The organism is Streptomyces sp. BPTC-684 (assembly GCF_030028635.1).
GTDB classification, from domain to species: domain Bacteria; phylum Actinomycetota; class Actinomycetes; order Streptomycetales; family Streptomycetaceae; genus Streptomyces; species Streptomyces noboritoensis.
This window is the reverse complement of sequence record NZ_CP124863.1, coordinates 4,193,945-4,309,287: the sequence shown is the minus strand read 5'-3', so window position 1 is coordinate 4,309,287 and position 115,343 is coordinate 4,193,945. Positions and strand designations below refer to the sequence as shown.

The following is a 115,343-nucleotide window of genomic DNA, read 5'->3' as shown; positions in this document are numbered from 1 at the left end:
GCCTTCACCGTCAGGTACACGCCCAGCACGACGAAGGCGACGAACGTCAGCGCCAGGATCGCGATCGCGGCTTCCATGAACGTCCCCTCGATGTCGGTCGGCTTCCCTCCACCGTAAACGGAACGGGCAGGCTGGTGGTTCCCGTGGAACCCCCAACCTGCCCGTAGGGGAAACCCCCCACTACCGCTCGCCCGTCACGCGGGGACCGTCATGCCGGAACCGTCGCGCGGGATCCGTCACACGCGAAGCGTCACGCGGGAACGATGTTCACCAGCTTCGGCGCCCGCACGATGACCTTGCGGATCCCGGCGCCGCCCAGCGCCGCGACGACCGCCTCGTCGGCCAGGGCCAGCTTCTCCAGCTCCTCGTCGGAGATGGTCGGCGGGATCTCCAGGCGCGCCTTGACCTTGCCCTTGATCTGCACGACGCAGGTCACGGTCTCGTCCACGACGTACGCGGGGTCGGCGACCGGGAAGTCCTGGTGGACGACCGAGTCCTGGTGGCCCAGCTTGCGCCACAGCTCCTCGGCGATGTGCGGGGCCAGCGACGCCACCAGCAGCACCAGCGGCTCCGCGACCGAGCGCGGCAGCGTGCCGCCCGCCTTGGTCAGGTGGTTGTTCAGCTCGGTGATCTTGGCGATGGCGGTGTTGAAGCGCATCTCCGCCAGGTCGCCGCCGGCGCCGTCGATCGCCTTGTGCAGGGCGCGCAGGGTCGCCTCGTCCGGCTCGGCGTCGGTGACCGTGGCCTCGCCGGTCGTCTCGTCGACGATGTTGCGCCACAGCCGCTGCAGCAGGCGGTACTGGCCGACCACCGCGCGCGTGTCCCACGGCCGCGACACGTCCAGCGGGCCCATCGCCATCTCGTACAGGCGCAGGGTGTCCGCGCCGTACTCGGCGCAGATCTCGTCCGGAGTGACCGCGTTCTTCAGGGACTTGCCCATCTTGCCCAGCTCGCGCTTGACGGGCTCGCCCTCGAAGAAGAACTTGCCGTCGCGCTCCTCGACCTCGGCGGCCGCGACCGGGAAGCCGCGGCTGTCCCGGTACACGTACGCCTGGATCATGCCCTGGTTGTACAGCTTGTGGAACGGCTCGGCCGACGAGACATGTCCCAGGTCGAACAGGACCTTGGACCAGAAGCGCGCGTACAGCAGGTGCAGCACGGCGTGCTCGGCGCCGCCGACGTACAGGTCGACACCGCCGTGCGGCTGGCCCTCGCGCGGGCCCATCCAGTACTGCTCGATGGCCGGGTCGACCAGCTTCTCGCTGTTGTGCGGGTCCAGGTAGCGCAGCTCGTACCAGCAGGAACCGGCCCAGTTGGGCATGGTGTTGGTCTCGCGGCGGTACTGCTTGGGGCCGTCGCCCAGGTCCAGGGTGACGTTGACCCAGTCCTCGTTGCGCGACAGCGGGGTCTCCGGCGAGGTGTCCGCGTCGTCCGGGTCGAACGTGCGCGGCGAGTAGTCCTCGACCTCGGGCAGCTCCAGCGGCAGCATCGACTCGGGCAGCGAGTGGGCGACGCCGTCCTGGTCGTAGACGATCGGGAAGGGCTCGCCCCAGTAGCGCTGGCGGCTGAACAGCCAGTCGCGCAGCCGGAAGTTGACCGTGCCCTCGCCGATGCCGCGCTCGGCCAGCCAGTCGGTGATCTTCGCCTTGGCCTCGACGACGCCCAGGCCGTCCAGGGAGATCTCGGCGCCCGCCGAGTTGACCAGCTTGGCGTCGTACGAGGCGAACGCGTCGTCCCAGGTCGAGGCGTCGGTGCCGCGGTCGTCCGACGGCTCGACGACACAGCGCATCGGCAGCTCGAAGGCGCGCGCGAAGGCGAAGTCACGGGTGTCGTGCGCCGGGACGGCCATGATCGCGCCGGTGCCGTAGCCCATCAGGACGTAGTCCGCGATGAAGACGGGGACCTGGTCGCCGCTGACCGGGTTGACCGCGTACGCGCCGGTGAAGACGCCGGTCTTCTCCTTGGCGTCGGCCTGGCGCTCCACGTCGGACTTGGACGCGGCGAAGGCGCGGTACTTGGCGACGGCCTCGGCGGGGGTGGCGTGCCCGCCGGTCCACACCTCGTGGGTGCCCTCCGGCCAGGCGGCCGGGACGATCGAGTCGACCAGCTCGTGCTCGGGCGCCAGCACCATGTAGGTGGCGCCGAACAGGGTGTCCTGGCGGGTGGTGAAGACGGTGATCGCGTCGCCTTCGGAGCCCACCGCGAAGTCCACGCGCGCGCCCTCGGAGCGGCCGATCCAGTTGCGCTGCTGCAGCTTGATGGCCTCGGGCCAGTCCAGCCCGTCCAGGTCGTCCAGCAGGCGGTCGGCGTAGGCGGTGATGCGCATGTTCCACTGGCGCAGCTTCGCCTTGAAGACGGGGAAGTTGCCGCGCTCGGAGCGCCCGTCGGCGGTGACCTCCTCGTTGGCCAGTACGGTGCCCAGGCCCGGGCACCAGTTGACCGGCGCGTCCGAGGCGTACGCCAGGCGGTAGCCGCCCAGGACCTCGGCGCGCTCGGCGGCGCTCAGCTCGCTCCACGCGCGCGTAGTGGGAGCCTGGCGCTCACCGCTCTCGAACTGGGCGACCAGCTCGGAGATCGGGCGGGCCTTCTTCGCCTCGGCGTCGTACCAGGAGTTGAAGATCTGGACGAAGATCCACTGGGTCCACTTGTAGTAGTCCGGGTCGATCGTCGCGAAGGAGCGGCGCTTGTCGTGGCCCAGGCCCAGTCGGCGCAGCTGCGCCTTCATGTTCTCCATGTTGGCCTCGGTGGAGGTCCGAGGGTGCGTGCCGGTCTGCACCGCGTACTGCTCGGCCGGCAGGCCGAAGGCGTCGAAGCCCAGCGTGTGCAGCACGTTGTGGCCGGTCATGCGCTGGTGACGGGCGAAGACGTCCGTGGCGATGTAGCCCAGCGGGTGGCCGACGTGCAGTCCCGCGCCCGAGGGGTACGGGAACATGTCCATGATGAACTTCTTGGGCCGTGCGACGACCGCGGGGTCCCCGGCCAGGTCACCGCTGGGGTTCGGCGCCGCGTAGGTGCCGTCGGCGTCCCAGAAGTCCTGCCAGCGTGCCTCGATGTCGGCGGCCATGGCGGCCGTGTAGCGGTGCGGCGCTACCGGCTCTGCGGCAGCGGGGTTCGTCTCGCTCATGATCCTTAAAGCTCCATCGATCGTCTCTGCCAGCGGCTGCGACATTCACCAAACGAAAAAGCCCCTCGCACAGGAGGGGACGCCGCGCCGATTCCGACCGGCTCTCTTCATCGGTCGGGACTGATCAGCGCGGCTCGCTAAGCAGAAGGCGTACGGCACGCATGGCGTCAGGGTACCGCAGGCCCCACACGGCCCGCACTGAGCGTTCACGACGGCGCACGCGGAGGGTTCACGAGGGTCTGTACGGAGGGTTCACAAGGGCCCGCGCGCAGTGTTCGCGAGGCGCTCCAACGAGCCCAGCCGACAGAGGTTACTCCGCGTACCGACCTCTTCTGACCTCTTCTGGGGCAACCGAGCAAACGCCGTACTGCTTGGTATGAGGCGACCTAGCATGCGGCCACGGGACCACTTTGCTGAACGTTTCGGAGTTGCCCCATGAACCCTCACAGTCCCCGCTCCACCCCGACACTGAAACTCCCGTCCCTGAAGGGACGGCTGAAAGGAGGAGCGTCCGGCGCGCTCCTGGTCGCCTCGGCGGTGCTCATACCGGTGCTGGCCGCCACGACCGGCGGCGGTTTCCGTGCCGCGCTGGACTTCACCACCGGCGTCCTGTCGCTGGTCTGCCTGACCTCCTCGGTCGTCTGGGGCCTGCTCGCCACCGACCGGCTGCTGATGACGACGCGCCACCGGCTCGTCGCCCAGGCCGTGCACCGCGCGACCGCCGTGTCCTCGATCGGCTTCCTGCTGGTGCACATCACCGTCAAGATCGCGGTCGGCCATGTGGGCCTGCTCGGCGCCCTGGTGCCCTTCGGGCTCGGCGTCACCGGCTCGGACGGCCTGATCGGCCTCGGCTCGCTCGCCGCCGTCCTGATGGTCGTCACGGCCGCCACCGGCGCCCTGCGCAGCGCCTTCGCCAACCCCGACCGCGTCGCGGGCCACTGGCGCTCGGTGCACATGCTGGCCTACCCGGCCTGGTGCTTCGCGCTGGTCCACGGCCTGTTCGCGGGCCGTCAGGCGGCCGGCTGGGTCGTCACGCTGTACAGCCTCTCGCTGGCCGGTGTGGCCGGCGCGCTGGTAGTCCGCTCCCTGCCGCGCCCGGTGCGCCGCCGCATCACCCGGCGCCTCGCGCCGCTCCTCGCGCGCGTGGAGACGGCCCAGGCGGTCGCCCCGGACGCCTCGACCCCCCAGGCCCACCCGGCCGACCCCGCCTCCCCCCGCTATGAGGCGCCCGCACCGCATCCGTACCCGACGGACGCGTTCGCGACCGACCGCTTCACCGCCGAGCGCGACCCGGCCGACCCGCTCCCGGCCGACTCGTACGAGACCCAGGCGCTCTACGGGACCGAGCCGCCGCGCGCCGTGCCCGGGCCGACCCCCGCCCCCGGCATCTCGGCCGCCTACCGCGCGGTCTCCCTGGCCCCCGCCCCGCCCCAGTACGCCCCGAGCTGGCCGACGCCCACCCCGCGTCCGCCGGAGAACATGCCGCTCCAGGAGAACGGCTTCGCGGACCTCGGCGGTGGCGACCTCGGCGGCACGGCTTACAGCAGCACGGACTACAACAGCGCCGCCTTCGGCAGTGCCGGTTTCGGAGGCACGGACCTCGGCGGGTCGGGCCCCGGCAGCGCCGACTTCGGCGGCTTCGACGAGACCGCACCGCTGCCCACCGTCCCCTACGGGGACAACGGCGCCGCCTTCGAGTCCCCGGGACCGCTCCCCGGGCCCGGCGCGCCGCGGCCCGAACCCTCCCCCCAGCCCAGCCCGTTCCACCAGCCCGTCGCCGGTGAGCCCTGGCACAGCCCCGCAGGAGACCGCCCGTGAACGCGCCACTGCCCGACGTCCCCGAGGTGCGGGTCGTCGGACTCCCGCAACTGACCGCGGGGTTCGACCTCGTCGAGCGCCTCGGCCTCGACATGCACCTGAAGGTGCACGGCCCGCTGGAGCCGGTGCCCGGCGAACAGCTGGCCCAGCTCGCCGAGGACATCTCGCTCAACGGGCGCGGCGGCGCCGGGTTCCCGTTCGCCCGCAAACTGCGGGCGGTCGCCAAGTCCGCGATACGCCGGGGGGTGCGCCCGGTCGTGGTGGTCAACGCGAGCGAGGGAGAGCCCGCCTGCCGCAAGGACACGGTCCTGGTGAACCGGGCACCCCATCTGGTCCTGGACGGCGCTCTGCTGGCCGCTGAGGCCCTCGGCGCCCGCACCCTGGTCGTCGCCGTCACCCGGGACTCCACGGAGGCCTCGATCCGCGCGGCCCTCGCCGAGCGGGGCCTGGCCGACCGGCGCGGGACCGCGCTCCGCGCGCGCGTGGTGCGCACTCCGGAGCGGATGGTCTCCGGCGAGGCCTCGTCCGTGATCCGGGCGGCGGGCGGCGGCCCGGCGATGCCGCCGGGGCGCAAGGTGCGCGCCTCGGACACCGGCATCGGGGGCGCGCCGACACTGCTGTCCAACGCGGAGACGTACGCGCAGCTCGCGGTGGCCGCCCGGGTCGGCCCGCGCAGATACAGCCATTCCGGGCTGCCCACCGAGCCCGGCACGGTCCTGCTGACGCTCTCCGGGGCGGTGGCCCGTCCGATGGTGGTGGAGGTGCCGACGGGCGTGCCGCTGCGGTACGTGCTCCAGCTGGCCGGGGCGCCGCCGGTGCCCCAGGGCGTGCTGACCGGCGGCTACCACGGGAGCTGGCTGGACGCGGCGGCCGCGCACGACGCCGTGATCTCGCGGGAGTCGCTCGCCGCGCTCGGCGGCGCGCTCGGCGCGGGCGCGATCCTGCCGATCGGGCCGGAGACGTGTCCGCTGGGCGAGGCGCTGCGGATCGCCAACTGGCTGGCGGCCGAGACGTCGGGCCAGTGCGGCCCGTGCCGGCTCGGTCTGCCCGCGGCCGCGGGCGGCCTCGCGGACGTCATGAACGGCGGCGGACCGGCCGCCCTGGAGGCGCTGCGCGAGGTGACGGGCGCGGTCAAGGGGCGCGGTGCCTGCAAGCACCCGGACGGCTCGGCCCGCTTCCTGGCTTCCACCGTCAACGCGTTCACCGACGATCTGGCGGCGCACGTCCTGGGCGGCGGCTGCGGCCGCCCCACGCTGGGCCTGCTGCCGCTGCCGGGCGACGGCTACCAGGAGGAAGGCATCCCCAGCGGCGAGAAGGTGCTGGTCGACTGGACGCTGTGCGAGGGGCACGGACTGTGCGCGGACCTCATCCCGGAGCTGATCCGGCTGGGCGCCGACGGCTACCCGGCGGTGGCCGACGCGACCGTCCCGATGCATCTGCGGGGGCGGGCGCAGCGGGCGGTGCGCCGGTGCCCCGCGCTGGCGCTGCGGATCGAGGGGGCGCCCGCCGAGATGCCCGCACTGACCGCCCCGGCCCGCAAGGCCCTGGGCAGCGGCCGCGGTTGACCCGCTGAGCCGTAACGGCAAGAAGGCGGCCACCCGATCCGGGTGGCCGCCTTCTTTATTGTGGAGCTAAGGAGAATTGAACTCCTGACCTCCTGCATGCCATGCAGGCGCTCTACCAACTGAGCTATAGCCCCTTGCTTTGTTCGCCGCCCGGTTTCCCCCGGCGACATCGAGAACATTACACGGTCCCCCCGGCACTCCACCAAATCGATTGCCGTTCTGTACGGACAGGGCCGGTAACGTCCCCTTTCGTGACCGTGAACGTGCTCGCGCACACCGCCGCCCGTCTCACCCCCGTCCGCCGCCCCGTGGCGCTCGCCGCGGCGGCCTGTCTGCTCTCGTTCGCCGCCTTCTGGGTCGCTCAGCGGGCCGCCGGGGTGTCGATGATCGACCTGATGGTCTACCGGGCGGAGGGCGGGGCCGTACGGGCCGGGGCGGATCTGTACGCGATGCGCGCCACGCGCGCGAGGCTGCCCACCACCTACCCGCCGTTCGCCGCGCTGCTGTTCACGCCGCTGACGCTGCTGGGCGTGCCCGAGATGCGCACGCTCGCCACGGTGGCGAACCTCGCCCTCCTTGTCGCGCTCGCCCACCTTTCGCTGCGGCTCGCGGGGCAGGAGCGGCCGGGGGCCGCGCTGTGGGTGGCGGCGCTCGCGGTGTGGTGCGAGCCGGTGTGGACGACCCTGCGCTACGGCCAGATCAATCTGCTGCTCGCGGTCGCCGTCCTGTGGGACCTGACCCGGCGCGCCGGCCACCGGGGGGCGGGCGCGGGCATCGGCCTGGCGGCCGCGGTGAAGCTCACACCCGCGCTGTTCGCGCTGTTCCTGCTGCTCACCGGTCTCGTACGCGCGCGTGGAGCGGGCTGGAACCCGTGGCTGCGGCAGGCGGCGACGGCGCTGGCGGTGTTCGCCGGGGCGACGCTGGCGGCCGCCGTCGTGCTGCCCGCCGACTCGCGCCGCTTCTGGACGTCGACGGTGTTCGAGACGAGCCGGGTCGGCCACGCCGAGGACACCGCCAACCAGTCGCTGCGCGGGGTGCTGGCCCGGCTGCTGCACACCGGCGACCCGGGGGCCTGGTGGACGGCCGCCGCGGCCCTCACGGCGGCACTGGGCCTTTACGCGGCGGTACGGGCCGAGCTGCGCGGGGAGCGGGCCCGGGCGGTGCTGTGCTGCGCGGCCACGGCGCTCCTGGTGAGCCCGGTCTCCTGGTCGCACCACTGGGTGTGGTGCGTGCCGGGGCTCGTGCTGCTCGGGGCCCACCGGATCCGCGGGGCCGTCGCCGCCCTGGTCTTCGGCTCCTACGCCCTGTGGTGGGTGCCGCACGGGGCGGACCGTCCGGAACTGGCCCAGAACGGGCTGCAGATGGCGCTCTCGGCGCTCTATCCGCTGGCCGGGGCCGCCTTCGTGGCGGCGGTGGCGCTCGGGCCGCGGCGCGGGGCGCCGCTCAGGCCGTGGCGAACGAGTAGAACCTCTTGAGGGTGCAGTGCGCCTCCAGGAGACGGCCGTAGATCGGCTCCCCCTCCAGCTCCCGGTAGGTCTCGATGGGGTCGCCTTTTATGATCAGCGCCCGCGCGCATTCCTCGCACCAGTACTGGTAGTCGGCGTTGACCGGTTCCATGTCCCGGACGATCGGCGTACCGCTGCCGCACCAGTCGCACTTCCGCCTGTGTGCACCCATCTCAGCTCCAGCTGTGGCCGCAGGCCGTGCACACGTAGGAGACGCCACCGCTGTCGCCGAGCATCTGCGCGACACGGGAGGAACCGCAGGAAGGACAGCTGATCCGGGTCGCTGTCCGCGGCGCACCGGACAGGTCCGGGATGTCGTCGCGGCTCGCAGGCATCGCGGTCTCCCTCCCGTTCGGTCCGTCGTCCCCCTCCGGCCGTCACGATTCTGCCATGGTCGCGCAAGAGGGTCAGCGGCGTCGTGATAGGAGACCCGTCAGCGCCCCCACGAGGGCCGTTCCGGCCAGCGCCAGAGAGCACGCCCAGAGCGCGCCGCCGGAGGTGTGCGCCCCCGCCGTGAGCCGGTTCAGGAAGAGCGTGCCGAAGGCGGCGACCCCGATGAGCTGGCCCAGCTGGTTCACGGTGGCGAGCAGCCCGCTGGCGTCCGCCGCGTCCTCGGGCCGTACGCCCGCGAGCGCCCCCGCGAAGGTGGGGCTGAAGGCCAGCGCCAGACCGGCGCCGACACCGGCGTACGTCACGTAGACGACGAGCCCGCCCGTGCCGCCGCCGCGCTGCAGCAAGCCGGTCGCCAGGGTGGACACCGCGGTCAGCGCGAATCCGCCCGGCACCAGCGCCCGTTGCCAGCGCGCGGGCCAGCGCCGCCAGGTCAGCCCGACCGTGCCGAACACCACGGCGGTCGGCGCGAAGGTCAGCCCCGCGCGCAGGGCGCTGTAGCCGAGGCCGCCCTGGATGTGCAGGGTGAGGGTGAACAGGAAGCCCGCGTTGATGGCCATGACCACGGCGATCCGGACGACCGCGAGGCCCATGCCGGGCAGGCGCAGCACCCTGGGCGCGATCAGCGGGGCGCCGCCGCGCCGGGCGAGGCGCGACTCGTACGCCCAGAACGCGGCGAAGAGCAGCGCGCTGGACGCCAGCGACAGCCAGGCCCACGCCGGCCAGTCTTCCTCCTGGCCGAGCACCAGGGGCACCGTGAGCAGCGAGACGGAGGCGCCGAGCAGCACCAGGCCGGGCAGGTCGAGGTCGCGCGCCCAGCAGGCCGCGCCGCGGTGCTCGTGCCGCTCCCGGGGCAGATGGCGCACTCCGAGCGCCAGCAGGACGAGCCCGATGGGTACGTTGACCAGGAACACCGGCCGCCAGCTGGTGCCGAAGAGGTCGGCGCTGACCAGGATGCCGCCGAGGACCTGTCCGGCGGCGGCGCCGGTGGCGAGCACGGCGGAGTAGACCCCGAGGGCACGCACGCGTGCCTCTCCGGTGAAGTTGCGCTGGATGAGGCTGAGCACCTGCGGGATCATCAGCGCCGATCCGGCGCCCTGCACCAGCCGGAAGGCGATCAGCTGGCCGGCCGTCCCGGCCAGGCCGCAGGCGAGCGAGGCGGCCGTGAAGACGGCGAGCCCGGCCAGGTAGAGCCGGCGGTGCCCGAGCAGGTCGCCGAGGCGCGCCCCGGTGATGAGCAGCACGGCGTACGCGATGGTGTAACCGGCGACGACCAGCTGCAACGCGGCGCCGGAGGCGTGCAGTTCGGTACGGATGGTGGGGGCGGCGACGTTGACGATGAAGACGTCGAGGAGCGCCATGAACTGCGCCGCGAGCACGATCGCGAGCAGCAGCGGGGGCCGGTTGTCAGTGGCACGGTCTTTACTGAGTAAGGGACTTGGGCCCGTGGGAAGCGCGGTGGTCATGGCAGCCAGCCTGACCCCGCGCGGATACGGGTAACGAGAGCCCGCTGATGCTGGTACTGACAGCACCTGGCAGCGGCGGGCGACGGGATCGACGATGGGGGACGTGACGACTGTGGCCGCACCGAACGGACGCCGGAGACCGGAACTCGCCGCCTTCCTGCGCAGCAGACGCGCGCGGGTCACGCCGGCCGACGTCGGCATGCCGCCGGGCCTGCGGCGGCGCACGCCCGGGCTGCGCCGGGAGGAGGTCGCCCAGCTCTCCGGAGTCGGCGTGACCTGGTACACGTGGTTGGAGCAGGGCCGCCCGATCAACGCCTCGCCGCAGGTCCTGGACGCGGTGGCGCGCACCCTGCGCCTGGACGAGCCCGAGCGCGCGCACCTCTACCACCTGGCGGACGTGCCCTGCGAGCTGGACCAGGAGGCTCCGGTGGTGGAGGTGGGCCCGGAGATCCAGGGCATCATCGACGCCCTGGACCCGCATCCGGCAGTGGTCTACAACGGGCGCTACGACATCCTGGCGACCAACCCCGCCTACCGGGACCTGTTCGACATCCCGGAGATCCGGGCGACGGGCGTGCGCAACGTGCTGTGGACGCTGTTCACCGTGCCGGAGCCGGCCTGTCCGGTCCTGTTCCGGGAGAAGGAGCTGCCGGTGATGGTGGCGACGCTGCGCTCGGAGTACGGCCGCCATGCCGGGGAGCCCGCCTGGGAGTCGTTCATCGCGAAGCTCTCCGAGGCGAGCCCGTACTTCGCACGGCTGTGGAAGAACGGCGACGTGGTGCCGCCGGGACCGCGGGTGAAGACCTTCCGGCATCCGGCGGTCGGCGAGATACGGATGACGTCGGTGTCGCTGTCCATCAACGGGATGCCGGAGTGCCGGATCGTCACGTACACGCCGAACGACGTGGAGAGCGGCGCGCGTACGGCGACGCTGAGGGAGATGCGGGAGAAGATCTGGGCGTGAGGCGGCCGCGCGGGCACGGGGCTGGGCGGCCGCCTCACACCCGCGGTCACCCGGCCGGGCCGGGCCGCGGGTCGTACAGGAGCGGGCGGGGAGCGGGCGGGCGGCGCCCCGGAAACGCGAAATCCCGTCCGGTCGAATCGACCGGACGGGATCCCGTTCCTGTGGAGCTAAGGAGAATTGAACTCCTGACCTCCTGCATGCCATGCAGGCGCTCTACCAACTGAGCTATAGCCCCGCTGTCCGCTTTGTTTCCCGCGCTCCCGCGCTGCGAACAAGAAGAACTTTAGCCTGTGACCTGCCGGAAAGTGAAATCCGGTGGTCGCACCGCCCGGGCGGGCGCCCGGCGCGCCCCGGCGGCCGCGCGCGAGCGGGCCCGGCGGCCGCCTCAGTCGTCGTCGCCGAGGACCGGTTCGGGGAGCGTCCCGGCGTTGTGCTCCAGCAGGCGCCAGCCGCGCGCGCCCTCGCCGAGGACGGACCAGCAGCAGTTGGAGAGCCCGCCCAGGCCCTCCCAGTGGTGCGCCTCCAGGCCCAGGAGACGGCCGATGGTCGTACGGATCGTCCCGCCGTGGCTGACCACGACCAGGGTGCCGTCGTCGGGCAGCTTGTCGGCGTGCGCGAGCACCACGGGGGCGGCCCGGTCGGCCACCTCGGTCTCCAGCTCGCCGCCGCCCCGGCGCACCGGCTCGCCGCGCTTCCACGCCGCGTACTGCTCGCCGTAGCGCTCCACGATCTCGTCGTGGGTCAGGCCCTGCCAGGCGCCCGCGTACGTCTCCCGAAGGGCCGAGTCGTGGGTCACCGGCAGTCCGGAGACCGCGGCCAGCTCGCCCGCGGTCGCCGCGGCCCGCTTGAGGTCGGAGGCGACGATCGCGTCCGGCTTCAGGGCCGCCAGCAGGCGCGCCGCGCGGCGCGCCTGGCCGAGACCGGCCTCGGTCAGCTCGATGTCCGTGGAGCCCTGGAAGCGGCGCTCAAGGTTCCACGCGGTCTGGCCGTGCCGCCACAGGACGACCCGGCGGCCCCGGCCCGGCTTGGCGTCGCTGCTGTTCAGCTCAGCTCACCGTCCTCCGCCCCACCGTGCAGCTGGGCGTGCTCGGCGGCCTTGCCGCGGGTCTTCACCGCGTCCTCGGGGAGCGGCAGCTCGGGGCAGTCCTTCCAGAGCCGCTCCAGGGCGTAGAAGACGCGCTCCTCGCTGTGCTGGACGTGCACGACGATGTCGACGTAGTCGAGCAGGATCCAGCGGGCGTCGCGGTCGCCCTCGCGGCGCACCGGCTTGGCGCCGAGCTCCTTGTTCAGGCGCTCCTCGACCTCCTCCGCGATCGACTTGACCTGGCGGTCGTTGGGAGCGGAGGCGAGCAGGAAGGCGTCGGTGATCGACAGCACGTCGCTGACGTCGTACGCGATGATGTCGTGCGCGAGCCGGTCGGCGGCCGCCTGAGCGGCGGCGGTGATGAGCTCGATGGAACGGTCCGTGGCGGTCACAAGCTGGCTTTCGTCGGCGGTCAGATCGATTCAGATCGTTCTCCAGGATCTCACGGACCGCCGACAGCCCCGAAAGGATTACTTGATCTTGTAGTCCTTGCCGAGCACCACGGTGACGTCCGCGTTGGCCGCGGCCTTGCCCTGCTTGACCGCACCGGCCGACAGCCCCAGCGTCTTGGCGACCTCTTCGGCCTTCGCCTTCTGCGCCACGTCACCGTAGGTGACGGAGGACGACGCCGCCGTGCTCGCGCCGCCCGCGTCGATGTAGGCGTAGCCGCCGTTGACCAGGTCGACCCGGGCCTTGTCGACCGCCTTCGGGTTGCCGCTGGCGTTGCTGACGCCGACGCGGACCGCCGCGCCCTTGTCGGGGGCCGCGACCGAGCCGCCCAGGATGTCCTTGACCACGCTGTCACTGGCCTGCGCGCTGAGCGTGCCGTCCGGCTGGACCGGCAGCAGCGCCGTCTTGTAGGCACCGACCTTGGCGTGCTCGGCGAGCTTGGCCAGCGAGGCGCCGAGGTCCGACTCGGGCAGCGAGGGGTCGAGGATCTGCGCCAGCGTCTGCACGGTGATCGTGGCGGCCTTGGGGTCGTCCGAGATCTTGCGCAGCACCCCGTACATCACCTGCCCGAACCGCTGCAGCTGCTTGGCGTCGGACTCGCCGGGCCCCTTGTACGTGGCGTACGCCACGGCCATCTGCCCGGTCAGCGTCTGGTCCTCGCCCTTCTTCACCACGGGGGCCGCGCCCGCCTTGGCGCCCGGTACGTCGGCATCCGTACTGATGTCGATGTTGCCGACCAGGTCGACCAGGTTCTGCAGGAAGGGCGTGTCCAGCCGCCAGGTTCCGGTGATCTTGGTGCCGAGCAGGGTGCCGAGCGCCTCACGGGTGCCCTGCGAGCCGTCGCTGTCGACGGACTTGGCGAGCGTGGTGCGGGTGCCGTCGTCGTTGGAGACGGCGAGGGTGTTGGGCAGCAGGACGGTGGTGCCCTGCTTGGTGGTCGCGTTGTTGACGAGCAGCGCCGTGGAGGTGCCGCCCTTCGCGGTGTTGTGCAGATGGATGACGATCACGTCCCGCTTCTGCGCGCCGACCGCGACCCCCGGCTTCTTGGAGTCCGAGGACGACGACACACCGGGCAGCTTGCCGGCGGCCCAGAGGTAACCGACGCCGCCGACCGCCGCGAGGGCGAGGACGACGACGAGCGCGACCACCCGGTTGCGGCCGCGCCGCCGCGCCTCCTCGCGCCGCTCGCTGCGGCTCTCGGTGAACTTCAGCCAGTCGATGACGTCTTCGGAGTCCTCGTCGGGCTCCTCGATGAACGAGAACTGCTCGGTGCGGTAGTCGCGTTCGTCCTTGCGCTGCTGCGGCAGCACCGGGATCTGCTCGGCCACCGGCTCGGGCTCGGCCTCCCGCACGGGGGCCTGCGCCTGGGCGGCCTGCTGGGCCGGGGGCTGTTCACGGCCCCACTGCTGCGCGGTGTCGTAGCCGTACCCCTGGTTCTGCTGGGGCACGGACGGCTGGGCGGACTGGCCGTACGCGTCGTATCCGTAGTCGTACGAGGGCTGCTGCTGGGCGTACGGGTCGTACCCGTAACCGCCCTGCTGCTGGCCCTGCTGGCCTTGCTGCCCCTGGTGATCCTGCTGGGACGGCTGAGCCTGGTGGGGCTGCTGCGGCTGGGCCTGGGCGTACGGGTCGTACGAGCCCTGCTGGGGCACCCGCTGGTACACCGGCTGGCCGTACTCGTCATAACCGACAAGCTGCACCTGCGGCGCATAGGGGTCGTACGGGTCCTGTCGGTCGTTCACCGGGTGCCCTTCTCTCACTCGCCGCGGTAGAGCTGGCGCTTGTCGATGTAGCGCACCACCCCGTCCGGAACCAGATACCAGACCGGGTCGCCCTGCGCGACCCTCGCCCGGCAGTCCGTCGACGAGATCGCCAGGGCGGGCACCTCGACCAGCGACACCCCGCCCTCGGGCAGACCGTCGTCCGTCAGTATGTGGCCGGGCCGGGTCACCCCGATGAAGTGGGCGAGCGAGAACAGCTCGTCCACGTCACGCCAGGTGGTGAGGATCTGCGAGAGCGCGTCGGCGCCGGTGATGAAGAACAGGTCCGCGTCGCTGTTGAGGGCGCGCAGGTCCCGCAGCGTGTCCACGGTGTACGTCGCGCCGCCGCGGTCGATGTCGATCCGGCTCACCGAGAACTGCGGGTTGGACGCGGTCGCGATGACCGTCATCAAGTACCGGTCCTCGGGCGCGGAGACGTTCTTGTGGCTCTTCTGCCACGGCTGCCCCGTCGGTACGAACACGACCTCGTCCAGATGGAACTGAGAGGCCACCTCGCTGGCGGCCACCAGGTGTCCGTGGTGGATCGGGTCGAACGTTCCGCCCATCACGCCGATGCGCCGCTTGACCGGACCGGTAGGCACTTCCTGCTCTCCCATGCGTGCAGAGCCTACTGGCCCGGTGGAAACGCCCCGACTCAGCGGTCGCGGTTGAAGCGCGTGGTGATCCACAGCAGGAGCAGCAGCGCGAACAGGGCGCCGCCACCGGTGACGTACGGGCTGAGGCTTTCGTGGTTGCCGCCGTGCTCGGTGCCCTCGGCGAGGGTGACCAGGTGCGTGGCGGCGGTGCTGGTGAGGCTCATCGTCAGCAGGACCTATCCGGGAGTCGGAGCGGAGACTTCGGGCTCATCGTATGCGGGCCGCCCGGGCACTCTCACGCCGACTCAGCCGTTCAGTCCTTGACGGCGCCCTCCGCGTCGGGGCTCGCGCCCCGGCTCGCCACGCCGTCCGGCTCGGCCGCGGCCGCGTCGCCACCGTCGTTGGAGCGGTAGCCGCGCAGCAGCAGCCAGGCGAGGCCGCCCGCACCGAGGATCGACACGAGCAGCAGGATCCGCAGCACATTGCCGGGTCCCTGCTGGTCCGAGGCGGCGGCGAGAAGCGTGACGGCATCCGTCATGGCAGGTGTCTCCTTGGTTATCCACAGGCCCCCGCCCCACGGTAGCCCCACCACCTAGGGTGGATGTCGTCAGGGGGACGAGCCGAGACTCTCAGACAGGGGGACACCATGACCGACGACATCCAGGACAGCGTGCCGAGCAGGCAGCGCCGACGCTTCCCCGGGATCTCCTCCCGGGCCTACGAACATCCCGCGGACCGGTCGGCGCTGGTGGCGCTGCGCAAGCTCAGCGGCTTCGACACGGTCTTCAAGGCGCTCAGCGGGCTGCTGCCGGAGCGCAGCCTGCGCCTGCTGTTCCTCTCCGACTCCGTGCGCGTGAGCGACGCCCAGTTCGCACACCTCAACGCCATGCTGCGGGACGCCTGTTACATCCTGGACCTGGAGAAGGTCCCCCCGATGTACGTGACGCAGGACCCCCGGCCGAACGCGATGTGCATCGGCCTCGACGAGCCCATCATCGTCGTCACCACCGGCCTCGTCGAGCTGCTCGACGAGGAGGAGATGCGCGCGGTCGTCGGCCACGAAGTGGGCCACGCCCTGTCCGGTCACTCCGTCTACCGCACGATCCTGCTCTTCCTCACCAACCTGGCGCTGAAGATCGCCTGGATCCCGCTGGGCAATGTGGCGGTGATGGCGATCGTGACGGCGCTGCGGGAGTGGTTCCGCAAGTCGGAGCTGTCCGCCGACCGGGCCGGGCTGCTCGTCGGCCAGGACTTGCAGGCCTCGATGCGGGGCCTGATGAAGATAGCCGGCGGCAACCATCTCCATGAGATGAACGTGGACGCGTTCCTGGAGCAGGCCGAGGAGTACGAGGCGGGCGGAGACCTGCGCGACTCGGTCCTGAAGATCCTGAACGTGCTGCCCCGCTCGCACCCGTTCACCACCGTGCGCGCGGCCGAGCTGAAGAAGTGGGCCGCGACCCGCGACTACCAGCGGATCATGGACGGCCACTACCCCCGTCGTGAGGAGGACAAGGACACCTCGGTCTCCGACTCGTTCCGCGAGTCCGCCGCCTCGTACGCCGAGACGGTCCGCACGAGCAAGGATCCGCTGATGAAGCTGGTCGGCGACATAGCCGGCGGCACGGCGGACCTGGGCGGCAAGCTGTACGGCAAGTTCACGGGCGCGGGCTCCGCCTCGCGCTCCTCGGACCGGCCGGCGGACGGTCGCCCCGCGGACGGGGCTAATGGCGGACCGCAGGGCGGGCCGAAGGACCGGCCTTCCGGCCCGGCGGCGGACGGAGACGGGCCGCAGGACGAGCCGGGCCGGGACGCCTAGCTTCGAGCTTCCTGGCAGGGTGCCTACGGCGTCGGCTGGGCGCTGGTGGCGAGGGTGCCGCAGAGGGCCGCGGTGGCGGGGCCGGTCGCGTACGGATCGGTGCCCGCCGGGCCGGTCGCGCTGGTCCGCTCGCCCGCGAGCAGCGGCCGCAGCTGTGCGGAGACATCGGCCGAGCAGGCCTGCGGCCCGGCCTCGACATAGCTGAACTGCAGCTCGACCCGGTGCAGCCGCAGGTCATCGCGGTCGAAGCGGAAGTGCAGCTCACGGCGGACGGTGAAGAGCGAGGCCGCCTTGTCCGGGCCGGACGCGGCCGGGCGCAGGGCGTACGTGAAGGTGTGGTCGGACGTCACGTCGAGGGTGTCCCGGCCGGACTCGGCGTAGTGGAAAGTGCCCTGCACCCGCACCTGGGAGTCGGCCAGCGCCACTTTGGCCGGATCGAAGCGCACCAGCCAGCCGGTGGCGGCGTGGCGGCCGTCGTCGGCCGGGTTGTCGATGCTCTGGTCGAACTGGGCCAGCAGCTCCGGATCGAGCAGTGCCCGCACCTGGTGCACGGACTTACCGGTGAGGACCTGGGGGTCGAGGGACGACTGGACCAGATACTCCTTGGCGGTGGTCACACCGGCGATGATCTGGCTCTCGGAGAAGTGGGCGGTCCTGCGGACGGCGGGGAGGTTGATGCCGTCGGCACCGGTGCGGAACTGGGCAGCCGGACTGTGGTCGAACAGGCGGGCGACGTCGATGCCGGGGACGACGCTCTGCGGGGCCAGGGGTATCACGGTCATCCGCAGGGGCTCGGCGGCGACGCTGCCGCCACCGGGCTGGTAGGGGTGGCGCAGGCCCATGTACACGGCGGTACCGAAGGCGACGAAGAGGAGGACCACCAGCGCGACTATCTGTTTGGTGAACGGTCGGAACGACCAGCTGGGACGGCTGCGCACCGCACGCGCGTGCTCACGCATCCGCTCCTGGGCGGAGAACTCCTGCAAGCGGGCAGCACGAACGAACGACTCGTCGAATACGACGGATCGGTACTCGTCCTCACCTCCGCCGGGGAGGCCCTCCGGTGTCCCCTCGGGTGGCTCTCCACGCCCTGCCATACCTTCAGGGTAGGTCGCGGGAGGGGCCGATAAACGCGCTGGTACGCGACAAGTTCTGACGAGTTCCCACGCGGTTGTTCAAGGCGGGGTCAGAGAGCGGTCAGAGGACGGTCAGAACGTCGTCAGGACGCGCAAAAGCTGTGGTCAGGGGTGGGGCGGGCGGGGGGCGCGGGGTGGGTGGGGAGGGGGCGGGGGGAGGCCCCCCCCGCCCCCCTCAAGACCTCCGAGGCACAGCCGCGACCGCCGGTGCCGAGTAGTCGGCCGAGGCGGTCGGGCCGACTGTGGCCGGAATGGGTAGCCCGGACTTGTCCACGTTGCTGGTGGTCGGGTGCGGGGCGGGGTCGTCGCGGCTGCCGGAGGCGCCCCGGTAGACGGCCGCGAAGGCCAGGGCGACCATGCCGATGCCCATGATCAGGGCGAGCAGCCAGGCGACGGGGCGGTGCCAGCGGGCCCGGCCGCGGTAGGGGCGCAGCGCCCCGCCGTGCGGGCCGTAGGGGCCGGCTTCGGCGCCGCCGGGGAAGGCGGAGCCGTAGGCGTCGGGGTCGCGGGCGGGGTAGGCGAAGTCGTCGTCGGCTCCGGCGCCCGCGCGGGCTCTGGCGGCTTCGGCCTCGGCGCGGGCCTGGGCGGCGGCCAACAGCCGTTCCACGGCGCTCGGTTCGTGGATCTCGGCGGCCCGTACGAAGTCCTCGTCGAAGACCACGGAGGCGAATGCGTCGTCCGCGCCCCCGCGGTCGTCGTCGGGCTCCCAGCCGTCCGGGAACGGCTTGCCCCCCACGTCGTCCGGCACGGGTTCAGCGTAGCCCCGGCGCGGTCGTTTTGGGCAGGGAGTGTCCGAACTCTCCCCCTCGGGAGGTCCTCAGGGGAGGGTTCCCCGGCTACCGCACGTGCCCGTCCCCGGTGACGATGTACTTGGTGGAGGTGAGCTCCGGCAGGCCCATGGGGCCGCGGGCGTGGAGCTTCTGGGTGGAGATGCCGATCTCGGCGCCGAAGCCGAACTGGCCGCCGTCGGTGAAGCGGGTGGAGGCGTTCACGGCGACGGTGGTGGAATCGACCAGTTGGGTGAAGCGGCGGGCCGCGGCCTGGGAGGTGGTGACGATCGCCTCGGTGTGGCCGGAGGTCCACTGCCGGATGTGGGCGACGGCGGCGTCCAGGGAGTCGACGACGGCGGCCGCGATGTCGTAGGAGAGGTACTCGGTCTCCCAGTCCTCGGCGGTGGCCGCCACGACGGTCGCCTTGGTGGCGTCGGCGTAGGACCGGACGCGCTCGTCGGCGTGGACGGTGACGCCGGCCTCGGCGAGCGCGTCGAGGGCGCGGGGCAGGAAGGCGTCCGCGATGTCCTGGTGGACGAGGAGCGTTTCGGCCGAGTTGCAGACGGAGGGGCGCGAGGCCTTGGAGTTGATGAGGATGTCGACGGCCATGTCGAGGTCGGCCTGGGCGTCCACGTAGACGTGGCAGTTGCCGGTGCCGGTCTCGATGACGGGGACGGTGGATTCCTCGACGACGGTGCGGATGAGGGAGGCGCCGCCGCGCGGGATGAGGACGTCGACGAGGCCGCGGGCGCGCATCAACTCGCGTACGGAGTCGCGGGATTCGCCGGGGACGAGCTGGACGGCGTCGGCGGGCAGTCCGGCGCCGCCGACGGCGTCGCGCAGCACCCGGACGAGTGCGGTGTTGGACTCGTAGGCGGAGGACGAGCCGCGCAGCAGGACGGCGTTGCCGGACTTGAGGCAGAGGGCGGCGGCGTCGACGGTCACGTTCGGCCGGGCTTCGTAGATGATGCCGACGACGCCGAGGGGGACCCTGACCTGGCGCAGGTCGATTCCGTTGGGGAGGGTGGAGCCGCGGACGACTTCGCCGACGGGGTCGGGCAGCGCGGCGACGTCGCGTACGTCGGAGGCGATGGCGCGGACCCGTTCGGGGGTGAGGGTGAGGCGGTCGACGACGGTCTCGCTGGTCCCGGCTTCGCGGGCCTTGGCGATGTCGAGGGCGTTGGCCTCGACGATCTCCTTGGTCCGCACTTCGAGCGCGTCGGCGATGGCCAGGAGCGCGTCGTCCTTGGCCGAGCGCGGCAATGGCGCGATATCGGCGGCGGCCGCGCGGGCCCGGTGGGCGGCCTGGGTGACCGGGGACATGTTCTCGTACGGGGAAGACGCGCTCATGTCCGCAGGGTAGTGCTCCGGGCGGGGGCGTTCCGCACCGGTTCCACTCTCCGAGACGGCGCTCTCACGGTCCGGTCGCGGTGGTCTCCGGGTGGCCGGGGTGTCAAAAGGGGTGGACGCCGACGGGTGCGGCCGGTGGCGGTCCGTAGCCCTCGGCGAGGCGCTGGTGGTAGGTCTCGCGGTCGATGACTTCCAGGCCGACGATCTCCCAGGGCGGGAGTTTGGCGGTGGAGCGGTGTTCGCCCCAGAGCCGGAGGGCGACGGCGGCCGCGTCGTGCAGGTCGCGGGCCTCTTCCCAGTAGCGGATCTCGGCGTGGTCGTTGGCGTATCTGCTGGTCAGTAAGAAGGGGTGGTCGTGGGCGAGCTGTTCGAGGCCGCGCCGGACCTCTTTGAGCGGGGCCTCGGCGCCGGAGACGCTGAGGGTGATGTGCCAGAGCCTGGGGGTGTCCCCGGGCTGTTCCCGCTCCTCGGTCTGCGCTATGTCGGCCCCTGTGCCGACGCTGGTCAGGGTCGGCCCGTCCTCCCCCACGGCCCTGCGGGCGTGGGTTCCCCCGACTCGGGGCGCCGCCCCCGGGCGCGCTCGTCTCACCGGCGGCCTCCTGTGATGCTGTGATGCGATGCAGTACCCCTCGCGGGTCACCCCCGCGAGTACCCCGCAACAAAGTTGACCAGTCCTGGCCGGGTCGCGGGGCGGTTTTCGTGAAGGTGTCTGCCCGAAGGCTGGACTTTCAGCCGTTTCAGGGGTGGAGAACGACCAGATCGTCCCTGTGTACGACTTCGCGCTCGTATTCGGGGCCGAGTTCGCGGGCGAGTTCGCGGGTGGAGCGGCCGAGGAGCTGGGGGATCTCCTTGGCGTCGAAGTTGACGAGTCCGCGGGCGACGGCGCGGCCCGCGGTGTCGCGCAGTTCGACGGGGTCGCCGGCGCTGAACTCGCCTTCGACGGCGGCGATTCCGGCGGGCAGCAGGGAGGAGTGGCGTTCGACGACGGCGCGTACGGCTCCGTCGTCGAGGACGAGGTGGCCCTGGGGTGTGGAGGCGTGGGCGAGCCACAGGAGGCGGTCGGCGGAGCGGCGGCCGGTGGTGTGGAAGTAGGTGCCGGTGTCGCGTCCGGCGAGGGCGTCGGCGGCGTGGGTGGCGGAGGTGAGGACGACGGGGACGCCGGCGGCGGCGGCGATGCGGGCGGCTTCGACCTTGGTGACCATGCCGCCGGTGCCGACGCCCGCTTTGCCGGCGCTGCCGATCTGTACGTGGGCGATGTCGTCGGGGCCGTGGACTTCGCCGATGCGGGTGGTGCCGGGTCTGCTGGGGTCGCCGTCGTAGAGGCCGTCGACGTCGGAGAGCAGGACGAGCAGGTCGGCGCGGACGAGGTGGGCGACGAGGGCGGCGAGGCGGTCGTTGTCGCCGAAGCGGATCTCGTCGGTGGCGACGGTGTCGTTCTCGTTGACGACGGGGAGTGCGCCCATGGCGAGGAGCTGGTCGAGGGTGCGGTAGGCGTTGCGGTAGTGGGCGCGGCGGCTGGTGTCGTCGCTGGTGAGCAGGACCTGTCCGACGCGTACGCCGTAGCGGGCGAAGGAGGCGGTGTAGCGGGCGACGAGGAGGCCTTGGCCGACGCTGGCGGCGGCCTGCTGGCGGGCGAGGTCGGTGGGGCGGCGGCGCAGGCCGAGGGGGGCGAGTCCGGCGGCGATGGCGCCGGAGGAGACCAGCACTATTTCCTTCTCGCCGCCGCTGCGGGCTTTGGCCAGGACGTCGACTAGGGCGTCGACGCGGTCGGCGTCGAGGCCGCCGGAGGCGGTGGTGAGGGAGGACGAGCCCACCTTGACGACGATCCTGCGGGCCTGGGTCACGTACTGCCTTGCCACTGTCACACCGGGGAATCTATGCCAGGCCGGGGTCTGGGCGCACGGCCGTTTCGAGCGTTGGACGGAGCGTTGGACGGGCCCCCGCCGGGCGGGCGGGGGCCTTCAGGGGATCCAGGGCCTCAGTCGCGCGGGTGGCGCAGCAGCCAGCCCTCCCAGGCGGAGGTGACCATGGCGCGGATGTCGTGGCGGGCGCTCCAGTCGAGTTCCTTGGTGATGAGCTCGGCGGAGGCGACGACGCGGGCCGGGTCGCCGGCGCGGCGCGGGGCGACCTCGGGGGCGGGCTCGGTGATGCCGGTGACGTCGCGGATGATGTCGACCATCTCGGCGACGGAGGCGCCTTCGCCGCGGCCGATGTTGAGGATGAGGGCGGCTTCGGGGTCGGCGGCGAGCCGGCGGGCGGCGGCGACGTGCGCGGTGGCGATGTCCTCGACGTGGATGTAGTCGCGGACGCAGGTGCCGTCGGGGGTGGCGTAGTCGTCGCCGAAGATGAGCGGGGCCTTGCCCTCGGTGAGGCGCTCGAAGACCATCGGGACGAGGTTGAAGATCCCGGGGTCGCCGAGTTCGGGGGAGGCGGCGCCGGCCACGTTGAAGTAGCGCAGCGAGGCGGTGGCCATGCCGTGGGCCTTGCCGACGGCGCTGACGAGCCATTCGCCCGCGAGCTTGGTCTCGCCGTACGGGCTCATGGGCAGGCATTCGGTCTGCTCGGTGACGAGGTCGACGTCGGGCATGCCGTAGACGGCGGCGGAGGAGGAGAACAGGAAGCGGCGCACGCCGGCTTCGGCGGCGGCCTCCAGGACGGTGCGCAGGCCTTCGACGTTCTCGCGGTAGTAGTGCAGCGGGCGTTCGACGGATTCGCCGACCTGCTTCTTGGCGGCGATGTGGATGACGCCGTCCACGTCGTTCTCGCGCAGTACGCGGTCGAGGACGTCGCGGTCAAGGACGGTGCCGCGCTCCAGGCGGACGCCTTCGGGCAGCCGGGCCGGGTCTCCGGTGCTGAGGTCGTCGAGGACGACGACCTGCTCCCCGCCGTCGACGAGGGCCTTCACCACGTGAGATCCGATGTAGCCGGCACCGCCTGTGATCATCCAAGTCATACGGACAGTCTAGGAGGCCGGACCGGTCGGACCGGCCTGCTGTGACTTTTCGTACGGACGTGAAGGCGGCGTAAGCACGGTGTGCTTCCGGGCCCGCTCGCAGGCCCGCACGGACGCCCGCTTGGGCGTGCGGAAGAGGCGTACGGGATGGTCCCGTACGCCCCTGTTCGCTCCCGGTCCGCCCGGCTCGGTGCGCCGGTGCGGTGTGTCGGTCAGACGGTGCCCGCGCGCGGCGGGACCCTGGTGACCGCGGGGGTGGTGTTCAGGCCGAGCGTGACGAGGGCGACGCCTTCGCCGGCGCCCTGCACGACGGCGGGGGCGCCGACCATGAAGCCGGAGGACGCGTCGCCGTGGAGGGTGACCTGCTTGCCGCTGTCGACCATCTCGATGGCGCCGGTGCCGCTGCGCGAGCTGAGCATGACGCCGCCGGTGGCGAGGTCCTGGCCGTCGACGAGGGCGACCGGGCCGTAGCCGGTGACCTTCTGGTCGGGCAGTTCGGTCCAGCGGCCGGCCTGGCCGCCGCGCAGCTGGGCGACGTTGATCTGGTCGCTGGAGGGCTTGTGGTAGGCGAGCAGCACGGAGCCGTCCTTGGCGGTGACCGCGTCGGGGGCGTCGCCGGGCCGGGTCTTGAGGCCGCGGGCGGCGCGCACCATGGCGCCTCCGGCGTCCTTCTGGGCCCAGTGCTCGACCCAGCCGAAGGCGGAGCCGAAGACGTGGACGCGGCCGTCGCCGTCGACCGCGGCGGCCAGGCCTTCCTGGATCTGTCCGCCGCCGGACAGCTTCTGCCACGGCGACCAGGTGCCCTGCTTGTCGCGGATGCGGGTGCTGACGCCCTTGGCGGCGTTGCGCACGAAGACGTGCACGGTGCCGTCGGGGGCGGCGATCGCGGTGGGCGGGCCGGTGAGGCGGCTGCGGCGGGGGTCGGTCTCGGGGTTGCCGAGGCTGGTCCACTGCTGCTCGAAGTCGCCGCCGGCGCTCTTCTGCTGCAGGACGACTATCTCGCGGGTGTCGTCCTTGTCGCTGGCGCCGAGGTTGGTGAAGCGCAGGCCGAAGACGAGGTGGCGTCCGTCGGCCGCGGCGACGGCGCTGAGGGCGGGGGCGAGCGGGCCGCCGCCGAGGTCCTCGGCCGTGCCCCAGCCGCCGCTGTAGGGGCCGGACTCGCGCCAGCGGGCGGCGCGGGTGCCGAGCACGGCGTACGCGTTCATCCGGCCGTCCTTGTCGACGACGACCTTGGGGCCTGCGGTCGGGTAGCGGCGGTGGGTGGAGCGGACCCAGCCCTTCTTGGACTTGAGGACGCCGTTGACGCCGACGGAGTAGTCGCCGCAGCCGGAGCCGTTGCCGCACTGCCAGGTGGGGGCGCCGCCGTAGGCGTTGAGGTACTCGGTCTTCTGGTGGACGGTGTCGCTGGGCAGGTTGTAGGGCCAGCGCTGGTTGTAGTAGCCGCGGAACGCCTCGGTGAGGAAGCCGGGGGTGCGCGAGCCCTGGGAGGTGCCCTGGCCCCACTGGGCGAGGGCCCGCCAGGTGAACAGGGCGACGGCGGTGTGGTCGGGGTGGTCGGAGTAGCCGACCTGGTCGCTGCCGCGCGGGTGGAGCTTGTCGTGGACCTGGGCGTCGGGGTCCGGGTCGAGGGTGCGCACCAGCGTGGGCCGGTACTTGCGCATCAGGAACAGCAGCGCGTCGGTGAGCTCGTCGCGGCTGTAGGTGTACTTCTCCTGGACCGGGGACTCGGGGGTGGGCTGGGTGCGCAGCACCACGCCGGGGGTGTTCCACAGCTGGGTCATGCCGACCCAGCCGCGGCCGGTCTTCTCGTGCATCCGCACGCCGAGGAAGATCAGTTCGGCGCGGCGGCCGTTGTACTCCAGGACGTTGAGCTCGGCCTCGCGCCCGCCGGGCAGCTTGAGGGCGGTCCGCGTCCACGGGGTGAACAGGGTCGCGCCCAGCATCCGGGCGTACGCCTGGCGCAGGCCCTGCTGGCGCGCGGAGACGTAGGCGGGCACGTCGGGGCGGGCCTTGGGCTCGCCGGGGGCCTGGTTGACGCCGAAGGAGCCGCCGCCGGTGACGTACACGGAGACGACGGGGACGCCCCGCTCGATCGTGTGGAGCGTGTCCGGGTTCATGAAGAACAGGTCGTCGTCCGGGTGCGCGACGATCGCCATGGCGAGCGGGCGGCCCGGGGCCTCGAAGCTGCTGCGGTGGTCGACCGGCAGCAGCGAGACGGGCTTCGGTGGTTCACTTGTGACGGCGGCGCCTCTGGCCGACGGGTGCTTGCTGTCGCATCCGGCGATCGCACCGGCGGCCACCATCCCCGCCAGCGAAGCCAGCACGGTACGCCGGGAGGCCACTTGGCGTCCCATCATCGGCCAGCGTCCCATGTCCTTCTCCCACTCCCCGTTTCACGTTCATCTGCGATCAAGCAGACCGCCACACGAGGAGAGGGCTGAAAGTTCATTTGGGTTCCACTCGATGAAGCAATCGTGATGCATCGATAGAATTACGAAGCAACTTGCCGATCTTACGCATTATTGGCAGCATGCAACGCTGACCATTAGCCCAGACGAGAGCTAGGTTCACCGTGAGTGACTCACTGCTGCCCTATGCGGTGGGCGCCGCCAAGCGGGCGCGCCGCGCGGCAGTACGAATGCGCCGACGTGTCGAGCAGATGCATACCGTACCGGCCATCGACGGAGTCAAGCCGCGGCCGCTGCTGCAGCCCGTGCACTTCTCGGTCTCCGGTGGGCGCACCCTCAACTTCGCGGTGACCTTCCCGCGCCGCCCCGAAGCGGTCAACGCGGCCCACCTGGAGATGTCACGCGGGCGCAAGGTCGTCCACGTGGAGCTGGAGCAGGAGCCGCAGAGTGACGGAAGTCTCCTTCTGACGGCCACCGCGCCGCTGCGCCACGACGATCCGTCGGAGACCGGCACCCGTGGTCCGGTGCTCTCGTCCGGTATGTGGCGCATGGAAGTCGTGGTCACCGAGAGTGACGGTCGCGAGCTGCGGGCGAAGATCGCCTCGGCCCCCGCGGAGTCGTCCGACGGCCCCACCCTGTCCACCTCGCCGTCACCCACCAGCGGCGCCGTCTTCCGCCCGGTGCGCTCGGTCGACGGCCGCTCGATGCTGAACGTGCGCGGCCCGCGCCACCAGGCCGAGCTCACCTCGTTCGAGCTGCGCTGGGACCGGATCGTGGTGCACGGCCGGCTCATCGCGCCCAAGGCCCCCGTCGAGGAGTACGCCGCGGAGGCGGTGCTGCGGCGCAGCAGCAAGGCGGCCGCGGCCCCCGTGACGTGGGACGGCGACCGCTTCACCTTCGACGTACCGCTCGCCGAGATGGCGGTCGGCCGCACCACCCGCACCTGGGACATGCATCTGAAGGCCGGTGGGAACCGGATCAAGATCGCCCGGCGGCTGACCGATGTGCGTCACCCCAAGCAGGTCTACCGGACACCGTTCCGTATCGTCGCTCTCGACAACGGTTCGCTCGCGAGGGTGCACGCCTACGTCACCCCGGCCGGCGTGCTCGCCGTGTCCTGTACCGGATTCGGAACCGCCCCCCGTGGCGCAGAGGAAGTTGCATGAAGATCACGTTTCTGCTCACCTGGGGCGACGAGATGGGCGGCACCGAGATGGCCGCCTACACCCAGGCGATCCATCTCGCTCCCCGGCACGACGTCGAGGTGCTGAGCGTCTTCAAGACCCGCCCCGAGCCGTTCTTCGCGGCCGCCCAGCAGGTCAAGCGGCGCTACCTGGTGGACAGGACCGGATCCTACGGACGCCCGGTGCGCACCAGCGCCCTGGACGAGACCGCCTGCCGGACGCTGGAGTCGCTGCCGAGCGAGCTGATCAAGCCGTCCTGGGAGTCCACCTTCGACCGGCTCTCCGACATCGAGATGACGGCCGCGCTCGGCTCCCTCGACTCCGACGTGCTGGTCACCACCACCCCGGCGCTGCTCGCGGCGGCCGCCGAGCTCGCGCCTTCCCGGGTCGTCACCGTGCACCAGGAGCACCGCGCCTCCCAGCTGCGCGGCGTCTCCGGTGAGCCGCTGCTGGTCTACGGCCCGCGCGTCGACGCGCTGGTGTCGCTGACCGAGCGCACCAACGACTGGTTCTCCGACTCGCTGCGCGAGGCCGCCCCGGAGCTCGCCGCGATCCCCAACGCGGTGCCCGACGGCTACCGTCCGCGCGCCGACCTGGAGTCCAAGACGATCGTCCTGGCTGCCCGGATGACCCCGGAGAAGCAGCTGGACCACGCCATCCACGCCTTCCAGCGGATCTCCGCGGACTTCCCCGACTGGCAGCTGCGGATCTTCGGCGACGGCCCGCAGGAGGTGCGCCTGCGCCGCCTCGTCGAGGGCCTGGGCATGCACTCGCGCATCGAACTGGTCGGCCGCTCCTCGCAGATGGAGCAGGAGTGGGCCAAGGCCAGCGTCTGCCTGCTGCCCTCGCGCAACGAGGCCTTCCCGCTGGTGCTCCTGGAGATGTTCGCGGCCGGCGTGCCGGTCATCGCGTACGACATCGTCACCGGGCCCGCCGAGATCATCCGCCACGGCGTGGACGGCCTGCTCGTGCCGCCCGGCGACATCGACTCGCTGGCCGCCGCGATGTCCCGCCTCATGGAGGAGGACGACACCCGCCACGCGTTCGGCAAGGCCGCCCGCAAGGGCGTGTACGAGCGGTTCGGCGGCGAGGACATCACCGCCCGCTGGGAACAGCTCTTCGCCAAGCTGGTCGCCCGCCGCGACACCCCCGAGCGCCTGGCCCAGCGCGCCGACCGCACCGCGCTGCGCATCGCGGCCGGCGGCACCCGCAGCTTCAGCGTCGCCGCCCCCGTCTCGCACCAGGCGAACTCGGCGGACGAGCAGAAGGCCCGCGAGGTGATGATCCAGGCGCAGGACCGCACCGGGACGCTGATCCGCTCGGCCGGCCGCCTCGCCGAGCAGCGCGACGACATCAACGGCCCGCGCATGGCGCAGATCAACCTGGAGATCACCGCCAAGGTCCTGGAGGACGCGGGGATCCCGTACATCCTGCTGCGCCACGACGCCGGCGTCGCCTACCGCGTCGCCGTCCCCGTCGAGCAGCGCCGCCGGGTGATCGAGGCCATGTCGACCGCCCTGCACGGCAAGCCGGTCTACGCCGAGCTGGTCACCCCGCGCGGCGCCGCGCCCGGCGCGGTCCTGGCCGAGCGTCTGGGCGAGGTGGGCGAGGTCGCGGGTCTGCGCGTCTTCAAGCCGATCACCTCCGAGAGCCGCACCCTGCGGTACGGACCGGCGTACGGCTGCAGCCTGGAGTTCTGGGCCGAGTCGGAGGAGGACGGCTGGCGCGAGACGCCCCGGCTGACCACCCTGCTCGGACGCCGTCTGCCGAACCTGGAGGCCACCGCCAAGCTGCGGGTCGCCGACCGCGACTACCCGACGCTGGCCCAGTTCACCAAGCAGCTGATGTGGGACGTCGACTACCCGATCGACGTCGTCTACACCTGGGTCGACGACACCGACCCGGCCTGGCAGCAGCGCCGCGACTCGGTGCGCCGCAGCCGGAACATGCCGACCAACGACGCCGACAGCGGCGACGTGCGCTTCCGCAACCGCGACGAGCTGCGCTACTCGCTGCGCTCCCTGGAGATGTTCGCGCCCTGGGTGCGGACCATCTACCTGGTCACCGACGACCAGACGCCGGACTGGCTGGACACCGAGCAGCCCGGCATCAAGGTGGTCAGCCACCGCGAGATCTTCAAGGACCAGGCCTGGCTGCCGACGTTCAACTCGCACGCCATCGAGAGCCAGCTGTACCGCATCGAGGGCCTGGCCGAGCACTTCCTCTATCTCAACGACGACGTGTTCATCGGCCGTCCGCTCAACCCGTCGTCGTTCTTCCTGAGCAACGGCGTCGCCAAGTTCTTCCGCTCGCCCACGGCCGTCCCGCCGACCGAGCCGTCCCCGGACGACGAGGGCTACTTCGCGGCCGCGAAGAACAACCGGGCGCTCCTGGAGGAGGCGTTCGGGCGGACCACGACGACCAGCTTCCTGCACGCGCCGCACCCGCTGCGCCGCAGTGTGCTGACCGAGATCGCGGACAAGTTCCCGGACGAGGTGGGCCGGACCGCGGCCAACCCGTTCCGCGCCAACTCGGACCTGTCGATCACGTCGTCGCTGCACCACCACTACGGCTACCTGATCGGCAGCTCGGTGCCGAGCGCGATCTCGTGCAGCTACATCAACGTGGGCAACTACGACCACCACACGGTGCTGACCCGGCTGCTCGCCGAGCGCGCCCACGACACGTTCTGCATCGGCGAGTCCGCCGACGCGGAGGTGTCGGTGGAGGAGCAGGACCGCGTACTGCGGGCGTTCCTGAGCGCGTACTTCCCGGTGAAGTCGCGGTTCGAGCGCGACTGACGTACGGATACGGGAAAGGGGCCCGCCCCGACCGGAAGGTCGGGGCGGGCCCCTTTCTTCAGGGGCGCGGGGAACTGCGCGAGAAGCGCCCACGGCCCGCGGCCGCGCGACGGCAGATCCCCCCGCCCCGGTGGGCGCTACCGCTTCTCGAACGGGCTCGGTACCGGGAAGTACGCGTCCAGGAAGGGCGTGATCAGGTCCTTCTGCTCGTGCACGTCCTGCTCCGTGGAGACCGTGTCGTTGACGCAGAACACCGTCTTGTCCCGGTTGGCGAGCAGCCGGCCCAGCCGGGTCTCCGTCCACGGGTGCGTCAGGTCGAGGTAGGTGTACGGGAGTTCGGAGGGCACCGCGCGCTGCGTGTGGTACGCGTAGTAGTGGTGCAGGGACGACGAGATGGAGATGTCATCCTCCGAGCGGAACCGGCTCGCCTCGGTGTAGCGGTACTCCGGCTCGAACTCCGTCTCGATCTCGGTGAGCAGGCTGCGGCGCAGCGGGTGCGGCATGTGCTTCATCTTCTGCACGACCACCGCCCCGTACCTCTCCTCGATCAGACGGCGGTTGTTCTTGCCCGCGGCGGCCACCGGCGGGTCCTCGGGGGTGCGGGCGCCCAGCGGCACGAGGGCGGGCGACGGGAAGAACTTGGTGAGGCCGCTGGAGAGGAAGAAGTCCTGCGGGGTGACCTCGTTGCCGAGCATCACGTCGTCGTTGAAGTACAGGAAGTGCTCGGCGAGGCCCTCGATGTGGTGGAGCTGGCTCTCGATGGCGTGCGAGTTGAAGGTGGGCAGCAGGCCCGGGTCGCGGAAGATCTCCTTGTGGCTGACGACCTTGATGCCGGGCTGCTCGGTGTCGAGCCACTCCGGGGTCTGGTCGTCGGTCACCAGGTAGACGTTGCGCACCCACGGCGCGTACATGTGCAGCGAGCGCAGCGAGTAGCGCAGCTCGTCGCGGCTGAGGTAGCGCGCGGCGTTGGCGGACTCGGCGTGGTAGGTCTCGCCCGCGAACTGGGCGCGGCGGCGCAGCCAGGCCGGGTCGGCGCCGTTCACCCACGTGTAGACGACGTCGATCGGGAAGGTGATCTCGTCGGTGGGGTGGATGGCGAACTCGGCGCGGGTGCGCACCTGGGCCGCGTCGGGGGCCTCGCGGGGGGCGAGGTGGGTGAAGTACGCCTCGGAGACCTGCGCGACGGGGCCCTCGGCGGGGAGGGTCTCGGCGAGCTTGCCGACGCGCGGCGGCACCAGTTCGCCGTCCTCCTCCTTCCAGAACTCGACGTCGCAGCCGTAGCGGTTGCCGAGGGTGAGGCGGTGCGTGGGGTCCGTGCGGTACCAGGTGACCCTGACGGTCCCGGCGGTCTTGAACCGGCGCCAGGTGGCGTCCTCGTACCCCGGCAGGGAGGTCTCGGGGACCGGGTTGTTGCCCTTGACGTGGGTGACGTAGCCGGGCTGGTCGCCGCAGAGCGACTCCAGCACCTTCAGCACGGCCGTACGGTCGTCCTCGCGGACGGCGACGGCGGCGGAGGTCTCCGAGCGGCCGCGCACGCAGAAGTGGTCGAGACCGGCCGCGTGCAGGGCGCGCAGCACTATGTCTAGGTTGGCGCGGCGGGCCTGGAGCGGGGTCACTCCGGGGGTGACGAGGGCGACCTTGGGGTCCTTGCCGACGTGCACGACCGTGCGGTCGGCGCCGGAGGCGAGGGTCTGGTAGCGCTTGGTGACGCGGGCGGCGCGCATCTTCTCGGCGACGGCCGCGCCGCCCGCGATGCGCATCTTGACGCGGCGCCGCATGTCGGCGTCGACCTGCGAGACGATCGCGCGCCGCACACTCTCGGGCACGGCCCGCCGGTAGACCCCCAGCAGTCGCGGTGCCTCGGGATTACGCACGGGGGGCTGCTCCTTGACGTTCGTCGGACATCGTACGTTTGCTGAACGTCTCCAGTATGCCGCCGCGGCCTACGGCCTCCGACGCGGGGTTTTCCCCACCCCGCCCCTTCCCGAAAGCCTCCGGCGGTGGGGGTGGGCGAGGGTGGTTTCCGGGGGCTACGCCCCCGGGCCCCCGGCCACGGGTTCATCCGCGGACCGTGCCGGGTTGCCTCGCGCAGTTCCCCGCGCCCCTGACTACCCAGGGGCGCGGGGAACTGCGCGATCAGCCACAGACGGCCCGCAGACGACCGTCAACGCATCCAGCGGGCGCTAGAACGGCTTGAACTCGTCGAACTCCTGCTGCGCCTCGTCCCGCTCCGCCTCGCGGTCCCGGCGGCGCTGAGCGGCCGGACGGGGCGCCTCAAGGCGGTGGTCCTCACCACGGCGGCCCAGCATCTCCGCGCCCGCCATCATCGTCGGCTCCCAGTCGAAGACGACCGCGTTGTCCTCGGGGCCGATGGCCACGGCGTCGCCCGCGCGGGCGCCCGCCTTCATCAGCTGGTCCTCGACGCCGAGGCGGCTGAGGCGGTCCGCGAGGTAGCCGACGGCCTCGTCGTTGTTGAAGTCGGTCTGGCGGATCCAGCGCTCCGGCTTCTCGCCGCGCACCCGGTAGACCTCGGCCGCCTCGTCGTACGTGACCGTGAAGCCCGCGTCGTCGACCGCCTTGGGGCGGATCACGATCCGGGTGGCCTCCTCGACGGGCTTGGCGGCACGCGCCTCGGACACGATCTTCGCGAGCGCGAAGGAGAGCTCCTTGAGACCGGTGCGGGCGACCGCGGAGACCTCGAAGACCTGGTAGCCGCGCTGCTCCAGATCGCCGCGGATCATGTCCGCGAGGTCCTGGCCGTCCGGGATGTCGATCTTGTTGAGGACGACGATGCGGGGCCGGTCGTCGAGGCCGCCGTACTGCTTCAGCTCGGCCTCGATGACGTCCAGGTCGGAGACCGGGTCGCGCTCGGACTCAAGGGTCGCGGTGTCCAGGACGTGCACGAGCACCGAGCAGCGCTCGACGTGCCGCAGGAACTCCAGGCCCAGGCCCTTGCCCTGGCTGGCGCCGGGGATCAGGCCCGGCACGTCCGCGATGGTGTAGACGGTCGAGCCCGCGGTGACCACGCCGAGGTTGGGGACCAGCGTGGTGAACGGGTAGTCCGCGATCTTCGGCTTGGCGGCGGACAGGACGGAGATCAGGGAGGACTTGCCCGCGCTCGGGTAGCCCACCAGGGCCACGTCGGCGACGGTCTTGAGCTCCATGACCACGTCACGGGCCTCGCCGGGCTCGCCGAGCAGCGCGAAGCCGGGGGCCTTGCGCCGGGCGGAGGCCAGCGCCGCGTTGCCGAGGCCGCCGCGGCCGCCCTGGCCGGCGATGAAGGTGGTGCCCTGACCGACGAGGTCGGCGAGGACGTTGCCGTCCTTGTCGAGGACGACCGTGCCGTCCGGGACCGGCAGGACCAGGTCCTGGCCCTCCTTGCCGGTGCGGTTGTCGCCGGCGCCGGGCTGGCCGTTGGTGGCCTTGCGGTGCGGGCTGTGGTGGTAGTCGAGGAGCGTGGTCACCGACTGGTCGACGACCAGGATGACGTCGCCGCCACGGCCGCCGTTGCCACCGTCGGGGCCGCCGAGCGGCTTGAACTTCTCCCGGTGTACGGAGGCGCAGCCGTGGCCTCCGTTACCCGCGGCGACATGCAGCTCGACGCGGTCCACGAAGGTGGTCATGGGCTTGCCTCCAGTACGTACGGAATGTCTGTGTAATGCCGTGTTTCATTAGAAACACGCGAAAGGCGGACCTGCTTCCCGTACGGGGTCCGTACGGGAAGTGAGGTCCGCCTCACGAAAGATCCGGTCAGGCGACCGGAACGATGTTCACGACCTTGCGGCCACGGTGGGTGCCGAACTGCACCGCGCCGGCCTGCAGGGCGAACAGCGTGTCGTCGCCACCGCGGCCGACACCGGCGCCCGGGTGGAAGTGGGTGCCACGCTGGCGGACCAGGATCTCACCGGCGTTGACGGTCTGACCGCCGAAGCGCTTCACACCGAGCCGCTGAGCGTTGGAGTCGCGACCGTTCCGGGTGGACGATGCGCCCTTCTTGTGTGCCATGTCTCCTCAGTCCCTTACTTCGCAGCCGCGGGGATGCCGGTGACCTTGATCGCCGTGTACTGCTGGCGGTGGCCCTGGCGACGGCGGTAACCGGTCTTGTTCTTGTACCGAAGGATGTCGATCTTGGCACCCTTGTGGTGGTCCACGACCTCGGCCGTGACCTTGATGCCGGCCAGCACCCACGGGTCGCTGGTGACAGCGTCGCCGTCGACAACGAGCAGGGTCGAGAGCTCGACCGTGTCGCCAACCTTGGCAGTGGAAATCTTGTCAACCTCAACGATGTCGCCGACAGCAACCTTGTGCTGGCGACCACCGCTGCGCACGATGGCGTACACGCGGATCTCTCTCTCGCTCGGAACGGAAACCCCTGAAGCCAGCCGCGTCACACGGGCGAGCCCGTGATGATCCGGAATGGACGAGCGGCCTCTCCCCGCCACCGCGAACGGTCGCCGGGAGGGAGGTGCTCAGGGGCGGGCGCGCATGGAAACACGCCGAGGGTCAAGGTTACGGGCCGCTTTCCCAGGGGTCAAACCAGCCGATGACCGACCGGTACGGCCGGGCCAGGGGACGAGGGGTCGGGGGTCACTGATTCAATAATCACTCGTGCACCTGCGTTCGCTGCTCTCCATGCCCCGCATGCTCCGCCACGGCTCGTCCGTGGGCGCGGACCTGCCGCCCGACGAGGCCGTCACCGTCGACGCCCCCGACGGCCCGATGGGCGACGCGCTGGCCGCCGTGCACGCGGGCGACCGCGGCCCGGCCGCCGCCCTGCTCGCCGGGACCCGCGAGCGGGCCGAGTGGGAGCGCCGCAGCACCTACGTCACCCAGCTCGCCGCGGCCGCCCTGCACAGCCCCGGCTGGCTGGACGCCTGGCTCGCAGAGTCGCCCGAGGACCCCGACGCCGTCCTGGTCAAGGCCGAGCTCTGCGTCCACCAGGCATGGGAGATACGCAGCGCGGCGCGCGCCAGGGACGTGGCGCCCGAGCAGTTCCAGGCGTTCTTCGCGCTGCTCGGGGACGCCGTCCCGGTGGCGTCCGCGGCCGCCCGGCTCAACCCCACCGACCCGGTGCCCTGGCAGATCGCGCTCACCCACGCCCGGGGCAGCCAGGCCTCTCGCGAGGTGTTCGACGCGTACTGGGCGGAGGCCGTGGCCCGCTCCCCGCACCACTACGGCTGCCACGCGGCGGCCCTGCAGTACCTCTCCGAGAAGTGGTACGGCTCGCACGGCGAGATGTTCGCCTTCGCCGAGCGGGCCGCCGAGAGCGCGCTGCCCGGCTCCAAGCTGCACGCGCTGCCGCTGCTGGCGGCCGTGGAGTACGTGGTGGTCTCCGACGACCCGCGCCAGAGCCCCGTCGAGCGGGCCAGGATCGACGCGGCCGTCGAGCGCGGCCTCGAACTGTCCACCTGGTACGAGCCGGGCGACCCGGACGCGGCGGACTTCCGCAACCACCTCGTCCTGATGCTGATCCTGCACGAGCGGTGGGCCGAGGCGCTGGACGTGTTCCGGGCGATCGGGGTGCGGGCGCGGACGTATCCGTGGGCCTACCTGGGCGAGCCGCACACCGAGTTCGTGGAGCTGCGCTCGGGGGTGCGGATGCAGCTGGCGTCGCGGACGCCGCTGTTCTCGCGGGCGGGACGGGCGGGCGTTCCCGGCCCCGCGGAATCCGCCGGTTCCGCCACCGCGTCCGGGGACGCCCGCGCCCTCTCGCTCCGCTCGCTCGCGATAGCCGCCGCGCCGCCGCACGAGGTCGCCGAGGCCGCGCTGATGTGCGGCGTCTCGCTGCGGATCGCGCCCGCGCCGCCCGGCATGAGTTACGTGGAGCTCGTCCCGGACCCCTCGCCCGGGCGGCGCGCGGCGCTGGCCCGCGACGACCGGCTGTCGGCCGCGGCCGACAGCTTCACCACGGGCGAGAAGTGGGCGGCGCTCGTGCTGCGCCGCACCGGGCCCCGGTACGGGCTCACGCTCCTCCAGAAGGGCACGGAGACCGCGGCCCACCAGTGGGACCCGGCGGCCCCCGTCACCGACCACGCGGCGGCGTCCGCGACCGCGCAGGCCCTGGCGGCCGCGTTCTCCGTCGCCGACGCCCGGCCGCTGGTGGCGCTGCTGCGGGGCGCGGACTCCCCCGCCCGCCGCCAGGCCGACCTGGTGGCGGCGCTCGGCCTGCCGCCGCTGCCGCCGGGCTTCGGCGAGCACGACGAGGTCCTGCGGACCGTCCCCGGCGCCCAACTCCTGGCCCGCCGGGGCGTGTTGCGCGGCATCCGTGACTCCCTGTCCACGGACCTGGGCACCCCGGCGATCCCGGTGCCGCGCCCGCGCCGCTGGTGGCGCCTGCGCGTAGCGGCCCTGACGGTCCTGGTCCCGGCGTCCGCGTACGCCTGGACGACCCCGGACTGCTACCGCGCGACGATCCCGACCCTGGCGTCCTTGTTCCTGGCGAGCCAGCTGCGCACGGCGTGGCGGGCCCGGGGTTCGTCTGCGGCCCGGTGAGGGCTGGTCGCGCAGTTCCCCGCGCCCCTTGAATGCTGCTGCGCAGCAATCCCCTGGGCGCCCCGAAGGGGCGCATTCAGGGGCGCGGGGAACTGCGCGACCAGCCCCCACCGGCCCGCAGGCAAAACTGAAGGCCCGGCCCCGGAATCCCGGGGCCGGGCCTTCAGCGTCGCGTCAGACCGGCGACGGTCAGCTCTCCGACGACGTCGACACCGGCTCGGCCGCCGCCTTCTTCGTCGTCTTCTTCGCCGTCGTCTTCTTCGCCGCGGTCTTCTTGGCCGCCGTCTTCTTGGCGACCGCCTTTTTCGCGGTGGCCTTCTTGGCCGTCTTGCGGGCCGTCTTCTTGGCCGGGGCCTCCTCGTCCGCGACGGGCGAGGCCTCGGGCGCCGTGGTGGACTCCACCACGAGCACCGCCGCCTCCTCCGCGCCCGACGGCGAACCGGCGGGAGCGGTGGCCTTGCGGGTCACCCGGCGACGGGCCCGCGGCGGGGCGGCGACGGGCGCCTCCTCGACGACGGGCTCGGCCACGACCGGCTCGGCCACGACGACCGGCTCAGCCGCAACAGGCTCGGCCACGACGGCCTCCACCACGACCGGCTCGGCCGCGGTGGGCGGGCCCGCCGGGGCGGACACCTTGCGGGTGGCCCGGCGACGGGTGCGGCCGCGCGGCGCCTCGTCCTCGATGAAGGACGCGACCGTGACCGGCTTCGACTCGGGCTCGGGCTCCGCCGCGACCGGCTCGGCCTCGGTGACCGGCTCGGCGGCCCGCCTGGGCGCACCCGCCGGAGCCGACGCCTTACGGGTGGCACGGCGGCGCGACCGGCTGCCGCGGGCCGCGGCCTCCGCCTCGGCGGCGCTGCTGTAGAGCTCCTCGTCCGGCACGAACTCCGGCTCGGCGAGCGCGACGGGGGCCGCGACCTCGGCCGCCACCTCCGCCTCGGTCTCGACATCCGCGGACTCGACGGCCTCGTGCTCGTGCGCCTCGTGGTCGTGCTCGGCGCCGCCCCGGCCGCGCTTCTTGGAGCGCTTGCCGTTGCCGCCGCCACCGACGCCGGTCGGCTGCTCCATGTGCACGATCACACCGCGCCCGTTGCAGTGGACGCAGGTCTCGGAGAACGACTCCAGCAGGCCCTGGCCGACCCGCTTGCGGGTCATCTGGACCAGGCCCAGCGAGGTCACCTCCGCGACCTGGTGCTTCGTACGGTCGCGGCCCAGGCATTCGAGCAGACGCCGCAGCACCAGGTCCCGGTTGGACTCCAGGACCATGTCGATGAAGTCGATGACGACGATGCCGCCCAGGTCGCGCAGCCGCAGCTGGCGCACGATCTCCTCGGCCGCTTCGAGGTTGTTCCTCGTCACGGTCTCTTCGAGGTTGCCGCCCTGGCCGGTGAACTTGCCGGTGTTGACGTCGACGACGATCATCGCCTCGGTCTTGTCGATCACCAGCGAGCCGCCGGACGGCAGCCAGACCTTGCGGTCGAGCGCCTTCATCAGCTGCTCGTCGATCCGGTACGTCGCGAAGACGTCGACCTCGGAGGTCCACCGGGAGAGGCGGTCCACCAGGTCGGGCGCCACGTGCGAGACGTAGCCGTGGATGGTCTCCCAGGCCTCGTCGCCGCTGACGATGACCTTGGTGAAGTCCTCGTTGAAGATGTCGCGCACGACGCGGACGGTCATGTCCGGCTCGCCGTACAGCAGGCTCGGCGAGCTCGTCGAGATCTGCTTGGCCTTCTTGGAGATCTCCTCCCACTGGGCCTGCAGGCGCTCGACGTCACGGCGCAGCTCGTCCTCGCTCGCGCCCTCGGCGGCGGTGCGCACGATGACGCCCGCGTCCTCGGGGACGATCTTCTTGAGGATGGTCTTCAGCCGCGCCCGCTCGGTGTCCGGGAGCTTGCGGCTGATGCCGGTCATCGAGCCCTCGGGCACGTACACGAGGTAGCGGCCCGGCAGCGAGACCTGGCTGGTCAGACGCGCGCCCTTGTGGCCGATCGGGTCCTTCGTCACCTGGACGAGGACCGACTGGCCGGACTTGAGGGCGGCCTCGATGCGGCGCGGCCCGTTGGCCATGCCCAGCGCCTCGAAGTTGACCTCACCGGCGTACAGGACGGCGTTGCGGCCCTTGCCGATGTCGACGAAGGCGGCCTCCATCGACGGCAGCACGTTCTGGACCTTGCCCAGGTAGACGTTGCCTACGTACGAGGTGGCCTGCTCCTTGTTGACGTAGTGCTCGACCAGCACGTTGTCCTCGAGGACGCCGATCTGGGTGCGCTCGCCGCTCTGGCGGACGACCATCACGCGCTCGACGGCCTCGCGGCGCGCCAGGAACTCCGCCTCGGTGATGATCGGCACCCGGCGGCGGCCCTGCTCGCGGCCCTCGCGGCGGCGCTGCTTCTTCGCCTCCAGACGGGTCGAGCCCTTGATGGACTGCACCTCGTCGGACGGCTCGGCCTTCTCGCGGGCCGGGCGCGGCTCGCGGACCTTGACGACCGTGCGCTCCGGGTCGTCCTGACCCGTCTCGTGGTCGCCTCCGTCACCGCTGCGGCGACGGCGCCGGCGACGCCGGCGGCTGCTGCTGGTGCCGGCGGCCGAGGGGGTGTCCTCGGACTCCTCGTCCTCGTCCTCGAACGCTTCGGCCTCGGCCTCGGCGCCCTCCTCCGACTCGGACTCCTCCGACTCGGCGGACTCGCCCCGACGACGGCGGCGGCCACCGCGGCGGCGACGGCGCGAGGGACGGTCGTCCTCGTGCTCCTCGGCCTCGGCGCCCTCCGGCTCCTCCTCGGCGGACTCGGCCTCTTCGGCCTCCTCGGCCACGGGGGCCTGCGGCTCGGGCGCGGTCTCGGCGCTCTCGCCGCGACGGCGGCGGCGACGGCGCGAACCGCCCTGCGGCTCGGCCTGCTCGACGACCGGCTCGGCCTGGACCTCGGTCTCCTCCGGCTCCTCCTCGTCCGTCACCTCGGCGGCTGCCTGGGCGGCGGCCGCGGCGGCGGTCTCCGGGGTCTGGAACATCGGCTCGTGGAAGACCGGCGCCTGGAAGACGGCGACGGCGGGACGGGTGGCACGGCGGCGCGACCGGCCGGTCTCCGCCTTCGGCTCGGCCTCCGTCTTCGCCTCGGCCTCGGGCTCCTTCACGGGCTCCTCGGCGGCGGCCGGGGTGAACTGCGGCGCGGTCGCCTTACGGGTCGCACGGCGACGGGTGCGCCCACGGGGCGCCTCGTCCTCGGCGACGGGCTCGGCAGCGGCCTCTTCGGCCACGGCGGTCTCGACGACCACGGCGGCGACCGGCTCGGCCTCGACCTCGTCGGCGGCCTTGGGCGCACCGGCGGGCGCGGTGGCCTTACGGGTCGCACGGCGACGGGTGCGCGCCGGAGCGGCGGGCTCCTCGGCGGCGGCCACGACAGCGGCCTCCTCGGCCGGGGAGGCGACCGGGTCCTCGGCGGCGACGGCCGGCGGCGCGCCGACGGCGGCCGGGGCCTCCTCGACGGCGGGGGCACCGGCGGGCGCGGTGGCCTTGCGGGTGGCACGGCGACGGGTGCGCGCCGGAGCGGCGGGCTCTTCAGCCTCGACGGCCTCGGGCTCGACGGCCACCTCGGCCACGACGGGCTCGGCGGCCGCGACGACCTCGGCCTCCTCGGCGGCCTTGGGCGCACCGGCCGGAGCCGTGACCTTGCGGGTGGCACGGCGACGGGTCCGCGCCGGAGCGGCGGGCTCTTCAGCCTCGACGGCCTCGGGCTCGACGGCGGCCGGGGTCTCGACGACCTCGGGCGCCTCCTCGGCGGCGGGCGCACCGGCCGGAGCGGTCACCTTGCGGGTGGCACGGCGACGGGTCCGCGCCGGAGCGGCCTCCTCGGCAGCGGGGGTCTCGGCCGGGGCCTCGGCGGCGGCCGGAGTCTCCTCGGCGGCAGCGGCAGCGGCGGGCGCACCCGCCGGAGCGGTCGCCTTACGGGTGGCACGGCGCCGCGGACGGGCCGGAGCGGCCTCCTCGGCGGCGGGCGTCTCGGCCGGGGCCTCGGTGGCCGCGGCGGCCGTCTCGGGCGCGTCGGCGCCCGCGGCTCCCGGCGGACCGGCGGGCCGCGACGCGGCGCGGCGCCGGCGGCGCGGCGGCAGCGTGTCGCTGGGGCTGTTGTTGTCGTCCCCGGTCACACCGGGTTCGTTCTTCTCGTTCTCAAGCATGCGGGCGTAGCTCCCGTCACGCTCCCGGGCGCCGCGCCTTGTTCCGGTCCGGCGGCACGTCCGCGTGATGTGCGCGGGTGCCGTCGTCCGGGGCGCGGGCGCCGCACGGGAGCTGATATGTCCGGCTCGCCGGTTCCGTACGCGATGTACGTACGGCCTGGCGAAAGTCTCCTGGTCAGTGCGCTGCCCGACCCAGGTGGCTCCCGAGTACCAGGGCTGCGCTACAACGACTGCCCTTACGCGGCGGGACCTTCCGACGCCGTCGCAGAAGCGGTCCCGGCGGCCTTGGGTGGAGCGGCCGGGGCTGCCTCGCGGTCGGGCGCGAGCGGGTCGGTCACCGTGCCGGACTCCTCGTCGAAGAGCCCCTGCGCCAGCCTGGTCACCGCTGCGGGGACCGGCGGCGCCAGGTCGGCCACAGCTCGGAGACCGGACAGGACGTCGTCGGGTCGCACGGCAGGTGTCAGGTGCCGTACCACCAGGCGCAGTATCGCACAGGGCTTGTCCACCGGCCTATCAGCCTGTGGAGGAAGCGCCTGGAGGGCGGCGACCGCGCCGCGCGTGTCGAAGGTGCGCATGCCGTTCTTGGTCCTGCGCTGGACCTCGACGGTCTCGGCGGCGAGGAAGGCCTCGACGGCCTTCTCGGCGTCCTCGACGGCGACGCCGTCAAGCCGCATCTCCCAGATGGAGGCGGTCAGCCGGTCGGCGAGGCCCGAGGTGCGGGCCTCCACGGCGTCGGTGATGTCGAGCCCGGCCGGCAGCGACTCGTCGAGCAGCGTGAGCAGCGTCGCCGGGTCGCGGTGCTCGGTGAGCGCGATCTCCAGGTACTCGGCCTCGGAGCCGGTGCCGGTGGGGGCGGCGTTGGCGTACGACACCTTGGGGTGCGGGGTGAAGCCCGCCGAGTACGCCATGGGCACCTCGGCGCGGCGCAGCGCGCGCTCGAAGGCGCGCTGGAAGTCGCGGTGGCTGGTGAACCGGAGGCGGCCGCGCTTGGTGTAGCGCAGTCGGATGCGCTGCACCGCAGGTGCGGGCGGCGGGCCTTCGGGCTGTCGCTTGCCCAGTGGTTCTTCTCCTCGTGCGGGGCGGGCGCGGTGGGCGCCGCCCACCTGTCCTGTGGGGGCCCTCCGGTCGCGGCCCGCGCGCCGCCCGGCTCATCCCTCCGTCTTGCGGAGGGAGATCTCGGGGGCGGGCACCGCGCCGGAGGCAGTAGTTGTACTACCCAGAGTACGCGCCGGATGCGGTGTCGGTTCCCGGGGCGGGCCGCCCACGAGGGCCCGCCAGGCGTCGGCGCGGGCCTGCCGTACAGTCTCGCGGGCCGACGCGAGGGCCTCGCGCGCGGTGCGTCCGGCGGTGCCGAGCGCGTGGCCCACGACCCGCCCGGCCTCGACGGCGGCCCGCTTCACCGGGGCCCACACGGTGTCCCGCACCCAGTGCACAACGGGCGCGCACACCGTCCGCCACACCCAGCGCACCGGCCGCCCCACCAGCTGCCACCCGAGCCACTTCAGCCCGCGCCCGACGGCCCGCGAAATCTGCCCGGCGATCCGCCAGGCGTGCCCGAACGCGGCGACGACTTCCCGGGCAACGACCGTGAGAACGTGCCCGATCGGCGTCAGCACGCGTCGATAGAACCACCCGACGGGTACCACAAACAAGATCAAACCCACTCGAACGAGGGCTTTGCCGATCCCGGCCGCCAGCCACGCGATGCCCGTCCACCCTCCGGCGGCGAGCCAGGCGATCCCCCGGCCCACCCGGGCGAGCCCGGCCCACACAGCGCTCGCGACCCAGGCCACCCCGGCCCCCAGCCCGACCGCCGCCCAAGCGATGCCGTGGCCCACCGGAGTGAGCACGTACCGGTACACCCACGTCGCCGGGACGGCCACCCCGTACCGCCACAAGGGCACGACCAGCCACCGCCACAGCCACGTCAGCGGGGTCACCACGAGGGTGCGGCACAGCCACGCCAGACAGCCGCCCAGGAAGACGAGCGGTACGACCACCAGCGTGTGGCCCAACCAGGCCAGACCGCGGCCGAGGTGGATGAGTGGCACCACCACCAGCGTGTGACCCAGCCACTTCAGTGCGCGGCCCGTCGGGCGCAGCAGCGTGCGGTGGACCGCGCGGGCGGTCGCCGCCAGCGCGTCCCAGATCATGCGGATCGGGACGACCAACACCAGGACGACGATCCGTACCGGGATCCGGATCGCGACGGCGAGGCAGCCCTCGGGCTGTCTCGGCGGCTGCTGCTGGAGTTCCATGCACGTCAAGACGCGGCAAAGGCCCCGCATCGTTGCGATGCGGGGCCTGCCGTGATCAAGCGGTTACTTGACGACCGTCAGCGGGAGCAGCTTCTTGCCCGTCGGGCCGATCTGGATATGCGTGTCCATCTGAGGACACACGCCACAATCGAAGCACGGCGTCCAGCGGCAGTCCTCGACCTCGGTCTCGTCCAGGGCGTCCTGCCAGTCCTCCCAGAGCCAGTCCTTGTCGAGACCGGAGTCCAGGTGGTCCCAGGGCAGGACCTCCTCGTACGTACGCTCACGCGTGGTGTACCAGTCGACGTCCACGCCGTACGACGGCAGCGTCTTCTCGGCGCAGGCCATCCAGCGGTCGTACGAGAAGTGCTCGCGCCAGCCGTCGAAGCGGCCGCCGTCCTCGTAGACGGCGCGGATGACCGCGCCCACGCGGCGGTCGCCGCGCGAGAGCAGGCCCTCGACGATGCCCGGCTTGCCGTCGTGGTAGCGGAAGCCGATCGAGCGGCCGTACTTCTTGTCGCCGCGGATCTTGTCGCGGAGCTTCTCCAGGCGCGCGTCCGTCTGCTCGGCGGAGAGCTGCGGCGCCCACTGGAACGGGGTGTGGGGCTTGGGGACGAAGCCGCCGATCGACACCGTGCAGCGGATGTCGTTCTGACCCGACACCTCGCGGCCCTTGGCGATCACGTTGACCGCCATGTCGCCGATCTGGAGGACGTCCTCGTCGGTCTCGGTGGGCAGGCCGCACATGAAGTACAGCTTCACCTGGCGCCAGCCGTTGCCGTACGCGGTCGCCACCGTACGGATCAGGTCCTCTTCGGAGACCATCTTGTTGATGACCTTGCGCATGCGCTCGCTGCCGCCCTCGGGGGCGAAGGTCAGACCGGAGCGACGGCCGTTCCTGGTCAGCTCGTTGGCGAGGTCGACGTTGAAGGCGTCCACGCGGGTGGAGGGGAGGGACAGGCCGATCTTGTCCTCGGTGTACCGGTCCGCGAGGCCCTTGGCGATCTCACCGATCTCGGTGTGGTCGGCCGAGGAGAGGGACAGCAGGCCGACCTCTTCGAAGCCGGTCGCCTTCAGGCCCTTCTCCACCATCTCGCCGATGCCGGTGATGCTTCGCTCCCGCACGGGGCGCGTGATCATGCCGGCCTGGCAGAAACGGCAACCGCGGGTGCAGCCGCGGAAGATCTCGACGGACATGCGCTCGTGGACGGTCTCCGCGAGCGGCACGAGCGGCTGCTTGGGGTAGGGCCACTCGTCGAGGTCCATGACGGTGTGCTTGCTGACCCGCCACGGCACGCCCGACTTGTTCGGGACGACGCGGCCGATGCGGCCGTCGGGCAGGTACTCGACGTCGTAGAAGCCGGGGACGTAGACGTTGCCGGTCTTGGCGAGGCGGAAGAGGACCTCCTCGCGGCCGCCCGGGCGGCCCTCGGCCTTCCACGCGCGGATGATCTCGGTCATGTCGAGCACGGCCTGCTCGCCGTCGCCGATCACCGCGCAGTCGATGAACTCCGCGATCGGCTCGGGGTTGAAGGCCGCGTGGCCGCCCGCGAGGACGATCGGGTCGTCGATGCCCCGGTTCTTGGACTCCAGCGGGATGCCCGCGAGGTCCAGGGCCGTGAGCATGTTGGTGTAGCCCAGCTCGGTGGAGAAGCTGAGGCCGAAGACGTCGAAGGCGCCGACGGGCCGGTGGCTGTCCACGGTGAACTGCGGCACCTTGTGCTCGCGCATCAGCTCTTCCATGTCCGGCCACACGCTGTACGTGCGCTCGGCGAGGACGCCCTCGCGCTCGTTCAGCACCTCGTAGAGGATCATGACGCCCTGGTTGGGCAGCCCGACCTCGTACGCGTCCGGGTACATGAGCGCCCAGCGGACGTCGCAGCTGTCCCAGGGCTTGACCGTGGAGTTCAGCTCACCGCCGACGTACTGGATCGGCTTCTGCACATGCGGGAGCAGGGCTTCGAGCTGTGGGAAGACGGACTCGGCGGCAGTCATCTCGACGAACTTTCGTGAGCTGGCAGGGGGCGACTATCTAGCGTAACCCGCTCCGGAGGCGCCCCCGCCCGCCGAGATCCCCTCGGCTCAGGCCCGCAGCCGCTCCCGCAGGTCAGGCCGCGACGCCCTGCGCCAGACTTCCGGCAGCTCGCGCTCGCGGTCGGCCGCCGTCGCGACCTCCTGGCCGTACAGGAGTCCCCAGGCGAACGCGGACTCGCCGGCCAGGTGGGCCTGGATCGCCAGGCCGCGCAGGGCCTCGCGGGCCACCACGCTGTCCTGGTGGTCGCCCAGGACCGTCTGCACCGCCTTCATCCGCTGGGCGAACTTCTTCGCGGGGGCGCCGAGCGCGGGCTTGGCGGCCTCGGCGGCGTACCGGGCGCGCTTGGCCGCCTTGCGGGCGTCGTGCATGGCCAGGTCGCGCGGCTCGCCGGGGCCGAGCTCCAGGGCGTGCGCTATCCGGCCCGCAAGCCGGTCGTAGTCCTTGATCACCGCCTGGGGCACCACCTGGGCGACCGGCCGCCGGGCCGCCGGGCGCAGCGGCGGCCCGTCGAGCAGCGCGTCCAGGGTGTCGAGCAGCGCGAGGTAGCGCTTGCTGTCCAGGACGGCGATGGTCTTGCGGCGCGAGCCGGAGCGGCGGGCGGTGCTCCAGATGCGCAGCCGTCCCCGGACCGGGCCCAGCAGGAGGGGGCGGGGCAGGGCGGCGATGCGGCCCTGGAGGCGTTCGGTGAGCACTTCCTGGTCGCGGTCGACGCCGAGCTCGGCCGCGAGCCACTTCAGCTCCTCGCCGACGGGGTCGGTGACGGTCCGGTCGAGGACCTTTCCGTACGACTTGAAGGCGCTGCGCAGCCGGCGCGTGGCGACGCGCATCTGGTGGACGGAGTCGGGCAGGTCGCGCCGGACGGCGGGGTCGAGGTCGATCAGGGCGTCGCGCTGGGCGCGGAGATAGCCGAGGACGTGGTCGCCCGCGGTGGTCCTGTCCGGGGCCGGGGCCTTCTGGAGGACCGGCGCTTCCGGGGCCGTCTCCGCCAGCGCCCGCGCCAGCTTCGACGCGCTGTGCGACGGGCGCAGGCCCGCCTTGCGCAGACGCTTCTCGACGCGGTCCAGGAGGGCGGGGTCCACCTCGTCGGCGAGCTCCACCTCGACCTCGGTCCAGGCGGCCGTGGCGCCCGGCGCGGGGCCCAGCCGCTCGGCCCGCACCGCGTCGACGCTCACCTCGGCGAGCAGCGTCCCGTCCTCGTCGAGCAGATGGCGTACGTCGCGGGAGGAGAGCAGCCGTACGACGGGGGTCGGTCGGCTGTCGCGGACGCGGGAGCGCAGGAGGGCGGCCAGGGTGCGGGGGACGTCCGGGGAGAGGGGCGCGCGGATCTCGTCGCGGATCCCGGTGGCGACGGGGAACTTCAGGTGCCAGCCCGCGTCGTCGCCGCCCGTTCTGCGGCGCAGGGTGAGGGAGTCCGCGGCCAGGCGCAGGTCCTGGGTGTCGTAGTAGACCGCGTCCAGCTCCACCACGCCCTTGTCCACGGCGCCGGCGACGCCCGCGACCTTGGTGAGGTCGGGGAGCCGGACGTCGTCGCCGGTGGCTTCGTACTTCCGCTCGATCTCGCGCTTCGTCTCCGCCATGAATTGAATCTAGACGCGAAACGGGACCCTCGACAGAGCGCCGGACCGGCCATTGCGGCCGGTCCGGCATCCTTCGTGGCCCGAGGGGGCGCTGCTGCGGCACGGCGCCCCTTTAGGGGCGCGGGGAACTGCGCGACCAGCCCCCACCGGCCCGCAGTCACATCACCGCGCTTCCAGCGGAGCGCCTACGCCGTTATCGGCCGCTGCACCCTGATCGACTGGAGCAGCCCGATCGCCACCCAGACCGCGAACATCGACGAGCCTCCGTACGACACGAACGGCAGTGGGAGGCCCGCCACCGGCATGATGCCGAGCGTCATCCCGATGTTCTCGAAGGACTGGAAGCCGAACCACGCGATGATCCCGGCCGCCACGACCGTCCCGTACAGCTCGGTCGTCTCGCGGGCGATGCGGCAGGCGCGCCACAGGACGACGCCGAGCAGGACGAGGATCAGGCCCGCGCCGACGAAGCCGAGCTCCTCCCCCGCGACCGTGAAGACGAAGTCCGTCTGCTGTTCGGGGACGAACTGTCCGGTGGTCTGGCTGCCCTTGAACAGTCCGGTGCCGGTCAGTCCGCCGGAACCGATGGCGATACGGGCCTGGTTGGTGTTGTAGCCGACGCCCGCCGGGTCCAGGTTGGGGTTGGCGAAGGCCGCGAAGCGGTTGATCTGGTACTCGTCGAGCAGCCCGAGCGCCGCCACCGCGACCGCGCCCGCCACGCCCGCCCCTATCAGGCCGAGCACCCACCGGTTGGAGGCTCCGGAGGCGAGCAGCACGCCCAGAATTATGATCACGATGACCATGACCGAGCCGAGGTCCGGCATCATCATGATGATCAGGATCGGGAGCGCGGCGAGGCCCAGGGACTTCATCACCGTGCGGTGGTCGGGGTGGAGCTGGTCCCCGGCGTCGACGCGCGACGCCAGTATCATCGCCATCCCCAGAATGATCGTGATCTTGGTGAACTCGGACGGCTGGAGCGAGAAGCCGCCGCCGATGATGATCCAGGCGTGCGCGCCGTTGACGGTCGCGCCCAGCGGGGTCAGCACCGCGAGGATCAGCACCACCGAAAGGCCGTAGAGGATCGGCACCGCGCCCCGCAGGGTGCGGTGGCCCAGCCAGATCGTGGCGATCATCAGGCCGAACCCGATGCCGGTGTTCATGGCGTGCCGGATCAGGAAGTAGTACGGGTCGCCCTGGTTGAGCTGGGTGCGGTTGCGGGTCGCGGACCACACGAGGAGCGAGCCGATGAAGGACAGCGCGAGCGCGGACAGCAGCAGCCACCAGTCGAGGCGGCGCAGAACCGAGTCGCGGGCGGTCAGCTTGGCGAAGGTGGAGCGCTCCGGCGCGTAGCGCTGGACGGAGAAGCCGGCCATGGTGCTCAGTCCCTCCGTCCGTGGCGCGCGCCGTTGCGGTTGTCGGTGTTGGCCACGGCGAGCTGCTGCTCACCGGTCTTCTCGGGGACCTTCTGCGAGTTGGGGTCGTACGGCTCGATCTTCGGCGCGTCGATGGAGCCGTCGGCCTGGATCCTGGGCAGGGCCTGCTGCGGCTGGGGCAGCAGGGCGCGCTTGAGGTCCTGGTTGCCCGCGTCGTCGAGCCCGTAGAGCGCGTCGTAGATGTTGCGCACGGCGGGGCCGGAGGCGCCGGAGCCCGTACCACCCTGGGAGATCGTCATGACGATCGAGTAGTCCTTGGTGTACGTCGCGAACCACGAGGTCGTCTGCTTGCCGTAGACCTCGGCGGTGCCGGTCTTCGCGTGCATCGGGATCTGCTTCTGCGGCCAGCCGCCGAACCGCCAGGCGGCCGTACCGCGGGTGGCGACTCCCGCGAGGGCCTCGTCTATGTCGTCGCGGGTGGCCTGGCTCATCGGGAGCTTGCCGTGCGCCTTGGGCTTGATCTCGTTGATCGACTTGCCGTCGGCGCTGATCACGGCCTTGCCGACGGTCGGGTCGTAGAGGGTGCCGCCGTTGGAGATCGCCGAGTAGATCGTCGCCATCTGGACGGGGGTGACGAGGGTGTCGCCCTGGCCGATGGAGTAGTTGACCGAGTCACCCGCGCGCATGAGGTTTCCCTCCAGGCAGTTCTCGTACTCGATCTTCTCGACGTAGTCGCCGTCCTTCTTGCCGTGCTTGCACCAGGCGTCCTTGTTGGCCGCCCAGAACCGCTGCTTCCACTGGCGGTCGGGGACCCGGCCGGGGACCTCGCTGGGCAGGTCGATGCCGGTCTTGGAGCCGAGCCCGAAGTCGTGGGCGGTCTTGTAGAACCAGTCGGCGGCGTCCTTCTTCGGCTTCATGCCGCCGTCCTTGAGCCACTGGTCGTGCGCGAGCCCGTAGTACACGGTGTCGCAGGAGACCTCCAGGGCCTGGCCGATGGTGATGTTGCCGTGGCCCTGCGACTCGAAGTTCTTGAAGACCTGGCCGCCGACCGAGTACGAACTGGGGCAGGGGTAGCTGCCGTTGAAGGAGTACCCGGCGCGCACGGCGGCCGCCGAGGAGACCACCTTGAAGATCGAGCCGGGGGCGGCCTGGCCCTGGATGGCGCGGTTCAGGAGCGGGTAGTTGGAGGCTTTGCCGGTGAGGGCCTGGTAGTCCTTGGCGGAGATGCCGCCGACCCAGGCGTTCGGGTCGTAGTTGGGCAGCGACGCCATGGCGACGACCCGGCCGGTCTTGGCCTCCATCACCACGACGGCGCCCGCGTCCGCCTTGTAGTTCTCGTTGGTGTTCTTGTCGAACTCCTTGCGGGCCTCTTCCATGGCGTGGTTCAGCTCGTACTCGGCGACGGCCTGCACGCGTGCGTCTATCGACGTGACGATGTTCGCCCCGGGCTCGGCCTTGTCGCTCTGCGCCTGCCCGATGACCCGGCCGAGGTTGTCCACCTCGTAGCGGGTCACGCCCGCCTTGCCGCGCAGCTGCTTGTCGTACGTGCGCTCAAGGCCCGAGCGGCCCACCATGTCGGAGCGCAGATACGGCGAGTCGGTGTCCTTCGCCTTGGTGATCTCGTCGTCGGTGACCGGCGAGAGATAGCCGAGGACCTGCGCGGTGTTGGCCTTGCCCGGCGAGGTGTAGCGGCGTACGGCGGTGGGGTCGGCGGTGATGCCGGGGAAGTCCTCGGAGCGCTCGCGGATCTGCAGGGCCTGCTGGGTGGTGGCCTCGTCGGTGACCGGGATCGGCTGGTACGGCGAGCCGTTCCAGCACGGCTTGGGCGTCTTGGCGTCGCAGAGGCGGACCTTGTCCATGACGTCCTGCGGCTTCATGCCGAGGACGGCCGCGAGCCGGGTCAGGACCGCCTTGCCCTTGTCGGGCATCTTCGTCAGATCGGTGCGCGACGCCGAGACCACGAGCCGGGTCTCGTTGTCGGCCAGCGGCACACCGCGCGCGTCCAGGATCGCGCCGCGCACGGCGGGCTGGACGACCTGCTGCACATGGTTGTTCTTCGCCTCGTCCTCGTACTCCTGCCCGTTGCGGATCTGGAGGTACCAGAGGCGCCCGCCGAGGGTCAGGAGCAGGGAGAAGACCAGGACCTGGATGATGATGAGCCGGATCTGCACCCGGGGGGTGCGTCCCGTCTCGGGGATGTTGCTCACGCCGTGGCCCCCTCGTTCACAGTCGCTTGACGCCCTTGATGCGGCCGGCCCGGGCCGCGCGGTTGCGGGCGGCCTTCACGCGCAGGCCGCCCTTCTGGTTGCCGATGCGCAGCCCGGTGCCGCCGGAGAGCCAGCCGGAGGCGATGCCGGCGCCGTTCTTGGCCGAGCCGCCGCCCCCGGACGTCTCGGCGAGCGGGTCGTTGTCGGCCCGTTTCGCCAGCGCCATGATCAGCGGCACCGTGAACGGGGCGAGCAGCAGGTCGTAGACGGCGGCCGTGAACAGCAGGTTCACCAGGCCGACATGGCGGGCCGCGGTGTCGCCGACGAGGGCGCCCACGCCCGCGTAGAGCAGCGTGGAGCCGATGGCCGCGCAGACCACCACGACCATGGGCCCGGTGGCCGAGCGCAGCCGGCCGTGGTCGGGCTTGGCGAGCCCCGCCGCGTAACCGATCACGCAGAGGACCAGGGCGTACCGCCCGGCGGCGTGGTCGGCGGGCGGGGCGAGGTCGGAGAGCAGGCCCGCGCCGAAGCCGACGAAGGCGCCGCCGAGGTGTCCGTAGACGAGGGCGAGGCCCAGGACCGTGAGCAGCACCAGGTCCGGGACGGCGCCCGGGAGCTGGAGCCGGGCGAGGACGCTCACCTGGACGACGAGGGCGACGACGACCAGGGCGGAGGAGAGGATGACCCTGTTGATGCGCATCTGGATCAGCTCCTACTGGTCGCCGTCGGCGGCGTTGTTCGCGTTGTTCGGATCGCCGCCCGGAACGGCGTTGGGCTTCCGGTTGGGATCCGCGTTGGGGTCCGTGTTCGGGTTCCCGTTGGGGTCGCCGTTCGGGATCGGGACGTTCGGGTCGGCCTGGTTGGGGTTGACCGCGTTCCCGGTCGGGGACGGGGTGACCGTCACCGTCACGGTGGGCGTCGGGGTCGGCTTGGGCTTGGCGGGGAGCACCTGGTCGCGCGGGTCGGTGCGCGGGGCCTCGACGACGACGCCGACGATGTCGAGCTTGGTGAACCCGACGTACGGACGGACGTAGATGGTGCGGGTGAGGTCGCCGCCGGAGGGGTCGACCTTGACGACCTCGCCGACCGGGACGCCCGGCACGAACGGCTTGTCCGCCTGCGAGCCGAAGGTCACCAGGCGGTCGCCCGCCTTGACCTTGGCCTTGCCGTTGAGCAGCTGTACGGAGAGCGGCCGGTCGCCCTGGCCGGTGGCGAAGCCCAGCTCGTCGCTGTTCTCCATCCGGGTGCCGACCGTGAAGTCCGGGTCGTTGGCGAGCAGGACGGTGGCGGTGGACGGGCCGACGGTGGTGACCCGGCCGACCAGGCCCTCCCCGTTCAGCACGGTCATGTCGCGCTTGATGCCGTCGCGCGAGCCGGCGTCGATGGTGACGGTCCAGGAGAAGCCCTGGGCCGCTCCTATCCCGATGACCTGCGCGGCCTTGATGCCGTACTGGCCCTCGCCCGCGGTCTTGAGCATCGAGTCGAGCTGGCCCAGGCGCGAGCGGTTGCGGGCGTCGCTGCCCAGCTTCTGCTTCAGCGCCTCGTTCTCGCGCTGGAGGTCGGCGATCTTGTTGTGGCGCTCCCCCGAGTCGCGCACCGCCCCGATGGCGTTGCCGACCGGGTCGACGGCGGCCGCCATGCCGTTCTCCACCGGCCCGAACACCGTGGCGGCGGCCTGCCGGGCCCCGTCCACCGGTGAATTCTCCCCACCCCGGATGTCGACCGTGATCAGCGCGAACGCTACGGCGATCAGCAGCACCAGGAGCAGCCGGCTCTCTCGTGTGTCCCTCACGTGCGGCGGCCGTGCCTTCCTCGTCGGAATCTGTTCGATCTGTATATCAACGATCCGCCGTACGGGTTGGCAGTGGCCCGTACGGGCGGTCCCCCCAGGTCACCGGATGACTCGGGGGGACGGCGGCCGGTGGCGCTTATCGGCGCGGCTGGGCGTCGAGGACCTGCTGCAGCGCCTCGAACTCCTCGACGCACTTGCCGGAACCCAGGGCGACCGAATCCAGCGGGTCCTCGGCGATGTGGATCGGCATACCGGTCTCGCGGCGCAGCCGCTCGTCGAGGCCGCGCAGCAGGGCGCCGCCGCCGGTGAGGACGATGCCGCGGTCCATGATGTCGCCGGAGAGCTCCGGCGGGCACTTGTCGAGTGTCGTCTTCACGGCGTCGACGATCGCGTTGACCGGCTCCTCGATGGCCTTGCGGACCTCGGCGGCCGAGATGACCACGGTCTTGGGCAGCCCGGAGACCAGGTCGCGGCCGCGGATCTCGGTGTGCTCGTCCTTGTCGAGGTCGTACGCCGAGCCGATGGTGATCTTGATCTGCTCGGCGGTGCGCTCGCCGAGGAGGAGGCTGTACTCCTTCTTGATGTGCTGGATGATCGCGTTGTCCAGCTCGTCGCCCGCGACGCGGATGGACTGCGCCGTGACGATTCCGCCGAGCGAGATCACCGCGACCTCGGTGGTGCCGCCGCCGATGTCGACGACCATGTTGCCGGTCGCCTCGTGGACGGGCAGGCCCGAGCCGATGGCCGCGGCCATCGGCTCCTCGATGATGTGCACCTGGCGGGCGCCGGCCTGGGTGGAGGCCTCGATGACGGCCCGGCGCTCGACTCCGGTGATGCCGGAGGGCACGCAGACGACGACGCGCGGGCGCGCCAGGTAACGCCGCTTGTGGATCTTGAGGATGAAGTAGCGGAGCATCCGCTCCGTGATCTCGAAGTCGGCGATGACGCCGTCCTTCAGCGGTCGTACGGCCACGATGTTGCCCGGCGTACGGCCGATCATCTTCTTCGCCTCGGCGCCGACCGCCAGGATGCCGCCGGTGTTGGTGTTGATGGCGACGACGGACGGCTCGTTCAGGACGATTCCGCGGCCTCTGACGTACACCAGCGTGTTGGCGGTCCCGAGGTCGACAGCCATGTCACGGCCGATGAACGACATGTTGTTGCTCCCCATGAGGATGCGTCCGGCCTTCCCTAATCGAGCGTTGACGGCTTTTTAGGTCGGCGAGGTGGGTGCTGTGTGGGCGTGAGGCTCCATCGTAGTGCCGCCTGCACGGACACGGCGCGTTGGTCCACCTCTAGTAATGGTGACGAAGTGTCGGTGCGATGCGTTCCCGACTTCGCCCCGCATATGCCGAAGGGCGACCGAAATTCCTTCGGTCGCCCCAGGTCATGAGCGCTATATGGCTGACGCCCGGTCAGGAAGTGGACCGGGACCGGACTCAGGCCAGACCGGGGAAGAAGATCTTCAGCTCCCGCTCGGCGGACTCCTCGGAGTCCGAGGCGTGGATGAGGTTCTCCCGGACGATGGTGCCGAAGTCGCCGCGGATGGAGCCGGGCGCGGCCGCGATCGGGTCGGTGGGGCCCGCCAGCTGGCGTACGCCCTCGATGACGCGCTCGCCCTCGGCGACGAGGACGACGACGGGGCCGGAGGCCATGAAGCCCATCAGGGGCTCGTAGAAAGGCTTGCCCTTGTGCTCGCCGTAGTGCGTCTCCAGGGTCTCCTGGTCCAGCGTGCGCAGCTCCATCGCCGGGATGGTCCAGCCGGCCTTGCGCTCGATACGGCCGATGATCTCGCCGATCAGGCCGCGACGGACGGCGTCGGGCTTGAGGATGACGAGAGTGCGCTGGGTCATGGTGTACGGCTCCTTGCGGCATACGTGTGCGGTGAGGTGAGGCTACAGGGGGCGCGGGGCGCCCTGGCACCCGGACCGTGCCCCAAAGGGGCGCGGGGAACTGCGCGGGTGCCCCAGCACGGTCGGCGGCCGAAAGACGCCCTTCCGGGGACGGGTGCTTCGCCTGCGGACCGTGCTGGGTTGCTCGCGCAGTTCCCCGCGCCCCTGAGTGCCTACGCCTGCGGCTCCGGCTCCGCCTGCGCCGCGAAGCGCGCCTTCGCCGCGTCCACCTGGCGGCCGAAGTGGATCGAGGCCCACCACAGGCCCGCGAAGACCGCGCCCAGGAAGAACATGTGCGGGACGACGAAGCCGCTCGCGATCAGGGCGATCTGGAGCGCCCAGCCCAGCTGGAGGCCGCCGGGACGGGTCAGCACACCGCACAGGAGCAGCGAGAACAGCATGGCGATGCCGCTGACCGTCCACACCGTGGACACCGTCAGGCTGTCGTCCTTCATGGCGACCAGACCGGCGAACCCGATGACGAAGAATTCACCGATGAGGGTGGAAGCGCAGAGCGTGCGCATCGGGCGTCAGCCCCTTCCCAGGAGCAGCCGGGCCTCGCCGACCGTGATCACGGAACCGGTGACGAGGACCCCCGCACCGGCGTACTCGTCCTCTTCCTCCGCCAGGGTGATCGCCGCCTCCAGCGCGTCGTCCAGGCGCGGCTCGACCACCACCCGCTCGTCGCCGAAGACCTCGACGGCGACCGCGGCCAGCTCGTCGACGTCCATCGAGCGGTGGCTGGTGTTGGCGGTGACGACGACCTCGGCGAAGACCGGCTCGAAGGCCTCAAGGAGGCCCTTCACGTCCTTGTCGGCGCTGGCCGCGACCACGCCGATCAGCCGCGAGAAGCCGAACGCCTCGGTCAGGCCCTCGGCCGTGGCCTGCGCGCCCGCCGGGTTGTGGGCGGCGTCCAGGACGACGGTGGGGCTGCGGCGCACGACCTCCAGGCGGCCGGGCGAGACCACCGAGGCGAACGCCTTGCGGACGGTGTCCACGTCCAGCGGGCGGGCGTGCTCGGAGCCGATGCCGAAGAACGCCTCGACCGCGGCGAGCGCCACCGCCGCGTTGTGCGCCTGGTGCGCGCCGTACAGCGGCAGGAAGACGTCCTCGTACTCCCCGCCGAGGCCGCGCAGCGTCAAGAGCTGGCCGCCGACGGCGACCTCGCGCGCGACGATGCCGAACTCCATGCCCTCGCGCGCGACCGTCGCGTCCGCCTCGACGGCCTTCTTCAGCATCACCTGGGCCGCGTCGACCGGCTGCTGGGCCAGGATCACGGTCGCGTCCGGCTTGATGATCCCGGACTTCTCGACGGCGATCTCGGCGGGCGTGGAGCCGAGCCGGTCGGTGTGGTCCAGGGAGATGGGGGTGACCACGGCCACCGACGCGTCGATCACGTTCGTCGCGTCCCAGCTGCCGCCCATGCCGACCTCGACGACCGCCACGTCCACGGGGGCGTCCGCGAACGCCGCGTACGCCATGCCGGTGAGGACCTCGAAGAAGGAGAGGCGGTACTCCTGCTGGGCGTCGACCATCTCCACGTACGGCTTGATGTCCTCGTACGTCTCGATGAAGCGCTCGGCGGTGATCGGCGAGCCGTCGAGGCTGATGCGCTCGGTGATCGACTGGACGTGCGGGGACGTATACCGCCCGGTGCGCAGGTCGAAGGCGGCGAGCAGCGCCTCGATCATGCGGGCCGTGGACGTCTTGCCGTTGGTGCCGGTGATGTGGATCGAGGGGTACGCCCGCTGGGGCTCGCCCAGGACGTCCATCAGCGCCGAGATGCGGGAGACGGACGGCTCCAGCTTGGTCTCGCCCCAGCGCGCCGCCAGCTCCGTCTCGACCGCGCGCAGCGCCTTGTCGACCTCGGGGTCGGCGGGGCGGGCGGGGACGGGGTCGGCCTGCGGCGCGCCGCCTTGGGTGCGCAGGGTGCGGCTGCCGGCCTCGATCACCGCCAGGTCGGGGTCGCGTGTCGTCTCGGCCTCGACGATGTCGTCGAAGTGGTCGTCGGGGCTGCTGCTGCGGTCAGGCTGCTCGGTCACGACCCCAGTCTACGGAGGGGGACCGACAGGACCTTGGACCCGCCCCTTTCGGGACGTTCGGCCCGCCGCGCCCACAGGGGGCGGGGGCAAACTTGGCGATCATGGACATAGGGATCGACCTCGGCACGGCCAACACGCTTCTGTACGCGCGCGGTCAGGGCATCGTGCTCAACGAACCGTCCGTGGTGGCGATGAAGGACGGCGGGCGCACGGCGCTGGCCGTCGGGACGGAGGCCAAGGAGACCATCGGCCGTACGCCGGGCTCGATCACCGCGATCCGTCCGCTGCGGGACGGGGTGATCAGCGACTACGAGGCGGCGGAGGAGATGATCCGCCACTTCGTGAAGAAGGCGGTGCCGGGGCGGCGGCCGCGCACCCGGATGGTGGTGTGCGTGCCGAGCGGGGTGACGCCCGTGGAGCGCCGGGCCATCATCCACGCCTCGCAGCGGGCGGGGGCGCGGGCCGTCCACCTCATCGAGGAGCCGATGGCCGCGGCGATCGGGGCGGGGCTGCCGGTGGCGGAGCCGCGGGGGTCGATGGTGGTGGACATCGGGGGCGGTACGACCGAGGTCGCGGTGATCTCGCTCGGCGGGATCGTCACGTCGCAGTCCCTGCGGGTGGGCGGGGACCGCCTGGACGCGGCGATCACGGATTACGTGCGCAAGGAGCACGGGCTGCTGATCGGGGAGCGTACGGCGGAGGACGTGAAGGTCGCGATCGGGTCGGCGTGGCCGGTCCCGGAGGATTCCGATCTGGAGTCCCGTACGTTCCCGGTGCGGGGCCGGGAGAAGGTGGGGGGCCTGCCTCGGACCCTCTCCCTCTCGGCGCGGGAGGTGCGGGCGGCTCTGGACGAGCCGGTGGCGCAGATCGTGGCGGCGGTGCGGGCCACGTTGGAGGAGTGTCCGCCGGAGCTGTCGGGGGACGTGATGGAGCACGGGATCGTGCTGACGGGTGGGGGTGCGTTGCTGCCGGGCCTGGACCTTCGGCTCGCGTCCGCGACGGGGATTCCGGTGTTCGTGGCGGAGGCGGCGCTGGAGTGTGTGGCGGTGGGGGCGGGGCGGTGCGTGGAGGACTTCGACGGGTTGCAGCGCCTGCTGACGGCAAAGTAGCCCCACCCCGCCCCTTCGCCTAAACCCTCCGGGGGTGGGGGACGGTGAAGGCGGCTCTCCCGGGGGCCACGCCCCCGAACCCCGTTCGTCTGCGGACCGTCTTGGGCTGGTCGCGCAGTTCCCCGCGCCCCTGGAAGCGCCCCTCCGGGGCGCCCCAGGGGATTGCCGCGCAGCGGCATCTTTAGGGGCGCGGGGAACTGCGCGGCCAGCCCCCACCAGCCCGCGGACAAACCCCTGGTCGCATCACGCCGTGCCTGACGGCAGCGTCGCCTCGACCTCGTACGTCGTCGACGTGCGCCGCGTCGTCAGCGCACCCCCCATGCTCTCCACCCGCTCCCGCATCGAGAACGTCCCCGTCCCCGACGACACCGGCGCCGTCGGCGGCACCGTGGACGGCAGGCGGTTGCGGACGTGGACGTGGAGTTCGCCGCCCCGGACGCCGATCGTCACCGAGACCCCCTCCCCCCGCGCGTGCTTCACCGCGTTCGTGAGGCATTCCTGCACCACCCGGTACACCGCCGCCTGACGGAGCGGGGACAGGCCGTACGCCCGGTCGGAGACGGACAGCGTCACCGGCGTCCCGGCCCGGCGGGTCTCCGCCGCCAGGGACGCCAGCCCGTCCAGGCCCGGCGTCGCGGTGCGCTCGTCCGCCCGCGCCACGATGATCTCGTTGAGCATGTGGTGCGCGCGGCGCGCCGTCTCCGCCAGGGAGTCGAAGTCCTGCTCGTGGGGGCCGCCCAGGGCCCGCCGCGCCCGCACCTCCGCCGTCACCGCCAGCATCGTCAGCTCGCGCCCCACCATGTCGTGGACGTCCCGCGCCACCGACGCCCGCTCGGCCTGTACGGCCTGGAGCGCCTGGACCTCGCGTACGAGATCCTGGCGGTACGTGGCCACGCCCACCGCCGACGACAGCACCCCCACCGGCACCACGAGGCTCAGGAACGAGCTCAGCGTCTCCGCGCGGTGTCCCCAGTCGAGGACGTAGTACAGCGCGCAGGCCACCGCCACGTACAGCACCGTCGCCACCACCGCCGTGCGGCGGCCCCGGAAGCGGCCGAGCGAGTACAGCGCGAACTGGATCAGCGTCAGCTGGTGCAGCCAGCCGAGGAAGACCAGGGCGGCGAGGTAGGGGATCCACGGCCACTTGCGGCGCAGCAGCAGCGTGGCCGAGCCCGCCGCGAGCACCGGCGGCACGGTGGCCCCGGTCAGGGAGTTGTCCGCCGCCGCCAGACCCGGCACATCGATAATCATCAGTGCGAAGGCGGCCAGCGCGATCAGGACGTCCAGCGCCCGGTCGTCACCCAGCGCGCGCCGCAGCGCGGAGGCGGGGGACGGACCGTACATGCCTTCCATCATGCAAGGTCTTTGGACCTTGCATGGCTGACTTTCGACCCTGATTGGGGGCCAATCGCGTGATTTGACCCACGTCGGGGCCGCGCGCGAAAACGAAAAACCCCGGACCGTTCAACGGTCCGGGGCCCTTCACCGCCTCGTTTACGCCTGCGGCAGGTTCGCCAGCTGCGTCGTGATCCGGTCGATGTCCGCCTCGGCCTTGGCCAGGCGCGTACGGATCTTGTCGACCACGTTGTCCGGCGCCTTGGCGAGGAACGCCTCGTTGCCGAGCTTGGCCGTGGCCTGCTGCTTCTCCTTCTCGGCCGCGCCGAGGTCCTTCGCCAGACGCTTGCGCTCGGCCTCGACGTCGATCGTGCCGGACAGGTCGAGCGCGACCGTGGCGCCCGCGACCGGCAGCGAGGCGGTGGCGTGGAAGCCCTCGCCCGCCGGCTGGAGGCGCAGCAGCTGGCGGATGGCCGCCTCGTGCGGGGCCAGCGCCGTACCGGTCAGGGTCAGCTCGGCCGGGACCTTCTGGCCGGGCTGGAGGCCCTGGTCGGAGCGGAACCGGCGGACCTCGGTGACGACCTGCTGGACCAGCTCGATCTCGCGCTCGGCGGCGTCGTCGCGGAAACCGGAATCGACAGGCCAATCGGCCACGACCAGGGACTCGCCGCCCGTCAGCGTCGTCCACAGGGTGTCCGTGACGAACGGGACGATCGGGTGCAGGACCCGCAGCATCACGTCCAGGACCTCGCCCAGGACCCGGCCGGAGACCTTCGCCTGCTCGCCGCCCTCGAAGAACGTCGTCTTCGACAGCTCGACGTACCAGTCGAAGACCTCGTCCCACGCGAAGTGGTAGAGCGACTCGCTGAGCTTGGCGAACTGGTAGTCGTCGTAGTACGCGTCGACCTCGGCCACGGTCTTGTTGAGCCGGGACAGGATCCAGCGGTCGACCGCCGACAGTTGCTCCACGGGCGGGAGTTCGCCCTCGACGGTGGCGCCGTTCATGAGCGCGAAGCGCGTCGCGTTCCAGATCTTGTTGGCGAAGTTGCGGGACGCCTGGACCCAGTCCTCGCCGATCGGCACGTCCGCGCCGGGGTTGGCGCCCTTGGCCAGGGTGAAGCGGACGGCGTCCGAGCCGTACGCGTCCATCCAGTCCAGCGGGTCCACCGCGTTCGGGTTGGACTTCGACATCTTCTTGCCGAACTCGTCGCGGACGAGGCCGGTCAGGGCGACGGTGTTGAAGGGCGCCTCGCCGTCCATCGCGTACAGGCCGAACATCATCATCCGGGCGACCCAGAAGAAGATGATGTCGTGGCCGGTGACCAGGACGTCGGTCGCGTAGAACTTGTCCAGGTCCGGGGTCTTCTCCGGCCAGCCGAGCGTGGAGAACGGCCACAGGCCGGAGGAGAACCAGGTGTCCAGGACGTCGGGGTCCTGGTGCCAGCCGTCACCGGTCGGAACCTCGTCGTCGGGCCCGACGCAGACGACCTGACCCTCCGGGCCGTACCAGATCGGGATGCGGTGGCCCCACCACAGCTGGCGCGAGATGCACCAGTCGTGCATGTTGTCGACCCAGTCGAAGTAGCGCTTCGACATGTCCTCGGGGTGGATCTTGACCCGGCCGTCGCGGACCGCGTCGCCGGCGGCCTGCGCCAGCGGGCCGACCTTGACCCACCACTGCATGGAAAGCCGCGGCTCGACGGTCGTCTTGCAGCGCGAGCAGTGGCCCACCGAGTGGACGTACGGCCGCTTCTCCGCGACGATCCGGCCCTGCTCGCGCAGCGCGCCGACGATGGTCGAGCGGGCCTCGAAGCGGTCCAGGCCGAGGAAGGGGCCGTGGACGGTGATGATGCCGTGCTCGTCCATGACGGTCATCGACGGCAGGTTGTGCCGCTGGCCGATGGCGAAGTCGTTCGGGTCGTGGGCGGGCGTCACCTTGACGGCGCCGGTGCCGAACTCGGGGTCGACGTGCGTGTCCGCGACGACCGGGATCGTACGGTCGGTCAGCGGCAGCTTGATCTGCTTGCCGATGAGGTGCGCGTAACGCTCGTCGTCGGGGTGGACCGCGACTGCGGTGTCGCCGAGCATCGTCTCCGCGCGCGTGGTGGCGACGACCAGGGTGTCCTCGCCCTCGCCGTACGTGATCGAGACGAGCTCGCCCGCGTCCTCCTGGTACTCCACCTCGATGTCCGAGATGGCCGTCAGACAGCGCGGGCACCAGTTGATGATGCGCTCGGCGCGGTAGATCAGCTCGTCGTCGTACAGGTTCTTGAAGATCGTCTGGACGGCCTTGGAGAGGCCCTCGTCCATGGTGAACCGCTCGCGCGACCAGTCGAGGCCCGCGCCGAGCCGCTTCAGCTGCCCGAGGATCCGGCCGCCGTACTCGTCCTTCCACTGCCACACGCGCTCGGTGAACGCCTCGCGCCCCAGGTCGTGGCGGGACTTGCCCTCCTCGGCGAGCTGCTGCTCGACCTTGTTCTGGGTGGCGATGCCGGCGTGGTCCATGCCGGGCAGCCAGAGCGTCTCGAAGCCCTGCATGCGCTTGCGGCGGGTCAGCGCGTCCATGAGCGTGACCTGGAAGGCGTGGCCCAGGTGCAGGGCGCCCGTGACGTTCGGCGGCGGGATGACGATGGTGTACGGGTCCTTGTCGCTCCCCGCGTCCGCCGTGAAGTAACCGCGCTCCACCCAGCGCTGGTACAGCTCCCCCTCTACCTGGGCCGGCGCGTACTGGGTCGGCAGTTCGGTGGTGGGCGCTGGGTTCTGCTGCTGAGTGTTCTCGGTCACGGGGCTCAGTTTAGAGGTGTCACGGGCCGGTACTGAAACGGGAATGTTCGGTAACGGTGTGCCCCCCGATGCGCCGTGCGGCCGGGCCGTCCGCCAGGATGTCGGGATCGCATAAGCATCTCTAGGGGGATTCCCAGCAATGAGCCACAACCAGCCGGGCCCGTACGGCGGCCAGCCCCAGCAGCCCGGCCCGTACGGTCAGCAGCCGCCCCAGCAGCCCTACGGGCAGCCGCAGCCCGGCTACGGCTACCCGCAGCAGCCCCCGCAGGGCGTCCCGCCCCAGCAGGGCTACGGCTACCCGGCCCAGCAGCCCCAGTACGGCCAGCAGCCGCCCTACGGCGCCCCTGTGCCCCCGCCCGCCCCGGCCAAGAAGAAGACGGGCCTGATCGTGACGGCCGTCGTGGTCGCGGTCGCGGTCATCGGCGGCGGCGTGTGGTTCGCGACGAAGGGCGGGGGCGGCGCCGGCAACGGCGACGTCTCGGCGAGCACCAAGGGCTACAAGCTGGTGGCGCCGGATGCCGTCGGCGAGTACAAGAAGGGCCCGGCGTCCAAGTCCGACAACGAGTTCACGGACAAGGACAAGAAGGAGACCGCGGCGATGGGGATCAAGGACCCCGCGCAGGAGTCCGGCTCCTACAAGGCCGGTGGCGACGCCAGCAACCCGCTGGGCGGGAAGATGCTGATGTTCAAGGGCATCTACGGTGACATCAGCGATCCCTCGAAGGCGCTCGACGCGGCGTTCGCGAAGCTCCAGAAGAGCAGCGACGAGGACAAGAAGAGCAGCGACGACACCAAGATGGAGCTGATGGGCAGCCCCAGCGCGGTGAAGCCGACCGGGTTCTCGGGCGCCCTCATGAAGTGCCAGAACGCCAAGGTCACCGACACCAAGACCTCGAAGTCCTTCGAGGTCCCGATCTGCATCTGGTCGGACTACAGCACCCTCGGTGTCGTCGAGGCGCTCGACATGGCGGCCATTCTCGGCAAGGGCGGCGGCACGGTGATGCCGACCGACCAGGTCGCCGACCTCGCCGCGAAGCTGTACAACACCGCGCGCGTGAAGAAGTAACGCGGAAACAAGAAGGGCGCCCGGCCGGTTGGATCTCCAACTGGCCGGGCGCCCTTCTGTGTTCGACTTGTCGGCTACGCCGACTTCTCGTGCCGCCCGTCGTTCTTCACGATGCGCGGCTCGCGCGGGACCAGCGTCGGGTTGACGTTGTTGTGGACGACGTCCGACGTGATGACGACGCGGGCCACGTCCTTGCGGGACGGGACCTCGTACATCACGGACATCAGGACTTCTTCCATGATCGCGCGCAGACCGCGCGCCCCCGTGCCGCGCAGGATCGCCTGGTCGGCGATGGCCTCCAGGGCCGGGCGGTCGAAGTCCAGCTCCACGCCGTCGAGTTCGAAGAGGCGCTGGTACTGCTTGACCAGTGCGTTGCGCGGCTCGACCAGGATCTGGAGGAGCGCCTCGCGGTCGAGGTTGTGGACCGAGGTCAGCACGGGGAGGCGGCCGATGAACTCGGGGATCATCCCGAACTTCACCAGGTCCTCCGGCATGACCTCCTGGAACTGGTCGCTCGCCTCGATCTCCCGCTTGGAGCGGATCGTCGCGCCGAAGCCGATGCCCTTGGCGCCGGCCCGGGACTCGATGATCTTCTCCAGGCCCGCGAAGGCACCGCCCACGATGAACAGCACGTTCGTCGTGTCGATCTGGATGAACTCCTGGTGGGGGTGCTTGCGGCCGCCCTGGGGCGGGACGGAGGCCGTCGTGCCCTCCAGGATCTTCAGCAGGGCCTGCTGGACGCCCTCGCCGGAGACGTCACGCGTGATCGACGGGTTTTCGCTCTTACGGGCCACCTTGTCGATCTCGTCGATGTAGATGATCCCCGTCTCGGCCTTCTTGACGTCGTAGTCGGCGGCCTGGATGAGCTTCAGGAGGATGTTCTCGACGTCCTCGCCGACATACCCCGCCTCCGTCAGCGCCGTCGCGTCGGCGATGGCGAACGGGACGTTGAGCATCCGGGCGAGGGTCTGGGCGAGCAGCGTCTTGCCGGAGCCCGTGGGGCCGAGCAGCAGGATGTTGGACTTGGCGAGTTCGATCGCGTCGTCCCGGCCCTGCGCGCCGCCGTTCTCGCCGGCCTGGACGCGCTTGTAGTGGTTGTAGACCGCCACGGAGAGCGCCTTCTTGGCGGGCTCCTGGCCCACCACGTAGCTCTCCAGGAACTCGTAGATCTCGCGCGGCTTGGGCAGTTCCTCCCACCGCACCTCGGAGGACTCGGCGAGCTCCTCCTCGATGATCTCGTTGCAGAGATCGATGCACTCGTCGCAGATGTACACACCGGGGCCTGCGATGAGCTTCTTCACCTGCTTCTGGCTCTTCCCGCAGAACGAGCACTTGAGCAGGTCGCCGCCATCACCGATGCGTGCCACGAGGTGCTTCCCCTTCGCCTGGGAGACGCCACGTTCAGCGGCTCCTGGTGCCTCATATCCGACGGTACCTTGCCTGGCCCCCCGTTCGGGCCCCCCTTGGCGCGGTTCACTTCGACGTGGACCGCCACGTGCACCGCGCCAGGGGCTCCGGCTGCGTCAGGCGGCCGCGGCCGACGTCGTCTTGCGGGTCGACACGATCTGGTCGACCAGGCCGTACGCCAGGGCGTCCTCGGCGGTGAGGATCTTGTCCCGCTCGATGTCGTCCCGGATCTTCTCGATGGGCGTGGTGGAGTGCTTGGCCAGCATCTCCTCCAGCTGGCTGCGCATGCGCAGGATCTCGTTGGCCGCGATCTCCAGGTCGGAGAGCTGCTCGCGGCCGGTCTGCGAGGACGGCTGGTGGATCAGCACGCGCGCGTTGGGCAGCGCCATGCGCTTGCCGGGGGTGCCCGCGGCGAGCAGCACGGCGGCGGCGGAGGCCGCCTGGCCCATGCAGACCGTCTGGATGTCGGGCTTCACGAACTGCATCGTGTCGTAGATGGCCGTGAGGGCCGTGAACGAACCGCCGGGGCTGTTGATGTAGATCGAGATGTCGCGGTCCGGGTCCATCGACTCCAGGCACAGCAGCTGCGCCATGACGTCGTTGGCGGAGGCGTCGTCGATCTGCACGCCGAGGAAGATCACGCGCTCCTCGAACAGCTTCGCGTACGGGTCGTACTCGCGCACGCCCTGGGAGGTGCGCTCGACGAAGCGCGGCACGATGTAGCGGTTGTCCACCTGCGGGCCGGTGTAGAGGCCGCTTGCGGAGAGGTTGTTCTGCATCTCGGGGTTCACCATCCTGGTGGCGTTCGGTGGGCTCGGGGGCTTCGGGGGCCGGGGCTGGGGTCCCCCGGCTCTGGAGGCGCTCCGGCCCGTGGAGGGGCCGGGGAGTCTCGCAGGGAGCCGGGGAGAGGGGCTCAGGCCCCGGTGCCGCCGCCGCCCGGAACACCGGCCGCGTGGGCCATGATGTCGTCGATGAGGCCGTACTCCTTGGCCTCCTCCGCCGTGTACCAGCGGTCGCGGTCGCCGTCGCGGATGATCGTCTCGACCGTCTGGCCCGAGTGGTGGGCGGTGATCTCCGCCATGCGCGTCTTCGTACGCAGCAGGTACTCGGCCTGGATCTTGATGTCCGAGGCGGTGCCGCCGATGCCGGCGGAGCCCTGGTGCATCAGGATGTCGGTGTTCGGCAGCGCGAAGCGCTTGCCGGCGGTGCCGCCGGTGAGCAGGAACTGGCCCATCGAGGCCGCCATGCCCATACCGATCGTGACCACGTCGTTCGGGATGTACTGCATGGTGTCGTAGATCGCCATGCCGGCCGTCACCGAGCCGCCGGGGCTGTTGATGTAGAGGTAGATGTCCTTCTCCGGCTCGGCGGCCAGGAGGAGGAGCTGTGCGGTGATCTTGTTGGCGATGTCGTCGTCGACCTGCTGGCCGAGGAAGATGATGCGCTCGTTGAGCAGCCGGTTGTAGACATGGTCGCCGAGGCCACCGCCGAGGGACGGCTCGCCGGCGGCGTAAGGCATCAGATTCGTCACGTATCCACCTGCTCGTCTCTGACGGCTTCGGCCGTCTCAGCGTCTTCGTTCGGAGGGCGGGGCTCGCGGCCGACTCGCACCGGCTGACTCCACGCCCCCGTATTCATGGACCCTAACGCGCAGGTAGGACAACGCCATCCCGGTTCCCGAACTGTTCGCTCGGAGCGCAAGGTGGTTGAAGCGCGGGCCCGTACGGAACCGGCCACGGGACGCCTGTGCGCGGGCGGGTCCGGGTACGCGGAAGGGCCCGGACGCTGCTGCGTCGCGGGCCCCTCCTTACGTACTTCGTACGTGGTCAGACAGTGTCTGCCGTACGAGGCCGGATCGAGGCTCAGGCCTCGGTCTTCTCCTCGGCACCGCTGTCGACGACGGCCTCGACGGTCTCGGCGGCGGCCTCGACCTCGTCCTCGTCGTCCTCCAGGTCAACGGCCTCGCCGTTGGTGTCGACGACCTTGGCGGCCTCGACGACCACGGCCAGCGCCTTGCCGCGGGCGACCTCGCCGACGAGCATCGGCACCTGGCCGCCCTCGACGACGGCCTGGGCGAACTGGTCGGGGGACATGCCGGAGGAGGCGGCACGGCGCACCAGGTGCTCGGTGAGCTCTTCCTGGTTGACGTTCAGCTTCTCCTTGTTGACGAGCTCGTCGAGGATGAACTGCGTCTTGATGCCCTTGACGGCCGCTTCCTCGGTCTCGGCGTCGAACTCTTCCTGCGTCTTGCCCTGGATCTCCAGGTACTTGGCGAGGTCGAGGCCCATCTGGCCGAGCTGGTGGTGCTCCAGGTTGTGCTTGCGGGTCTGGATCTCGTCCGCGAGGAGCTTCTCGGGGATCGGGACCTCGGTGATCTTCAGCAGCTCGTCGAGCACGCGCTCCTGGGCCTGGGTGGCCTGGTCGAACTGCTTCATGTTCTCGAGGCGCTTGCGGCTGTCGGCCTTGAGCTCGTCGAGGGTGTCGAACTCGGACGCGAGCTGCGCGAAGTCGTCGTCCAGCTCCGGCAGTTCACGCGCGGCGACCTGGGTGACCTTGACGGTGACCTCGGAGTCCTTGCCCTCGGCCGAGCCGCCCTTGAGCTGCGAGGTGAAGGTGGCCTCGCCACCGGCCTCCAGGCCCTTGACGGCCTCGTCGATGCCGTCGAGGAGCTCGCCGGAGCCGATGGTGTACGAGACACCCTCGGCGACGCCGTCCTCCAGGACCTCGCCGTCGACCTTGGCCTCCAGGTCGATCGTCACGACGTCGCCGTCCTGGGCGGCGCGCTCGACCGGGGAGGTCGAGGCGAAGCGCTCGCGCAGGTCCGAGACGGCCTTCTCGATGTCCTCGTCGGAGACCTCGACGGCGTCGACGGTGACCTCGATGCCCGAGTAGTCCGGGATCTCGATCGTCGGGCGGATGTCGACCTCGGCGGTGAAGTTCAGCGTCTCGCCGTCCTTCAGCTCCGTGATGTCGACCTCGGGCTGGCCCAGCGGGTTCAGCTCGGCCTCGTTGATCGCCTCGGTGTAGAACTTGGGGAGCGCGTCGTTGACGGCCTCCTCCAGCACAGCACCACGGCCGAACCGCTGGTCGATGACTCGGGCCGGGATCTTGCCCTTGCGGAAGCCCTTCACCGTGACCTGCTGGTTGATCTTCTTGTACGCCGCGTCGAGGCTGTCCTTGAGCTCCTCGAAGGGCACCTCGACAGTGAGCCGAACCCGGGTCGGGTTCAGGGTCTCCACGGCGCTCTTCACGGTTCGGTCTCCTTGTGGCTGACTTCTGGGGGTTCTACCCGGTGGCCGACGGCCGCGGGCGGATCGAGCCCGGTTCATCGGATTCATCAGACACACGGGCACGCAGCTTGCATAGTAACCGCAAGCGGGATGCCACCCACAATGTGATCTTGTGCGCGGGGCCTCGCGACCGGCGCGAAGGGCTGCTGATTCGGGGTCGCGAAGGGCTGCTGGTCGGGGTGGCGGGATTTGAACCCACGGCCTTCCGCTCCCAAAGCGGACGCGCTACCAAGCTGCGCCACACCCCGTCGGTGCGACACGTAGGGTACATGCCCGCGGGGAATACGTCGGCCGCTTTGCGGACGGGGCCGCGCGGCCGGATGCGGTGTGCACGCGCGGGGGGTGACCCGCTACGATGCTCTTCGTGCCGCGGTCATTCCTGACCTGCGACGCGACGCACGCGGGCGTAGCTCAATGGTAGAGCCCTAGTCTTCCAAACTAGCTACGCGGGTTCGATTCCCGTCGCCCGCTCCACGGCCTCGGGCCCGGTGACCAGCTCACCGGGCCCGAGGTGTTTTCCGGGACCCGGCGTACGTACTCAGAACTTGATCTGGTCGATCGTTTCCGCGAGCGAGTTCAGGAAGCGGTTTATCGACGGTGCCATCCCCGTCGACGCCATGAAGAAACCGAAGAGCGCGGCGACTATGGCCGGGCCGGTCTTGATGGAGCCGCCGCGGATCATCACCACGAGGACGATCGCCAACAGCAGCACCACAGACAGTGAAATGGCCACAACTGATCACACCCTCGGTCGGTCCGCCTTGCCGGCCCGGAATGTGCCGCCGAGCACACCCCGCAGGGTCCATCGTGCCACCAACACCCCTGTAGGTGCTGCCGCCTGACACATAGCCAAGGTATGGATCACGCCAAGCCGAGGAGGACGCGGACGGTCGCGTATTTCCGGGTGAGGCGGGTCCGGGTGGGCTCGTCCAGGACGGCGAGGCGGGCCGGGTCCGCGTTGTGGGCCAGGTCCGCCTCCTTGACCAGCAGCGCGCCCGGGGTGGCGAGGATCCGGGCGGTGTAGGACTCCAAGGGCTCGCCCGGCTTTTTGGAGACCGCGCGAACCATCTCCTTCACGGAGTACGGCAGTTCCGCGCCCTCCAGCCACTCCTGCGACAGCACCCCGTCCTCCACCGCGTCGTGCAGCCACGCCGCCGCGATCTGCTCCTGGGTGCCGCCACGCGCGCGTACGCCTTCGGCCACGGCCGCCAGGTGTTCGGTGTACGGGCGGCCCGCCTTGTCGGTCTGGGTGGCGTGGGCCGCCCTCGCGAGCGCTTCGACCTCGGGGAGTGTGAGCATGCCGGTCAGCGTAGGGCCGCGCGGGCCGGGAGGGCCGTGGAGGCGAGGCCCAGGCCCAGGATGCCCGCGGCGAACGAGGCGTACAGATAGGGCGGGATGTACGGGTTCTCGCCGGTCAGGCCGTTCGTCATGGGGATCAGCGTCGCCAGGGCGATCGCCGTGCCCAGGATCAGGCCCGCCGAGGTCACAAGCAGCGCCTCCCAGCGCACCATGCCCATCACCTGGCGGCGGGTCGTGCCGATCAGGCGCAGCGTTCCGAGCTCGCGGCGGCGGTCCAGGACCGTCATGACCAGCGTGTTCGCCGCCGCGACGGCCGCGAAGCCGCCGAGGACGGCCGCCATGGTCGTGTTGGCCCAGGCGTTCAGATCGCGGTCGACGCTCTTGGCCGTGGCGTAGCCCGCCGCGTCCGTGACCGAGCCGCCGAGCGGCGCCAGGGCGGCCACCGAAGCCTTCCCCTTCAGCAGGAGTTCCGTCGGCTGCCCCACCGTCGTCGTGTGCGGCGCCAAGTCGGCCTGCGGGAGCGTCACTTGGGACAGGCCCAGGCCCCGGTCGTACGTGGCCACCACCCTCGGGGACGCCTTCGCGCCGTCGGGGAGCAGGATCGGGAAGCGGTCGCCCACGTGCTTGCCCGTGTCGTTCGCCAGGGTCTTGTCCAGGGCGACCGTGCCGGGCTCCAGGGCGTCCAGGGAGCCCTGGCGTACGCCGAGGTCCATGACGCGCGCGAGGTCCGCGCCCGTGCCCGTGAAGCCCTGGGTGGAGAGGGACTGGAGGGCGCCGCCGGCGTGGGCCAGGACGGACGTACGGGTCAGGGCCACCGCCGTGTCGACGCCCGGGGTCGCCTTCGCCCGTGTCAGCGCGTCCGAGGTCAGACCCGAGGGCCCGGTGACCACCCGGTCGGCGACGAGGCCCGCCCGCTGCTGCTTCTCGGTGGCGCGGTCCTCGCTGGTGTGCATGAAGACGAGGGTGGAGGAGAACGCCATGGCCAGGACGATCGGGGTGATCGCGGAGGCCAGCCGGCGGGCGTTCGTACGGGAGTTGGCGGCCGCCAGCGACGCCGGGGCGCCCGCCGCGCGCAGCGGCAGGCCGAACAGCCCGGCGCAGGCGCGCGCGATCAGCGGGCCGAGCAGGGCCACGGCGAGCATGAAGAGCATCACGACGCCGAGGGCCGCGTTCGCCGCGTCCTCGCCCTTCTCGGACGCGGCCACGCCCGAGAGGGCGATGCCGCCGCCGAGGGCCGCCAGGCCCAGGGGCGTACGGATCCAGCCGACCCGCAGCCGCTCCACCGACGCGTCCCGCAGCGCCTCGCCCGGCTTGGTGCGGGACGGGCGGCGGGCCGCCATGTACCCGGCGAACAGCGAGGTCAGCACGGCCGCGCCGACCGCCGCGACCATGGGGATCCACGACACCGACAGGTCCACGGCCCGCGGAATCGCGCCCTTGTCGCGGAGCTGGCCGAACCACCAGGTCGCGAGCGCCACGCCCGGCAGGCAGCCCAGCACGCCCGCGAGCGGGGCGACCAGCAGGGTCTCGGTGGCGATGGTGCGCCGGATCTGGCGCGGGGTCGCGCCGATCGCGCGCAGCAGGGCGTACTCGCGGCGGCGCTGGCCGACGGAGAGCGTGACGGTCCCGGCGGCGGTGAAGACCGCGACCATGGTGGCCACGCCGCCGAAGGAGCCGCCGAGCCCGGTCAGCATCTCCTTGGCGAAGGCGAGGCCGCGGGTCTCGACGGCGCCGCGCCCGTCACCGGTGTGCACCTCGGCCGCGTCCCCGAGCCGCTGTTCGACCTGGTCGGCGAGGGCGGAGTCGGTGACGCCGGGCTCGGCGAGCACGGCGATGGCGTCGGCCTTGCCGGGGTGCCCGGACAGGGCCAGGGCCTGGGTGTCGGCGAACCACATGGTGCCGGGGGCGTTGGTGGTGCCGGACACCGTGAACTGCCGCTTGCCGGACGGGGTGTCGACGGTGACCTTGTCGCCGACGGCGGCGCGGTCGCCGGTCACCACTTCACCCGTACGGGGCGGGGCACCGGCGGTGAGCTTCGTGCCCGTGAAGGCGGTCGAGCCCCAGCCGTGGGCGGTCGCGGGCGTATTTCCCGTACGCACGTCGCGTACCGGGAAGGAGACGTCCGCGATCGCGGCGGCCGCGCCGGGGGCCGTCGCCGCGCGGGCCGCCAGGGCGGCGTCGAGCCGCGCCTTGTCCGGCAGCGCGACGGACTCGGTGTCGCGGTCCTCGCCGCTGCCGGTGGTGTAGTGGGCCTGCTGGTCGGCGGCGGCGACCACGGGGGCGGCGGCGTACCGCTCGGCCGGGACGGAGGCGCGCGCGCCGGTCTCCAGGAGGATTCCGCACGCGGAGACGATCATCGCGGCCATGAAGAGGGCGATGAAGGTGCCGATGAAGGCGGAGGGTTTGAACCGGAGCGCTGCGCGGGCGAGGCCGTTGGGGCGGGTCATGGTGGGGTCACTCCTGTGTGTTGCGTGCTGCGTGCTGCGTGTGCGCCTGCGGCGGGCGGGATGCCCCACCCCGCCCCTTCCCGAAAGCCCTCTGGCGGGCGGCCGGGGGGGTGGGGCGGGGTGGGCTGCCGGGGGCTTCGCCCCCGGACCCCGTTGCGGGGCCTGCGGCCCCTGCGCCCCGCTTCGTTCGTCTGCGGACCGTGCTGGGTTGCTCGCGCAGTTCCCCACGCCCCTTAGATGCCGCTACGCGGCAATCCCCTGGGCGGCCCGGAGGGGCGCATTTAGGGGCGCGGAACTGCGCGACCAGCCCCCACCGGCCCGCAGACGAACGGGGATCCCCCGGAGGGTTTCGGGAAGGGGCGGGGTGGGGGAATTCATGCCGCCATCCCCGCGTACGCCGTCGTCGACGGGGCCGTCAGGGACGTCATCCGGGCCGCGATCTGCCCCGCCGACGCGCCCGTCAGGGCATCCGCCAGCGACCCGTCCGCGAGGAAGAGGACCTGGTCGGCGTAGGCCGCGGCCGACGGGTCATGCGTGACCATGACGACCGTCGCCCCCAGCCCGTCCACCGCGTCCCGCAGCAGCGCCAGCACCTCCCCCGCCGTCCGCGTATCCAGCGCCCCCGTCGGCTCGTCCGCGAACACCACGTCCGGCCGCGTCACCAGCGCCCGCGCGATCGCCACGCGCTGCTGCTGCCCGCCGGACAGCTCGCCCGGACGCCGCTTCCCCTTCCCCGCCAGCCCCACCTGCCCGAGCAGCTCCTCCGCCCGGCGCCGGTCCGGCCGCCGCCCCGCGAGCCGCATCGGCAGCAGCACGTTCTGCTCCACCGTGAGCGACGGCAGCAGGTTGAACGCCTGGAACACGAACCCGAGGCGAGCGCGCCTCAGCTCCGTCAGCTTGTTCTCGCTCATGCCCGTGATCTCGGTCCCGCCGAGCCGTACGGACCCGTCCGTGGGCCGGTCGAGCCCCGCCGCGCACTGCAAGAACGTCGACTTGCCCGACCCCGACGGCCCCATCACCGCCGTGAAGCTCCCGCGCGGCAGCTTGAGGTCGATCCCCCGCAGGGCGTGCACGGCCGAGCCGCCGCGCCCGTACTGACGCCGCACCCCGCGCAGCTCGACGGCCCAGCGGGGGTCGCCTTCGGCGACCTCGACCGGTATTGCCCGCCGCTTGCCGCGTCCCAGTGCCATCGTCTTCGACCTCTCCTCGTACGTACGTTGACCGATGTCTCGAACGTACGGATTCGGGCAGGTCGCGGGCCATGGCGGCTCCCGGCGGATCGGGGGTGGGGACACCCCCACCCCCGTACGGGAGTTGTCCCGTTTTCCCTCGCGGGGCGCGCTTGCTTGGTTACGCTCCGCTATGTGACCTGAGCAACTCCGCGAGCCTCTGGAGGCCGCCGTGGTGAACATCCGCACGCTGGACCCGAGCGCGTCGCCGCTCGACTATTACGGTTCCGAGCTGCGCCGAGAACGCGAACGCGCCGGAATGACGCAGGAGCAGCTGGGTGGCTGCCTGTTCTGCGCCGCGTCGCTGATCGGCCAGATCGAGACCGCGATGAAGGTGCCTACGAGGAACTTCTCCGAGCGGCTGGATGCTGCGCTGGGGACGGAGGGCCGGTTTTCGCGACTGGTGGGGTTGGTGCTGCGCAGCCAACTGCCGTGCTGGTTTCAGCAGTACGCGGAGATGGAGGCGCGGGCGACGTACATCAGCACCTACCAAGCGCAGGTGGTGTACGGCCTCTTGCAGACCAAGGAGTACGCGGAGGCCATCCTGGCCGCCCACGACCCGACCGACCTCGACACGCAGGTGGCTGCTCGACTGGAACGCCAGCGGATCCTGGTGCGGGACACCCCGCCCGCGCTCTGGGTGGTGCTCGACGAGGCGGTGCTGTACCGCGAGGTCGGCGGCAAGAACGTCATGCGGAAGCAGCTGGCCCACTTGCTGAGCGTCTGCGAGCGCCCGTGGACGTACCTCCAGGTGCTCCCCTTCACGGTCGGCGAACACCCCGCAACGCGAGGGTCGTTCAACCTCCTCCGGTTCGAGGACGATCCGGACCTCTTCTACTCGGAGAGCTACGACATCGGCCACATGTCCGCCAACGCCCCACTGATCAGGGAGCGTTCAGTCGGTTACGCTCGCCTGCAGGCCACAGCCCTCTCCCCCGAGGACTCGGCTGCATTGATCGCTCGCGTAATGGAGGAACGTTATGGACCTGACGGACGCGCAGTGGCGTAAGTCGAGCTACAGCGGGGGCGGCGGGGGCGACTGCGTCGAGGTCGCCGATCTCCCCCACGCCGTCGCCATCCGCGACTCCAAGCGGCCCGAGGGCGCAGCCCTCACCGTCAGCCCCGCCGCGTTCACGGCCTTCGTAGACGGTGTTACGCGTCGCGCCTGATCAGCAGCAATGCTCGGTCGTCGTTGACGTCCTTCGCCACCGCCTCGATCAGGTGCCACGCCGCGCCCTCGAAGCCCGTCGTGACGTAACGGTCGGCCTCGCCCGTGAGGCGGTCGATGCCTTCCGCGATGTCGCGTTCGGCCGTCTCGACGAGGCCGTCCGTGAAGAGCATCAGGACGTCGCCGGGGCCGAGTGAGCCCTTGACCGGGTGGAACTCGGCCCCGTCGTACACCCCGAGCAGCGGCCCCTCCCCCGACACCTCGTTCCAGCGGCCGGAGCCCGCCTGGAGGTGCAGCGCGGGGAGGTGTCCGGCGGACAGCAGCTCGTAGTCGCCGGAGTCCAGGTCCAGGACGAGGTGGATCGACGTCGCGAAGCCCTCGTCCCAGTTCTGGCGGAGCAGATAGCCGTTGGCCGCCGGGAGGAAGCCGTCCGGCGGCAGCGAGCCGAGCAGGCCGCCGAACGCGCCGGACAGGAGCAGCGCGCGCGAGCCCGCGTCCATGCCCTTGCCGGAGACGTCCGTGAGGACGACTTCGAGCGTGCGGTTCCCGTTCGTACGGGCCGCCACGACGAAGTCGCCCGAGAACGACTGGCCGCCCGCCGGGCGCAGGGCCATTTCGCGGTGCCAGCCGCGCGGCAGGCGCGGCAGGGCGGACTGGACGCGGATGCGTTCGCGCAGGTCGAAGAGCATCGTCCCGCCGCGCCGCCAGGGCACGCCGACGCGGGCGCGGAACTGGGCGATGAGGAGCCCGAAGAGGCCGCAGGCGGCGACCACCAGGACCGTGCCGGGGGTCACCCTGGCGGGGCCTTCCGTGTACGGGCCCAGTTGTACGGACTCGACGATCAGGGCGACGGCCGCGGCCGCGTACAGGCCGAGCAGGCTCGCGGGGCGGAGCAGGACGCCGCCCGCGACGATCGGCAGGGCGAGCGCGGCGGGCGCGCACCAGACCGGGGAGACGAGGGTCGCGGCGGCGATCGTCGGAACGGTCAGGAGCAGGCCCGCGAGCGCGATCCAGTCCGAGCCGTCGCCCCGGAAGTAGTCGACCCCGGACTTGCGCAGCGCGATACGTGCCCGGTGCGCCGACTTGCGCCACCGGGCACTGTACGAATCCGCTCCCACGCGACGTGCCATTGCCGGTGACCCTATCCAGCCGACGCCGCCGTGCGCAGGGGGACCCCTCTGGCACTGCGTTCGAAATCGGGTCGACCGGATGTCATCACCGCTGGTAGTCATGGCGTATGACTGTGGACGTACGTGCTCTGGACCCCGCGGACTTCGACCAGTGGTACGGGGCGGTGGATCGGGCGTTCGGGGGCGTACCCGAGGATCCGGAGCTGGAGCAGTTCTGGCGCACGGTGATCGATCCGGCGCGGTGCCTGGCGGTGTACGAGGGGCCGACCGTCGTCGGCACGACGCAGACCTTCGCGCTGCCGGTGTCCGTGCCGGGCGGCGGATTCGTACCGACCGGGGCGCTCAGCGCGGTCAGCGTCGCGGCGACGCACCGCCGGCGCGGGATCCTCACGTCGATGATCCGGCGCCAGCTGGACGTCCTGCGTGAGGAGGGTGTCCCGCTCGCCGTCCTCACGGCGTCCGAGCCGGGGATCTACGGGCGGTACGGGTTCGGCCTCGCCACCCAGCAGATGAGTCTGGAGATCGACTCGTCGCGGGTGCGGGTGGAGGTGCCGGAGGGCGGGGACGACGTGACCCTGCGGTACGCGCCGTCGTTCGCCGAGGCCGCCGAGGCGTGCGAGGCGGTGTACGCGCGCTCGATCGGGACGCGCGCGGGGATGTTCCTGCGTACGCCCGGCTGGGAGCGGCACGCGCTGATCGACCCGCCGGGCTTCCGGGACGGCGGGTCGCCCGCGCAGTGCGTGCTGGCCTCGCGGGGCGACGGCGAGGTCGTGGGGTACGTGCGCTTCCACACCAAGCCTGTGTGGGACGCGGCGGGGCCGAAGGGGGTGGTGACGCTTCGGGACATCTGCGCGGACGACCCGGCGGTGTACGGGGCGCTGTGGCGCTTCCTCTGCGACATCGACCTGACGTCGACGGTCAAGGCGGGCAACCGTCCGGTGGACGACCCGCTGCTGCATCTCGTGTCCGATGTGCGGCGGTGTGGGGTGCGGGTGCGGGACGGGTTGTACGTGCGGCTGGTGGACGTGGGTTCTGGTCTGTCCTCCCGTTCCTACTCGTCCCCGGTGGACGTGGTCTTCGACGTCTCCGACTCGTTCTGCGGGTGGAACGCGGGGCGGTGGCGGTTGAGCGGGGACGGGAAGGGGGCGGTGTGCTCGCGCACGGCGGACCGGGCGGATGTTGCGCTGTCCGCGCGGGACCTCGGGGCGGTGTTCCTGGGCGGCGTGTCCCTGTCGGCCCTGGCGTCGGCGGGCCGGGTCCGCGAGCTCCGCGAGGGCGCCCTGACGGAGGCGACGACGGCGTTCGCAACGCCCTTGGCCCCGTGGCTACCGCACGGCTTCTAGGCGTTTGAGCCCCCACCCCGCCCCTTCCCGAAAGCCCTCTGGCGGGCGGCCGGGGGCTGCGCCCCTGGACCCCGTTCGTCTGCAGGCCGCCTGTGGCTGGTCGCGCAGTTCCCCGCGCCCCTAACCACCTAGGGGCGCGGGGAACTGCGCGAGCAACCCAGCACGGTCCGCAGACGAACGGGGACCCCCGGAGGGTTTCGGGAAGGGGTGGGGTGGGGGCTGATCCCCGTTTACGCGTGACCCTGGCAGCTCGGGCACCAGAAGAGGTTTCGGGCCGACAGATCCGCCGTGCGGATCTCCGTGGCGCAGATGTGGCACGGGAGCGCCGCCCGGCGGTACACGTACACCTCACCCCCGTGGTCGTCGACCCGCGGCGGACGACCCATCGCCTCCGGCATGTGCTCCGGCCGCACCGTATCGATGCGGTTCAGGCGTACGCCCTCACGCATGAGCAGGGCCAGGTCCGACCACATCGCGTCCCATTCGGCGCGCGAAAGGGAGCGTCCCTCCCGGTACGGGTCCACCCCGTGGCGGAACAGGACCTCGGCCCGGTAGACATTCCCCACGCCCGCGATGACCTTCTGGTCCAGCAGCAGCGCCGCGATCGTCGTACGGCTGCGCGAGATCCGTGTCCAGGCCTTCTCGCCATCGTCGGCGGGACGAAGCGGGTCCGGGCCCAGACGCGCGTGTATGGACGACTTCTCCGCGTCAGTGATCAGCGCACACGTCGTCGGGCCGCGCAGGTCCGCGTAACCACCGGGACCGGCCAGGCGCAGCCGGACCGTGTCCGTGGCCGGCGGGACCGCGCCCGTACCCAGCGCGTACTTGCCGAACAGGCCCAGGTGGATGTGGATCCAGCCCACAGCACCACCGAAGCCCAGGAACAGGTGCTTGCCGTGCGCTTCCGCGCACTCCAGCACCTGGCCGTCCACCAGCGCCGCCCCGTCCGAGAACTTCCCCTGCGGGCTGGACGCGCGTACGCGGCGGCCGCCGAACCACTGCTCGTGGTCGGCGGCCAGCCGGTGGATCGTGTGGCCCTCGGGCATAGCGTGGGGTCAGCCCTGCGGGTGGTGCGCGGGGATCTCGGGGAGCTCGCCCGTCGTCTCGTACCGCGACAGCATCTCGATGCGGCGGGTGTGGCGCTCCTCACCCGAGTACGGGGTGCTCAGGAAGATCTCGACGAACTTGGTCGCCTCTTCCTGGGTGTGCATCCGCCCACCGATGGAGATCACGTTCGCGTCGTTGTGCTCGCGGCCCAGCGCCGCCGTCTGCTCGCTCCAGGCCAGGGCCGCCCGTACGCCCTTCACCTTGTTCGCGGCGATCTGCTCACCGTTGCCGGAGCCGCCGATCACGATGCCCAGCGAGTCCGGGTCCGCGGCCGTCTTCTCGGCGGCGCGCAGGCAGAACGGCGGGTAGTCGTCCTGGGCGTCGTAGATGTGGGGACCGCAGTCGACGGCCTCGTGGCCGTGGGCCTTGAGCCACTCGACCAAGTGGTTCTTGAGTTCGTATCCGGCATGGTCTGAACCGAGGTACACGCGCATGTACCCGAGTGTGGCACGTGGGACGCCGGGCAGGGTTCCTGGGGTCGGGACCTCCGCCCCTGTCGACATATGACCTTGTTCCCCTCATCACGATTCGGAGTCAGGACTTCCGTACCTGGCGGTACCGGGCTTCAATGCGGTGGTTCGTAACCCGAGCGACCCTTACACCTAAGGATTCGTCCATGACCTCGCAACCCACCCTTGCGAAGGAAGACGGCCGACCGGGCGATCCCGGGACGCCTGAGTCCTCCAACGGCCTCCAGGCGGGGCTGAAGAACCGTCACCTCTCGATGATCGCCATCGGCGGTGTCATCGGAGCGGGGCTCTTCGTCGGCTCCAGCTCCGGCATCGCCGCCGCCGGTCCCGCCATCCTGCTCTCGTACGCGCTCGTCGGCCTCATGGTCGTCTTCGTGATGCGGATGCTCGGCGAGATGGCCGCGGCCCGGCCGACCTCCGGCTCCTTCTCGGCCTACGCCGACCAGGCGCTCGGCCGGTGGGCCGGGTTCTCCATCGGCTGGCTGTACTGGTTCTTCTGGGTCGTGGTGCTCGCCGTCGAGGCGACCGCCGGAGCGAAGATCCTGCACGGCTGGGTCGGGGCGGTCCCGCAGTGGGGCTGGGCGCTGATCGTGATGATCGTGCTGACGGCCACCAACTTGGTGTCGGTCTCCTCGTACGGAGAGTTCGAGTTCTGGTTCGCCGGGATCAAGGTTGTCGCCATCGGCGCCTTTGTCGCCATCGGGCTGCTCGCCGTCTTCGGGATTCTGCCCGGGTCCGACAACCCCGGTGACGGGTTCGCGCATCTCACCGATGCCGGTGGATTCATGCCGAACGGCGCCGGGGCCATTCTCACCGGTGTCCTGATGGTCGTCTTCTCCTTCATGGGCAGCGAGATCGTCACCCTGGCCGCCGGTGAGTCCGAGGACCCGCAGCGGGCCGTCACCAAGGCCACCAACAGCGTGATCTGGCGCATCGGCGTCTTCTACCTGGGCTCGATCCTCGTCGTCCTGACGCTGCTGAAGTGGAACGACCCGGCGATCGTCAAGGACGGCTCGTACGTCGCGGCGCTCAACTCGATCGGCATCCCGCACGCGGGTCAGATCATGAACGTGATCGTGCTGACGGCGGTGCTGTCCTGCCTCAACTCCGGCCTGTACACCGCCTCCCGCATGGCGTTCTCGCTCGGCCAGCGCGGTGACGCGCCGCGTGCCTTCGCCCGTACCAACGCGCGGGGCGTGCCGCAGGCGGCCATCCTCTGCTCGGTCCTCTTCGGGTTCGTGGCCGTCTTCTTCAACTACAAGTGGCCGGACACCGTCTTCGACTTCCTGCTGAACTCGTCCGGCGCGGTCGCGCTGTTCGTGTGGCTGGTCATCTGCTTCACGCAGCTGCGGATGCGCGGGATCATCCTGCGCGAGACGCCGGAGAAGCTGACGGTGAAGATGTGGCTGTTCCCGTATCTGACGTGGGCGACGATCGCGATGATCTCCTTCGTGCTCGTCTACATGCTCACCGATGACGCCGGGCGCAAGCAGGTGCTGCTCTCGCTGCTGGTCGCGGCGGTCGTCGTGGCGATCGCGGTGGTGCGGGACTTCATGCAGCGCGGCACCGTCGTCGAGCTCGCCACCGCTCAGAGCGGTGTGAACGACGAGGTCACCGCGGAGTAAGTACGCAGGGCGTCGTCCTCGGTGGCGGCGAGGTACCAGATGTTGACCTGGTACGACTTGCCGCCCTCGTCGAAGCCCATCTGGCGGGCCTTCCAGGGGTCGCCGTCCTGTGTGAAGTAGTAGTCCCAGACGACGGCCGGGCGGCCGTTGAAGGTGGTCCGCTCCAGTCGGATGTTCCGGTAACCCGGGACGTCGTGGGAGCCCTGTTCGGCCTCCTGCCACTGGGTCATGAGATCGCCGCCGCGTACGAGTGCGTACGAGGCGGCGATCTCCTGTTTTCCGCCGGGGGCGTGGTAGTGGATGTTGGACGGGCTCTTGGCGGTCCGGGTCCAGCCCTTCGGCGGCGCCCAGGCGAAGCCGGTCTCGCCCCTGGTGCCGGGGGGTGGGGTGCTGGGTGGGCGGGAGGTGCCGGCGACGGTGGGGGTGCCGGTGCTGCTGGCGCTGCCGGATGCCTTGCTGTTGTCGCCTGTGCCGTGGGTTGTGGCCAGGACGACGGCTATGGCTGTGGCTGCGGTGACGGCTGCGGCTGCGGTGAGGGCGAGGCGGCGGCGATTCCCCCACCCCGCCCCTTCCCTGAACCCTCCGGGGGTGGGGGTGGGTTGAGGTGGGAGGAGAGGTGTTCCTGGGGGCTCCGCCCCCAGACCCCCGGCGGGGGCTCCGCCCCCTGCACCCCTGGCGGGGGCTTCGCCCCCTGCGCCCCCTTCGGGGCTCCGCCCCGGGCCCCGGTGGGGGTGGGGGGTGGGTGGGGGGAACGTGGGGGCCTCGGCCCCGAAGCCTCCGGTGGGGGGTGGGGGCAGCGTGGAGGCTTCGGGGCCTGCGGCCCAGGCTGGGCGCTGGCTCGGGCCCGGCTGGGGGGTCTCGGACTCTGGGGCACGGGTGGGGGGCGGAAGCGTGGGAGCCACAGGTGCCTGTTCGGCTGCGGGGGCTTCTCGCCCTGCACCCGCCGGGGCCCGGGTGGGTGGGGGAAGTGTGGGGGCTGACTCCCTTGCGCGCGGCTCGGGGGACGGCGCGCCCCGTGGCGGGGCGGGCGCTGGGGGTTGTGGGGGCGGTGACTCCGGTGCTTCGGGTGCCGGGGTGGGCGCCGTGTGCGCCGGGACCGCCAGCGTGGGGGTGCGGGCCAGGACCGTCGGTGGGGCCGCTATCGGCATCAGGAGCGTCGTCAGGGCGTCCAGGGTCGGGCGGTCGTCCGGGTTCTTCACCAGGAGTGAGGAGAGGGCCGGGGCCAGGGGGCCCGCCGAGCGCGGGAGTTCGGGCTCCTCGTACAGGACCGCGTGCAGCGTCGCCAGTGTCGTCTCGCGGGCGAACGGGGACTGGCCGCCCACCGCCGCGCACAGCGTCGCGCCCAGGGACCACAGGTCCGACGCCGGGCCCTGGGGCCTGCCGCCCACCCGTTCCGGCGCCATGTAGTCCGGCGAGCCGACCAGCATCCCCACCACCGTCAGCGCCGTCGCGTCCTGGATCGCCGCGATGCCGAAGTCTGTCAGGACCACCCTGCCGGTGCGGCTCAGGAGCACGTTGCCCGGTTTGATGTCCCTGTGCAGGACTCCTACCGCGTGCACCTCCCTCAGTGCCTCCACCAGGCCCAGACCGATCCGCGCCGCCTCGCGCGGGGTCACCGGGCCGTCCTCGACCAGGAGTTGCTCCAGGGAGCGCGCGTCCACCAGCTCCATCACGATCCAGAGGCGGTCGGACTCCTCCACCACGTCATAGACGCGCACCACGTTCGGATGGTCGATACGGGCCGTCGCGCGCGCCTCGCGCAGGGTGCGTTCGCGGCGGATGCGGCTGTCCTCGGCGTCCAGGTCGTTCATCCGCATCTCTTTCACGGCGACCTGGCGGTCGAGGATTTCGTCGAACGCCCGCCACACCCGCCCCATTCCCCCCTGGCCGATCGTGGCGTCGAGTCGGTATCGCCCCGCGACCAACAGCCCCCGAATTCCCGGCATTACCGCCCGCCCCCTCAGCACCTGGTGCGACCAGGACAGAAACACGAACTTGCCACCATCACAGCATAATTCCGCGAAATCTTGTGGGACCCTTCTCAGCACTGCTCTCGGTACGCCAGCCGCCCAACTCGGCTGAGGGGGATGGGAAATGCGTTCGAAGAAACATTGGGGATCTCTGGCCGCAGGTTTGTTCGCCGGGCTGCTTGTCCTGCCTTTGGGGTCGCTGGCATTTGCCGCCGATCCCACACCCGGCAGTGATCAGGGCGGATCGCCCGGGCCCAGCGCCCCGGCCGAGCTCAAGATCTCCACCGAGCTGCCCAAGGAAATCAAGGTCGCCAATTCCTCCGGGAAAACCACTCTCACCGCGAAAATCATCAACAAGGGCACCAAGGACACCGGGCAGATCACCCTTACCGTCCTCGGCCTCGACGGAATGCGGATCACCGGTGTGGACGGATGCGTGACCGTGCCCGAGAACAAACTGCCGAAGGGCACCAACACCGGATTCGCCTGTGTCATCGACAACTTGGGTGCCGGTGCCGACAAGTCGTACACCGTCTCCGCCACGTACGACCTGAGCAAGACCGGGAAGATCTGTCTGCCCGTGACCGAAGGCACCAGCGAGAAGCTGCTGTGGCAGCAAGGGCCCGTCCCGTTCGGGACGACCAAGCCCACGCCCAACGCCCCCGACACCCCGCTCCTTCTCGGCACCGACAACGTGCCCGCAGCGCCGCCCGGCGGCTCCGCCGGCCCGACCCCGAGCCCGTCCGCACCCGGCACCCCCGCCCCGACCCCGCCGTCCCAGCTCCCCAAGACCGGAGTCAACGACGGCGTACTGCCGCTGCTCGCGGCCGCGGGCCTGCTCCTCTTCGTCGGCTCCACCGGCATCTGGTGGGCCAACACCCGCCATCACCGCAGGCGTACGCACTGAGCACACGACTGAGGGGCCGGACGCGTCCGCGCGTCCGGCCCCTCACCCATGAAAACCCTTGTACCTACTTGCGGCCCACGAACTTCCACGCCGTCGGCAGCGCCCCCACCGCCAGCGCCGCCTTCAGCGCGTCGCCGAGCAGGAACGGGGTGAGGCCCGCCACGACCGCCTGGTTCAGGGACATGCCGGTCGAGGCCGCCAGGTACGGGACGCCGACCGCGTAGATGATCGCCGAGCCCAGGACCATCGTGCCCGCCGTGCGCGGCACCGAGCGGTCGCCGCCGCGGCGGGCGAGGGCGCCCACCACCGTGGAGGCGAGCAGCATGCCGAGCACGTAGCCGAAGGACGCGCCGCCCGCGCCCGAGGTGCCGTTCGCGAACCACGGCATCCCGGCCATGCCGATCAGCGCGTACAGACCGAGCGAGAGGAAGCCGCGGCGGGCGCCGAGCGAGGTGCCGACCAGCAGGGCCGCGAAGGTCTGGCCGGTGACCGGGACCGGGGAGCCCGGGACGGGCACGGCGATCTGGGCGGCCACGCCGGTGAGCACCGCGCCGCCGAGCACCAGGGCGACGTCCCGGGTGCGGGCGCCGGGCAGCAGGTCGGCGAGGACCTTTCCGGTACGGGGTGCGGCAGGGGCGGTGACAGTGGTCGTGGCCATCGGGGGCTCCGCGGGTCGGGGACGGGCAGCGCGATACGTGCTGGGGACAACGGTGACGTTAGCCGAGGGGTTCTCACTCGATCACCATCAGCCGCCCACAAAGCGGTGCTTGACGGCTTGGTGGAGATCGCACAAAGGCCGGACTGCTTCCGTCCGCCGGCGTGACCCTCGTCACTGCGTCGATGAGGAGTACGGGTGGTTTTGCGGATCCGGCACGGGCTCGGGGAGACTGTAGGTTCCCCATAAATGATCAGTCGCTGATCCGAGAGTTACGAGCGCCATGCACGACGGCAAGACCACGGCCGGGGCCACCGCCGCCGACACCGCCTCGGTGGACGCCGAGCCGCTGTCCCACGGGCTGAAGCAGCGCCATCTGACCATGCTGGGCCTGGGCGGGGTGATCGGTGCCGGTCTCTTCGTGGGGTCGGGCGCCGGGATCGCGGTGGCGGGGCCGGGGATCGTCGTCTCGTATCTCATCGCGGGCGCGATCGCGATGCTGGTGATGCGGATGCTCGGCGAGATGTCGTCGGCGATGCCCGCCTCGGGGTCGTTCTCGGTCCACGCCGAACGGGCGCTCGGCCGGTGGGCCGGGTTCAGCGTCGGCTGGCTGTACTGGTTCCTGCTGGTGGTCGTCCTCGCCGTGGAGGCGACGGGCGCGGCCCAGATCGCGCACGGCTGGGTGCCGGGGATGCCGCAGTGGGCCTGGGTCCTGGTCTTCATGGTGGTCTTCACCGGCGCCAACCTGGCGGCGGTGAAGAACTTCGGCGAGTTCGAGTTCTGGTTCGCCACCCTCAAGGTCGGCGCGATCGTGCTGTTCCTGGCGCTGGGGCTGCTGGCCGTCTTCGGGGTGCTGCCCGACACCGACCCGGTCGGGTTCACCCATCTCACCGGGCAGGGCGGCTTCCTGCCCAACGGCTGGGACGGCGTGGTCTCCGGCGTCCTCGCGGTGATCTTCGCGTTCGGCGGTCTTGAGGTCGTCACCATCGCGGCCGCCGAGTCGGACGACCCGGTGCGCGCGGTCGGCCGCGCGGTGCGCAGCGCGGTCTGGCGCATCCTCTTCTTCTACGTGGGCTCGATGCTGGTCATCGTGACCCTGCTGCCGTGGACCTCGATGGAGCCGGGGCACAGCCCGTACGTCGCCGTGCTCGACTCCATCGGCGTCTCCGGCGCCGGGCAGATCATGAACGTGGTCGTCTTCGTGGCCCTGCTCTCCGCGCTCAACGCCAATCTGTACGGCTCCTCGCGGATGGTCTTCTCGCTGGCCGAGCGCGGCGAGGCGCCGAAGGGGCTGCTGAAGGTGGCGGGCGGCGGGGTGCCCCGGCGCGCGGTGCTCGCGTCGGTGGCCTTCGGGTTCGTCTCGGTGCTGCTCAATCTGAAGTGGCCCGACTCGGTCTTCCTCTACATGCTGAACGCGGTCGGCGCGGTGCTCCTGTTCGTCTGGGGTCTGATCGCCGTCTCGCAGCTGCGGCTGCGCCGCCGGATCGAGCGCGAGGCCCCGGAGCGCCTGACCCTGCGGATGTGGGCGTTCCCCTATCTGACGTGGACGGCGCTCGCGGCGATGGCGGCCGTGCTCGTCCTGATGCTCCTCGACGACGACGCCCGGCCCCAGGTGCTGTGGTCGGCGGGCGCGACGGCCGCCGTGCTCGTGGTCGCGTTCGTACGGGAGTGGCGTACGCGGACCGCCGAAGGAGCCGACCGATCGTCAGGTCGGTAGTTACGGGCGGGTTTGGCGGGACCCACGAGGATGGAAGTGTGCATTCCGTGGACAAGATGTGCGCAGAGTTTCACGCTGTGTGAGTCGAGTGTCCGGATAGCGGTCTGGTGTTCCCTCTGAGCGGTGCCGCACCCAGACTGTGGCTCCCGCTCCCCGTCTCAGCTACTGAACAGGGCCTGCCCATGTCCCGGACAAACGCGCCCGCGACGACCGACGCGCAGCCGAAGGTCGACTCCCCCCTCACCCACGGCCTCAAGCAGCGCCACCTCTCGATGATCGCCCTCGGCGGTGTCATCGGCGCCGGGCTCTTCGTCGGCTCCGGCGCCGGAATCGCCGCCGCCGGGCCCTCGATCATCCTCGCCTACGGCATTTCCGGCGCGCTCGTCATGCTCGTGATGCGCATGCTGGGCGAGATGTCGGCGGCCAACCCCGCCTCCGGCTCCTTCTCCGTGCACGCCGAGCGGGCCATCGGCCCCTGGGCCGGCTTCACCGCCGGCTGGGCGTTCTGGGTGCTGCTGTGCGTCGCGGTCGGCCTGGAGGGCATCGGCGCCGCCAAGATCGTTACCGACTGGCTGCCCGGTACGCCCGAGTGGGCCTGGGTCGCGCTGTTCATGCTCGTCTTCACCGCCACCAACCTCGCGGCCGTGAAGAACTTCGGCGAGTTCGAGTTCTGGTTCGCCGCGCTCAAGGTCGCCGCGATCGCCCTCTTCCTCGTGCTCGGCCTGCTCGCCATCCTCGGCGTCCTGCCGGACACCCCCGCCCCCGGCACCTCGAACCTCACCGGCGAGGGCGGATTCCTGCCCAACGGCTCCGAGGGCCTGGTGCTCGGACTGCTCGCCTCCGTCTTCGCGTACGGCGGTCTGGAGACGGTCACCATCGCGGCCGCCGAGTCCGAGAAGCCGGTGCAGGGCGTCGCCCGCGCGGTGCGCACGGCCATGTGGCGCATCGCCGTCTTCTACATCGGCTCGATGGCGGTCATCGTCACGCTGGTGCCCTGGAACGACAAGACCGTGGTGGAGAAGGGCCCGTACGTGGCCGCGCTCGACCACCTCGGCATCGACGGCGCCGGGCAGATCATGAACGTGGTCGTGCTGGTCGCCCTGCTCTCCGCGATGAACGCCAACATCTACGGCGCATCCCGCATGGCGTACTCGCTGGTCGACCGGGGCCAGGGCCCCAAGGCGCTCGGCCGGATCTCCGGCGGCGTGCCGCGCGTCGGGGTGCTGTGCTCCTCGGTCTTCGGCTTCGGGTGCGTGCTGCTGAGCTACTGGCGGCCGGACGACGTCTTCCCCTGGCTGCTGAACATGATCGGCGCGGTGATCCTGGTCGTCTGGATCTTCATAGCCGTCTCCCAGCTGCTGCTGCGCCGGCGCACCGAGCGCGAGACGCCGGAGAAGCTGGTCGTGAAGATGTGGCTGTACCCGGGGCTGACCTGGGTGGCGCTGGCGGCCATGGCCGGGATCTTCGTCCTGATGGCCCGTCAGTCCGACACCCGGGACCAGCTGATGGCGACGGGGGTGCTGACGGTGGTCCTGGCCGTCATCGGCTACGCCCGCCAGCGCATGGGAGCCCGCCAGGAGGCCTGAGCACTCCGCCCGAAATCTGCCCGAAGCCCTGCGTCCGGAGGTCCTAGACCTCCGGACGCAGGGCTTTTTGCTGAGGTCACCCTTAGCTGCGACGACGCATACCTGCTGGTAGCGTGCACTTGCATACCAGTTGCAATAAGCAGTCGGAGGGGCTTCGGACATGGCCATTTACACGCTTCCTGAACTTCCGTACGACTACGCCGCGCTCGCACCCGTCATCAGCCCGGAGATCATCGAGCTGCACCACGACAAGCACCACGCGGCGTATGTGAAGGGCGCGAACGACACCCTGGAGCAGCTCGCGGAGGCCCGCGACAAGGACGCCTGGGGCTCGATCAACGGGCTGGAGAAGAACCTCGCGTTCCATCTCTCCGGCCACATCCTGCACTCGATCTACTGGCACAACATGACCGGCGACGGCGGCGGCGAGCCGCTGGAGGCGGACGGCGTCGGCGAGCTGGCGGACGCCGTCGCCGAATCCTTCGGCTCCTTCGCCAAGTTCAAGGCCCAGCTGACCAAGGCGTCGGCCACGACGCAGGGTTCGGGCTGGGGCGTCCTCGCGTACGAGCCGGTCAGCGGCCGTCTCGTCGTCGAGCAGATCTACGACCACCAGGGCAACGTCGGCCAGGGCTCCACCCCGATCCTGGTCTTCGACGCCTGGGAGCACGCCTTCTACCTCCAGTACAAGAACCAGAAGGTGGACTTCATCGAGGCGATGTGGCGCGTCGTCAACTGGCAGGACGTGGCGAAGCGTTACGCCGCCGCCAAGGCCGCCGGGAACAACCTGCTGCTGGTCCCGTAGGGCCGTACTCGGCTCTGCCCCCCTGTCGTCCTGCTCGTGATCGTCTTCTCAACCTTCACCTGCGGGCGGAAATACGGACGACCCCCGCGAGGACGTGACTCGCGGGGGTCGTTCGCGTCCGCGCATCCGTGCGCCGGTGTAGTGCGCCGGTCCATCACCCTTTCACCCCGGCCCCGTTGTCAGTGGCGGGTGCCATGCTCGGAGCCATGGACACACAGGAGTTCTGGACGCTCATCGACGACGCCCGCGCGCAGGTGGCACACGCGGCGGACGCCGAAGCGGTCGCGGCGCGGGCCGCGGACCTGCTCTCGGCCCGGCCGGTCGACGAGATAGTGGCATTCCAGCAGGTCTTCTGGGACCTGATGGCCGCCTCCTACCGCCAGCCGCTCTGGGCCGCGGCGTACACGATCAACGGCGGGTGCTCGGACGACGGGTTCGACTACTTCCGGGGCTGGCTGATCGCGCAGGGGCGCGAGGTGTTCGACCGCGCGGTGGCCGACCCGGACGAGCTGGCGGGCCTGAGCGCGGTGCGGGACGCGGCGGTGGAGGGCTGGGAGATGGAGTGCGAGGAGGCGCTCGGCATCGCCTGGGACGCGCATCTGACCGCGACCGGCAAGGAGCTGCCCGGCGACAGCTTCACGATCCGCTACCCGGAGCTGGACCCGGGCTGGGACTTCGACTTCGACGACACGGGGGAGATAGCGAGACGCCTGCCGCGGCTGGCCGCGCTGTACGGGGAGTAGGACGGGGGTGCGGCACGGCCCCCGCGAGTGCGTGACTCGCGGGGGCCGTGCCACCGAGGGGACGCCGGATCAGTCGAAAATCGGGCCGGACGTGCGGGTCCGCTTGATCTCGTAGAAGCCCGGGGTCGAGGCGACCAGGAGCGTGCCGTCCCACAGGCGCGCGGCGGCTTCGCCCTTGGGGGCCGGGGTGACGACCGGGCCGAAGAAGGCGATCTGCTCGCCGTCCGCGCCGGGCACGGCGATGACCGGGGTGCCGACGTCCTGGCCGACCTTGTCTATGCCCTCCTTGTGGGAGGCGCGCAGCTCCGCGTCGAACTCGTAGGCGCTGTTGTCGACGTCCGCGTGGTCGGCGAGCTCGGCGGGCAGGCCGGCCTCCTCCAGGGCGGCGACCAGGACCTCGCGGCCGGAGCCGAGGGCCTGGTTGTGGAAGCGGGTGCCGAGCGCGGTGTACAGCTTGCCGAGGACCTCCTCGCCGTACTTCTGCTGCGCGGCCATGACGACCTGGACCGGGCCCCAGGCCCGGGTCGTCAGGAACTCGCGGTAGGAGTCGGGCAGCTCGTCGAGCCTGTCCTCGTTGAGGACGCCCAGGCTCATCACGTGCCAGCGGACCTCCACGTCACGGACCTTCTCGACCTCCAGCATCCAGCGGGACGTCATCCAGGCCCAGGGACAGAGCGGGTCGAACCAGAAGTCGACAGGGGTCTTCCCGGTCTGGGGGGCGGTCTCGGACATGTCTCTCCTCATCGGGGCACGCTAGGGAAGTCGGTGAAGGGAACGCCTCCGGCCACCCGCCGCATTCCCGCGTGTCCGCCGCCCGGCGGGCATGGCAGGATCGGTGCTGTTCGAACGAGACACGAAGGAGTGCCCGTGCCCGGTGAGAATCTGTCCCGCGACGAGGCCCGTGAGCGGGCCGGTCTGCTGTCCGTCGACGGGTACGACGTCGCCCTCGATCTGCGGTCCGCGATCGGGGACGCCCCGGACGGGCCGCGTACGTTCCGGTCGGTCACCACGATCCGGTTCCGCTGCGCGCGGCCGGGCGCGGAGTCCTTCGCGGACCTGGTCGCGCCGTCGGTGAACGCGGTCACCCTGAACGGCAAGCCGCTCGACCCGGCCGCGGTCTTCGACGGCACCCGGGTGGCGCTCGCCGACCTGGCGGCGGAGAACGTGCTGGTGGTGGACGCGAACTGCGCGTACAGCCGCACCGGCGAGGGGCTGCACCGCTTCGTCGACCCGGAGGACGGCGAGGTCTACCTCTACACGCAGTACGAGCCGGCCGACTCCCGGCGGGTGTTCGCGAACTTCGAGCAGCCCGACCTGAAGGCCTCCTTCCGCTTCGAGGCGACGGCGCCCGAGGGCTGGACGGTGTGGTCCAACGGCGAGGGCGCCCGGGGCGAGGACGGGGTCTGGCGGTTCGCCGAGACCAAGCCGATCTCGACGTACATCACGTGCGTGGTGGCCGGTCCGTACCACTACGTGACGGACACCTACCGCCGCACCTTCGACGACGGCACCACCCTGGAGATCCCGCTCGGCGCGATGTGCCGCAAGGGCCTGGCCCGGCACTTCGACGCGGACGACGTGTTCCTCGTCACCAAGCAGGGCTTCGACTTCTTCCACGACCAGTTCGACTACCCGTACCCGTTCGGCAAGTACGACCAGGCCTTCGTGCCGGAGTACAACCTGGGGGCGATGGAGAACCCGGGTCTGGTGACCTTCCGCGAGGAGTTCATCTTCCGGGGCAAGGTGACGCAGGCGGCCTACGAGCGGCGCGCCAACGTCATCCTGCACGAGATGGCGCACATGTGGTTCGGCGATCTCGTCACCATGCAGTGGTGGGACGACCTGTGGCTGAAGGAGTCGTTCGCCGACTTCATGGGCAGCTTCTCGCAGGTCGAGGCGACCCGGTTCACCAACGGCTGGATCACCTTCGCCAACGGCCGCAAGTCCTGGGCGTACCGCGCGGACCAGCTGCCGTCCACACACCCGATCACGGCCGACATCCGTGACCTGGAGGACGCCAAGCTCAACTTCGACGGCATCACCTACGCCAAGGGCGCCTCGGTCCTCAAGCAGCTGGTGGCGTACGTGGGGCGGGACGCGTTCCTGGAGGGCGCCCGGCGCTACTTCAAGGCCCACGCCTACGGGAACACGCGCCTGGGCGATCTCCTGTCGGTCCTGGAGGAGGTCTCCGGCCGGGACATGGCGTCCTGGTCGCGGTCCTGGCTGCAGACGGCGGGCGTCAACTCCCTCACCCCGGTGGTCACTTACGACGCGGGCGACCGCATCACCGAGCTGGCCGTGGTCCAGGAGGCCGTCGAGGACCATCCGACACTGCGCCCGCACCGGGTCGCGGTCGGCCTCTACCGCTCCGAGGCGGGGGCGCTGGTGCGGTACGCGCGCGCCGAGGTCGACGTGGACGGGCCGCGCACGGTGGTGGCGGAGCTGGCCGGGGCCGAGCGGCCCGAGCTGATCCTGGTCAACGACGACGACCTCACGTACTGCAAGATCCGCTTCGACGAGGGCTCGCTCGCCACCCTGCGGGCCAACCTCGGCGACATCACGGATCCGCTGGCGCGCGCCCTGTGCTGGTCGGCGCTGTGGAACCTGACGCGGGACGCGCTCATGCCCGCGCGGGACTTCATCGAGCTGGTGCTCGCCCACTCCGGGCGCGAGACGGACATCGGCGTGCTCCAGATGCTGCACGCCTGGACCCGCTCGGCGCAGACGTACTACGCGGCGCCCGAGTGGCGCGAGCAGGGCGGGCGGCTGCTGGCCGAGGGCGCGATGCGCGAGCTGCGGATCGCGGCGCCGGGCAGCGAGCACCAGCTGGCCTGGGCGCGTTTCTTCGCCTCCACGGCGACGACCGACGCCGACTTCCAGCTCCTCGAAGGCCTCCTTGAGGGGACCGCGAAGATCGACGGCCTGGAGGTCGACCAGGAGCTGCGCTGGGTGCTCCTGGAGCCGCTGGCCGCGCACGGCCGCGCCGACGAGTCGGTGATCGGCGCCGAGCTCGCCCGCGACGACACGGCCTCCGGCAAGCGCCACCAGGTGCGCTGCCTGGCGGCCCGGCCGTCGGCGGCGGTCAAGGCGCAGGCATGGGCGCAGGTCGTCGAGTCGGACTCGCTCTCGAACGCGCTGGTGGAGGCCACCATCTCCGGCTTCGGCCAGCCCTCGCAGCGCGAGCTGATCGCTCCGTACGCACCGAAGTACTTCGAGGCGATCGAGCGGCTGTGGGCCGAGCGGTCCATCCAGATCGGCATGGACGTCGTGAAGGGGCTCTTCCCGAGCCTGCGGGACAACCGCTCGACGCTCGATTCCACGGACGAATGGCTGACCGCCCACCCGGACGCGGCCCCGGCGCTGCGCCGCCTCGTCCTGGAGGCCCGTGACGACCTGGCCCGCACCCTGCGCGGCCAGGCCTGCGACGCGGCGTCCGCCACCGGCTGACACCCGGCGGGGGGCCCGGCGACGGGCCCCCTGATCGGCACTCGAACGCCCGTACTTTAGGACGGGCTTGTCCGGAATTGTCGACGGGCTTGTAACAGCGGTTAGGGGCCGCTCCGGGCGCGGAACACCCCTCGGCATGAACCACAACACCCCGACCTTCGGCGGCGAGACCCCCTCCCCGCTCTCCCCGCGCCCCCTCAGCCACCTCACCGACGTGCACCGGCGCGTCTACTCGGCGGCCCAGCTGCGCGCCCACGGCGTCCCGGCCGCCAGCGCCGCCGCCCAGTGCCGCCCCGGCGGCCCCTGGCAGCAACTCCTCCCCGGTGTCTACGTGCTGCACCCGGGACCGCCCACCAGCGAGGAGCGGCTGCACGCGGCCCTGCTGTACGCGGGGCGCCCGGCCCCCGAGCGCGCCAAGGCGATCCCGGTCCAGGGCCAGGCGCACGCGGCGCCCTGCGACGCGATCGTCACCGGGCTCGCCGCGCTCGCCCTGCACCGCTTCGCCTCCGCCCCCCCGCTGCGCTCGCTCGACCGGATCGACGTGCTGGTGCCGCGCACCCGGCGGCTGCGCTCGACCGGCTGTGTGCGCCTGGTGCGGGCGCATGTGATGCCGGTGCCGGAGCCGGTGGCCGGGGTGCCGGTGGCTCCGGTGCCGAGGGCGCTGGCGGACGCGGTGGCCGAGCTCACCGACGCGCACGCGGTACGCCGGCTGCTCACCGAGGCCGTACGCGGCGGACACTGCGAACCGGCCGCCCTCGTACGGGAGTTGACGCAGGCGCGGCTGCTGACGCGGGCGCACGTGGTGGACGCGGTGGACTCGCTGCTCGCCGAGGGCCGGGCCATCGCCGAGAACCGCCTCTACGAGATGGTGCGCGTCCACGACCTGCCCGACCCGCTGTGGAACGTGGACCTGCGGCTGCCGGGCGGGCCGCACATCGGGGGCGTGGACGCGTACTGGCCGGAGCAGGCGGTGGCGGTGGAGCTCGACACCCGGGCGCCGCGCCAGGGGAAGCCGCGGAGGGAGGACGAGGACGAGCTGTGGTGCGAGTACACGCGCAAGCGCGACACGCTGGAGCGGCTCGGGATCACCATCGTGCACCTCACGCCCAGGAAGCTGCGCGAGTCGATGGAGCAGCAGGCGACCGTGGTCCGCACGGCCCTGATGGCCTCGGCGGACCGGGAGCCCGCCGCGTATGTGGTGGTGCTCCCCCGGTGAACAGGGGAGCACCACAAGGTCACTTGACGAGCGCGACCGGCTTGACCGGCTTGACCGCCGGGGCGGTGCCGCAGAACTCGGCGAGCATGACCGCCCCGCCGTCGTCGGCCCAGTCGCTGTTGAGGTTGTACGCCAGCGAGTGGCGCCCGTCCTCGGTGGTGACCGCCACGGACGTGGAGCCGTGGATGCCGCCGTCGTGGCCCCAGACCTCCACCCCGCAGGGCAGCTTGCGCGCCGCCAGACCGAGTCCGTAACCGGCGCCGGGGGCGCCGGGCATCGCCACGGTGGTCTTCATCTCCGCCAGCTGGCGCCGCGGCAGCAGTTCGCCGGTCAGCAGGGCCCGGTAGAAGCGGTTCAGATCGCCCGAGTCCGAGACCATCTCACCGGCCGAGCTCGCCATGGACGGATTGAGCGCGGTGACGTCGTACGTCCTGCCGGTCGTCTTCTCGGACAGCTTGGAGTAGGCCCGGCCGCTGGGCCGCGGCATCCGGGAGTCGGTGCCCGGCAGCGTGGTGGAGCGCAGGTGCAGCGGGCGCAGGATGCGGCGCTCGATCTCGGTGGCGTAGGAGTGGCCGGTGGCCTTCTCGATCACCATCCCGGCCAGGACGAAGTTGGTGTTGGAGTAGCGCCAGGAGGTGCCCGGCTCGAACTCCGGGGCGTGCCCCATCGCGATGTCCACCAACCGCTGCGGCGCGTAGGTGTCATAGCGGTGCTGGAGGAATTCCGTGCTGAAGATCCGCTGCCCGAAGGCCTTGTCCTGGGTGTAGTTGTAGATGCCGCTGGTGTGGTTGAGGAGTTGCCGCAAAGCGATCTTCGTGCCGTCGTGGCCGTTGCCCCGCACCACGCCCGGCAGCCAGTGCTCGACCGTGTCGTCCAGGCTCAGCCTGCCCTCGGCTTCGAGCTGGAGGGCGACGGTGGCCACGAACGTCTTGGTGATGGACCCGACCCGGTAGCGGTCCTCGGCCTGCCGCTCGCGGCCGGTGCGCAGATCGGCGACGCCGGAGTCCCCGCTCCAGGTGCGCCCGTCCTGCTGGGCGATCCCGACCACGCCCGGCACGCCGTCGCGCACGGCCGCGTCCATCGCCTGCTGGGTGGCCCGATGGGACGCGGGCGCCGCCTCCCGCGCGGAGGCCGGGCCCGCCGCGCACACGGTCGCGGTGATCCCGGCGGCCACGGCCACCCCGAAGGCGGTCGTCCTGACTCTCCTGCCCGTACGTACCGACATGTGCGCTCTCCCTGTCGCCCGCGACGCCCACGACGGCGCCGTCGGCGGACAGGACTCCGCCCCCGCCGGACGAGTTGCCCGGCGGGGGCGGGGTTGAGCGGATTTCAGCCGATCCCGGATTCACCCCGGCGGATTGGCGGGTGAGTAGTCGGGCGCGGACCACCGCAGCGGGCTCGCCCCCTCCGATTGCACCGCGCGCTCGACGGTGAACCGGACCGTGCGCTCCCCCGCCGCGAACGCGGTACGGGCCGTGCCCGAGAGCTGGAGCGTGGTGCCGTGCGTCCAGTCGACGAAGAGCAGCCCGGCGCGCGGGTCGGCCTCCAGGTTGCCGAGGGTGAGGAACATGGAGTTGCCGGGGTAGTCGCGCCACTCCAGGTGGGTGGGCGAAGTGACGCGTACGAAGCCGGGGTTGCCGCCCCGGTGGCTGGCGTCCACGCCGTCGGAGGCGGTGGTCGCGATGAAGAAGGTGTCGGCAGCGCGGACGAACTCCTCTTGGTCGGGGGTGAGCCGCTCGCCGCGCCGCACGGCACCGGCCCGGTCCGGCCGCTCCTCGTACGCCTCGATCTCGCGGTGCTGGAGGTACTTGGGGCAGTTCGAGAAGACCTGCTCGGCCTCGACGGCGAGGCCGCGCGGGGTCGGGCGGGCCGTGCCGTTGAGCCGCATCCGGCGCCGGGTGCGCGGGTCGAGCGCGATCGTGCCGACGGGGCTCTCCCCGGCCGCGAGCACCCCGGCGAGGGGGTCGCTCCCGGCGGGGCCGCCCACGACCGAGATCCGGTGGGCCCCGGTGGCCCGGACGAAACCGGGGCGCCCGGTGAGCAGCGAGGCCCACATCCGGCCGCGCTCGTCCGCCGCCCCGAGCACCAGCATCGGCTGGAGTTCGAGGAAGGCGGCGGCGACGGGCCGGATGCCGGGCCCGATGGCCCGCCCGACGTGGTCGGCGGCCTCCCGAACGCCGACGCGGTCCTGCACGGCCCGGGATCCGGGGTGGTAGGGGGTGGGCGCGGTCATCGGGCTGTCCTCCGTTTCGAGTTCGTCTGCGGGCCGTGCTGGGTTGCTCGCGCCCACGCGGCGGAGCCGCAAATGTCACAGCCCCGCGCCCCTGAGATGCGCCCCTTCGGGGCGCCCCAGGGGATTGCCGCGGAGCGGCATTTAAGGGGCGCGGGGAACTGCGCGACCAGCCCCCACCCAGCCGCAGACGAAGACCGGGCCTAGAAGAAGCCGCAGGTGGGGGCCGCCGACGGGGCGGGGGCCCGGTCCGTGCCCAGGGGAGCCGAGATCTCCAGGCGGATCCCGTCCGGATCGTGGAAGAAGATCCCCCCGGAGGCCGCACCCTCGCCGTGCGCCACGATCCCCTCGTACGCGAACTCCACGCCGTACGCCCGCAGTTCACTCTCGTACGCCTTCACCTCCTCGATCGTGTCGACGGCGAACGCGAGGTGGTGCAGCCCGGCGCGGTCCGGGGCGAAGGCGCCGTCGGCCTGCTGCCAGAGGGTGAGCGAGAGCTGCCCGGCGCGGCCGAGGAGGGCGAAGCGGCGACCCTCCTCCTTGCCCTCGGACAGGACCTCGAAGCCGAGGAGGTCCCGGTAGAAGCCGAGGGAGCGGTCGAGGTCGGTCACATTGAGGCCTACGTGGCCGGTGCGGAACGTGCTGGTCGCCGTCATGGCGGTCCCCTTCCTGAGCGAGATCTTCTAACCTCTTAATTCGAGATTAGAGGTTAGATGCGGGAGATGCAACCGGTCACGTAACCTTCAGTGGTTAGCACCGCCGCACGACCGCCGCCTGACCGCCGTACGAGAGGAGACCGGGATGTCCGCGCCCGATCCGCGTCCGCTCACCGGAGAGCCCGTCTCGCTCGACCTGCTGAACACGCGCTGGATGCACGACGGGGAGCGGCAGGACCTGCTGGCCTCCGCCGACGGGCTGGCCGTCTGGCTCGCCGCCACCGGCCTCGACGCGCGATTCAGCCCCGACGAGGCCGCGCTCGGGCCGCTGCTGCGGGCCCGGGAGGCGCTGCTGCGGGCCGTGGAGTCCCCCGGCGACCCGGCGGCGACGGCGGACGTCGACGCGATCCTCGAACACGGCCGCATTCGCGCCACTTTGTCCGCCGAAGGGCCGGGCGAGCGGGCCGAGTTCGCCGATCCGGCGTGGGGGCCCGCCTGGACGGCCGCGCGCGACTACCTCGATCTGCTGCGCACCGCGCCGGACCGGATCCGCGCCTGCGCCCATGACGCGTGCATCCTGCACTTCTTCGACGTCTCACGGAACGGGACCCGCCGCTGGTGCTCGATGGCGGGGTGCGGCAACCGTGCGAAGGCGTCCCGTCACTACGCCCGCACACGCGAGGGCTGATTCGCCCCGGTTCACCCCGCCTCGCTCCCGATGGCGCATGGCGGGATCACGCCATGTCCGATTCCGGACCCGGTCAACTCTCCACAAACAACAGCCATATACGAAATGCTCAGCGGTCATCCGGCCCCGTATTCCGGACCCTTTCTGACCATTAGGGATGCTGATGACCTCCGATTCGCCGCGCTCCATACCGGGCGCGAGACGCACGGCCCGCATAGCGGCCGCGGCCGGCCTGGTGGCCGCGCTCGCCGCCGCGGGCGCCGCCCCCGTCTTCGCCTCCGGGACGGCCGATCCGACGCCCGCTCCGGTGAAGTCCACCCCCGCGAAATCCCCGGCGGACCCCGCGGCCAAGCTCGGCGCGGCCGACGAGCAGCGGCTCGCCGAGGCCGAGGCCAAGGGCGAGAAGACCGTCACCGTGATGGTGGCGACCGCCCCCGGCGCCACCGGCGCCGTCTCGCACCAGCTCGACTCGGTACCGGGCGCCACCGTCGGCAAGACCGACGACAAGCTCGGCTATGTGCGGGCCACCCTGCCGACCGCCACCGCGGAGTCGGCCCTGAAGGCCGCCGCGAAGCTGCCCTCCGTCCACGGGATCGACCTCAAGCAGGAGATCCAGCTGGACGACCCGACCCCGTCGGCCGACAGCGCCAAGGGCGCGAGCGCCCCGCGCAGGTCGCTCTCGGGCTCGTACCCGGCGCCGGGCAAGGACACCCCCGCGAAGAACCCGTACAACCCGTCCTTCGAGACGGGCGCGGTCGACTTCGTCAAGCAGCACCCCAAGGCCGACGGCCGCGGCATCACCATCGGCGTCCTGGACTCGGGCGTGGACCTGGGACACCCGGCGCTGCAGAAGACCACCACCGGCGAGCGCAAGATCGTCGACTGGGTCACCGCGACCGACCCGGTGGCCGACGCCGACGGCACCTGGCGCCGGATGAACACCGCCGTCTCCGGACCGGAGTTCACCTACCAGGGCCGCACCTGGAAGGCCCCGGCGGGCAGTTACGACGTGAGCCTCTTCTCGGAGAAGGTCACCGCGGGCGGCGACGCCAAGGGCGACGTGAACCGCGACGGCGACACCACCGACACCTGGGGCGTGCTCTACGACCCGGTCGCCCAGACCGTCCGGGTGGACCTCAACAACAACGGTGACTTCACCGACGACGAGGCCATGAAGCCGTACAAGGACGGCTACCAGGTCGGCTACTTCGGTACGGACAACCCGGCGACCGACGTCGTCGAGCGGATGCCGTTCACCGTCGAGATCCGCAAGAACGTGAAGTACGACGCGGCCGGGCACACCTCCGACTACGTCAACATCGGCATCATCGAGTCCGAGCACGGCACCCACGTCGCGGGCATCACCGCCGCGAACGGGCTGTTCGGCGGCAAGATGAGCGGCGCCGCCCCCGGCGCCAAGATCGTCTCCTCGCGCGCCTGCAACTGGTCCGGCGGCTGCACCAACATCGCGCTGACCGAGGGCATGATCGACCTGGTCACCAACCGCCACGTCGACATCGTCAACATGTCGATCGGCGGCCTGCCGGCGCTCAACGACGGCAACAACGCGCGCGCCGAGCTCTACAAGCGCCTGATCGACAGCTACGGCGTCCAGCTGGTCATCTCGGCCGGCAACTCGGGCCCCGGCGTCAACACCATCGGCGACCCGGGCCTGGCGGACCACGTCATCTCGGTCGGCGCCTCCATCTCGCAGGAGACCTGGGCGGCCAACTACGGCTCCAACGTGTCGAAGAAGTACGACATGATGCCGTTCTCCTCGCGCGGTCCGCGTGAGGACGGCGGCTTCACGCCGACCCTGTCGGCGCCGGGTGCCGCGATCAACACCACCCAGACCTGGCTGCCGGGCTCCCCGGTCAAGGAGTCGGGCTACTCGCTGCCGGCCGGCTACTCGATGCTCCAGGGCACCTCGATGGCCTCGCCGCAGGCGGCGGGCGCCGCGGCCCTGCTGCTCTCGGCCGCCAAGCAGAAGCACCTCGACCTGGCCCCGGCCGACCTGCGCACCGCGCTGACCTCGACGGCCAAGCACATCAAGGGTGTTCAGGCGCACGCCGAGGGCGCGGGCCTGATCGACATCGTCGACGCCTGGGACGCGATCGAGGACGGTGCCACCGCCCACGAGTACAGCGTCAAGGCGCCGGTGAAGACCGCGATCGACTTCGCGCTGAAGACGCCGGGCTTCGGCACCGGCATCTACGACCGCGAGGGCGGTCTCAAGGCGGGCGAGAAGAAGACGTACGACGTCACCGTCACCCGCACCACGGGCCCGGACAAGGCCGTGAAGCACAAGCTGTCGTTCAAGAACAACGACGGCACCTTCAAGGTCCTGGGCTCCGACGAGGTCGCGCTGGGCCTGAACACGCCGGTCACCGTCAAGGTGCAGGCGCAGCCGAAGTCGGCGGGCATCCACAGCGCCATCCTGGAGGTCAACGACAAGCGGACCAAGGGCGTGGACCAGCAGATCCTCGCCACCGTGATCGTCTCCAAGCCGCTGGCCAAGCCGTCGTACAGCTTCACGGACTCGTCCTCGGTGCAGCGCAACAGCACCAAGTCGTACTTCGTGAACGTCCCGGCGGGCGCCAAGGCGCTTGAGGTCTCCATGGGCGCGCTGCGCTCGGGCAGCCAGACCCGGTTCATCGCGATCCACCCGTACGGCGTGCCGGTCGACGAGACGGGGACGCCCAACTGCTACCCGAACTACGACAACCCGGCCAACAAGTGCCGCCCCGACCTGCGCTCCTACGCGGACCCGCAGCCCGGTGTGTGGGAGATCGAGGTCGAGTCGCGCCGTACGTCGCCGTACCTCGACAACCCGTACAAGCTGGATGTCGCGCTGCTCGGCGTCGCCTTCGACCCGGCCGTGAAGACGGTCCCGGAGGCCAAGGTCGGCACCTCGACCCCGGTCGAGTGGAAGGTCACCAACGGCTTCGCCGCCATCGACGGCAAGCTCCAGGGCGGCTCGCTGGGCTCCGCGAAGGTCGCCAAGCCGACCATCAAGGCCGGTGAGACCCAGACGACCACGCTGACCGTCGGCGAGGGCGTGGAGCGCCTCGACGTCGCCATCGGCGGCGTCTCGGACACCGCGGCCGACCTGGACCTCGCGGTCCTCAAGGACGGCGTGCAGGTCGGCTCGTCCGCGGACGGCGACTCCGAGGAGGCCGTCAGCCTGGTGAAGCCGGCCGCCGGCACCTACACGATCCAGGTCGCGGGCTACGCGATCCCGTCCGGCACGACCACGTACAACTACCGCGACGTGTACTACGCTCCGTCGCTCGGCACCGTCAAGGTCGACGACTCCAAGCCGGTCAAGCTCGCCAACGGCGCCTCGGCGACCGTCGGCGCGCAGGTCCTGGTGAGCGGCGCGGCCCCCGAGGGACGCCAGTTCTTCGGCGAGGTCAAGCTGGTCAACGCGCGCGGCACGGCCGCGGGCACCGGCAGCGTCGTGATCGAGAAGGTCACGCCGTAACGATGTGAGTCACGCGAAGGGGCCCGGCGTTCGCGACGAACGCCGGGCCCTTTGCCGTGAGTTGCGCGTACGGGATCAGCCCTTGAGCGAGCTCAGGTCCTGGGCGTAGGTGCCGACCGCGTGGGCGATGACGTCGATGTTGAGGTCGAAGTACGTACGGTCGATGTTCTTCAGGGTGTCACCGGCCGCGTGGTAGTTGGCGTCGTACGGCTGGCCCGCCTGGCCGCCCACCTTCGCTGCCTGCTCCTCGGTCTTGATGCCCTCGGCACCGGTGAAGGTGCCGCCCGCCGGGATGCCCTGCTCGATGAACGGGCCGTAGTCGGAGCGGCCGTCGAAGTCCTTGCCCCAGTGCGGGACGTGCTTCTTGTCGAGGTAGCCGTTGAGCAGCCGCTCGATCTGGGCGGAGCCGTCCGGGCCCGGGCCCGCGCCCACGTGGTCGGAGTCGTCGCCGTCGTAGACGAACTCGGCCGGGTTGGGCGAGGCGATCATGTCGAAGTTGAGGTACAGCTTGATCTGCTGCTTCTGCTGCGGCGTCAGGGACTTGACGTAGTGCTCGGAGCCGAGCAGGCCCAGCTCCTCGCCCGACCACCAGGCGAACCGCACCTTGTTGGCGGTGGGCCTGGGGTGCTTCTTGGTCTGCTTGGTCTCCTTGGCGAGCTTGAGCGCGACCTCCAGCAGACCGGCCGAGCCGGAGCCGTTGTCGTTGATGCCGGGCCCGGCCGGGACGGAGTCGAGGTGGCTGCCGAGCGCGACGACGCTGTCCGGGTCGCCGCCCTTCGTCTCGGCGATCACATTGCGGGTCTTGTGGGCGATCGCCTCGGTGGCGACGTCCAGGGTGACGGTGACCTCGCCCTTGGCGACCTGCGCGGCCAGCGCCTCGCCGTCGGCGAGCGAGACACCGGTGGCCGGGATGTGCGCGTTGGCCGGGTCGCCCACGGTGCCGCGGACGGGGGCGTCGCCGGAGTGGTTGTAGAGGATGATCCCGGCCGCGCCCGCCCGGGCCGCGACCGCCTCCTTCTGCCGGAAGGTGCAGCTGCCGCGCTTGACCAGGGCGATCTTGCCGGTGAAGGTGTCCGACGCGTAGTCGTCGAGGTCGCAGCCGGGCGTGGCGTCGACCCGGGCCGCCTTGACCTGGGCGGTGAGGCCCCCGGCCGGGGTCGCCTTGCTGAACTGGTAGACGGTGGTCTTCAGCTCCCGCGGCTCGGGCGAGACGACGGCGAGCCTCTCGCGCAGGGTCTTGGACTCGTAGACGTCGAAGTCCTGGTACGCGACGTCGTACCCGGCTCTCGCCAGCTGTCCGTAGACGTACGCGGCCGAGGCGTCGTGGCCGGGCGTGCCCGCGGCGCGGTTGCCGCCGTTGGCGTCGGCGATCTGCTGGAGCCGCTCCAGGTGGCGGTAGGCGCTCTCCCCCGACGCCTGCGCCACCAGCTTCCTGGCGAGCCGTTCCGCCTGCTTGTGCGGGTCCTTGCGGTCGTGCGAGTGGGCGACCGCAGGACTGGCGGCCGCCAGGAGTACGGGGGCTGCGGCCAGGACCGCTATGGCCCGGATGCGACGGGATGGGCGCACGGGAATCCTCCGGAAAGACGGGTGCAGGTGACCGTTTATCGGCCCGGACGGCAGGACCGTAACCAGCGAAAGGGCCGTACGGAGGTGTTCCGGTGCGGATGCAATGGAGATGCCATGAACTCGTCACAAGTGGGAAGGCATCTCCCGCTTACGCGTCGGGCCGTCCCATACCCCGGACAATGGATTGGACAAGTCCGCCGGGCGCCGACGCATCATGGAAGCGCCCGTGCCGTACATGCGCGTACCCGCGCGTACAGAAGGAGTCACCGTGAGGGTCGGAATCGTCGGAGCCACCGGACAGGTCGGCGGAGTCATGCGGACCATCCTCGCCGAGCGGAAGTTCCCGGTCGACGAGCTGCGCCTGTTCGCCTCCGCGCGGTCCGCGGGCTCCACCCTCACGTGGGAGGGCCGCGAGATCACCATCGAGGACGCGTCCACGGCCGACTACACGGGCCTGGACATCGTGCTCTTCTCGGCGGGCGGCGCGACGTCGCGCGCGCTGGCGGAGAAGGTCGCCGGGCAGGGCGCGGTCGTGATCGACAACTCGTCGGCGTGGCGGGGCGACCCGGAGGTGCCGCTGGTGGTCTCCGAGGTGAACCCGGAAGCGATCAAGGACCGCCCCAAGGGGATCATCGCCAACCCGAACTGCACCACGATGGCCGCGATGCCGGTGCTGCGGCCGCTCCACGAGGAGGCCGGGCTGACCGCGATGGTCGCCACGACCTACCAGGCCGTGTCGGGCTCGGGCCTCGCGGGCGTGGCGGAGCTGCACACCCAGGCGTGCGCGGTGGCCGAGGCGGCGGACCAGCTCGCGTTCGACGGGGACGCGGTGTCGTTCCCGTCGCCGGGTGTCTACAAGCGCCCGATCGCCTTCAACGTGCTGCCGCTGGCCGGGTCGATCGTGGACGACGGGTCGTACGAGACGGACGAGGAGCAGAAGCTCCGCAACGAGTCCCGCAAGATCCTCGGCATCCCGGGCCTCAAGGTCTCCGGCACCTGTGTCCGCGTCCCGGTCTTCTCGGGCCACTCGCTCCAGGTGAACGCGCGCTTCTCGCGTCCGATCGGGGTGGAGCGGGCGTACGAGCTGCTCGCCTCGGCGCCGGGTGTCGAGCTCTCGGAGATTCCTACGCCGTTGGAGGCTGCGGGCAAGGACGCGTCGTATGTGGGCCGGATCCGGGTCGACGAGACCGTGGAGAACGGTCTCGCGCTCTTCCTCTCCAACGACAACCTCCGCAAGGGGGCTGCGCTGAACGCGGTGCAGATCGCGGAGCTGGTGGCGGAGGAACTGCGCGGCTAACCGACCGGGGTTTTGGCCCCACCCCGCCCCTTCCCGCTGTGACATTTGCGGCTCCGCCGCGTGGCCTCCGGGAGTGGGGGTGGCTCTCCCGGGGGCTACGCCCCCGGACCCCGTTCGTCTGCGGACCGGTGGGGGCTGGTCGCGCAGTTCCCCGCGCCCCTAAAAGCGGATGCCGCGCAGCGGCATTTAAGGGGCTCGGGGAACTGCGCGAGCAACCCAGCACGGTCCGCAGACGAACGCTCACCCCCGGAGGGTTTCGGGAAGGGGCGGGGTGGGGGCAAAACACCTCACCCCGGGGACCGCACGCACACCCCCACCCCCACCACCCCCAACCCCGCCCCCACCACCAACACCCCCGCAACCCCCACCCCGTCCACCACACCCCCACCCACCGCCGCCCCCAACGCGATCGCCGCGTTGAACGCCGCCGTGAACAGGGCGGAGGCCGCCTCGGGGGCCGCGGGAGCCGCGCGGAGGAGCCAGGTCTGGGTGGTGACCGAGACGCCGCCGTACGCCAGGCCCCACACCGCGAGCAGGGCCACCGACAGGAACGCGCTGGCAGACGACACCGCCAGCGCCCCCAGCGTCAGCGTCAGCAGCGCCGCGATCAGGAGCAGCGCACGGCGCGGGCCGCGCACCGTGCCCGCCAAGAAGTTGCCCGCCACCCCCGCCACCCCGTAGAGCAGCAGCAGCCCGCTCACCGCCCCCGGCCCGATCCCGTCGACCCGCTCCAGGACCGGACGTACGTACGTGTACGCCGCGAAGTGGCCCGTGACCAGCAGCAGGACCAGCGCCAGGCCCGTCCGGACCGCCGGCACCCGGAGCAGATCCACCGCCCGGGACCGGCGCGCCGCCCGGTCCGGCGGCAGCGGCGGCAGCAGCCGCGCCAGCAGGCCCGCCACCACCAGCGCCAGCAGCCCCACCGCCCCGAACCCCCAGCGCCAGCCCGCCAGTTCACCCGCGAGCGCGCCCGCCGGGACGCCCACCACCGACGCCACCGCTATCCCGCTGAAGATCACCGCCGTGGAGCGGGCCACCGCTTCCGTGCGGACCAGCCGGGGCGCCAGGCCCGCCGCCACCGCCCAGACCCCGCCGATGCACACCCCGACCACCAGCCGCGCCGCCAGCAGCACCCCGAAACCGGGTGCCAGCGCCGAGGCCAGGTCGGCCGCCGCGAGCAGGAGGACGAGGGCGACCAGGAGCGTACGGCGGTCGGCGCGGCCCGCCAGGGCCGGCAGGAGCGGGGCCGTCAGGGCCGCCACCACACCCGGCAGGGTCACGGCGAGACCCGCCCTGCCCTCGCTCACCCCCAGCGCGTCCCCCAGCGGGCTCAGCAGGCCGACCGGGAGCATCCCGGTGGTGACCACGCTGAACGTGGTGGCCGCGACCGCGAGCACGGCCGCCCGGCCGCGCGCCGGACTCCAACTGCCGCCGCGCACAGGACTTTCAGTGATCGTTCCCATGCCCCACAGCCTTCGCGCCCCGCGCCATGGGAACAACGGGAGAGTTCTCATCCTTTGATTAGCCAGATTGATCGATCAGCCCGAGAGAGGTCTTGTGCGCGCCCTTGAAGTCCGTGAGCTCGAATGCTTTCTCGTCCTCGCCGACGAACTGCACTTCGGGCGCACCGGCGAGCGGCTGTACGTCTCGCAGAGCCGGGTCAGCCAGCTGCTCGCCGCCCTGGAGCGGCGGCTAGGCGCGCGGCTCGTGGAGCGCACCAGCCGGCGCGTGCGGCTCACCCCGTTCGGGGAGGATTTCCTCGCCGCGCTCCGGCCTTCCTACGACGCGCTGGCCGCCGTCGTCTCCCACGCGCGGGAACGCGCCCGGGGGCTCACCGGCACCCTCCGCATCGGCTTCCAGGGCACGGCCACCGCGTATCTCATGCGGGCCATCGAGGCGTTCCGGCGCGAACATCCCGACATCCGGCCGCATCTCGTCGAGATCCCCCTCTCCGATCCCTTCGGGGCGCTGCGGCGCGGCGACGTCGACACCGCCGTCGTCCTGCTCCCGGTGGCCGAGCCGGATCTGGAGCTGGGGCCCGTCTTCTCCGAGCAGCGGCAGACCCTCGCCGTGTCGGTGCGGCACCCGTACGCCTCCCGCGACCGGCTGTCCGCCGCCGAGCTGGCCGGGGCGGACCTGATCGCCCCGGCCGCGCCCGCCCCCTCCTACTGGCGCGCCGCCCAGGCGCCGGGCGCGGCGGGCGGGCCCGGCATGGCCACGCTCCAGGAGGGGCTCACGCTGGTCGCGGCGGACATCGGCGCGATGCTGCTGTGCCGCCCCACCGCCGACTACCACGCCCGCGACGACATCGCGTTCGTCCCGGTGGACGGGCTGCCCGACTCGGCGCTCGGGGTGGTCTGGCGCCGGGGCGGCGACACGGCGGCCGTGCGGGCCTTCGCGGGCGCGGTGGCGGGGGCGCGCCCGGTCAGGGGCGGCGCACCTCGAAGTGGAAGCAGCCGTACTCCAGCGCCCTGACGTGGACAAGGACCACCGCCGGGTCCGCGAACGCCTCCGCGAAGGCCGCCTCGTACCCCGCCGTGGTGTCCTCGGGGATCTCCAGGAGGCGGCCGCCCACGATCCTGCCCTCCGCGTCGTAGCGGCGGACCGTGCGCAGGGCGCCCGCGCGGGCGAAGGGGTAGCCGACCTCCTCGCCGCTCGGCCCGTCGCAGCGCGCGCAGATGAACACCGGGCCCTGCTCGTCGTACGCCCCCGGCTTCGCCCACGTCTCGGCCGCCCAGCGGCGCAGCGGCGCGTACGAGACGAGCGCGATGTGCTCGCCCGGCTCACTGAGGCGCAGACAGCAGCGCAGCGGGGCGCCGCCCTCCTCGTCGGCGAAGGGGACGCAGGGGTGCCCGGCGTCGTCGGTGGCGCGGAGCTCCTGGAGCGCGGCGGGCGGGATGGGGCGGGCGCTGAAGGCCGTCGTCTTCGTGTTCATGGCTCCACCGTGCCGACCCGCCGCGCCCGCCACCGGCGGAATTCGGACCTGGAGCCCGCCGGGCAAAAGCCCTGTACGCCCCCGGGACGTCTCGTGCAAGGATGGCCGGAACCGTCACGATCTGATGGATCCAGCTGAGTTTTTCTGAAGGAGATGGCCGGGTGCCTGGCACGAATCTGACCCGTGAAGAGGCGCAGCGGCGCGCGGAGCTGCTGAGCGTCGACTCGTACGCGATCGAGCTCGATCTGAGCGGCGCGCAGGAGGGCGGGACCTACAGGTCCGTGACCACCGTGCGCTTCGACTCCGCCGAGGCCGGTGCGCAGACGTTCATCGACCTCGTCGCGCCCGCCGTGCACGAGGTCGTCCTCAACGGGACCGCGCTGGACGCGGCCGCCGTGTTCGCGGACTCGCGGATCGCGCTGGCCGGTCTGGAGGCGGGCCCGAACGAGCTGAAGGTGGTCGCGGACTGCGCGTACACCAACACGGGCGAGGGCCTGCACCGCTTCGTCGACCCGGTCGACGACCAGGCGTACCTGTACACCCAGTTCGAGGTGCCGGACGCGCGCCGCGTCTTCGCCTCCTTCGAGCAGCCGGACCTGAAGGCGACCTTCCAGTTCACCGTGAAGGCCCCCACGGGCTGGACCGTGATCTCGAACTCGCCGACGCCCGAGCCCGCCGACGACGTGTGGGTCTTCGAGCCGACGCCCCGGATCTCCAGCTACATCACGGCGCTGATCGTCGGCCCGTACCACTCGGTGCACAGCGTGTACGAGAAGGACGGCCAGTCGGTGCCGCTGGGCATCTACTGCCGCCCCTCGCTCGCCGAGTTCCTCGACGCGGACGAGATCTTCGACGTGACCCGGCAGGGCTTCGACTGGTTCCAGGAGAAGTTCGACTACGCCTACCCGTTCGCCAAGTACGACCAGCTCTTCGTGCCGGAGTTCAACGCGGGCGCGATGGAGAACGCGGGCGCGGTGACGATCCGCGACCAGTACGTGTTCCGGTCCAAGGTGACCGACGCCGCGTACGAGGTGCGGGCCGAGACCATCCTGCACGAGCTCGCCCACATGTGGTTCGGCGACCTCGTCACCATGGAGTGGTGGAACGACCTGTGGCTGAACGAGTCGTTCGCCACCTACACCTCGATCGCCTGCCAGGCGTACGCGCCGGGCTCCAAGTGGCCGCACGCCTGGACCACGTTCGCCAACTCCATGAAGACCTGGGCGTACCGGCAGGACCAGCTGCCGTCCACGCACCCGATCATGGCGGACATCCGCGACCTCGACGACGTGCTCGTCAACTTCGACGGCATCACGTACGCCAAGGGCGCCTCGGTCCTCAAGCAGCTCGTCGCCTACGTCGGCATGGACGAGTTCTTCCAGGGCGTGCAGGCGTACTTCAAGGCGCACGCGTTCGGCAACACGCGCCTGTCCGACCTGCTGGGCGCCCTGGAGCAGACCTCGGGCCGCGACCTGACCGCCTGGTCGAAGGCGTGGCTGGAGACGGCGGGCATCAACATCCTGCGCCCCGAGATCGAGGTCAACGGCGAGGGCGCCATCACCTCCTTCACCGTCCTCCAGGAGGCCCCGGCGCTGCCCGCCGGCGCCCAGGGCGAGCCCACCCTGCGCCCGCACCGCATCGCGATCGGCTTCTACGAGCTGAACGAGACGGGCAAGCTGGTGCGCACCGAGCGCATCGAGCTGGACGTGGACGGGGCGCGCACCGCCGTCGAGCTCCCGGCGGGCACCCGCCGCCCGGCCGTCGTCCTCCTCAACGACGACGACCTCTCGTACGCGAAGGTCCGCCTCGACGAGGAGTCCCTGAAGGTCGTCACCGCGCACCTCGGCGACTTCGCCGAGTCGCTGCCGCGCGCGCTGTGCTGGGCCTCCGCGTGGGACATGACCCGCGACGGCGAGCTGGCGACCCGCGACTACCTGGCGCTGGTCCTTTCCGGCATCGCCAAGGAGTCCGACATCGGCGTCGTGCAGTCCCTGCACCGCCAGGTGAAGCTGGCCCTTGAGCTGTACGCGGCGCCCGAGTGGCGCGAGACGGGGCTCGCCCGCTGGACCGAGGCGACCCTGGAGCAGCTGCGCGCGGCCGCGCCCGGCGGCGACCACCAGCTGGCGTGGGCGCGGGCGTTCGCGGCCACGGCCCGTACGGACGCGCAGCTCGACCTGCTGCAGGGGCTGCTCGACGGCACCGAGACGGTGGACGGCCTGGCCGTCGACACCGAGCTGCGCTGGGCGTTCGTGGAGCGGCTCGCGGCGACCGGCCGGGCCGACGAGAAGGCGATCGCGGCGGAGCTGGAGCGGGACCGTACGGCGGCGGGCGAGCGCCACGCGGCGACGGCGCGCGCGGCGCGTCCGACGGCTGCGGCGAAGGCCGAGGCGTGGGCGTCCGTGGTCGAGGGCGACGCGCTCCCGAACGCCGTGCAGGAGGCGGTGATCGGGGGCTTCGTCCAGTTCGACCAGCGCGAGCTGCTCGCCCCGTACACGGAGAAGTTCTTCGCCTCGGTGAAGGGCGTGTGGGAGTCGCGCTCGCACGAGATCGCGCAGCAGATCGCGACGGGGCTCTACCCGTCGCTCCAGGTCTCGCAGGCGACCCTGGACACGACGGACGCGTGGCTGTCCTCGGCGTCCCCGAACGCGGCCCTGCGCCGCCTGATCTCGGAGTCCCGAGCGGGGGTGGAGCGAGCGCTCCGCGCCCGGGAGGCCGACGCGGCGTCGTCGTAACGGGTGTTCAGCCCCCACCCCCGCCCCTTCCCGAAAGCCCTGGGCGGGCGGCCGGGTGGGGGTCGGGGCGGGCTACTGGGGGCTGCGCCCCCAGACCCCTCGTTTGTCTGCGGACCGTGCTGGGTTGCTCGCGCAGTTCCCCGCGCCCCTTGAATGCCGCTGCGCGGCAATCCCCGGGGCGCCCCGAAGGGGTGCTTTTAGGGGCGCGGGGAACTGCGCGACCAGCCCGCCACGGTCCGCAGCCGAACGCCCGCCCCCGGAGGGTTCAGGGAAGGGGCGGGGTGGGGGAAACCTCCCGCAGCGCGGACAGTACGCGCCCCACCCCCGCCCCACCCTCCGCCCCCCGCCGCACCGCAGCCACCACATGCCGGTACGGGCGGTCCGCGCCAAGTTCCCGCATCACCACGCCCTCACGACGCGCCGCCGCCAGGCGCGGCACCAGCGCCACCCCCATCCCCGCCGACACCATCGCCAGGATCGCCGTCCACCCCGCCGCACTGTGCGCCTGCTCCGGCACGAACCCCGCCGCCTCGCACGCCGCCGTCGTGATCTGCGACCACGGCCCGCTCCCGCCGAAGATCCACGGCTCGCCCGCCAGATCGGCCAGGCGCAGGCCCGGCGAGGACGCGAGCGGGTGGCCGGCGGGGAGCGCCACGTCCAGCGGGTCGGCGAGCAGCGGGACCACCGTGAACCGGGGGTCCCGGGCGCTCGGCGCGTGCGCGGCCAGCGACAGGGCGAGGTCGACGGAACCGGCCGACAGCAGCTCGTACGCCTCGGCCGCCTCAGCCTCCCGCACCCGTACCTCAAGCCCGGGATGACTGCGCCGCAGCCGCAGCACCGCCGGGACGACCAGCGCGGGCACGGCCGTGGAGAAGGCCCCCACCCGCACCCGCCCCGCCTCGCCCCGCAGATACCCGGCCAACTCCGCGTCCGCCCGCTCCAGTTGGGCGAATACGGCCTCGGCGTGGCGCAGGACGAGATGGGCGGCGTCGGTGAGGCGCACCCGGCGGCCGTCCGCCTCCAGAAGGGGTACGCCGAGCTGCTTCGCCAGGTTGGTCAGCTGCTGCGAGACCGCCGAGGGCGTCATGAGCAGCGCCTCGGCGGTCGCGGTCACGGTCCCCCGGTCGCGCAGGGTCCGCAGGATGTGGAGCTTCTTGATGTCCCAGTCGTGCCGTTCACCCTCGTACCGTTGACCGAAGGGCTCTCCGGGATCGTTCGCGCGCATGCCCGTCAACCTATCGGCGTGAGCCCAGCACCACCCCGCCCAGGATCAGCGCCATGCACAGCAGCTGCCCCGGGCCGGTCGCCTCGCCGAGGAGGGCGAAGGAGAGCAGGGCCACGCAGACGGGCTGGAGGTAGTAGACGACGCCCGCCCGGGCCGCGCCGATCAGCGCGATCGCCTTGTTCCAGGCGAAGAAGGCGACCGCGGAGGAGAGGACCCCCACGTACACCAGCGGCCCGACCGTCCCCGGCGTCGCCGCGAAGCCGCCCTGCACCGCGAGGCTCACCCCGTACACCGGCGCCAGCATCAGCGCGCCCAGCGCGAACGTGGTGAACAGGAAGGCGAGGCCGCCGAGTTCGGCGGGGCGGCGGCGCAGCAGGGCGCTGTACGAGGCGAAGGAGACGGCGGCGGCGACCATCCACAGGTCCCCGGCGGCGAAGCCCGGCGCGAGCGAGCCCTTGCTCACGAGCAGCAGCACCCCGGCGCAGGCGACGAGCATCCCGGCCGTCCGCCGCGCCCCGAGCCGCTGCCCGCCGAGCCGCTCGTACAGCGCCATCAGGACCGGCGACGCGGCCATGATCATGCCCATGTTGCCCGCGGAGGTGGAGAGTCCGGCCTGGTTGACGAGGGTGTTGTAGACCGTGACGCCGAGCAGGGCGGCCAGCAGGAGGAAGCGGAAGTGGCGGCGGATCAGGGCCCGCCCGCGCCAGGTCTCGCGGGCCGCGAACGGGGCCACCGCCACCAGCGCGATGATCCAGCGCCAGAACGCGGCCTGGACGGGGGGCACCGAGTCGTGCAGGGCCCGGGAGGCGACGAAGCTGCCGGACCAGACGACGGTCGCGACGCCCGCGAGGGCGAGCCCGGGGCCTGCGGCCCGGCTCGCCCTCGCGGTGGTCGATGTGGTGCGGACGCGCTCCAGGACTGCCACGGTGGACGGTGCTCCTTCGTTCGGTTCGGTGGGGTTCCCAGCGGGTTCTCGCCGGGTGCCGGACTACCGTCGCACCGACGAAACCATCACGTCCATCGAATCTTTTCGACTGGTCTTTGTAGGAGAAGTGAACGGTTCGGGCCTCATGGCCTTCGCGGGCTTCGCCGCCCTCGGCACGTACTGGCCCGCCAGCGTCGCCCCGAAAGCGATCGCCATCCCCGTGAGCTGGAGCGGGGTGAGCGCCTGGCCGAGCGCGGCCCAGCCGACGACGGCGGCGGTGAGCGGCGACAGCGGGCCGAGGAAGGTGACCGAGGTGGCGGTGAGGCGGCCGATGCCGCGGAACCAGAGCCAGTACGCGACGGCGGTGTTGACCAGGGCGAGGTAGAGGTAGCCCGCGAGGTTGCGCCCGTCCAGCGCGGGCGGCGCGCCCTCGACCAGGAAGGCGACCGGCGCGATGAGCAGTCCGCCGGCGGTGAGCTGCCAGCCGGTGAGCACCAGCGGCCCGACCCCCTCGGGCCGCCCCCACCGCTTGGTGAACACGGTCCCGGCGGCCATCGACACGGACGAGGCGACTCCCGCCACGACCCCGACGGCGTCCAGCGCCCCCGTCGCCTTCAGGACCACCAGGCTCACCCCGAGGGCCGCCGCGATCCCGGTGAGCAGGGTCCGCAGGGACGGGCGTTCGCCGAGGAAGAGCGCGGCGAGCCCGGCCACCCACAGCGGCCCGAGGGAGCCGATCACGGCGGCCATGCCACCGGGCAGCCGGTAGGCGGCGAGGAAGAGGAGCGGGAAGAAGGCCCCGATGTTGAGCGCCCCGAGCACCACCGCCTTCCACCACCACTCCCCGCGTGGCAATCGCCGGGTGACGAGGAGGAGCGCGAGCCCGGCGGGCAGCGCCCGCATCATGCCCGTGAACAACGGCCGGTCGGCGGGGAGGAATTCGGTGGTCACGGCGTAGGTGGAGCCCCAGGAGATCGGGGCGAGGGCGGTGAGGGCGACGGTGGCTATGCGGCTCTGGGTTCGCTTCATGGGAAGTAGCTTACTCGTAAGCTACTTTTCGTCAAGCAACTTTCTTGCGCCCGATCGACATCGCTCGGATACTGGTTCCCATGACTGCGACCCCCCGTGACCCCGTCGACGCCATCACCGCGCAGTGGGCGGAGGTCAGGCCCGACCTCGACACCGTTCCGATGGCCCTCTACGGGCGGATCTACCGCATCTCCAAGGCCATGGGCGACCGGATCGAGAAGGAGTACAAGCGGTTCGGGATCGCGCGCGGCGAGTTCGACGTGCTGGCGACGCTACGGCGCTCCGGCGAGCCGTACACGCTCTCGCCGCGCCAGCTCTCGGCGACCCTGATGCTCACCACCGGTGGCATGACCGGACGGCTGGACAAGCTGGAGAAGGCCGGGCTGCTGAGCCGCAGCCCGGACCCGAACGACCGGCGCGGGCTGCGCGTCACCCTCTCCGAGAAGGGCCGCGAGATCGTCGACGAGTCGGTGACGGCGGGCCTGGAGATGCAGCACGAGGTGCTGGACGGGGTGCTCGACGCGGCGGAGGCGGAGCAGCTGAACGGCCTGCTGCGCAAGCTGCTCTCGGCGCACTGAGGCGACTGGAGCGCAACGAAGAAACGCAGAAAAGGCGCTTCGCGGTACGAGTGGAACTCGTACCGCGAAGCGCCTCACAGCGCGTGAAACGTGGTCGGTCAGGCCTTCTTCGACTTGTCGAGGACCATGACCAGACCGGCGATGACCGCGAACAGCGCGATGGGCGCGATCACGTACAGGCCGATCGTGTCGAACACGCTCAGGCCGGAGCCCGGGTCGTCGCCGTCGTCGCGGGTGACCGCGAGGGCGGGGGCCGACATGAGCAGCATCATCAGCGTCGTACCGGCTGCCACGGCGCCGGCGCGCAGGGTGTTCTTCTTGTCCACGGTGCAAACGTAGCGAACGCCTAAGTGGGGCGCGCGCCCGGGGGTGCCGTACGAGTCCGCACGCCCCCCGTTCCGGTGCCGGGACGGGACGCGAACACCCGCATCAGGCCGTGCAGCCGGGGCGAGGAGACCACGTCCTCCAGGGCCAGCGGGCGGCCGTCGGGACCTGCCACCGGCAGGCGCCAGTTGGGGTACTGGTCCCAGGTGCCCGGCAGGTTCTGCGGACGGCGGTCGCCCACCGCGTCCGGCAGCCACACGCCGACCATCCGGGCCGGGGTGCGCAGCAGGAAGCGGTAGACCGCCCGCACCGCGCCCTCCTCGCCCCGGGCGCCCTCGGGCAGCAGCCCGAGCCGGGCGAGATAGGCCAGCCACTCCCCCACCTCGGCCGCGTCCTCGGCCTGCTCCTCGGCCAGCGGGCGGGTGAGCAGCCCGAGGCGGTGGCGAAGGCCGACGTGCTCGCCGGTGAGGCGGGCGGCCGTGGACGGCAGGTCGTGGGTGGTGGCGGTGGCCACGCACGCCTCGCGCCAGGCGGCCGGGGGCAGCGGGCGGCCGGTGCCCGCCCAGTCGCGCTCGAACCAGAGCACCGAGGTGCCGAGCACCCCGCGCCGGCTCAGCACCTCCCGTACACCGGGTTCGACCGTGCCCAGGTCCTCCCCTATGACCACGGCGCCCGCCCGGTGGGCCTCCAGGACGAGCACGGCGAGCATCGCCTCGGCGTCGTAGCGCACATAGGTGCCCTCCGTCGGCTCCTGACCCTGCGGCACCCACCACAGCCGGAACAGGCCCATCACATGGTCGACGCGCAGGGCTCCGGCGTGCCGCAGCAGATTGCGCAGGAGGCCTCGGTACGGGGCGTAGCCGGACGCGGCGAGGACGTCGGGGCGCCAGGGCGGCAGCCCCCAGTCCTGGCCGCGCGCGTTGAAGGCGTCGGGGGGCGCGCCCACCGACATGCCCCGGGCGAAGGTGCGCTGCTGCGCCCAGGCGTCGGCGCCGCCCGGGTGCACACCGACGGCGAGGTCGTGGACGAGGCCGACCGCCATCCCGGCGTCCCTGGCGGCCCGCTGGGCGGCGGCGAGCTGGGTGTCGGTGAGCCAGGCGAGCCGGGTGTGGAAGTCGATCCGGTCGATGAGCTCGCGCCGGGCGCGGGCGGTGGCGGCCGAGCGGGGGTCGCGCAGGGCGCCCGGCCAGCGGGTCCAGTCCGGCCCGTACCGCTCGGCGAGCGCGCACCAGGTGGCGTGGTCCTCCAGGGCCTGACCCTGGTGCGCCAGGAAGTCGCAGTACGCGGCCCGCCGCCCGGGCGCCGGCGGCACCGCGTGGACGGCCTCCAGGGCCTCCCGCTTCAGCGCCCACACCGCGTCCCGGTCGATCAGCTCGCCGTCGTCGAGCACCGACCGGCGCAGCGCGTCCGCCGCCTTCAGCAGCTCGTCGAGCCGCTTGCGCTCGCGTACGTAGGCGTACTCCGGGATGTCCTCGATCCGCAGGTGTACGGGGTCGGGGAAGCGGCGGGACGAGGGGCGGTACGGGGACGGGTCGGTGGGGGTGCCGGGGACGGCCGCGTGCAGCGGGTTGACCTGGAGGAAGCCCACCCCCACGGCCCGTCCGGCCCAGCCGGCGAGCTCGGCGAGGTCCCCGAGGTCGCCCATGCCCCAGGAGCGGGCGGAGAGCAGCGAGTAGAGCTGCACGAGGAACCCGTGGGTGCGGGCGGGGGGTTGGGGGGTGCGCTCGGGGGCGACGACGAGGGTGGTGCGGGCCGTGCGGCCGTCGGGGGTGCGGGCGGTGGCCCGGTGGACGCCGAGGGGCAGGTCGGGCCAGGGGGCGGCTTCCCCGGCCTTCGCGCCCGGCGCCGTCCAGTCGGCCCCGCCGCCGTCCTCCGTCTCGACCCGGACGCGGGTGCCGGGCGGCAGCGCGGCGAGCGAGGGGGGCGCGGATGGCGGGTCCGGGTCCTGCCAGTGGACCACGGTCGGGGGCAACAGACGCGCGGCCACCGCCAGTTCGGCGGCGTCGAGGGACGCGCCCACCGCCTCCGGGGTGGCCGCGTCGACGCCCAGCGCCGCGAGGACGGCGACGACCGTGGCGTCCGGGACCGGGACCGTGCGGTCGGCCGACGGGGCGTAGGACGTGGCGACACCGTGCAGCGCGGCGAGCCGGGCGAGGGTCATGGCGTCAGGCTCCGGCTGGCGCGGCCACCGGGGTCGGTTCGCTGGTCAGGGGCGCCGCCTCGGTCAACGGGGGCTCGCTGGTCAGCGGTTCGGCGTCGGCCAGCGGAGGTTCGCTGGTCAGGGGCTGTTCAAGGGCGGAGACGGCCACGGAGGGCTCCACGAGGATCGGCAACGGGGGACACAGCAGCCCTACCCCGTGGGCGGACTCCCAGACGTACAACGTGGGGGGTGTCACGACCGTCACCGCATCCTTGTGACCCAGGTCACCGGAACGGGCAATTCCGGCACAACAGTCACGCGCGTTGACACCCTCGCCACGGGGTGGTGGGCTCGGGTCCGGTTGCGGCGCGACGTTTTGCCGGGGGTCCCTTTTTCGGCTGCGGAACGTGGGTGGCTGGTAGCGCAGTTCCCCGCGCCCCTGATGGGGCGCTGGAGCGCATCCGAGCTCCACAAGTCCCCGTTCAGACAGGAGATGGCGTGCACTTCGGGCGCGGAAAGCGGGCGGCGGCCGTCGCGGTCGCCGTCATCGGCGGGCTGCTCGGCGCGGCGCCCGGCGCCCTCGCGGCACCCGTGGACCCCCCGGCCCCCGAACAGCCCTCCGGCACGGGCCTGTCGGCGGGCCCGTCGAAGGACGCAGCACGGGACGAGAGCCCGGGTGTCTGGCCCCGGCCGCAGTCCGTCAAGCACGCCGGACCGGGGCTGCGCTTCGGCTCCGAGGCCGTCCTGATCGCCGACCCCGGCGCCGATCCGTACGCGGTGGCCTCGCTCGCGGACGTCCTGGACAAGGCCGGTGTCACCACCCTGCACTACGGACTCCGGGGCGCCGGGCCGGTGTTCCGCGTCGGCGGCAGCGGCGCGCAGGACGCGCTGCGCGCCCTGCGGGTCGCCGAGCGCGGGGACCTGCCGTCCGGCGGGTACCGGATCGGCGTCGGCCGGGTCGGCGGGCGGGACACGGTCGCGCTCGACGGGGTCGGCGAGGACGGGCTCTTCCACGCCGTGCAGACCCTGCGTCAGCTCCTGGGGCAGGACCGGCGGGGCGACGCCACGCTGCCCGGAGTGCGGGTGCGGGACTGGCCCGCCACGGCCGTGCGCGGCACGACGGAAGGCTTCTACGGGCAGCCCTGGACGCGCGAACAGCGCCTGGGCCAGCTCGACTTCATGGGCCGCACCAAGCAGAACCGGTACCTCTACGCGCCGGGCGACGACCCGTACCGCCAGGCCCGCTGGCGCGACCCCTATCCGGCCGACCAGCGCGCCGACTTCCGGGCGATCGCCGCCCGCGCCGCCGCCAACCACGTCACGCTCGCCTGGGCGGTGGCCCCCGGCCAGGAGATGTGCCTGTCCTCCGACAAGGACCTCAAGGCGCTCCTGCGCAAGCTCGACTCGATGTGGGCGCTGGGCGTGCGCGCCTTCCAGCTCCAGTTCCAGGACGTCAGCTACAGCGAGTGGCACTGCGGGCGGGACGCGGACACCTTCGGGCGCGGCCCCGCCGCCGCGGCCCGCGCCCACGCGCGCGTGGCGAACGCCGTCGCCGCGCACCTGGCCGAGCGCTACCCGGGCGCGCAGCCGCTGTCGCTGATGCCGACCGAGTACTACCAGGAGGGCGCCACCACCTACCGCTCCGCGCTCGCGGACGGGCTCGACGCGCGCGTACAGGTCGCCTGGACGGGCGTCGGGGTGGTGCCGCGCACCATCACCGGGCGCGAACTGGCGGGCGCGCGGGCCGCGTTCGGGCATCCGCTGGTGACGATGGACAACTACCCGGTGAACGACTGGGCGCCCGGCCGGATCTTCCTCGGCCCCTACACGGGCCGCGAGCCCGCCGTAGCCACCGGCTCGGCCGCCCTGCTCACCAACGCCATGGCGCAGGCCGCCGCCTCCCGCATCCCGCTGTTCACGGCGGCCGACTACGCCTGGAACCCCCAGGGTTACGAGCCGGAGGCCTCCTGGCGGGCGGCGATCGCCGACCTCGCGGGCGGCGACGCGCCGCTGGGCGAGGCGCTCACGGCGCTGGCGGGCAACGACTCCTCGTCGGTCCTCAGCAGCGCCGAGTCGGCCTATCTGCGCCCGCTGCTCGACGCGTTCTGGAACTCGCACGGCTCGGCGGACGCGGCGGTACGGGACGGGGCGGCGGCGCGGCTGCGCGCGGCGTTCACGGTGATGCGCCAGACGCCCGCGCGGCTCGCGGACAGCGGCGCGCTCGCCGACGAGGTGCGCCCCTGGGCCGACCGGCTCGCCCGGTACGGCCGGGCCGGGGAAACCGCCGTCGACGTGCTCCAGGCGCAGGCGCACGGCGACGGCGCGGCCGCCTGGCGGGCCACGCTCGCCCTGGAGCCGCTGCGCCGGGCCGCCGCCACCGGCTCGGTCACCGTCGGCAAGGGCGTCCTGGACGCGTTCCTGACCCGCGCGGCCGGGGCGTCGGCCACCTGGACGGGCGCGGACCGGCCGCCCGGCGACGTGAGCGTCTCGCCGGACGCGTACACCGTGCGCCTGGACCGGGTCCGCCCGGTGGAGGCGGTCACGGTCATGGACGACTCCGGCGCCGGGCCGAGCCCCTCCATCGGCCCCGGCTCGGGCCCGCCGGCCTGGGCCACGGCGGGCGCGCAGCCCGTCGAGGACGCCGCGTGGGGGCCGGGGCCCGGTCCTGGGCGGGTCGCCTGGGCCGAGGGCGGGGCGCTGGTGC

At 71.7% G+C, this 115,343-nt stretch carries 91 protein-coding genes and 4 tRNA genes (2 of these 95 running past the window's edge); 29 read left to right on the top strand and 66 right to left on the bottom strand.

Annotated elements, in window-relative coordinates; translation table 11 throughout:
• A protein-coding gene (locus tag QIY60_RS18950; RefSeq protein ID WP_283143522.1) for a hypothetical protein crosses the window boundary here: on the bottom strand, positions 1–77 show its beginning. Its footprint begins 634 nt before the window's first position; the window shows 77 of its 711 coding nt (coding positions 1–77); the start codon lies at positions 75–77; its stop codon lies off the left edge, out of view.
• Between the two features lie 173 nt (positions 78–250).
• The gene (leuS, locus tag QIY60_RS18945; RefSeq protein ID WP_283143521.1) at positions 251–3,124 is read right to left on the bottom strand and encodes a leucine--tRNA ligase; all 2,874 of its coding nucleotides are present in this window, start codon (positions 3,122–3,124) and stop codon (positions 251–253) included.
• A 435-nt stretch (positions 3,125–3,559) separates the two neighbouring features.
• On the opposite strand from leuS, the gene QIY60_RS18940 reads away from it, so the two are divergent.
• Both QIY60_RS18940 and QIY60_RS18935 read left to right on the top strand, forming a co-directional pair.
• Positions 3,560–4,942, top strand: a complete 1,383-nt coding sequence (locus tag QIY60_RS18940; RefSeq protein WP_283143520.1) for a hypothetical protein — start codon at positions 3,560–3,562, stop codon at positions 4,940–4,942.
• Complete coding sequence (locus tag QIY60_RS18935; RefSeq protein WP_283143519.1) at positions 4,939–6,507, top strand: NADH-quinone oxidoreductase subunit NuoF family protein; 1,569 nt, start codon at positions 4,939–4,941, stop codon at positions 6,505–6,507. Before QIY60_RS18940 ends, QIY60_RS18935 begins: the two co-directional genes overlap by 4 nt.
• Positions 6,508–6,568: 61 nt before the next feature.
• Here QIY60_RS18935 and QIY60_RS18930 read toward each other — a convergent pair.
• Positions 6,569–6,641: transfer RNA gene (locus tag QIY60_RS18930), tRNA-Ala, on the bottom strand.
• 117 nt (positions 6,642–6,758) lie between these two features.
• Between QIY60_RS18930 and QIY60_RS18925 the strand changes: the two genes are divergently transcribed.
• Entirely contained in the window at positions 6,759–7,982 is a 1,224-nt protein-coding gene (locus tag QIY60_RS18925; RefSeq protein WP_283143518.1) for a glycosyltransferase 87 family protein, read from the top strand.
• Here QIY60_RS18925 and QIY60_RS18920 read toward each other — a convergent pair.
• From QIY60_RS18920 to QIY60_RS18910, 3 genes are all read right to left on the bottom strand, one after another.
• Positions 7,951–8,184, bottom strand: a complete 234-nt coding sequence (locus tag QIY60_RS18920) for a hypothetical protein (RefSeq protein WP_067158879.1) — start codon at positions 8,182–8,184, stop codon at positions 7,951–7,953. The genes QIY60_RS18925 and QIY60_RS18920 overlap by 32 nt on opposite strands.
• A 1-nt stretch (position 8,185) precedes the next feature.
• Positions 8,186–8,347: a hypothetical protein gene (locus QIY60_RS18915; RefSeq protein WP_190092482.1), complete on the bottom strand. Its 162-nt coding sequence runs from the start codon at positions 8,345–8,347 to the stop codon at positions 8,186–8,188.
• A 72-nt stretch (positions 8,348–8,419) separates the two neighbouring features.
• Positions 8,420–9,781 (bottom strand): MFS transporter, encoded by a 1,362-nt coding sequence (locus tag QIY60_RS18910; protein ID WP_283146000.1) that lies wholly within the window; start codon positions 9,779–9,781, stop codon positions 8,420–8,422.
• 181 nt (positions 9,782–9,962) lie between these two features.
• On the opposite strand from QIY60_RS18910, the gene QIY60_RS18905 reads away from it, so the two are divergent.
• A complete protein-coding gene (locus QIY60_RS18905; protein ID WP_283143517.1) occupies positions 9,963–10,832 on the top strand; it encodes a helix-turn-helix transcriptional regulator in 870 nt (289 codons plus the stop codon).
• Positions 10,833–10,994: 162 nt separating this feature from the next.
• Here the strand turns inward: QIY60_RS18905 and QIY60_RS18900 are convergent.
• The 7 genes from QIY60_RS18900 to QIY60_RS18870 form a co-directional block, all read right to left on the bottom strand.
• A tRNA-Ala gene (locus QIY60_RS18900) sits at positions 10,995–11,067 on the bottom strand.
• A gap of 150 nt (positions 11,068–11,217) precedes the next feature.
• Positions 11,218–11,877: a histidine phosphatase family protein gene (locus tag QIY60_RS18895; protein ID WP_283145999.1), complete on the bottom strand. Its 660-nt coding sequence runs from the start codon at positions 11,875–11,877 to the stop codon at positions 11,218–11,220.
• Entirely contained in the window at positions 11,874–12,308 is a 435-nt protein-coding gene (gene rsfS / locus QIY60_RS18890) for a ribosome silencing factor (protein WP_283143516.1), read from the bottom strand. The genes QIY60_RS18895 and rsfS overlap by 4 nt, the downstream gene beginning before the upstream one ends.
• Before the next feature lie 78 nt (positions 12,309–12,386).
• The gene (locus QIY60_RS18885; protein WP_283143515.1) at positions 12,387–14,108 is read right to left on the bottom strand and encodes an LCP family protein; all 1,722 of its coding nucleotides are present in this window, start codon (positions 14,106–14,108) and stop codon (positions 12,387–12,389) included.
• 14 nt (positions 14,109–14,122) lie between these two features.
• Complete coding sequence (gene nadD / locus QIY60_RS18880) at positions 14,123–14,743, bottom strand: nicotinate-nucleotide adenylyltransferase (protein WP_101388280.1); 621 nt, start codon at positions 14,741–14,743, stop codon at positions 14,123–14,125.
• A 38-nt stretch (positions 14,744–14,781) separates the two neighbouring features.
• On the bottom strand, positions 14,782–14,946 hold the full coding sequence (locus QIY60_RS18875; protein WP_180357169.1) for a hypothetical protein: 165 nt from the start codon (positions 14,944–14,946) through the stop codon (positions 14,782–14,784).
• A gap of 89 nt (positions 14,947–15,035) precedes the next feature.
• Positions 15,036–15,260, bottom strand: a complete 225-nt coding sequence (locus QIY60_RS18870; protein WP_283146150.1) for a hypothetical protein — start codon at positions 15,258–15,260, stop codon at positions 15,036–15,038.
• A gap of 108 nt (positions 15,261–15,368) precedes the next feature.
• Between QIY60_RS18870 and QIY60_RS18865 the strand changes: the two genes are divergently transcribed.
• Positions 15,369–16,538 (top strand): M48 family metalloprotease, encoded by a 1,170-nt coding sequence (locus QIY60_RS18865; protein ID WP_283143514.1) that lies wholly within the window; start codon positions 15,369–15,371, stop codon positions 16,536–16,538.
• A gap of 23 nt (positions 16,539–16,561) precedes the next feature.
• Here the strand turns inward: QIY60_RS18865 and QIY60_RS18860 are convergent, their stop codons facing one another.
• From QIY60_RS18860 to QIY60_RS18830, 7 genes are all read right to left on the bottom strand, one after another.
• A complete protein-coding gene (locus QIY60_RS18860) occupies positions 16,562–17,635 on the bottom strand; it encodes a hypothetical protein (protein WP_283143513.1) in 1,074 nt (357 codons plus the stop codon).
• A gap of 214 nt (positions 17,636–17,849) precedes the next feature.
• Positions 17,850–18,422 carry a hypothetical protein gene (locus QIY60_RS18855; protein WP_283143512.1) on the bottom strand — a complete coding sequence of 191 codons (573 nt, stop codon included), beginning with the start codon at positions 18,420–18,422 and terminating at the stop codon, positions 17,850–17,852.
• 88 nt (positions 18,423–18,510) lie between these two features.
• Positions 18,511–19,794 (bottom strand): glutamate-5-semialdehyde dehydrogenase, encoded by a 1,284-nt coding sequence (locus QIY60_RS18850; RefSeq protein ID WP_283143511.1) that lies wholly within the window; start codon positions 19,792–19,794, stop codon positions 18,511–18,513.
• A gap of 103 nt (positions 19,795–19,897) precedes the next feature.
• The gene (locus tag QIY60_RS18845) at positions 19,898–20,383 is read right to left on the bottom strand and encodes a hypothetical protein (RefSeq protein WP_266979494.1); all 486 of its coding nucleotides are present in this window, start codon (positions 20,381–20,383) and stop codon (positions 19,898–19,900) included.
• Positions 20,384–20,531: 148 nt separating this feature from the next.
• Positions 20,532–21,659, bottom strand: a complete 1,128-nt coding sequence (gene proB / locus QIY60_RS18840; RefSeq protein WP_283143510.1) for a glutamate 5-kinase — start codon at positions 21,657–21,659, stop codon at positions 20,532–20,534.
• A 113-nt stretch (positions 21,660–21,772) separates the two neighbouring features.
• A complete protein-coding gene (gene galE / locus QIY60_RS18835; protein ID WP_283143509.1) occupies positions 21,773–22,747 on the bottom strand; it encodes a UDP-glucose 4-epimerase GalE in 975 nt (324 codons plus the stop codon).
• Between the two features lie 212 nt (positions 22,748–22,959).
• The gene (locus QIY60_RS18830; RefSeq protein WP_283143508.1) at positions 22,960–25,119 is read right to left on the bottom strand and encodes a PIG-L family deacetylase; all 2,160 of its coding nucleotides are present in this window, start codon (positions 25,117–25,119) and stop codon (positions 22,960–22,962) included.
• Positions 25,120–25,319: 200 nt separating this feature from the next.
• On the opposite strand from QIY60_RS18830, the gene QIY60_RS18825 reads away from it, so the two are divergent.
• A complete protein-coding gene (locus QIY60_RS18825) occupies positions 25,320–26,321 on the top strand; it encodes a hypothetical protein (RefSeq protein ID WP_283143507.1) in 1,002 nt (333 codons plus the stop codon).
• A complete protein-coding gene (locus tag QIY60_RS18820) occupies positions 26,318–29,140 on the top strand; it encodes a stealth conserved region 3 domain-containing protein (protein ID WP_283143506.1) in 2,823 nt (940 codons plus the stop codon). The genes QIY60_RS18825 and QIY60_RS18820 overlap by 4 nt, the downstream gene beginning before the upstream one ends.
• Positions 29,141–29,277: 137 nt before the next feature.
• On the opposite strand, the gene QIY60_RS18815 is transcribed toward QIY60_RS18820, so the two are convergent.
• The 4 genes from QIY60_RS18815 to rplU form a co-directional block, all read right to left on the bottom strand.
• Complete coding sequence (locus QIY60_RS18815; RefSeq protein ID WP_283143505.1) at positions 29,278–31,014, bottom strand: stealth family protein; 1,737 nt, start codon at positions 31,012–31,014, stop codon at positions 29,278–29,280.
• Between the two features lie 309 nt (positions 31,015–31,323).
• The gene (gene obgE / locus QIY60_RS18810; RefSeq protein WP_283143504.1) at positions 31,324–32,763 is read right to left on the bottom strand and encodes a GTPase ObgE; all 1,440 of its coding nucleotides are present in this window, start codon (positions 32,761–32,763) and stop codon (positions 31,324–31,326) included.
• A 127-nt stretch (positions 32,764–32,890) separates the two neighbouring features.
• Complete coding sequence (gene rpmA, locus QIY60_RS18805; RefSeq protein ID WP_049715810.1) at positions 32,891–33,145, bottom strand: 50S ribosomal protein L27; 255 nt, start codon at positions 33,143–33,145, stop codon at positions 32,891–32,893.
• Between the two features lie 14 nt (positions 33,146–33,159).
• Positions 33,160–33,480 carry a 50S ribosomal protein L21 gene (gene rplU / locus QIY60_RS18800; RefSeq protein WP_015033583.1) on the bottom strand — a complete coding sequence of 107 codons (321 nt, stop codon included), beginning with the start codon at positions 33,478–33,480 and terminating at the stop codon, positions 33,160–33,162.
• A gap of 292 nt (positions 33,481–33,772) precedes the next feature.
• On the opposite strand from rplU, the gene QIY60_RS18795 reads away from it, so the two are divergent.
• Entirely contained in the window at positions 33,773–35,632 is a 1,860-nt protein-coding gene (locus QIY60_RS18795) for a hypothetical protein (RefSeq protein ID WP_283143503.1), read from the top strand.
• A 189-nt stretch (positions 35,633–35,821) separates the two neighbouring features.
• Here QIY60_RS18795 and QIY60_RS18790 read toward each other — a convergent pair whose 3' ends face one another.
• From QIY60_RS18790 to QIY60_RS18730, 13 genes are all read right to left on the bottom strand, one after another.
• Positions 35,822–39,802, bottom strand: a complete 3,981-nt coding sequence (locus QIY60_RS18790; protein ID WP_283143502.1) for an Rne/Rng family ribonuclease — start codon at positions 39,800–39,802, stop codon at positions 35,822–35,824.
• Positions 39,803–40,038: 236 nt separating this feature from the next.
• Positions 40,039–40,818: a TIGR03936 family radical SAM-associated protein gene (locus tag QIY60_RS18785; RefSeq protein WP_283143501.1), complete on the bottom strand. Its 780-nt coding sequence runs from the start codon at positions 40,816–40,818 to the stop codon at positions 40,039–40,041.
• Positions 40,819–40,950: 132 nt separating this feature from the next.
• Positions 40,951–42,060: a hypothetical protein gene (locus tag QIY60_RS18780; RefSeq protein ID WP_283143500.1), complete on the bottom strand. Its 1,110-nt coding sequence runs from the start codon at positions 42,058–42,060 to the stop codon at positions 40,951–40,953.
• A gap of 63 nt (positions 42,061–42,123) precedes the next feature.
• On the bottom strand, positions 42,124–44,052 hold the full coding sequence (locus QIY60_RS18775) for a TIGR03960 family B12-binding radical SAM protein (protein ID WP_283143499.1): 1,929 nt from the start codon (positions 44,050–44,052) through the stop codon (positions 42,124–42,126).
• Between the two features lie 87 nt (positions 44,053–44,139).
• Entirely contained in the window at positions 44,140–45,669 is a 1,530-nt protein-coding gene (locus tag QIY60_RS18770) for a CYTH and CHAD domain-containing protein (RefSeq protein ID WP_283143498.1), read from the bottom strand.
• A gap of 185 nt (positions 45,670–45,854) precedes the next feature.
• Entirely contained in the window at positions 45,855–47,045 is a 1,191-nt protein-coding gene (gene rodA, locus QIY60_RS18765) for a rod shape-determining protein RodA (protein ID WP_283143497.1), read from the bottom strand.
• Positions 47,046–47,050: 5 nt separating this feature from the next.
• Positions 47,051–49,252, bottom strand: coding sequence for a penicillin-binding protein 2 (gene mrdA / locus QIY60_RS18760; RefSeq protein WP_283143496.1), 2,202 nt, complete (start codon positions 49,250–49,252; stop codon positions 47,051–47,053).
• A gap of 16 nt (positions 49,253–49,268) precedes the next feature.
• Positions 49,269–49,952: a rod shape-determining protein MreD gene (gene mreD / locus QIY60_RS18755; RefSeq protein WP_283143495.1), complete on the bottom strand. Its 684-nt coding sequence runs from the start codon at positions 49,950–49,952 to the stop codon at positions 49,269–49,271.
• A gap of 12 nt (positions 49,953–49,964) precedes the next feature.
• Positions 49,965–51,044 (bottom strand): rod shape-determining protein MreC, encoded by a 1,080-nt coding sequence (gene mreC, locus QIY60_RS18750; protein ID WP_283143494.1) that lies wholly within the window; start codon positions 51,042–51,044, stop codon positions 49,965–49,967.
• A 136-nt stretch (positions 51,045–51,180) separates the two neighbouring features.
• Positions 51,181–52,200, bottom strand: a complete 1,020-nt coding sequence (locus QIY60_RS18745) for a rod shape-determining protein (protein WP_053727412.1) — start codon at positions 52,198–52,200, stop codon at positions 51,181–51,183.
• Positions 52,201–52,483: 283 nt separating this feature from the next.
• On the bottom strand, positions 52,484–52,897 hold the full coding sequence (gene ndk, locus QIY60_RS18740; RefSeq protein WP_283143493.1) for a nucleoside-diphosphate kinase: 414 nt from the start codon (positions 52,895–52,897) through the stop codon (positions 52,484–52,486).
• Between the two features lie 212 nt (positions 52,898–53,109).
• A complete protein-coding gene (locus QIY60_RS18735; protein ID WP_283143492.1) occupies positions 53,110–53,460 on the bottom strand; it encodes a DUF4233 domain-containing protein in 351 nt (116 codons plus the stop codon).
• A gap of 6 nt (positions 53,461–53,466) precedes the next feature.
• Positions 53,467–54,978 (bottom strand): folylpolyglutamate synthase/dihydrofolate synthase family protein, encoded by a 1,512-nt coding sequence (locus QIY60_RS18730; protein ID WP_283143491.1) that lies wholly within the window; start codon positions 54,976–54,978, stop codon positions 53,467–53,469.
• A gap of 101 nt (positions 54,979–55,079) precedes the next feature.
• Here QIY60_RS18730 and QIY60_RS18725 point away from each other — a divergent pair, with 101 nt between their 5' ends.
• Positions 55,080–56,087, top strand: coding sequence for a rod shape-determining protein (locus QIY60_RS18725; RefSeq protein WP_283143490.1), 1,008 nt, complete (start codon positions 55,080–55,082; stop codon positions 56,085–56,087).
• A gap of 243 nt (positions 56,088–56,330) precedes the next feature.
• Here the strand turns inward: QIY60_RS18725 and QIY60_RS18720 are convergent, their stop codons facing one another.
• Both QIY60_RS18720 and QIY60_RS18715 read right to left on the bottom strand, forming a co-directional pair.
• A complete protein-coding gene (locus tag QIY60_RS18720; RefSeq protein WP_283143489.1) occupies positions 56,331–57,431 on the bottom strand; it encodes an ATP-binding protein in 1,101 nt (366 codons plus the stop codon).
• Between the two features lie 150 nt (positions 57,432–57,581).
• Positions 57,582–60,206 carry a valine--tRNA ligase gene (locus tag QIY60_RS18715; protein ID WP_283143488.1) on the bottom strand — a complete coding sequence of 875 codons (2,625 nt, stop codon included), beginning with the start codon at positions 60,204–60,206 and terminating at the stop codon, positions 57,582–57,584.
• A 139-nt stretch (positions 60,207–60,345) separates the two neighbouring features.
• Here QIY60_RS18715 and QIY60_RS18710 point away from each other — a divergent pair, with 139 nt between their 5' ends.
• A complete protein-coding gene (locus tag QIY60_RS18710; protein WP_283143487.1) occupies positions 60,346–61,272 on the top strand; it encodes a hypothetical protein in 927 nt (308 codons plus the stop codon).
• 74 nt (positions 61,273–61,346) lie between these two features.
• Here QIY60_RS18710 and clpX read toward each other — a convergent pair whose 3' ends face one another.
• From clpX to QIY60_RS18685, 5 genes are all read right to left on the bottom strand, one after another.
• Positions 61,347–62,639 (bottom strand): ATP-dependent Clp protease ATP-binding subunit ClpX, encoded by a 1,293-nt coding sequence (gene clpX / locus QIY60_RS18705; protein ID WP_067158960.1) that lies wholly within the window; start codon positions 62,637–62,639, stop codon positions 61,347–61,349.
• Positions 62,640–62,795: 156 nt separating this feature from the next.
• Positions 62,796–63,473, bottom strand: a complete 678-nt coding sequence (locus QIY60_RS18700; protein ID WP_283143486.1) for an ATP-dependent Clp protease proteolytic subunit — start codon at positions 63,471–63,473, stop codon at positions 62,796–62,798.
• Between the two features lie 119 nt (positions 63,474–63,592).
• The gene (locus tag QIY60_RS18695; RefSeq protein ID WP_101388308.1) at positions 63,593–64,210 is read right to left on the bottom strand and encodes an ATP-dependent Clp protease proteolytic subunit; all 618 of its coding nucleotides are present in this window, start codon (positions 64,208–64,210) and stop codon (positions 63,593–63,595) included.
• Positions 64,211–64,541: 331 nt separating this feature from the next.
• Positions 64,542–65,930, bottom strand: a complete 1,389-nt coding sequence (gene tig, locus QIY60_RS18690; RefSeq protein ID WP_283143485.1) for a trigger factor — start codon at positions 65,928–65,930, stop codon at positions 64,542–64,544.
• Positions 65,931–66,140: 210 nt separating this feature from the next.
• A tRNA-Pro gene (locus QIY60_RS18685) sits at positions 66,141–66,217 on the bottom strand.
• A gap of 152 nt (positions 66,218–66,369) precedes the next feature.
• On the opposite strand from QIY60_RS18685, the gene QIY60_RS18680 reads away from it, so the two are divergent.
• Positions 66,370–66,443, top strand: a tRNA-Gly gene (locus QIY60_RS18680).
• Positions 66,444–66,507: 64 nt separating this feature from the next.
• On the opposite strand, the gene QIY60_RS18675 is transcribed toward QIY60_RS18680, so the two are convergent.
• From QIY60_RS18675 to QIY60_RS18660, 4 genes are all read right to left on the bottom strand, one after another.
• Positions 66,508–66,702, bottom strand: a complete 195-nt coding sequence (locus QIY60_RS18675) for a hypothetical protein (protein WP_101388310.1) — start codon at positions 66,700–66,702, stop codon at positions 66,508–66,510.
• Between the two features lie 128 nt (positions 66,703–66,830).
• On the bottom strand, positions 66,831–67,268 hold the full coding sequence (locus tag QIY60_RS18670) for an HD domain-containing protein (RefSeq protein ID WP_283143484.1): 438 nt from the start codon (positions 67,266–67,268) through the stop codon (positions 66,831–66,833).
• A 5-nt stretch (positions 67,269–67,273) separates the two neighbouring features.
• Positions 67,274–69,715 (bottom strand): FtsX-like permease family protein, encoded by a 2,442-nt coding sequence (locus QIY60_RS18665; protein WP_283143483.1) that lies wholly within the window; start codon positions 69,713–69,715, stop codon positions 67,274–67,276.
• Positions 69,716–70,089: 374 nt separating this feature from the next.
• Positions 70,090–70,905: an ABC transporter ATP-binding protein gene (locus QIY60_RS18660; protein ID WP_283143482.1), complete on the bottom strand. Its 816-nt coding sequence runs from the start codon at positions 70,903–70,905 to the stop codon at positions 70,090–70,092.
• Positions 70,906–71,116: 211 nt separating this feature from the next.
• On the opposite strand from QIY60_RS18660, the gene QIY60_RS18655 reads away from it, so the two are divergent.
• Both QIY60_RS18655 and QIY60_RS18650 read left to right on the top strand, forming a co-directional pair.
• Positions 71,117–71,953, top strand: a complete 837-nt coding sequence (locus tag QIY60_RS18655; RefSeq protein WP_283143481.1) for a helix-turn-helix transcriptional regulator — start codon at positions 71,117–71,119, stop codon at positions 71,951–71,953.
• Positions 71,925–72,113, top strand: coding sequence for a DUF397 domain-containing protein (locus QIY60_RS18650; protein ID WP_283143480.1), 189 nt, complete (start codon positions 71,925–71,927; stop codon positions 72,111–72,113). The genes QIY60_RS18655 and QIY60_RS18650 overlap by 29 nt, the downstream gene beginning before the upstream one ends.
• Here the strand turns inward: QIY60_RS18650 and QIY60_RS18645 are convergent.
• Complete coding sequence (locus QIY60_RS18645) at positions 72,097–73,242, bottom strand: PP2C family protein-serine/threonine phosphatase (RefSeq protein WP_283143479.1); 1,146 nt, start codon at positions 73,240–73,242, stop codon at positions 72,097–72,099. The genes QIY60_RS18650 and QIY60_RS18645 overlap by 17 nt on opposite strands.
• A 107-nt stretch (positions 73,243–73,349) precedes the next feature.
• Here QIY60_RS18645 and QIY60_RS18640 point away from each other — a divergent pair, with 107 nt between their 5' ends.
• A complete protein-coding gene (locus QIY60_RS18640) occupies positions 73,350–74,585 on the top strand; it encodes a GNAT family N-acetyltransferase (RefSeq protein WP_283143478.1) in 1,236 nt (411 codons plus the stop codon).
• A gap of 230 nt (positions 74,586–74,815) precedes the next feature.
• On the opposite strand, the gene QIY60_RS18635 is transcribed toward QIY60_RS18640, so the two are convergent.
• Both QIY60_RS18635 and QIY60_RS18630 read right to left on the bottom strand, forming a co-directional pair.
• Positions 74,816–75,631, bottom strand: a complete 816-nt coding sequence (locus QIY60_RS18635) for a DNA-formamidopyrimidine glycosylase family protein (protein WP_283143477.1) — start codon at positions 75,629–75,631, stop codon at positions 74,816–74,818.
• Between the two features lie 9 nt (positions 75,632–75,640).
• Positions 75,641–76,126 (bottom strand): ribose-5-phosphate isomerase, encoded by a 486-nt coding sequence (locus QIY60_RS18630; RefSeq protein WP_283143476.1) that lies wholly within the window; start codon positions 76,124–76,126, stop codon positions 75,641–75,643.
• A 182-nt stretch (positions 76,127–76,308) separates the two neighbouring features.
• On the opposite strand from QIY60_RS18630, the gene QIY60_RS18625 reads away from it, so the two are divergent.
• Positions 76,309–77,787, top strand: coding sequence for an amino acid permease (locus QIY60_RS18625; RefSeq protein ID WP_283143475.1), 1,479 nt, complete (start codon positions 76,309–76,311; stop codon positions 77,785–77,787).
• Here the strand turns inward: QIY60_RS18625 and QIY60_RS18620 are convergent.
• Positions 77,751–79,733: a serine/threonine protein kinase gene (locus QIY60_RS18620; RefSeq protein WP_283143474.1), complete on the bottom strand. Its 1,983-nt coding sequence runs from the start codon at positions 79,731–79,733 to the stop codon at positions 77,751–77,753. The two genes, QIY60_RS18625 and QIY60_RS18620, sit on opposite strands and share 37 nt — an antisense overlap.
• 148 nt (positions 79,734–79,881) lie before the next feature.
• On the opposite strand from QIY60_RS18620, the gene QIY60_RS18615 reads away from it, so the two are divergent.
• Entirely contained in the window at positions 79,882–80,664 is a 783-nt protein-coding gene (locus QIY60_RS18615) for a hypothetical protein (RefSeq protein ID WP_283143473.1), read from the top strand.
• Between the two features lie 64 nt (positions 80,665–80,728).
• On the opposite strand, the gene QIY60_RS18610 is transcribed toward QIY60_RS18615, so the two are convergent.
• Entirely contained in the window at positions 80,729–81,322 is a 594-nt protein-coding gene (locus QIY60_RS18610) for a biotin transporter BioY (protein ID WP_283143472.1), read from the bottom strand.
• 280 nt (positions 81,323–81,602) lie between these two features.
• Between QIY60_RS18610 and QIY60_RS18605 the strand changes: the two genes are divergently transcribed.
• From QIY60_RS18605 to QIY60_RS18590, 4 genes are all read left to right on the top strand, one after another.
• On the top strand, positions 81,603–83,036 hold the full coding sequence (locus QIY60_RS18605) for an amino acid permease (RefSeq protein WP_283143471.1): 1,434 nt from the start codon (positions 81,603–81,605) through the stop codon (positions 83,034–83,036).
• 182 nt (positions 83,037–83,218) lie between these two features.
• Positions 83,219–84,622, top strand: a complete 1,404-nt coding sequence (locus QIY60_RS18600) for an amino acid permease (RefSeq protein WP_283143470.1) — start codon at positions 83,219–83,221, stop codon at positions 84,620–84,622.
• A gap of 160 nt (positions 84,623–84,782) precedes the next feature.
• Complete coding sequence (locus tag QIY60_RS18595) at positions 84,783–85,424, top strand: superoxide dismutase (RefSeq protein ID WP_283143469.1); 642 nt, start codon at positions 84,783–84,785, stop codon at positions 85,422–85,424.
• A 206-nt stretch (positions 85,425–85,630) separates the two neighbouring features.
• On the top strand, positions 85,631–86,167 hold the full coding sequence (locus QIY60_RS18590) for a DUF4240 domain-containing protein (protein WP_283143468.1): 537 nt from the start codon (positions 85,631–85,633) through the stop codon (positions 86,165–86,167).
• Positions 86,168–86,236: 69 nt separating this feature from the next.
• Here QIY60_RS18590 and QIY60_RS18585 read toward each other — a convergent pair whose 3' ends face one another.
• Positions 86,237–86,899 carry a disulfide bond formation protein DsbA gene (locus QIY60_RS18585; protein ID WP_283143467.1) on the bottom strand — a complete coding sequence of 221 codons (663 nt, stop codon included), beginning with the start codon at positions 86,897–86,899 and terminating at the stop codon, positions 86,237–86,239.
• Between the two features lie 135 nt (positions 86,900–87,034).
• On the opposite strand from QIY60_RS18585, the gene pepN (QIY60_RS18580) reads away from it, so the two are divergent.
• The gene (pepN, locus tag QIY60_RS18580) at positions 87,035–89,614 is read left to right on the top strand and encodes an aminopeptidase N (protein WP_283143466.1); all 2,580 of its coding nucleotides are present in this window, start codon (positions 87,035–87,037) and stop codon (positions 89,612–89,614) included.
• Between the two features lie 136 nt (positions 89,615–89,750).
• Positions 89,751–90,830 carry a hypothetical protein gene (locus QIY60_RS18575; protein ID WP_283143465.1) on the top strand — a complete coding sequence of 360 codons (1,080 nt, stop codon included), beginning with the start codon at positions 89,751–89,753 and terminating at the stop codon, positions 90,828–90,830.
• Between the two features lie 19 nt (positions 90,831–90,849).
• Here the strand turns inward: QIY60_RS18575 and QIY60_RS18570 are convergent, their stop codons facing one another.
• The 3 genes from QIY60_RS18570 to QIY60_RS18560 all read right to left on the bottom strand — a co-directional run bounded on the left by QIY60_RS18570 (position 90,850) and on the right by QIY60_RS18560 (position 93,716).
• Positions 90,850–92,055 carry a serine hydrolase domain-containing protein gene (locus tag QIY60_RS18570; RefSeq protein ID WP_283143464.1) on the bottom strand — a complete coding sequence of 402 codons (1,206 nt, stop codon included), beginning with the start codon at positions 92,053–92,055 and terminating at the stop codon, positions 90,850–90,852.
• 120 nt (positions 92,056–92,175) lie between these two features.
• Entirely contained in the window at positions 92,176–93,063 is an 888-nt protein-coding gene (locus QIY60_RS18565) for a pyridoxamine 5'-phosphate oxidase family protein (protein WP_283143463.1), read from the bottom strand.
• Positions 93,064–93,263: 200 nt separating this feature from the next.
• Positions 93,264–93,716 carry a VOC family protein gene (locus tag QIY60_RS18560; protein WP_283143462.1) on the bottom strand — a complete coding sequence of 151 codons (453 nt, stop codon included), beginning with the start codon at positions 93,714–93,716 and terminating at the stop codon, positions 93,264–93,266.
• 145 nt (positions 93,717–93,861) lie between these two features.
• Between QIY60_RS18560 and QIY60_RS18555 the strand changes: the two genes are divergently transcribed.
• Together QIY60_RS18555 and QIY60_RS18550 are read left to right on the top strand one after the other, a co-directional pair.
• On the top strand, positions 93,862–94,404 hold the full coding sequence (locus tag QIY60_RS18555) for a CGNR zinc finger domain-containing protein (protein WP_283143461.1): 543 nt from the start codon (positions 93,862–93,864) through the stop codon (positions 94,402–94,404).
• 157 nt (positions 94,405–94,561) lie between these two features.
• Positions 94,562–97,888, top strand: a complete 3,327-nt coding sequence (locus QIY60_RS18550) for a S8 family serine peptidase (protein WP_283143460.1) — start codon at positions 94,562–94,564, stop codon at positions 97,886–97,888.
• A gap of 75 nt (positions 97,889–97,963) precedes the next feature.
• Here QIY60_RS18550 and QIY60_RS18545 read toward each other — a convergent pair whose 3' ends face one another.
• The gene (locus QIY60_RS18545; RefSeq protein ID WP_283143459.1) at positions 97,964–99,454 is read right to left on the bottom strand and encodes a M28 family metallopeptidase; all 1,491 of its coding nucleotides are present in this window, start codon (positions 99,452–99,454) and stop codon (positions 97,964–97,966) included.
• A gap of 268 nt (positions 99,455–99,722) precedes the next feature.
• On the opposite strand from QIY60_RS18545, the gene QIY60_RS18540 reads away from it, so the two are divergent.
• Entirely contained in the window at positions 99,723–100,751 is a 1,029-nt protein-coding gene (locus QIY60_RS18540) for an aspartate-semialdehyde dehydrogenase (RefSeq protein WP_283143458.1), read from the top strand.
• A 287-nt stretch (positions 100,752–101,038) separates the two neighbouring features.
• Here QIY60_RS18540 and QIY60_RS18535 read toward each other — a convergent pair whose 3' ends face one another.
• Positions 101,039–102,214 (bottom strand): MFS transporter, encoded by a 1,176-nt coding sequence (locus QIY60_RS18535; RefSeq protein ID WP_283143457.1) that lies wholly within the window; start codon positions 102,212–102,214, stop codon positions 101,039–101,041.
• Positions 102,215–102,308: 94 nt separating this feature from the next.
• On the opposite strand from QIY60_RS18535, the gene QIY60_RS18530 reads away from it, so the two are divergent.
• Complete coding sequence (locus QIY60_RS18530; protein ID WP_283143456.1) at positions 102,309–103,226, top strand: LysR family transcriptional regulator; 918 nt, start codon at positions 102,309–102,311, stop codon at positions 103,224–103,226.
• Here the strand turns inward: QIY60_RS18530 and QIY60_RS18525 are convergent.
• Entirely contained in the window at positions 103,177–103,686 is a 510-nt protein-coding gene (locus QIY60_RS18525) for a DUF1203 domain-containing protein (RefSeq protein WP_283143455.1), read from the bottom strand. The genes QIY60_RS18530 and QIY60_RS18525 overlap by 50 nt on opposite strands.
• Positions 103,687–103,847: 161 nt before the next feature.
• Here QIY60_RS18525 and pepN (QIY60_RS18520) point away from each other — a divergent pair, with 161 nt between their 5' ends.
• On the top strand, positions 103,848–106,418 hold the full coding sequence (pepN, locus tag QIY60_RS18520) for an aminopeptidase N (protein WP_283143454.1): 2,571 nt from the start codon (positions 103,848–103,850) through the stop codon (positions 106,416–106,418).
• A gap of 265 nt (positions 106,419–106,683) precedes the next feature.
• On the opposite strand, the gene QIY60_RS18515 is transcribed toward pepN (QIY60_RS18520), so the two are convergent.
• The 3 genes from QIY60_RS18515 to QIY60_RS18505 form a co-directional block, all read right to left on the bottom strand.
• Positions 106,684–107,643 carry a LysR family transcriptional regulator gene (locus tag QIY60_RS18515; RefSeq protein WP_283143453.1) on the bottom strand — a complete coding sequence of 320 codons (960 nt, stop codon included), beginning with the start codon at positions 107,641–107,643 and terminating at the stop codon, positions 106,684–106,686.
• 10 nt (positions 107,644–107,653) lie between these two features.
• Positions 107,654–108,559, bottom strand: a complete 906-nt coding sequence (locus tag QIY60_RS18510) for an EamA family transporter (RefSeq protein WP_283145998.1) — start codon at positions 108,557–108,559, stop codon at positions 107,654–107,656.
• 72 nt (positions 108,560–108,631) lie between these two features.
• On the bottom strand, positions 108,632–109,597 hold the full coding sequence (locus QIY60_RS18505; protein WP_283143452.1) for an EamA family transporter: 966 nt from the start codon (positions 109,595–109,597) through the stop codon (positions 108,632–108,634).
• A gap of 80 nt (positions 109,598–109,677) precedes the next feature.
• Between QIY60_RS18505 and QIY60_RS18500 the strand changes: the two genes are divergently transcribed.
• Positions 109,678–110,175, top strand: coding sequence for a MarR family transcriptional regulator (locus tag QIY60_RS18500; RefSeq protein WP_283143451.1), 498 nt, complete (start codon positions 109,678–109,680; stop codon positions 110,173–110,175).
• A 98-nt stretch (positions 110,176–110,273) separates the two neighbouring features.
• On the opposite strand, the gene QIY60_RS18495 is transcribed toward QIY60_RS18500, so the two are convergent.
• Genes QIY60_RS18495 through QIY60_RS18485 form a run of 3 tightly spaced genes read right to left on the bottom strand, consistent with a single transcriptional unit; the run spans position 110,274 to position 112,844 of the window.
• Positions 110,274–110,501, bottom strand: a complete 228-nt coding sequence (locus tag QIY60_RS18495) for a hypothetical protein (protein ID WP_101388341.1) — start codon at positions 110,499–110,501, stop codon at positions 110,274–110,276.
• A 20-nt stretch (positions 110,502–110,521) separates the two neighbouring features.
• Positions 110,522–112,660, bottom strand: a complete 2,139-nt coding sequence (malQ, locus tag QIY60_RS18490) for a 4-alpha-glucanotransferase (RefSeq protein WP_283143450.1) — start codon at positions 112,658–112,660, stop codon at positions 110,522–110,524.
• Between the two features lie 4 nt (positions 112,661–112,664).
• Positions 112,665–112,844 (bottom strand): hypothetical protein, encoded by a 180-nt coding sequence (locus QIY60_RS18485; protein ID WP_257584310.1) that lies wholly within the window; start codon positions 112,842–112,844, stop codon positions 112,665–112,667.
• Between the two features lie 293 nt (positions 112,845–113,137).
• On the opposite strand from QIY60_RS18485, the gene QIY60_RS18480 reads away from it, so the two are divergent.
• Positions 113,138–115,343, top strand: partial view of a beta-N-acetylglucosaminidase domain-containing protein gene (locus QIY60_RS18480; RefSeq protein WP_283143449.1) — the 5' portion only. Its footprint extends 866 nt past the window's final position; the window shows 2,206 of its 3,072 coding nt (coding positions 1–2,206); it begins with the start codon at positions 113,138–113,140; its stop codon lies beyond the right edge, outside the window.

Bases quoted from the DNA above. Each gene is read 5' to 3' on its own strand.
- QIY60_RS18710 (WP_283143487.1), top strand. From the start codon at position 60,346: ATGAGCCACAACCAGCCGGGCCCGTACGGCGGCCAGCCCCAGCAGCCC.
- nadD (WP_101388280.1), bottom strand. From the start codon at position 14,743: ATGGGAGAGCAGGAAGTGCCTACCGGTCCGGTCAAGCGGCGCATCGGC.
- QIY60_RS18920 (WP_067158879.1), bottom strand. From the start codon at position 8,184: ATGGGTGCACACAGGCGGAAGTGCGACTGGTGCGGCAGCGGTACGCCG.
- QIY60_RS18500 (WP_283143451.1), top strand. From the start codon at position 109,678: ATGACTGCGACCCCCCGTGACCCCGTCGACGCCATCACCGCGCAGTGG.
- QIY60_RS18790 (WP_283143502.1), bottom strand. From the start codon at position 39,802: ATGCTTGAGAACGAGAAGAACGAACCCGGTGTGACCGGGGACGACAAC.
- QIY60_RS18780 (WP_283143500.1), bottom strand. From the start codon at position 42,060: ATGGAACTCCAGCAGCAGCCGCCGAGACAGCCCGAGGGCTGCCTCGCC.
- QIY60_RS18640 (WP_283143478.1), top strand. From the start codon at position 73,350: ATGACTGTGGACGTACGTGCTCTGGACCCCGCGGACTTCGACCAGTGG.
- leuS (WP_283143521.1), bottom strand. From the start codon at position 3,124: ATGAGCGAGACGAACCCCGCTGCCGCAGAGCCGGTAGCGCCGCACCGC.
- QIY60_RS18525 (WP_283143455.1), bottom strand. From the start codon at position 103,686: ATGAACACGAAGACGACGGCCTTCAGCGCCCGCCCCATCCCGCCCGCC.
- rodA (WP_283143497.1), bottom strand. From the start codon at position 47,045: ATGGCCGGCTTCTCCGTCCAGCGCTACGCGCCGGAGCGCTCCACCTTC.
- QIY60_RS18865 (WP_283143514.1), top strand. From the start codon at position 15,369: ATGACCGACGACATCCAGGACAGCGTGCCGAGCAGGCAGCGCCGACGC.
- QIY60_RS18600 (WP_283143470.1), top strand. From the start codon at position 83,219: ATGTCCCGGACAAACGCGCCCGCGACGACCGACGCGCAGCCGAAGGTC.
- QIY60_RS18630 (WP_283143476.1), bottom strand. From the start codon at position 76,126: ATGCGCGTGTACCTCGGTTCAGACCATGCCGGATACGAACTCAAGAAC.
- QIY60_RS18940 (WP_283143520.1), top strand. From the start codon at position 3,560: ATGAACCCTCACAGTCCCCGCTCCACCCCGACACTGAAACTCCCGTCC.
- QIY60_RS18505 (WP_283143452.1), bottom strand. From the start codon at position 109,597: ATGAAGCGAACCCAGAGCCGCATAGCCACCGTCGCCCTCACCGCCCTC.
- QIY60_RS18915 (WP_190092482.1), bottom strand. From the start codon at position 8,347: ATGCCTGCGAGCCGCGACGACATCCCGGACCTGTCCGGTGCGCCGCGG.
- QIY60_RS18560 (WP_283143462.1), bottom strand. From the start codon at position 93,716: ATGACGGCGACCAGCACGTTCCGCACCGGCCACGTAGGCCTCAATGTG.
- QIY60_RS18570 (WP_283143464.1), bottom strand. From the start codon at position 92,055: ATGTCGGTACGTACGGGCAGGAGAGTCAGGACGACCGCCTTCGGGGTG.
- QIY60_RS18660 (WP_283143482.1), bottom strand. From the start codon at position 70,905: ATGGCACTGGGACGCGGCAAGCGGCGGGCAATACCGGTCGAGGTCGCC.
- malQ (WP_283143450.1), bottom strand. From the start codon at position 112,660: ATGACCCTCGCCCGGCTCGCCGCGCTGCACGGTGTCGCCACGTCCTAC.
- QIY60_RS18620 (WP_283143474.1), bottom strand. From the start codon at position 79,733: ATGCCGGGAATTCGGGGGCTGTTGGTCGCGGGGCGATACCGACTCGAC.
- QIY60_RS18595 (WP_283143469.1), top strand. From the start codon at position 84,783: ATGGCCATTTACACGCTTCCTGAACTTCCGTACGACTACGCCGCGCTC.
- ndk (WP_283143493.1), bottom strand. From the start codon at position 52,897: ATGACCCAGCGCACTCTCGTCATCCTCAAGCCCGACGCCGTCCGTCGC.
- QIY60_RS18745 (WP_053727412.1), bottom strand. From the start codon at position 52,200: ATGTCGTTCATCGGCCGTGACATGGCTGTCGACCTCGGGACCGCCAAC.
- QIY60_RS18850 (WP_283143511.1), bottom strand. From the start codon at position 19,794: ATGAGCGCGTCTTCCCCGTACGAGAACATGTCCCCGGTCACCCAGGCC.
- QIY60_RS18795 (WP_283143503.1), top strand. From the start codon at position 33,773: ATGCCCCGCATGCTCCGCCACGGCTCGTCCGTGGGCGCGGACCTGCCG.
- QIY60_RS18670 (WP_283143484.1), bottom strand. From the start codon at position 67,268: ATGCTCACACTCCCCGAGGTCGAAGCGCTCGCGAGGGCGGCCCACGCC.
- QIY60_RS18650 (WP_283143480.1), top strand. From the start codon at position 71,925: ATGGACCTGACGGACGCGCAGTGGCGTAAGTCGAGCTACAGCGGGGGC.
- QIY60_RS18665 (WP_283143483.1), bottom strand. From the start codon at position 69,715: ATGACCCGCCCCAACGGCCTCGCCCGCGCAGCGCTCCGGTTCAAACCC.
- QIY60_RS18585 (WP_283143467.1), bottom strand. From the start codon at position 86,899: ATGTCCGAGACCGCCCCCCAGACCGGGAAGACCCCTGTCGACTTCTGG.
- QIY60_RS18610 (WP_283143472.1), bottom strand. From the start codon at position 81,322: ATGGCCACGACCACTGTCACCGCCCCTGCCGCACCCCGTACCGGAAAG.
- QIY60_RS18905 (WP_283143517.1), top strand. From the start codon at position 9,963: ATGGGGGACGTGACGACTGTGGCCGCACCGAACGGACGCCGGAGACCG.
- QIY60_RS18700 (WP_283143486.1), bottom strand. From the start codon at position 63,473: ATGGTGAACCCCGAGATGCAGAACAACCTCTCCGCAAGCGGCCTCTAC.
- QIY60_RS18515 (WP_283143453.1), bottom strand. From the start codon at position 107,643: ATGCGCGCGAACGATCCCGGAGAGCCCTTCGGTCAACGGTACGAGGGT.
- QIY60_RS18575 (WP_283143465.1), top strand. From the start codon at position 89,751: ATGAACCACAACACCCCGACCTTCGGCGGCGAGACCCCCTCCCCGCTC.
- QIY60_RS18535 (WP_283143457.1), bottom strand. From the start codon at position 102,214: ATGGGAACGATCACTGAAAGTCCTGTGCGCGGCGGCAGTTGGAGTCCG.
- QIY60_RS18565 (WP_283143463.1), bottom strand. From the start codon at position 93,063: ATGACCGCGCCCACCCCCTACCACCCCGGATCCCGGGCCGTGCAGGAC.
- QIY60_RS18550 (WP_283143460.1), top strand. From the start codon at position 94,562: ATGCTGATGACCTCCGATTCGCCGCGCTCCATACCGGGCGCGAGACGC.
- QIY60_RS18820 (WP_283143506.1), top strand. From the start codon at position 26,318: ATGAAGATCACGTTTCTGCTCACCTGGGGCGACGAGATGGGCGGCACC.
- QIY60_RS18770 (WP_283143498.1), bottom strand. From the start codon at position 45,669: ATGGCGGAGACGAAGCGCGAGATCGAGCGGAAGTACGAAGCCACCGGC.
- QIY60_RS18555 (WP_283143461.1), top strand. From the start codon at position 93,862: ATGTCCGCGCCCGATCCGCGTCCGCTCACCGGAGAGCCCGTCTCGCTC.
- QIY60_RS18605 (WP_283143471.1), top strand. From the start codon at position 81,603: ATGCACGACGGCAAGACCACGGCCGGGGCCACCGCCGCCGACACCGCC.
- galE (WP_283143509.1), bottom strand. From the start codon at position 22,747: ATGACTTGGATGATCACAGGCGGTGCCGGCTACATCGGATCTCACGTG.
- QIY60_RS18635 (WP_283143477.1), bottom strand. From the start codon at position 75,631: ATGCCCGAGGGCCACACGATCCACCGGCTGGCCGCCGACCACGAGCAG.
- QIY60_RS18645 (WP_283143479.1), bottom strand. From the start codon at position 73,242: ATGGCACGTCGCGTGGGAGCGGATTCGTACAGTGCCCGGTGGCGCAAG.
- QIY60_RS18590 (WP_283143468.1), top strand. From the start codon at position 85,631: ATGGACACACAGGAGTTCTGGACGCTCATCGACGACGCCCGCGCGCAG.
- mreD (WP_283143495.1), bottom strand. From the start codon at position 49,952: ATGCGCATCAACAGGGTCATCCTCTCCTCCGCCCTGGTCGTCGTCGCC.
- QIY60_RS18775 (WP_283143499.1), bottom strand. From the start codon at position 44,052: ATGACTGCCGCCGAGTCCGTCTTCCCACAGCTCGAAGCCCTGCTCCCG.
- QIY60_RS18615 (WP_283143473.1), top strand. From the start codon at position 79,882: ATGCGTTCGAAGAAACATTGGGGATCTCTGGCCGCAGGTTTGTTCGCC.
- QIY60_RS18870 (WP_283146150.1), bottom strand. From the start codon at position 15,260: ATGACGGATGCCGTCACGCTTCTCGCCGCCGCCTCGGACCAGCAGGGA.
- QIY60_RS18725 (WP_283143490.1), top strand. From the start codon at position 55,080: ATGGACATAGGGATCGACCTCGGCACGGCCAACACGCTTCTGTACGCG.
- obgE (WP_283143504.1), bottom strand. From the start codon at position 32,763: ATGACCACCTTCGTGGACCGCGTCGAGCTGCATGTCGCCGCGGGTAAC.
- QIY60_RS18735 (WP_283143492.1), bottom strand. From the start codon at position 53,460: ATGCGCACGCTCTGCGCTTCCACCCTCATCGGTGAATTCTTCGTCATC.
- QIY60_RS18625 (WP_283143475.1), top strand. From the start codon at position 76,309: ATGACCTCGCAACCCACCCTTGCGAAGGAAGACGGCCGACCGGGCGAT.
- QIY60_RS18875 (WP_180357169.1), bottom strand. From the start codon at position 14,946: ATGAGCCTCACCAGCACCGCCGCCACGCACCTGGTCACCCTCGCCGAG.
- rpmA (WP_049715810.1), bottom strand. From the start codon at position 33,145: ATGGCACACAAGAAGGGCGCATCGTCCACCCGGAACGGTCGCGACTCC.
- QIY60_RS18720 (WP_283143489.1), bottom strand. From the start codon at position 57,431: ATGTACGGTCCGTCCCCCGCCTCCGCGCTGCGGCGCGCGCTGGGTGAC.
- QIY60_RS18830 (WP_283143508.1), bottom strand. From the start codon at position 25,119: ATGGGACGCTGGCCGATGATGGGACGCCAAGTGGCCTCCCGGCGTACC.
- QIY60_RS18860 (WP_283143513.1), bottom strand. From the start codon at position 17,635: ATGGCAGGGCGTGGAGAGCCACCCGAGGGGACACCGGAGGGCCTCCCC.